The 115,070-nt window shown below is 70.2% G+C and carries 94 protein-coding genes (2 of these 94 running past the window's edge); 50 read left to right on the top strand and 44 right to left on the bottom strand.

The features are described 5' to 3' along the window. Positions 1–1,051, top strand: the 3' portion of a protein-coding gene (locus VZL07_RS14615) for a PilZ domain-containing protein (protein WP_426756140.1). Its footprint begins 1,001 nt before the window's first position; only the last 1,051 of its 2,052 coding nucleotides appear in the window; the start codon falls outside the window, past its left edge; the stop codon is at positions 1,049–1,051. A gap of 21 nt (positions 1,052–1,072) precedes the next feature. On the opposite strand, the gene VZL07_RS14620 is transcribed toward VZL07_RS14615, so the two are convergent. Then, complete coding sequence (locus VZL07_RS14620) at positions 1,073–2,032, bottom strand: NYN domain-containing protein (protein WP_426756141.1); 960 nt, start codon at positions 2,030–2,032, stop codon at positions 1,073–1,075. Positions 2,033–2,305: 273 nt separating this feature from the next. On the opposite strand from VZL07_RS14620, the gene VZL07_RS14625 reads away from it, so the two are divergent. Then, positions 2,306–2,800 carry a hypothetical protein gene (locus VZL07_RS14625; RefSeq protein WP_426756142.1) on the top strand — a complete coding sequence of 165 codons (495 nt, stop codon included), beginning with the start codon at positions 2,306–2,308 and terminating at the stop codon, positions 2,798–2,800. Between the two features lie 15 nt (positions 2,801–2,815). Here the strand turns inward: VZL07_RS14625 and VZL07_RS14630 are convergent, their stop codons facing one another. The 4 genes from VZL07_RS14630 to VZL07_RS14645 form a co-directional block, all read right to left on the bottom strand. Next, positions 2,816–3,586, bottom strand: coding sequence for an HAD family hydrolase (locus tag VZL07_RS14630; protein WP_426756143.1), 771 nt, complete (start codon positions 3,584–3,586; stop codon positions 2,816–2,818). Positions 3,587–3,642: 56 nt separating this feature from the next. Next, positions 3,643–4,662: an ABC transporter substrate-binding protein gene (locus VZL07_RS14635; RefSeq protein WP_426756144.1), complete on the bottom strand. Its 1,020-nt coding sequence runs from the start codon at positions 4,660–4,662 to the stop codon at positions 3,643–3,645. Between the two features lie 81 nt (positions 4,663–4,743). Continuing rightward, positions 4,744–5,505: an ABC transporter permease gene (locus VZL07_RS14640; RefSeq protein WP_426756145.1), complete on the bottom strand. Its 762-nt coding sequence runs from the start codon at positions 5,503–5,505 to the stop codon at positions 4,744–4,746. Between the two features lie 9 nt (positions 5,506–5,514). Then, positions 5,515–6,414, bottom strand: a complete 900-nt coding sequence (locus VZL07_RS14645) for an ABC transporter ATP-binding protein (protein WP_426756146.1) — start codon at positions 6,412–6,414, stop codon at positions 5,515–5,517. A 245-nt stretch (positions 6,415–6,659) separates the two neighbouring features. Between VZL07_RS14645 and VZL07_RS14650 the strand changes: the two genes are divergently transcribed. Then, on the top strand, positions 6,660–7,010 hold the full coding sequence (locus tag VZL07_RS14650) for a hypothetical protein (RefSeq protein WP_426756147.1): 351 nt from the start codon (positions 6,660–6,662) through the stop codon (positions 7,008–7,010). A 28-nt stretch (positions 7,011–7,038) separates the two neighbouring features. Here VZL07_RS14650 and VZL07_RS14655 read toward each other — a convergent pair whose 3' ends face one another. Continuing rightward, positions 7,039–7,605 carry a hypothetical protein gene (locus tag VZL07_RS14655; protein ID WP_426756148.1) on the bottom strand — a complete coding sequence of 189 codons (567 nt, stop codon included), beginning with the start codon at positions 7,603–7,605 and terminating at the stop codon, positions 7,039–7,041. 121 nt (positions 7,606–7,726) lie between these two features. Here VZL07_RS14655 and VZL07_RS14660 point away from each other — a divergent pair, with 121 nt between their 5' ends. Then, positions 7,727–8,812 carry a glucose 1-dehydrogenase gene (locus VZL07_RS14660; protein ID WP_426756149.1) on the top strand — a complete coding sequence of 362 codons (1,086 nt, stop codon included), beginning with the start codon at positions 7,727–7,729 and terminating at the stop codon, positions 8,810–8,812. A gap of 22 nt (positions 8,813–8,834) precedes the next feature. After that, positions 8,835–10,700 (top strand): glycoside hydrolase family 15 protein, encoded by a 1,866-nt coding sequence (locus VZL07_RS14665; protein WP_426756150.1) that lies wholly within the window; start codon positions 8,835–8,837, stop codon positions 10,698–10,700. 7 nt (positions 10,701–10,707) lie between these two features. Here the strand turns inward: VZL07_RS14665 and VZL07_RS14670 are convergent, their stop codons facing one another. Further along, the gene (locus tag VZL07_RS14670) at positions 10,708–13,431 is read right to left on the bottom strand and encodes a hypothetical protein (RefSeq protein WP_426756151.1); all 2,724 of its coding nucleotides are present in this window, start codon (positions 13,429–13,431) and stop codon (positions 10,708–10,710) included. Positions 13,432–13,657: 226 nt separating this feature from the next. Continuing rightward, complete coding sequence (locus VZL07_RS14675) at positions 13,658–14,095, bottom strand: DUF6209 family protein (RefSeq protein WP_426756152.1); 438 nt, start codon at positions 14,093–14,095, stop codon at positions 13,658–13,660. Between the two features lie 157 nt (positions 14,096–14,252). Between VZL07_RS14675 and VZL07_RS14680 the strand changes: the two genes are divergently transcribed. Then, on the top strand, positions 14,253–15,374 hold the full coding sequence (locus VZL07_RS14680; RefSeq protein ID WP_426756153.1) for an App1 family protein: 1,122 nt from the start codon (positions 14,253–14,255) through the stop codon (positions 15,372–15,374). A 104-nt stretch (positions 15,375–15,478) separates the two neighbouring features. On the opposite strand, the gene ppk1 is transcribed toward VZL07_RS14680, so the two are convergent. Beyond that, positions 15,479–17,641 carry a polyphosphate kinase 1 gene (gene ppk1 / locus VZL07_RS14685; protein WP_426756154.1) on the bottom strand — a complete coding sequence of 721 codons (2,163 nt, stop codon included), beginning with the start codon at positions 17,639–17,641 and terminating at the stop codon, positions 15,479–15,481. Positions 17,642–17,823: 182 nt separating this feature from the next. Here ppk1 and VZL07_RS14690 point away from each other — a divergent pair, with 182 nt between their 5' ends. Both VZL07_RS14690 and VZL07_RS14695 read left to right on the top strand, forming a co-directional pair. Further along, positions 17,824–18,321: a hypothetical protein gene (locus VZL07_RS14690; RefSeq protein ID WP_426756155.1), complete on the top strand. Its 498-nt coding sequence runs from the start codon at positions 17,824–17,826 to the stop codon at positions 18,319–18,321. Between the two features lie 96 nt (positions 18,322–18,417). Next, positions 18,418–18,972, top strand: a complete 555-nt coding sequence (locus VZL07_RS14695) for a hypothetical protein (RefSeq protein ID WP_426756156.1) — start codon at positions 18,418–18,420, stop codon at positions 18,970–18,972. A gap of 261 nt (positions 18,973–19,233) precedes the next feature. Here the strand turns inward: VZL07_RS14695 and VZL07_RS14700 are convergent, their stop codons facing one another. Then, positions 19,234–21,447 (bottom strand): tryptophan synthase alpha chain, encoded by a 2,214-nt coding sequence (locus tag VZL07_RS14700; protein WP_426756157.1) that lies wholly within the window; start codon positions 21,445–21,447, stop codon positions 19,234–19,236. 238 nt (positions 21,448–21,685) lie between these two features. Between VZL07_RS14700 and VZL07_RS14705 the strand changes: the two genes are divergently transcribed. Beyond that, a complete protein-coding gene (locus tag VZL07_RS14705; RefSeq protein ID WP_426756158.1) occupies positions 21,686–23,962 on the top strand; it encodes an ATP-binding protein in 2,277 nt (758 codons plus the stop codon). Between the two features lie 15 nt (positions 23,963–23,977). On the opposite strand, the gene VZL07_RS14710 is transcribed toward VZL07_RS14705, so the two are convergent. From VZL07_RS14710 to VZL07_RS14725, 4 genes are all read right to left on the bottom strand, one after another. Continuing rightward, positions 23,978–24,877, bottom strand: coding sequence for an MBL fold metallo-hydrolase (locus VZL07_RS14710; RefSeq protein WP_426756159.1), 900 nt, complete (start codon positions 24,875–24,877; stop codon positions 23,978–23,980). A gap of 144 nt (positions 24,878–25,021) precedes the next feature. Next, positions 25,022–25,447 (bottom strand): cupin domain-containing protein, encoded by a 426-nt coding sequence (locus tag VZL07_RS14715; RefSeq protein WP_426756160.1) that lies wholly within the window; start codon positions 25,445–25,447, stop codon positions 25,022–25,024. Between the two features lie 248 nt (positions 25,448–25,695). After that, complete coding sequence (locus VZL07_RS14720; RefSeq protein WP_426756161.1) at positions 25,696–26,628, bottom strand: TIGR02266 family protein; 933 nt, start codon at positions 26,626–26,628, stop codon at positions 25,696–25,698. A gap of 138 nt (positions 26,629–26,766) precedes the next feature. Further along, a complete protein-coding gene (locus VZL07_RS14725; protein ID WP_426756162.1) occupies positions 26,767–28,119 on the bottom strand; it encodes an RtcB family protein in 1,353 nt (450 codons plus the stop codon). A 256-nt stretch (positions 28,120–28,375) separates the two neighbouring features. Between VZL07_RS14725 and VZL07_RS14730 the strand changes: the two genes are divergently transcribed. Further along, a complete protein-coding gene (locus tag VZL07_RS14730) occupies positions 28,376–28,708 on the top strand; it encodes a hypothetical protein (RefSeq protein WP_426756163.1) in 333 nt (110 codons plus the stop codon). Positions 28,709–28,724: 16 nt separating this feature from the next. Here the strand turns inward: VZL07_RS14730 and VZL07_RS14735 are convergent, their stop codons facing one another. Beyond that, on the bottom strand, positions 28,725–29,636 hold the full coding sequence (locus tag VZL07_RS14735; RefSeq protein WP_426756164.1) for an alpha/beta fold hydrolase: 912 nt from the start codon (positions 29,634–29,636) through the stop codon (positions 28,725–28,727). Positions 29,637–29,742: 106 nt separating this feature from the next. Here VZL07_RS14735 and VZL07_RS14740 point away from each other — a divergent pair, with 106 nt between their 5' ends. The 4 genes from VZL07_RS14740 to VZL07_RS14755 all read left to right on the top strand — a co-directional run bounded on the left by VZL07_RS14740 (position 29,743) and on the right by VZL07_RS14755 (position 33,618). Then, positions 29,743–30,639 carry a LysR family transcriptional regulator gene (locus VZL07_RS14740; RefSeq protein ID WP_426756165.1) on the top strand — a complete coding sequence of 299 codons (897 nt, stop codon included), beginning with the start codon at positions 29,743–29,745 and terminating at the stop codon, positions 30,637–30,639. Positions 30,640–30,716: 77 nt separating this feature from the next. Next, positions 30,717–31,619 carry a sigma-70 family RNA polymerase sigma factor gene (locus tag VZL07_RS14745; RefSeq protein ID WP_426756166.1) on the top strand — a complete coding sequence of 301 codons (903 nt, stop codon included), beginning with the start codon at positions 30,717–30,719 and terminating at the stop codon, positions 31,617–31,619. Positions 31,620–31,721: 102 nt separating this feature from the next. Beyond that, the gene (locus VZL07_RS14750) at positions 31,722–32,039 is read left to right on the top strand and encodes a pilus assembly protein N-terminal domain-containing protein (RefSeq protein WP_426756167.1); all 318 of its coding nucleotides are present in this window, start codon (positions 31,722–31,724) and stop codon (positions 32,037–32,039) included. 121 nt (positions 32,040–32,160) lie between these two features. Then, positions 32,161–33,618 (top strand): protein kinase domain-containing protein, encoded by a 1,458-nt coding sequence (locus tag VZL07_RS14755; protein ID WP_426756168.1) that lies wholly within the window; start codon positions 32,161–32,163, stop codon positions 33,616–33,618. Between the two features lie 2 nt (positions 33,619–33,620). On the opposite strand, the gene VZL07_RS14760 is transcribed toward VZL07_RS14755, so the two are convergent. The 4 genes from VZL07_RS14760 to VZL07_RS14775 form a co-directional block, all read right to left on the bottom strand. Further along, the gene (locus tag VZL07_RS14760; protein ID WP_426756169.1) at positions 33,621–34,352 is read right to left on the bottom strand and encodes a DUF4142 domain-containing protein; all 732 of its coding nucleotides are present in this window, start codon (positions 34,350–34,352) and stop codon (positions 33,621–33,623) included. Between the two features lie 162 nt (positions 34,353–34,514). Further along, on the bottom strand, positions 34,515–34,973 hold the full coding sequence (locus VZL07_RS14765; RefSeq protein ID WP_426756170.1) for a PaaI family thioesterase: 459 nt from the start codon (positions 34,971–34,973) through the stop codon (positions 34,515–34,517). Positions 34,974–34,978: 5 nt separating this feature from the next. After that, positions 34,979–35,431, bottom strand: a complete 453-nt coding sequence (locus VZL07_RS14770) for a PaaI family thioesterase (protein ID WP_426756171.1) — start codon at positions 35,429–35,431, stop codon at positions 34,979–34,981. A 120-nt stretch (positions 35,432–35,551) separates the two neighbouring features. Next, complete coding sequence (locus VZL07_RS14775) at positions 35,552–36,580, bottom strand: hypothetical protein (protein ID WP_426756172.1); 1,029 nt, start codon at positions 36,578–36,580, stop codon at positions 35,552–35,554. A 161-nt stretch (positions 36,581–36,741) separates the two neighbouring features. On the opposite strand from VZL07_RS14775, the gene VZL07_RS14780 reads away from it, so the two are divergent. The 4 genes from VZL07_RS14780 (at position 36,742) to VZL07_RS14795 (ending at position 42,695) form a co-directional block, all read left to right on the top strand. After that, positions 36,742–40,146, top strand: coding sequence for an amidohydrolase family protein (locus VZL07_RS14780; protein WP_426756173.1), 3,405 nt, complete (start codon positions 36,742–36,744; stop codon positions 40,144–40,146). Positions 40,147–40,194: 48 nt separating this feature from the next. Further along, the gene (locus tag VZL07_RS14785) at positions 40,195–40,659 is read left to right on the top strand and encodes a macro domain-containing protein (protein ID WP_426756174.1); all 465 of its coding nucleotides are present in this window, start codon (positions 40,195–40,197) and stop codon (positions 40,657–40,659) included. 66 nt (positions 40,660–40,725) lie between these two features. Beyond that, positions 40,726–41,304 (top strand): hypothetical protein, encoded by a 579-nt coding sequence (locus VZL07_RS14790; RefSeq protein ID WP_426756175.1) that lies wholly within the window; start codon positions 40,726–40,728, stop codon positions 41,302–41,304. Between the two features lie 188 nt (positions 41,305–41,492). Next, positions 41,493–42,695 carry a hypothetical protein gene (locus VZL07_RS14795; protein ID WP_426756176.1) on the top strand — a complete coding sequence of 401 codons (1,203 nt, stop codon included), beginning with the start codon at positions 41,493–41,495 and terminating at the stop codon, positions 42,693–42,695. Positions 42,696–42,751: 56 nt separating this feature from the next. On the opposite strand, the gene VZL07_RS14800 is transcribed toward VZL07_RS14795, so the two are convergent. Continuing rightward, positions 42,752–43,630 carry an SDR family oxidoreductase gene (locus tag VZL07_RS14800; RefSeq protein ID WP_426756177.1) on the bottom strand — a complete coding sequence of 293 codons (879 nt, stop codon included), beginning with the start codon at positions 43,628–43,630 and terminating at the stop codon, positions 42,752–42,754. Positions 43,631–43,674: 44 nt separating this feature from the next. Continuing rightward, a complete protein-coding gene (locus tag VZL07_RS14805) occupies positions 43,675–44,343 on the bottom strand; it encodes a TetR/AcrR family transcriptional regulator (protein ID WP_426756178.1) in 669 nt (222 codons plus the stop codon). 64 nt (positions 44,344–44,407) lie between these two features. Here VZL07_RS14805 and VZL07_RS14810 point away from each other — a divergent pair, with 64 nt between their 5' ends. The 3 genes from VZL07_RS14810 to VZL07_RS14820 are packed head-to-tail and all read left to right on the top strand — an operon-like array spanning position 44,408 to position 49,748. Further along, complete coding sequence (locus tag VZL07_RS14810; protein ID WP_426756179.1) at positions 44,408–46,117, top strand: acyclic terpene utilization AtuA family protein; 1,710 nt, start codon at positions 44,408–44,410, stop codon at positions 46,115–46,117. 5 nt (positions 46,118–46,122) lie between these two features. Continuing rightward, the gene (locus VZL07_RS14815) at positions 46,123–47,739 is read left to right on the top strand and encodes an acyl-CoA carboxylase subunit beta (protein ID WP_426756180.1); all 1,617 of its coding nucleotides are present in this window, start codon (positions 46,123–46,125) and stop codon (positions 47,737–47,739) included. Positions 47,740–47,753: 14 nt separating this feature from the next. Beyond that, positions 47,754–49,748, top strand: coding sequence for an acetyl-CoA carboxylase biotin carboxylase subunit (locus tag VZL07_RS14820; RefSeq protein ID WP_426756181.1), 1,995 nt, complete (start codon positions 47,754–47,756; stop codon positions 49,746–49,748). A 10-nt stretch (positions 49,749–49,758) separates the two neighbouring features. Here VZL07_RS14820 and VZL07_RS14825 read toward each other — a convergent pair whose 3' ends face one another. After that, positions 49,759–50,976, bottom strand: a complete 1,218-nt coding sequence (locus VZL07_RS14825) for an MFS transporter (protein ID WP_426756182.1) — start codon at positions 50,974–50,976, stop codon at positions 49,759–49,761. Between the two features lie 62 nt (positions 50,977–51,038). On the opposite strand from VZL07_RS14825, the gene VZL07_RS14830 reads away from it, so the two are divergent. From VZL07_RS14830 to VZL07_RS14865, 8 genes are all read left to right on the top strand, one after another. Then, on the top strand, positions 51,039–52,055 hold the full coding sequence (locus tag VZL07_RS14830; protein WP_426756183.1) for an isopenicillin N synthase family dioxygenase: 1,017 nt from the start codon (positions 51,039–51,041) through the stop codon (positions 52,053–52,055). A 95-nt stretch (positions 52,056–52,150) separates the two neighbouring features. Continuing rightward, positions 52,151–52,924 (top strand): SDR family NAD(P)-dependent oxidoreductase, encoded by a 774-nt coding sequence (locus VZL07_RS14835; RefSeq protein WP_426756184.1) that lies wholly within the window; start codon positions 52,151–52,153, stop codon positions 52,922–52,924. A 27-nt stretch (positions 52,925–52,951) separates the two neighbouring features. Further along, a complete protein-coding gene (locus VZL07_RS14840) occupies positions 52,952–54,151 on the top strand; it encodes an acyl-CoA dehydrogenase family protein (protein WP_426756185.1) in 1,200 nt (399 codons plus the stop codon). Positions 54,152–54,154: 3 nt separating this feature from the next. Then, complete coding sequence (locus tag VZL07_RS14845; RefSeq protein WP_426756186.1) at positions 54,155–55,171, top strand: phosphotransferase family protein; 1,017 nt, start codon at positions 54,155–54,157, stop codon at positions 55,169–55,171. Beyond that, on the top strand, positions 55,164–55,538 hold the full coding sequence (locus VZL07_RS14850; protein WP_426756187.1) for a DUF6285 domain-containing protein: 375 nt from the start codon (positions 55,164–55,166) through the stop codon (positions 55,536–55,538). Before VZL07_RS14845 ends, VZL07_RS14850 begins: the two co-directional genes overlap by 8 nt. A gap of 282 nt (positions 55,539–55,820) precedes the next feature. After that, positions 55,821–56,354, top strand: coding sequence for a TetR/AcrR family transcriptional regulator (locus VZL07_RS14855; RefSeq protein WP_426756188.1), 534 nt, complete (start codon positions 55,821–55,823; stop codon positions 56,352–56,354). A 314-nt stretch (positions 56,355–56,668) separates the two neighbouring features. Continuing rightward, positions 56,669–57,688 carry an efflux RND transporter periplasmic adaptor subunit gene (locus VZL07_RS14860; protein WP_426756189.1) on the top strand — a complete coding sequence of 340 codons (1,020 nt, stop codon included), beginning with the start codon at positions 56,669–56,671 and terminating at the stop codon, positions 57,686–57,688. 13 nt (positions 57,689–57,701) lie between these two features. Next, the gene (locus VZL07_RS14865) at positions 57,702–60,842 is read left to right on the top strand and encodes a multidrug efflux RND transporter permease subunit (RefSeq protein ID WP_426756190.1); all 3,141 of its coding nucleotides are present in this window, start codon (positions 57,702–57,704) and stop codon (positions 60,840–60,842) included. 52 nt (positions 60,843–60,894) lie between these two features. On the opposite strand, the gene VZL07_RS14870 is transcribed toward VZL07_RS14865, so the two are convergent. The 5 genes from VZL07_RS14870 to VZL07_RS14890 form a co-directional block, all read right to left on the bottom strand. Continuing rightward, a complete protein-coding gene (locus VZL07_RS14870; protein ID WP_426756191.1) occupies positions 60,895–61,263 on the bottom strand; it encodes a metal-sulfur cluster assembly factor in 369 nt (122 codons plus the stop codon). After that, positions 61,256–62,332 carry an amidohydrolase family protein gene (locus VZL07_RS14875; RefSeq protein WP_426756192.1) on the bottom strand — a complete coding sequence of 359 codons (1,077 nt, stop codon included), beginning with the start codon at positions 62,330–62,332 and terminating at the stop codon, positions 61,256–61,258. The genes VZL07_RS14870 and VZL07_RS14875 overlap by 8 nt, the downstream gene beginning before the upstream one ends. A gap of 39 nt (positions 62,333–62,371) precedes the next feature. Next, a complete protein-coding gene (locus VZL07_RS14880) occupies positions 62,372–64,672 on the bottom strand; it encodes a hybrid sensor histidine kinase/response regulator (protein WP_426756193.1) in 2,301 nt (766 codons plus the stop codon). A 246-nt stretch (positions 64,673–64,918) separates the two neighbouring features. Further along, positions 64,919–66,148 (bottom strand): type II toxin-antitoxin system HipA family toxin, encoded by a 1,230-nt coding sequence (locus VZL07_RS14885; RefSeq protein WP_426756194.1) that lies wholly within the window; start codon positions 66,146–66,148, stop codon positions 64,919–64,921. 1 nt (position 66,149) lies between these two features. Continuing rightward, on the bottom strand, positions 66,150–67,823 hold the full coding sequence (locus tag VZL07_RS14890; protein ID WP_426756195.1) for a DUF262 domain-containing protein: 1,674 nt from the start codon (positions 67,821–67,823) through the stop codon (positions 66,150–66,152). A gap of 443 nt (positions 67,824–68,266) precedes the next feature. Between VZL07_RS14890 and VZL07_RS14895 the strand changes: the two genes are divergently transcribed. Together VZL07_RS14895 and VZL07_RS14900 are read left to right on the top strand one after the other, a co-directional pair. Continuing rightward, complete coding sequence (locus tag VZL07_RS14895; RefSeq protein WP_426756196.1) at positions 68,267–69,763, top strand: M20/M25/M40 family metallo-hydrolase; 1,497 nt, start codon at positions 68,267–68,269, stop codon at positions 69,761–69,763. 279 nt (positions 69,764–70,042) lie between these two features. Further along, on the top strand, positions 70,043–70,276 hold the full coding sequence (locus VZL07_RS14900; RefSeq protein ID WP_426756197.1) for a hypothetical protein: 234 nt from the start codon (positions 70,043–70,045) through the stop codon (positions 70,274–70,276). A gap of 6 nt (positions 70,277–70,282) precedes the next feature. On the opposite strand, the gene VZL07_RS14905 is transcribed toward VZL07_RS14900, so the two are convergent. Next, positions 70,283–71,188 carry a phosphotransferase family protein gene (locus VZL07_RS14905; protein WP_426756198.1) on the bottom strand — a complete coding sequence of 302 codons (906 nt, stop codon included), beginning with the start codon at positions 71,186–71,188 and terminating at the stop codon, positions 70,283–70,285. A gap of 9 nt (positions 71,189–71,197) precedes the next feature. Next, positions 71,198–72,952, bottom strand: a complete 1,755-nt coding sequence (locus VZL07_RS14910; protein ID WP_426756199.1) for an MDR family MFS transporter — start codon at positions 72,950–72,952, stop codon at positions 71,198–71,200. Positions 72,953–73,202: 250 nt separating this feature from the next. Between VZL07_RS14910 and VZL07_RS14915 the strand changes: the two genes are divergently transcribed. The 3 genes from VZL07_RS14915 to VZL07_RS14925 all read left to right on the top strand — a co-directional run bounded on the left by VZL07_RS14915 (position 73,203) and on the right by VZL07_RS14925 (position 78,054). Next, positions 73,203–75,266 carry a lysyl oxidase family protein gene (locus VZL07_RS14915; protein WP_426756200.1) on the top strand — a complete coding sequence of 688 codons (2,064 nt, stop codon included), beginning with the start codon at positions 73,203–73,205 and terminating at the stop codon, positions 75,264–75,266. A gap of 321 nt (positions 75,267–75,587) precedes the next feature. Beyond that, positions 75,588–76,814, top strand: a complete 1,227-nt coding sequence (locus VZL07_RS14920; protein WP_426756201.1) for an ABC transporter permease — start codon at positions 75,588–75,590, stop codon at positions 76,812–76,814. A 19-nt stretch (positions 76,815–76,833) separates the two neighbouring features. Next, on the top strand, positions 76,834–78,054 hold the full coding sequence (locus tag VZL07_RS14925) for an ABC transporter permease (protein ID WP_426756202.1): 1,221 nt from the start codon (positions 76,834–76,836) through the stop codon (positions 78,052–78,054). 97 nt (positions 78,055–78,151) lie between these two features. On the opposite strand, the gene VZL07_RS14930 is transcribed toward VZL07_RS14925, so the two are convergent. Continuing rightward, a complete protein-coding gene (locus VZL07_RS14930; protein ID WP_426756203.1) occupies positions 78,152–78,322 on the bottom strand; it encodes a hypothetical protein in 171 nt (56 codons plus the stop codon). 154 nt (positions 78,323–78,476) lie between these two features. Further along, entirely contained in the window at positions 78,477–79,421 is a 945-nt protein-coding gene (locus VZL07_RS14935; RefSeq protein ID WP_426756204.1) for a hypothetical protein, read from the bottom strand. A 99-nt stretch (positions 79,422–79,520) separates the two neighbouring features. Here VZL07_RS14935 and VZL07_RS14940 point away from each other — a divergent pair, with 99 nt between their 5' ends. From VZL07_RS14940 to VZL07_RS14950, 3 genes are read left to right on the top strand one after another with little or no spacing between them, the layout of a single operon-like run. Next, positions 79,521–80,768: a phospholipase D-like domain-containing protein gene (locus VZL07_RS14940; protein ID WP_426756205.1), complete on the top strand. Its 1,248-nt coding sequence runs from the start codon at positions 79,521–79,523 to the stop codon at positions 80,766–80,768. Between the two features lie 51 nt (positions 80,769–80,819). After that, a complete protein-coding gene (locus VZL07_RS14945) occupies positions 80,820–82,133 on the top strand; it encodes a hypothetical protein (protein WP_426756206.1) in 1,314 nt (437 codons plus the stop codon). Between the two features lie 39 nt (positions 82,134–82,172). Next, positions 82,173–82,703: a GNAT family N-acetyltransferase gene (locus VZL07_RS14950; protein WP_426756207.1), complete on the top strand. Its 531-nt coding sequence runs from the start codon at positions 82,173–82,175 to the stop codon at positions 82,701–82,703. 1 nt (position 82,704) lies between these two features. On the opposite strand, the gene VZL07_RS14955 is transcribed toward VZL07_RS14950, so the two are convergent. Continuing rightward, a complete protein-coding gene (locus VZL07_RS14955; protein ID WP_426756208.1) occupies positions 82,705–84,360 on the bottom strand; it encodes a type VI secretion system contractile sheath small subunit in 1,656 nt (551 codons plus the stop codon). A gap of 516 nt (positions 84,361–84,876) precedes the next feature. On the opposite strand from VZL07_RS14955, the gene VZL07_RS14960 reads away from it, so the two are divergent. Beyond that, a complete protein-coding gene (locus VZL07_RS14960; protein ID WP_426756209.1) occupies positions 84,877–85,971 on the top strand; it encodes a transglycosylase SLT domain-containing protein in 1,095 nt (364 codons plus the stop codon). A 33-nt stretch (positions 85,972–86,004) separates the two neighbouring features. On the opposite strand, the gene VZL07_RS14965 is transcribed toward VZL07_RS14960, so the two are convergent. The 5 genes from VZL07_RS14965 to VZL07_RS14985 all read right to left on the bottom strand — a co-directional run bounded on the left by VZL07_RS14965 (position 86,005) and on the right by VZL07_RS14985 (position 92,735). Continuing rightward, positions 86,005–86,778 (bottom strand): hypothetical protein, encoded by a 774-nt coding sequence (locus VZL07_RS14965; protein ID WP_426756210.1) that lies wholly within the window; start codon positions 86,776–86,778, stop codon positions 86,005–86,007. 88 nt (positions 86,779–86,866) lie between these two features. After that, the gene (locus tag VZL07_RS14970) at positions 86,867–88,207 is read right to left on the bottom strand and encodes a sigma-54 interaction domain-containing protein (protein ID WP_426756211.1); all 1,341 of its coding nucleotides are present in this window, start codon (positions 88,205–88,207) and stop codon (positions 86,867–86,869) included. Between the two features lie 58 nt (positions 88,208–88,265). Next, positions 88,266–91,031, bottom strand: a complete 2,766-nt coding sequence (locus VZL07_RS14975) for a protein kinase domain-containing protein (RefSeq protein ID WP_426756212.1) — start codon at positions 91,029–91,031, stop codon at positions 88,266–88,268. Between the two features lie 293 nt (positions 91,032–91,324). Further along, positions 91,325–92,047: a double-CXXCG motif protein gene (locus VZL07_RS14980; RefSeq protein WP_426756213.1), complete on the bottom strand. Its 723-nt coding sequence runs from the start codon at positions 92,045–92,047 to the stop codon at positions 91,325–91,327. A 16-nt stretch (positions 92,048–92,063) separates the two neighbouring features. Next, positions 92,064–92,735, bottom strand: coding sequence for a TIGR02269 family lipoprotein (locus VZL07_RS14985; RefSeq protein ID WP_426756214.1), 672 nt, complete (start codon positions 92,733–92,735; stop codon positions 92,064–92,066). A 72-nt stretch (positions 92,736–92,807) separates the two neighbouring features. Here VZL07_RS14985 and VZL07_RS14990 point away from each other — a divergent pair, with 72 nt between their 5' ends. The 5 genes from VZL07_RS14990 to upp all read left to right on the top strand — a co-directional run bounded on the left by VZL07_RS14990 (position 92,808) and on the right by upp (position 98,077). Beyond that, the gene (locus VZL07_RS14990; RefSeq protein ID WP_426756215.1) at positions 92,808–93,218 is read left to right on the top strand and encodes a hypothetical protein; all 411 of its coding nucleotides are present in this window, start codon (positions 92,808–92,810) and stop codon (positions 93,216–93,218) included. A gap of 190 nt (positions 93,219–93,408) precedes the next feature. Beyond that, positions 93,409–94,893 carry a CoA-acylating methylmalonate-semialdehyde dehydrogenase gene (locus tag VZL07_RS14995; RefSeq protein WP_426756216.1) on the top strand — a complete coding sequence of 495 codons (1,485 nt, stop codon included), beginning with the start codon at positions 93,409–93,411 and terminating at the stop codon, positions 94,891–94,893. A gap of 78 nt (positions 94,894–94,971) precedes the next feature. Further along, positions 94,972–96,225: a GTP cyclohydrolase II gene (locus VZL07_RS15000; RefSeq protein ID WP_426756217.1), complete on the top strand. Its 1,254-nt coding sequence runs from the start codon at positions 94,972–94,974 to the stop codon at positions 96,223–96,225. Further along, positions 96,218–97,429 (top strand): DUF1688 family protein, encoded by a 1,212-nt coding sequence (locus VZL07_RS15005; protein WP_426756218.1) that lies wholly within the window; start codon positions 96,218–96,220, stop codon positions 97,427–97,429. Before VZL07_RS15000 ends, VZL07_RS15005 begins: the two co-directional genes overlap by 8 nt. A 12-nt stretch (positions 97,430–97,441) precedes the next feature. Beyond that, positions 97,442–98,077 carry a uracil phosphoribosyltransferase gene (gene upp, locus VZL07_RS15010; RefSeq protein ID WP_426756219.1) on the top strand — a complete coding sequence of 212 codons (636 nt, stop codon included), beginning with the start codon at positions 97,442–97,444 and terminating at the stop codon, positions 98,075–98,077. Between the two features lie 126 nt (positions 98,078–98,203). Here the strand turns inward: upp and VZL07_RS15015 are convergent, their stop codons facing one another. Together VZL07_RS15015 and VZL07_RS15020 are read right to left on the bottom strand one after the other, a co-directional pair. Next, positions 98,204–98,749, bottom strand: a complete 546-nt coding sequence (locus VZL07_RS15015) for a c-type cytochrome (RefSeq protein ID WP_426756220.1) — start codon at positions 98,747–98,749, stop codon at positions 98,204–98,206. A gap of 18 nt (positions 98,750–98,767) precedes the next feature. Next, on the bottom strand, positions 98,768–100,084 hold the full coding sequence (locus VZL07_RS15020) for a ferredoxin reductase family protein (RefSeq protein WP_426756221.1): 1,317 nt from the start codon (positions 100,082–100,084) through the stop codon (positions 98,768–98,770). Between the two features lie 184 nt (positions 100,085–100,268). Between VZL07_RS15020 and VZL07_RS15025 the strand changes: the two genes are divergently transcribed. The 3 genes from VZL07_RS15025 to VZL07_RS15035 all read left to right on the top strand — a co-directional run bounded on the left by VZL07_RS15025 (position 100,269) and on the right by VZL07_RS15035 (position 104,035). Next, positions 100,269–100,490, top strand: coding sequence for a hypothetical protein (locus VZL07_RS15025; RefSeq protein WP_426756222.1), 222 nt, complete (start codon positions 100,269–100,271; stop codon positions 100,488–100,490). Between the two features lie 59 nt (positions 100,491–100,549). Then, on the top strand, positions 100,550–101,872 hold the full coding sequence (locus VZL07_RS15030) for a CapA family protein (RefSeq protein ID WP_426756223.1): 1,323 nt from the start codon (positions 100,550–100,552) through the stop codon (positions 101,870–101,872). Between the two features lie 132 nt (positions 101,873–102,004). Next, a complete protein-coding gene (locus VZL07_RS15035) occupies positions 102,005–104,035 on the top strand; it encodes a putative metal-binding motif-containing protein (RefSeq protein ID WP_426756224.1) in 2,031 nt (676 codons plus the stop codon). Positions 104,036–104,038: 3 nt separating this feature from the next. Here VZL07_RS15035 and VZL07_RS15040 read toward each other — a convergent pair whose 3' ends face one another. Further along, a complete protein-coding gene (locus VZL07_RS15040) occupies positions 104,039–105,340 on the bottom strand; it encodes a chloride channel protein (protein WP_426756225.1) in 1,302 nt (433 codons plus the stop codon). A gap of 219 nt (positions 105,341–105,559) precedes the next feature. Here VZL07_RS15040 and VZL07_RS15045 point away from each other — a divergent pair, with 219 nt between their 5' ends. Continuing rightward, complete coding sequence (locus VZL07_RS15045) at positions 105,560–106,615, top strand: SGNH/GDSL hydrolase family protein (protein ID WP_426756226.1); 1,056 nt, start codon at positions 105,560–105,562, stop codon at positions 106,613–106,615. 100 nt (positions 106,616–106,715) lie between these two features. Here the strand turns inward: VZL07_RS15045 and VZL07_RS15050 are convergent, their stop codons facing one another. Then, the gene (locus tag VZL07_RS15050; RefSeq protein WP_426756227.1) at positions 106,716–107,639 is read right to left on the bottom strand and encodes a hypothetical protein; all 924 of its coding nucleotides are present in this window, start codon (positions 107,637–107,639) and stop codon (positions 106,716–106,718) included. 140 nt (positions 107,640–107,779) lie between these two features. Here VZL07_RS15050 and VZL07_RS15055 point away from each other — a divergent pair, with 140 nt between their 5' ends. Further along, entirely contained in the window at positions 107,780–108,367 is a 588-nt protein-coding gene (locus VZL07_RS15055) for a hypothetical protein (protein ID WP_426756228.1), read from the top strand. Further along, a complete protein-coding gene (lnt, locus tag VZL07_RS15060; RefSeq protein WP_426756229.1) occupies positions 108,364–109,977 on the top strand; it encodes an apolipoprotein N-acyltransferase in 1,614 nt (537 codons plus the stop codon). Before VZL07_RS15055 ends, lnt begins: the two co-directional genes overlap by 4 nt. A gap of 62 nt (positions 109,978–110,039) precedes the next feature. Here the strand turns inward: lnt and VZL07_RS15065 are convergent, their stop codons facing one another. Both VZL07_RS15065 and VZL07_RS15070 read right to left on the bottom strand, forming a co-directional pair. Continuing rightward, positions 110,040–111,743, bottom strand: a complete 1,704-nt coding sequence (locus VZL07_RS15065; protein ID WP_426756230.1) for a GmrSD restriction endonuclease domain-containing protein — start codon at positions 111,741–111,743, stop codon at positions 110,040–110,042. 105 nt (positions 111,744–111,848) lie between these two features. Further along, complete coding sequence (locus VZL07_RS15070) at positions 111,849–113,372, bottom strand: GMC oxidoreductase (RefSeq protein ID WP_426756231.1); 1,524 nt, start codon at positions 113,370–113,372, stop codon at positions 111,849–111,851. A gap of 151 nt (positions 113,373–113,523) precedes the next feature. On the opposite strand from VZL07_RS15070, the gene VZL07_RS15075 reads away from it, so the two are divergent. After that, positions 113,524–114,414 carry an alpha/beta hydrolase gene (locus tag VZL07_RS15075; RefSeq protein WP_426756232.1) on the top strand — a complete coding sequence of 297 codons (891 nt, stop codon included), beginning with the start codon at positions 113,524–113,526 and terminating at the stop codon, positions 114,412–114,414. A gap of 3 nt (positions 114,415–114,417) precedes the next feature. On the opposite strand, the gene VZL07_RS15080 is transcribed toward VZL07_RS15075, so the two are convergent. Then, positions 114,418–115,070, bottom strand: partial view of a reverse transcriptase family protein gene (locus VZL07_RS15080; RefSeq protein ID WP_426756233.1) — the end only. The gene runs 802 nt beyond the window's last position; 653 of the gene's 1,455 nt are visible here — the last part of the coding sequence; its start codon lies beyond the right edge, outside the window — the gene reads right to left on this strand; the stop codon is at positions 114,418–114,420.

Genomic DNA, 115,070 nt, shown 5'->3' on the forward strand with positions numbered 1-115,070 from the left:
GATGCACCCGGCCACCCAGGTGACGGGGGACTGGGGCGAGGCCACCTGGAAGCTCTTCGACGGCTCGGGGTACTTCCGGCTGCAGGGCAAGTCGCCGGAGGACTTCGAGGACGCGCACCCCCGCTTCGACGCCACGCTGGCACGGCTGGAGGGCCGCACGCGCCTGGGCTACCGGGTGGTGCAGCCAGAGGGCGAGTCCGTGGGCGCCACGCTGTCGGTGGTGAAGCCCTATGAAGGCAGCTGGATGGCGCACCAGCTCGCGCGGCAGCCGGTGAAGGGCAGCCGCACGTCGGCACGCGAGGCGCTGCGCGACATCTACCTGCGCGGCTACGAGCCCACGCAGGTGGACCCGGAGGTGAAGTGGTTCTTCGCCTTCTGCGAGGCCAGCGTCCGCTGGGTGCGCTACACCAAGTTCGACTTCGCCACCTGGTACGAGCACACCGGCCAGACGTGCCTTGTGCCCTTCCGCCTGATGGAGGCGGAGGTGGACGGGGCCTGGGAAATCCCCGCGGGCATCGAGGTGGGCACGCCCACCGAGGCGGAGCGCCAGGCCTTCTTCGAGCAGGTGGAGCGCACGCGGCCGCTGGCCTACCGCGAGGCGCTGGACCTGGTGCCGGAGCGCTTCGACCTGAAGCGCGCGAAGGAGCGCTGGGGCGAGGCCGGGCTGGGCCGCGAGCGCGAGCTGGTGGTGGCGCGGCACGAGGGCCGGCCGCTCGTCCTGGCGGTGATGGAGACGGCGCAGCCGGGCCTCAACCTCTTCAACGTGCTGGACGGCGTGCGGCTGGTGCCGCTGGTGGACGAGTCGCGCAAGGACGCGCAGGACGCCATGGTGGCGCTGCTGGCCCACGCGGCGGACTGGTACCGCGCGCGCGAGCGCAAGGTGTTCATCCACTACGTGGAAGCGTCCTGCGTGGAGTACGTGGAGCGCGCGTCGCTGGCGGACCTGGGCGAAGGCAAGCTGTGGGTCATCTCCGCCAGCCTGCTGCCCGAGTTCCTCGAGCACCTGTTCGAGGCGACCACGCCCCCGGCGGGGACGTCGTCGCCTCGCTGACGTCCGCGAGGACGGGGACGCTCAGATTTCGTCCTCGTCCGGGTCCGGGTAGGACTCCAGCTCGTCCTCCTCCTCGGCGTGGTGCGAGGGGCCGCGCTTCTTGCCCTTGCCGTCTCCGCTGCCCACGTCGAAGTCCGACGCCACCACGTACCACTGGCGGCCCTGCTGGATGCGGCGCAACAGGCCTTCCTGCTCCAGCGCCGCCAGCAGCCGCGCGAAGGTGGAGAAGCCGTGCTCGCGCTCGTCGAAGTCGGGCTCCTTGCGGACGATGGCTTCCTTGATGAGGGACGGATTCACCGGGCCGGTGGCGCGCGCCAGCATGCTCTGCACCACCTCGCGGGCGATGTCCGGCACCTCCGTCTTCGCGTGGGCCTTGCCGCCGCCCTGCGGCGCCTTGTCCTTGTCGCCCCGGCCCTTCTCGTCGCGCCCGTGGCGACCGCCGCGCTTGCCGTGCGCATCCTCCGCGGCCACGCTCTGCCGGCCCTTGTCCTTGTCTCCCTTGTCGGAGCGGGACTGGCGCGGGCGCAGGTAGATGAACTCGTCACAGGCCTTCACGAAGAGCTGTGACGTGGACTCCTTCACCGCGAGCCCGATGACGGTGCGCCCGTTCTCACGCAGCTTGTACGCCAGCGGGCAGAAGTCGCTGTCACCGGAGCCGATGACGAAGGTGTCGATGCTCTCGCGCGCGTAGCACAGCTCCAGCGCGTCGATGACCAGGCGCATGTCCGCGCCGTTCTTCCCGGCCCGCGTGGAGGGTGGCACGTCGATGAGCTCCACGCCGAACTCGTGCAGGCGGATTTTCGCCTCGGCGAAGCGGGACCAGTCGCAGTAGGCGCGGCGGAAGACGACCTTGCCCTTCTCCAGCAGCCGGTCGAGCGAGGGCTGCAGGTCGAAGTTCGACGCACTGATGCCCGTGTTGGTGACGAGGTTTTCGAAATCGATGAAGAGGGCGATGCGGTGCTCTTCGTTGCGACCGTTCACGTGCGGCCTCTGCGTGGTGCCGCCATGAGGGCGGCGGAGAAAGGGTCCAGCCGGGACGGCGCACCCTAGCCCTTTCCCGGGCGCTTGGGGCGACTGCCTGTCTGAAGTCAACACTCCCCGTCGGCACGCCCATGCCTCTGCGCCGGGGGCCCGGCGCGTCGCATGCCTCGCGGCCCTCGGTGCGACGGGATGGCTTGCCCACAGGGCTGCGGCCTCGGGTCAGGGCCTAGCTTGTCGGCAGCGGGGCCCCGCGCCCCTTCAGGAGGAGGACCCATGAAACGAACGCATTCGGGGAACTGGCGGGTCGCCGTGGCGGCGGCGCTGATGACACCCCTGGCCGCCCTGGCCCATGAACCTGTCAGCCGCCCGGACGACAACTCCGGCGCCGGCAATGTCCCGCTTCAGCAGGACAACATGAGCGAGTACTTTGGCAACTTCGGCGCGTCCATGTCCATCGACCGCTCTGGCAGCGGCAGCCAGCGCCTCCTCGAGGTCGGTCCCCAGGCTTCCGGCGTGGGCGTGCCCATCCGCGAGGTGACGCCGGACCAGGAGGAGATGCGGCGCCTGACCGGCAAGGTGCTGGAGCTCGACGGACAGATGCTCTACGTGCAGTCCGAGCCCGGCGCCGTGGTGCCCCTGGACCTCAGCGCGCTGCGCATCCGCAAGCAGCCGGAGAAGGGCCAGCGCGTGGTGGCCGTCTACCAGGTGGAGAACACGACGGAGAACGTCGCGCTGGCGCTCGCCGGAGAGGTACAGCCCAAGGACTGACGCCCCGGGGGCACCTCAGTCCTCCGGGTGAAGCTGGACGAGCGAGGGCAGTTCCGCTGCCCTCGCCCGCAGGCGCGGCTTGGGACGGATGGCCACCGGCACCCGAGAGGCCGCCAGCAGCTCCAGGTCGAACACATTGTCGCCGAACGCGGCGTAGAGCGGCTGGGAGGTGCGCGCGCGCAGGCAGCGCACCTTGCCGGCCGCGTAGGGGATGGGCTCGACGATGCTGGGCAGCACCGTCCCATCCTCGGTGCGCGGCGTGCAGGCCAGCACGTTCTCAGGGTCCAGCCCCACCTCCCGCACCGCGGCCTCGACGACGGCGAGCGGCGAGGCGCTGACCACGTAGCAGGCAATGCCCTGGCGCTGGGCCCACTCCACGACGCGCCGGGTCTCCGGGTGGATGCGCTGCCTCACCTCGCGCCGGGCCACCACCTCGCTCGCGAAGGCGTTCACCGCGTCCACGCGCCAGCCGGCGAACAGCCATGCCACCATCTCGTAGATGTCCTTCTCCGGAATCCGGCCCGCCTCGAACGCGGCGAAGACCTGGTGCGCCAGCTCGCGCACGGGCAGGCCCGGCGTGAAGCCATGCGAGAGGGCCAGCCGCTCCAGGGCCTCCTGTGCCTGGGGGCGGATGCCGCCATGCTCCAGCAGGGCGAGGAAGAGGTCGTCCCCCACGTCTCCGCTCCACAGCGTGCCGTCGCCATCGAATGCCAGCACTCCGCCCGGGGCGAGCTCGGCCTCCCGGCGGATGCGCTCCAGCGTCTCCTCCACGCGCTCCATCCTCATGGGGGCGCATCCTCTCCCGGTGGCGGGCCCACCGTCATCCCGGGTGTGCCGCATCGTCATTCACCGGGCAGGGCAGCGGCCGCGCGTGCTTCATCCAGCAGGCTCAGGTCCACCAGCCCGTCGATGTTCGCGTCGGTGATGAAGCCCAGCGTCCTCGCGTGCTCGGCCGCGGTGGCGAGCGCCTGGGGCACCGGGTCCAGGCTGGGCTCCAGCCGGGAGAAGGCCTGCTGGAGGATGCCGGGCGGCAGCGGCTTGCTCGTGAGGCGGCCGAAGGCGGTGTTGGCGGCGGTGGCGAAGGCGGCCGGGTCTTCCTGCCAGCGCCCGGTGAGGCGCACGTGCGCGCGCAGCAGGGCCAGCACGCGGGGCCGCTGCGTCTCCAGCACCTTGCGCGTCGTCACCAGCACGGTGGTGGGAAAGCGCCCGCCAGGCCACAGGTCCTTCTCGTTCACCAGGATGCGGCCATGGCCCTCGGCCACCAGGCGCGCGCCCCACGGCTCGGGCACCCACGCGCCCTCGATGCCGCCGCGCAGGAACTGGCCGAGGATGTCCGGGTTGCTCAGCGGAAATATCTGCACGTCGCCGGTGCCGTCCAGGTGCGTCGTCAGGCCCTGCTGCTTCAGCCAGTAGCGCAGGGCGATGTCCTGCGTGTTGCCCAGCTGCGGCGACGCCAGCTTCTTGCCCTTCAGCTCCGCGGGCGTCTTCACGGTGCGCACGACCAGCACCGCGCCGTTGTTCACCGCGCCGGCGATGATGCGCAGCTCGCGGCCGGCCTTGAGGAACGTGTTGATGGCGGGACCGCTGCCCACGTAGGACACGTCCAGCGAGCCGGCCACCAGCGCCTCCATGGCGGCGGGGCCCGCGTTGAACTGCATGACCTTCAGCGGGCCCACGCCCGGCTGCGAGGCGAAGGCCCCCTCCGCGTTGCCCACCAGGGCCTGGGCATGGGTGATGTTGGGGAAGAAGCCCAGCCGCAGCGGCGCGTCCGGGCCGCGCGCGGACGACTCGCGCTTGCAGCCGGCGCCGAGCACCGTCAGTCCGGCGACCACCAGGGGCAACATGAGGCGGAAGGCACGCATGGCGGCTCAAGGGTGTGGCGCGACGGCGGAATTTCAACGCCGCCCCGGGCCCAAGCGTCCGCCGCCACACGGCGGCCCGCCTCAGGTCGAGGCGGTCAGCCCCCAGCGCCGCCGCAGCCGCACCTCCACCGTCTGGAAGAGGACACGGTCCACGGCGGTGCCGATGACGACGATGGCCACCATGACGGCCATGACCTGGGGCACGTCCATCAGCTCGCGGCCCACGGTGAGGAGCTGGCCCAGGCCGCCGGAGACGAAGAGCAGCTCGCCGGCCAGGAGCGCGCGCCAGGCGAAGCTCCACCCCAGCTTGAGGCCGGTGACGATGCCCGGCAGGGCCGCGGGCAGCAGCACGCCGAACTGGAAGCGCAGGCCGCGCACGCCCAGGGTGCTGGCCACCCGCGTGAGCTGTGGGTCCACGCCGTTGACGCTGTCCTCGGTGGCGATGGCGATGCCCAGCACGCTGCCCATGACGACGACGAAGAGGATGGCGCCGTCCGTGAGCCCGAACCACAGCAGCGCCAGCGGCAGCCAGCAGATGGAGGGCAGGGCCTGGAGCCCCATCACCACCGGCTTCACGGCGTTGCGGAAGAAGGGGAGCCGGGAAATCAGCAGCCCCAGCGGCACGCCCAGGGCCACCGACATCAGGTAGGCCCGCAGCAGCCGCCCCAGGGAGCGCCCCGCGGCCCCCACCAGCCGCCCATCCGAGACCATGGCCACCAGGCTCTGCGCCACCTCCTGGGGACGGGGGAGCAGGTGCGGAGACCAGATGCCCAGCCGAGCCACCAGCTCCCAGAGCCCGAGCAACAACGCGACCACCAGCAGCTTCTGTGCGTGGTGTTTCATGACACACCTCTAGGGGCCGGGAATCACCTGCGGCTGGAGCACGGGTTGCGCGGGCGCCCGCGTGGGCGCCTGCTGAATCGCGGGTGTGCGCGCGCGCCCCTCCACCTCGCGCAGCAGCCTGCTCACGTGCCGCACCATCTCGTTGAGCCCCGCGTCCTCGGGGCGGCGCGGCATGGGCAGGTGGACCTCCAAATCCCTCACCACGCGGCCAGGCCTGGGGGCCATCAGCACCACGCGGGTGCCCAGCATCAGCGCCTCGTGGACGTCGTGGGTGACGAACACCACCGTCTTGCCGGTGCGCACCCAGATGGATTGGAGGAGCTCCTGCATGTGGATGCGCGTCTGCGCGTCCAGCGAGCCGAAGGGCTCGTCCATGAGGAGCACGGCCGGGTCCACGGCCAGGGCGCGGGCGAGCGAGGCCCGCATCTTCATGCCGCCGGAGAGCTGGTGTGGCAGCGCGTCCTCGAAACCTCCGAGCTGGACGCGCTGGATGTACGTGTCCGCGCGCTCACGGCGCTCGGCGCGCGGCACGCCGCGGGCGGCCAGGGCGAAGGTGATGTTGCCGCGCACGGTGAGCCAGGGGAACAGGGCGGCCTCCTGGAACATCAGCAACCGGTCCGGCCCCGGACCATGGATGGGCTGCCGGTCGATGGACACCGTGCCCCCCGTGGGCACCACGTGCCCGGCCAGCGCGTAGAGCAGCGTGGACTTGCCGCACCCGGACGGGCCCAGCAGACACACGAACTCGCCGGAGGCGACGTTGAGGTCCACGTTCTGCAAGGCGACCACCTTGTTGGCGTACTGGTGGTCGAGCTGGGCGACACTGATTTTGGCGCGCTCCGCGCCGACGTGCGCCGGCTGGAGCAGGCGCAGGGAACTTCTCCATCGGCCAAGGAGTGCGCGCAGCATCGGGCACAACCTAGGCACGTAGGTGCAAGTGGGAAGGGGTGCATGCAGGGAGCCCATGAGGGGCCCCCCAACCTGCTTGCCTGCCCTGAGTCTCACCAGGCGCCTGGTGGTCCTTGCTGGATGTCCAGCGCCCGTCGCCAGCGCTTCTCGGAGCGCCCGCAAGGGCTCGGTCCTGGCTGATAGAAAGTAGTGACGGGGTGGGCCCGTGCTTTCGCCGCCTGCCTGGCTGCCTTAGACGTCAGGGCATGCTGGACGACGTGCTCATCGAGCTGATGGGGAACGCCCTGGCGCTTTTCTCGGACAGGCGCAACTTTGGCCCCGCCGGGCTGGTGGCGCTGCTGGGCTCGGGAGCGCTGCTGGGAGCGGCTAGCACGGCCCTATACGCCAGCCCCCTCATCGAGGACGCCGGCCTGGCGTGGTTCGCCGGGTTGCTGGCCCCCTTCGTCGTCGGCGCCGCCGCAGCCGGCTTCCGGAAGGTGAAGCTGTGGGATTGGCAGCTCCGGTTCGACCTGAACCGCTTCGGGACGGCCTTCTGCGTGATGACGGGCTTCGTGCTGGCCCGCGGCATCGGCGTCCTGTTCCTCGGCAAAAGCTGAGGGAGCGGGGGCCCGTTCCGGCAGGCGCTCAGGCGGAGGCCGAGGTCCGCTCGGCGCGCAGATGCGCCCGGGTCCGCAGCGCCAGCCAGGTCGCGAAGACGAGCAGCAGCAGGCCCACGCCGGTGAAGGCGCCGCCGACGCGCAGCGAGGCGTCGCGGTCATCCCGGACGACCTCCAGCGGCGTGTCGCCGGGGTTCGCCAGGAACTGCTCCACCTGGGCCTCCACGCGCGTGGCCTCGGTCTCCTCGGTGGCCCACTGGTAGAAGAGGGGGTACTCGCCGTGGGCCGTCACCAGCGTGGGCCGGAAGATGGGCACGCGGTTGCGGCGGGCGCTGCGGGTCCGCTCCACCTTCACGCCCTGCACGTCCTCGAGCGCGAAGCTGGCCACCTCGTCGCGGGTGAGCCAGCTGGTGTGGAACAGCAGGCAGACGCCGCCGGGCTGGCAGCGCAGCTCGATACGGGCCTTCGCGTTCAACAGATAAGGACCCAGGACGAGGAAGGGGAGGGCGAGCAGCACGCAGGCCACCGCGGCAATGGCCGTGGACCGGCTGCGGCGCGGCTCGTCGTTGGAGTAGGTGGACTGGGGCTCGCTCACACCCTTCCTCATAGACCCGGGCGGGCCGGGTGGGCAGCGGTTTCGTGCATGCACAGCGTTGGACGGTGTCATGTCCGCGCTTGGGCCGCGTGCCGGGGCGTGCATCCTCAAGGAGGGCCGTATGAAGGCCGTGGCCGTCTTCCCTTCGAAGCGTCAGGTGCGCGTCATCACCGACGCACCCGAGCCCCACATCCAGTCACCCACGCAGGTGAAGGTGCGGACGCGGGAAATCGGTGTGTGTGGCACGGACAAGGAAATCATCGAGTTCGTCTATGGCGAACCGCCGCCGGGCTCGGACTTCCTCATCCTGGGCCACGAGTGCCTGGGCGAGGTGGTGGAGGTGGGCGAGGCCGTCCGGGGCCTGAAGCGCGGGGACTGGGTGGTGCCGCGCGTGCGCCGGCCGTGCCCCCATGCCACCTGCCCTCCGTGCCGTGGAGGACACCCGGACTTCTGCATCACCGGTGACTACACGGAGCGGGGCATCAAGGGCGCGCACGGCTTCGGCGCCGAGTTCTTCGTGGAGGACGTGGCCTACCTGCACCGCGTCCCCGAGGAGCTGCGGGACGTGGCGGTGCTCACCGAGCCGCTCACCATCGCCGAGAAGGCCCTCCGCCAGGTGGAGCGCTTCCAGGACCGGTTGCCGTGGAAGCCCGGCCCGGGGCGCGCGGTGGTGCTGGGCGCGGGACCGGTGGGACAGCTGGGCGCCATGGCGCTGATGCGGCGGGGCTATGCCACCACCATGTACTCGCGCAGCCCCAAGCCCAACGCGAAGGCGGAGGCGGTGGAGGCGCTGGGCGTGCCCTACATCTCCTCGAAGGAGGTACGGCCGGATGAGCTGGTTCGCCGGGCCGGGGCCGCGGACGTCATCTACGAGGCGGCCGGCGTGGCCCGGGCGGCGCTGGAGACGCTGAAGGCGCTGGGGCCCAATGGCGTCTGCGTGCTCACCGGCGTGCCGTCGAAGGAGGAGCCGTTCGAGGTGGCGCCGATTCTCAAGCAGGTGGTGCTGGGCAACCAGGTGGTGGTGGGCACGGTGAACGCGGCGGACACCGACTTCGACATGGCGCTGGAGGACCTGGGGCACTTCCGGGCGCGCTGGCCCGGGGGGCTGGAGCGGCTCCTCTGCGCCGAGCACACCCCCGAGGACTTCTGCGACGTCGTCACCGGCAAGAAGTCCGGCGGCATCAAGGACGTCATCCGCTTCAGCTGACCCCTTCGACGAGGAGCGACGCATGGCAACGGGGAGCAGCGGTCTGGGCGGGGCGGGGAAGTCGGTCGCCATCGAGGACCATGGCGTCATCGGGGACCTGCGGACGGTGGCCCTGGTGGGCAACGAGGGCACCATCGACTGGTTCTGTTTTCCGCACTTCGACAGTCCCAGCGTCTTCGCCGCGCTGCTGGACGCGGAGCGCGGGGGCCACTGGCGCATCGCCCCCGAGCCGGACGGGGTGCTGAAGCGGCAGTTCTACTGGCCGGACACCAACGTGCTGGTGACGCGCTTCTACACGCCGGACGGCGTGGGGGAGCTGGTCGACTTCATGCCCATGGCGGGCAGGAAGGGCGTGAAGCACGAGCGCGAAATCCTCCGGCGCGTGCGGGTGGTGCGCGGGGCGATGTCCTTCCACATGGAGTGCTTCCCCGCCTTCAACTACGCGCGGGACACGCACGAGACGAAGCTCATCCCCAGCGGGGCCACCTTCTCCTCGCAGACGCTCCAGCTCACGCTGTCCTCGTCGGTGCCGCTGAGGAAGACGGAGCGGGGCGTCACCGCCGCCTTCACCCTGCACGAGAACCAGTCCGCCGTGTTCTCCCTGCACCCGGGCGCGCGCACGTCCTGCGAGGCGGTGGTGCACAACCACGAGTCCTCCGAGGAGCTCTTTCGCGAGACGGTGGATTACTGGCGCCATTGGTTGTCGGGGTGCCAGTACACGGGGCGGTGGCGTGAGACGGTGCAGCGCTCGGCGCTGGCCCTCAAGCTGATGACCTTCGAGCCCACGGGCGCCATCGTCGCGGCGCCCACGTGCAGCCTGCCCGAGTCACCGGGAGGCACCCGCAACTGGGACTACCGCTTCTGCTGGCTGCGCGACGCGGCCTTCACCGTCTATGCGTTCCTCCGCATCGGCTTCAAGCAGGAGGCGGCGGCCTTCATGCGCTGGGTGGAGGCGCGCTGCGCGGAGTACGACGACGGACCGCTGCCCTTGATGTTCGGCATCGACGGCAAGCACGTGCCCCTGGAGCAGGAGCTGCTGCACCTGTCGGGCTATGGCGGCGCGCGCCCGGTGCGCATCGGCAACGCGGCGGCGGACCAGCTCCAGCTCGACATCTACGGCGAGCTGATGGACTCGGTGTACCTGTCCAACAAGTACGCGGCGCCCATCTCCTACGACTTCTGGCGGCACCTGCGGCGGCTGGTGGACTGGGTGTGTGAGAACTGGGAGCTGCCGGACGAGGGCATCTGGGAGGTGCGCGGCGGGCGGCGGCAGTTCGTGTACTCGAAGCTGATGTGCTGGGTGGCGGTGGACCGGGCCATCCGGCTGGCGGACAAGCGCAGCTTCCCGGCGGACCGGGCCCGCTGGCACAAGGTGCGGGACGCCATCTTCGAGGACATCATGGAGAAGGGCTGGAACCCGGAGCGCGGCGCCTTCGTCCAGTACTACGGCGGCCACGCGCTGGACGCGGCGAACCTGCTGATGCCGCTGGTGTTCTTCCTGTCCCCGGTGGACCCGCGCATGCTCCGCACGCTGGATGTCATGCGAAAGCCCCCGTCCCACGGCGGGCTCGCGTCGGACGGCCTGGTGTTCCGCTACGACGTGGAGGCCACGCTGGATGGGATTGCCGGCAGCGAGGGCACCTTCAACCTCTGCAGCTTCTGGCTGGTGGAGGCGATGACGCGCGCGAGCGTGGCCCGGCCGGACCTGCTCGAGGAGGCGCGGCTCATCTTCGAGCGGATGCTGGGCTACGCCAACCACGTGGGCCTGTACGCGGAGCAGACGGGCATGTCCGGCGAGGCCCTGGGCAACTTCCCACAGGCGCTGACGCACCTGGCGCTCATCAGCTCGGCGTACAACCTGAACCGCACGCTGGGTGGGCGGGACTGAAGCGCGTTCATTCGCGCGACACGCCCACGAACTCGTCCCAGGCGCCGGGCGTCACCACGCCGACGAGGCGGACGCCCAGATCGCCCGGCCGCTGGACGACGTCCAGGGCGTCAAGCAACCGGGGGTCGTCCGCGAAGTGGCGGCGCTTGCGCTCCACCAGCAGCTCGAAGTCATGGAGCATCGACTCGCGGACGTCCCGCGGCATCCGCCTCAGCGTGGCGCGCGCTCGCTCCACCCAGCCCTTCTCGGGCTCCCAGGTGTCCTGCACCACGGCGTTCCACACACTCAGGGCCAGCGCCAGACAGGTGAAGAGCTCGGCCTCCGGGTCCTCCGATTCCTCCACGCCGTCCAGGATGGGCCTGGCGAACTCGAGCAGGGTCTCGGAGACCTTCTTCGTGGGCAGCGTGCGCGTGGGTGCCCGGGTCGCCGTGGGCCGCTGGCTGGCCAGTCGTAGCAGGTCGAGCGTTCCCACATATCTTCCCGTCAGCAGCGGCAGGGGGACCTCCAGCTGGACACGGACCTGGAGGCCTCCGACCTTCAGCACCACGTTCACCTCGCGCTCCTCGGGACGCGCCAGGGCGAGCGCCCGACCCACCGCCGCCGCCACCACCAACTCCTCGGTGTTTCCCTGGCGCGGTGTGTTCCGCTGGACGCGCATGACGTCGGGGACGAAGGGCAGGCCGGTGACGTCCTTCACCACCTTGGCCACCCAACCCGGTTCATCCTCGAGCGTCACGCCCAGCGAGTCCGGGATGAGCACGTCGACGTTGCCAGCCGGTAGGCCAGACATGCTCATCCGCTCCACGGAGCCAGCCCGGTCGAAGAGGGCGAAGCCGAACTCGCTGCCGCCACCACCCATCACGGACAGCTCCCGGGTGCCTTTCACGGCACCCTCCAGGTGCACGGTGAAGACCTCTTCGTTCGTCCACTCCTCCCAGGGCTCCGCGCGGATGAGCGCCGCCATGGCGTCGAGGAGCGCGTCTGCCACCTCCGGTGTCCCCAGGGCGTCCGGCTTCTCTGGGCCCCAGTACAACTGGAGGGCGAGCGCCGCCCGGGCCCGAGCGACGGAGTCCGGCATGGGGCGCGAGTTGAAGCCATGGGCGACGCCGGCGCGCGCCAGCCGACTCTCGCAGTAGCGCTTGAGCCCCGCGCTGCCCCGCGCCAGGGACTCCAGTCCCTCCGCGTCCCGGCGCCCGAAGACGGGGGGCAGGACCTCACCGTCCGACGTCAGCGCGACGTAGACGGAGGTGCGGCCATCCACGCCCACGTCGATGGGGCCCAGCTTGAAGGCGTAGAGGGCCCCGGGCTCCAGCTCGGGCGCCGCCGCCTTCCGCCGAGGCTTCCGCCGGGCGGCGTCCTGGAAGGCCCGGCGACGTGGAACAGGTTCGAGGGAGAGGTCCTCGGAGAGCTCGGGGAGCTCGGGGAGCTCGGTGGTGGTGAGCTCCGCGCGGATGGGCTCGAGGGAAGGCACCTCCTTCGAGGTGTACACCTGGGTCAGCGGAATGCGCTCGTCGCGAGACAGACCCAGCTCCGCGTACAGGTTGTCCCAGAGCGTGTCCGCCGCGTCGGAGAGGTGGGACACCTGCGACTCCTGGTCCTTCAGCCATTCGAGGACCTGGGCGCGGCCCTCCGTGGACCGCACCATCTCCCGGGCGCTCTTTCCACTCCAGGCGGGGATGCCTCTGGACAGCTCGTCGCGGGCCCGCTGCGCCAGCATCAGCGCGAGCTGGTCCGCCAGCTCAAGCGGCATGTCGTCCGGCAGGGAAGGAGTGGGTGCTCCACGAATGGACTGCTCGGGCCCCAGGGTGTCCTCCTCGTGCTCCGCCTCCGCGCCCAGCAGTTCCGCCAGCAGGGCCTTTCCCTTCTCCAGGCGCTGCGCGGACTGGGTGTTCAGGACCAGGGACTTGCCTTCCACCGTGACGAAGCCCCACACCGCCGGGTTGTTCGTGGGCGCAAGGGGGTGGGGACCCTGCCATTCGTAGGAGCCCTTGCCCTCGCGGGTGAAGCCGTCGTGCTGGCGCAGGCGCTCCTCTACTTTCGCCGGGTGGCGGATGCGGAAGCGCGCGGTGCAACTGCGCAGTGGCTCGCCATCCGCGTTGAGCAGTGGCTGCTCGGTGGTGAAGAGCTCCAGCACGCGTCGGAAGAGGAAGGGCGCCAGCCGCCGCGCCTGTCGGCGGCGGCCGGGCAGGTCCGAAGCGGGAGGCTGCTGGGCGGCCAGTTTCTGACGCATGGCCACGATGACGTGCTCCCGCACCGAGCGGGGGATCAGGACGATGCCGCCTACGAGCTCCAGATGGTCCTCGGTGGGCATCACCCAGCTTCCAATCAGGTCGTAGCGGGCCACCTGTGTGGTGAGGCTGCGCTCCTTCACCTCCAGGACCTCGTCGAGCAGCAAGTCCCGCAGGCGCAGGCCTTGCCCGAGCCGTACCTCCTCCACCTCGAACACCGAGCACCAGGACGCGGCCAGGGCCGACAGGATGCCGCGCTCGGCACGCGACAGGCTCTGTCCCTGCTGCAGGAGCTGACGGTCCGCGGCGGTGCGGCCCTCCGCGTCCTCCTTCCCATGGAGCGTCCACGCCATCAGGGCGGCGCTCATCCAGGAAAAGCGCTGGTCATCCCAGGCCTCCGGAAAGTCAGCGCGTGCGCTGGCGGACAGCTCGGGTTCGGTGCTGACGAAAGCCCGCAACGAGGCGAGTCCACGGGCGAAGGCAGTCGGGCTCCAGGTTGTCATGGAGGCACCCTACGCATTGGGCAGGTGTCCCTCTACCTTCCCGTGCGGGAGGGCCGCTCTTTCGATGGGTGCTTCACAGCGAGCCACGGATGACTGCGTGTCGGTGCTCGCGGTGCGGCGCCTGCTCGCCGCGGGCTACAGACCCGTCGGCCGGGCGGAGCTCGTCACGCAGTCACACTGAAGCCCCGAGGGCGCGGCCGACACCTCCTCGCCCTCGGGCCCACCGTCACTGCACGGTGAAGTGGTAGTTGCTCCCGAAGTTCGAGTCCCACGCCTGGCAGCCCCAGCGGCTGGTGTTCTCGAACCAGACGGCCAGGTCGCCCCGGGTGTTGAGCGGAATGGACGGCGCGGGCGGGTTGGGCGTGGAGGAGAAGCCCGCCACCCAGAAGCTCTGCACCGGGCCGCCGTTGAACTGGTAGTAGCCGGTGATGGTCCACCCCGGCGTGGTGCCGTTGATGTTGCCCCGGCACTGCGTCAGGCGGTCGGTGTTGAAGTGGATGGCGGCGGTGGAGCCGAAGGGCAGCGGGTTCGGGGACGCGAACACGTTCCAGCCCTGCGCCGGCGACTGGAAGGTGATGCTGGAGGTGGACTGCGAGGAGGCCACCGTGCCGGCCAGCAGCGCGGCAACGGTGGTGGCGAGGAACCAGCGGGAGGAATGACGCATCAAGGCGAAGCTCCGGGTTGTGAGGGGACTGCATGGCGGATACGCACACCGCGGCAGTCGTGGGCTGTGACGGTCCGCCAGTGGACCCCCGCCGGTTTGTCCCGCTCAATCCCCAGAGTCCTCTACAGTCAGGCTCCTCACTCTTACGCTCCGCGCCATGGCCGATATTCTTCCTCGCTTCTATCGACTCGCCGTCCGCGTGGACGCCCACTATGACGCGCTGAGCCGCAAGCTTCGCCAGAAGCTCGGAATCGCGCCGCCTCTGCGCATCCTCCCCTACCGGGGCTATGGCACACCGGAGCGCGCCGTCATCAAGGCCCGCGTGCTGGAGGACCGGAACATCCGCCCGCCGCAGCAGCGGCTCACGCTGGTGGGCAGCGCGGTGGCTTCCTACAAGCGCTACATGACGCGCGAGGTGCCCGGCGCGCGCGTCGCGGTGCGCTGGGGCGACAAGCGCTGGGAGGGCACCACCGACGAGGAAGGCTTTCTGGAGCTGTGGGTGCCGCCGCCCGAAGGCGTCCGCTCCGGATGGCACATGGTGGAGCTGGAGCTGCTCTCCCCCGAGCCGGAGGGTGTGTCGCGCGTGGCCGCGCCGGTGCGCATGGCCGGGCCTGGCGCGGAGTTCGGCGTCATCAGCGACATCGACGACACCGTCATCGTCACCGGCGTCACGGATCTGCTGAAGCGCGCCTGGGCACTCTTCCTCACCGAGCACCGCGTGCGGCTGCCCTTCCCGGGCGTGGACGCCTTCTACGCCGCGCTCCAGCACGGCCGGGGCGTCAACGCGGACAACCCCATCTTCTACGTGTCCAGCAGCCCGTGGAACCTCTACGAGCACCTGGACGAGTTCCTCTCCCTGCACCACATCCCCACCGGCCCGCTGCTGCTACGGGACTGGGGCCTGTCCAGCCAGGGCTTCGCGCCCGGCGGGGGGCATGGGCACAAGCTGGAGAAGATTCGCGCGGTGCTCGGCACGCTGTCGCACCTGCCCTTCATCCTCATCGGTGACAGCGGGCAGGAGGACGCGGAGCACTACCGCACCATCGTTCGCGAGTTCCCCGGCCGCATCCTCTGCGTGTACATCCGCAACGTGCCGGGCCACGCGAGCCGGGCCCAGGAGCTGGCGCTCATCGCGGAGGACATCCACGCCGCGGGCAGCAAGATGCTCGCCGTGGATGACACCACCGAGGCCGCTCGCCACGCGGCCCGCGAGGGCTGGATTCACTGGCGTGAGGTGCGCGAGGTGGAGGCCCACCGCCGAGAGGACGCGGAGCGCTGAGGCCCGCCGTACAAGGTGGCGGCCTTCCAGGTCATCCAGCACGAAATCGGAGGTCCATCGCGCGCGCCGGTGCCTCCTGCGTGAGGGCACCGGCGCGGGCGTGGTCAGGACAGCGGGCGCCCACCCTGGAACTGGGCCATGCGCTGGGCGCGCTCCATCATCTCGCCCTGGGCCCAGCGCTTCTCCTCGCCCGGGCGCTGCTGGCGGCGGCGCCATGTGCCATCCGCCGTCAGCTCCCAGGCGGAGGTGTTGTCGGCCATGCAGCGCTCCAGTGAGTCACGTACATGGGCGGCCAGGACGGGGTCCTCCACCGGCGCGAGGATTTCCACGCGGTGGTCCAGGTTGCGCGGCATGAGGTCCGCCGAGCCGATGTAGCAACGCAGCTCCGTCCCGCGCTCGAAGATGTAGATGCGCGAGTGCTCCAGGAAGCGGCCCAGCACGGACACCACGCGGATGTTCTCCGACACGCCGGGGACCCCCGGGCGCAGGCAGCAGATGCCGCGCACGTTGAGCTCCACCTTCACGCCCGCGCGGGACGCGTCGTAGAGCGCGTGGATGATGCCGGGGTCCACCAGCGCGTTCATCTTCATCTGGATGCGCGCGGGGCGCTCGGCGGTGTGCGCCGCGACGGTGCGCTTGATTTCCTCCAGCAGTCCCTGGCGCATGGTGAGCGGCGCCACCAGCAGCTTGCGGAAGGACTTCGGACGGCCGAAGCCGGTGAGGTAGTTGAAGACGTCCGCCACGTCCGCGCCGATGTCCGGGTCCGTGGTGAACAGCCCCATGTCCGTGTAGAGGCGGGCCGTCTTCGGGTTGTAGTTGCCGGTGCCGATGTGGACGTAGTGCCGGACCTTGTCGCCCTCGCGCCGGACGATGAGGATGGCCTTGGCGTGCGTCTTGAGGGAGGGAATCCCGTAGACGACGTGCACGCCCGCCTCTTCCAGCGCGTTGGCCCAGCGGATGTTGGTGCGCTCGTCGAAGCGCGCCTTCAGCTCCACCATGCACACGGCCTGCTTGCCGCGCTCGGTGGCGGTAATCAGCGCGGGCACCAGCGGCGAGCTGTCCGACGTGCGGTACACCGTCTGCTTGATGGCGAGCACATCCGGGTCCGCCACGGCCTCGGTGACGAAGCGCTCCACGGACGTGCCGAAGGACTCGTAGGGGTGGTGGACCAGCAAATCTCCCCGGCGCATGGCGGACATCACCGTGCCGCCCTCCGGGGCGTCCGCGTCCGGACGCAGGCGGACCTGGGTGACGGGCGTCCACGGCGGGTCCTTCAGCTCCGGGAAGCCCGGGGCGAAGGCGATGGCCTGCAAGTCGTTGAGGCCCACCAGGCCGTGCTCCTCGTAGACCTGGCGCGCCTCCAGGCCCAGCGCCTCCACCAGCGGCTCGAGGAGCTTGGGGCTCATGCCGGCCTGGACCTCCAGGCGGATGACGTCGCCGAAGCGGCGCTCGCGCAGCTCCGTCTCCACGGCCTTAAGCAGGTCCTCCGCGTCCTCGGACACGGTGAAGTCCGCGTCGCGGGTGACGCGGAAGGTGCCCCAGCTCAGCACCTCCATGCCGGGGAACAGGTCCCCCAGGTGCTGGGCGATGACCTCCTCCAGCGGCACGAAGACATTGCCCCTGAGGGGCAGGAAGCGCGGCAGCAGCTCCTTGGGCACCTTCACCCGGGCCACGCTCTCCTCGTCCGCGTCCGGGTCCTTCAGGAGCACCGCGAGGCTGAGCGACAGGTTGGAGATGTAGGGGAAGTGCCGCCCCAGGCCGATGGCCAGCGGGGTGAGGACGGGGAAAATCTGCTCCTTGAAGCGCTGATCCACCTGGGCGCGCTGCTCGGCGTCCAGGTCCTTGGCGGAGAGGATGCGCAGGCCCTTCTCCGCCAGGGCGGGGCGGAGCACCTTCTCGAAGGCGTCGCCGTGCCGGCGCGTCTGCTCGAGGATGCCGTCGTGCAGCCTGTCCAGGGTGTCGCTGGGAGAGGCGCCGTCGGGGACGAGGCGCGCCACGCCGCTGCGAATCTGCTCGTGCAGGCGCGCGACGCGAATCATGAAGAACTCGTCCAGGTTGCGCGCGTAGATGGAGATGAACTTCAGGCGCTCCAGCAGCGGCAGCTCCGGAGACTCGGCGAGCTGGAGGACGCGGTCATTGAAGGCCATCCAGGACAGCTCTCGGTTGAAGAAGAGCTCCGTGTCTTTCGACTCCGCGCCGGCCGGGAGGATGTCCCGGTTGGAGGGCTTCTGGGTGACGCCGCGACTGCCGCCGCCGCGTTTCGGCATGGTGACTTGACTCCTCGTTGACTCCCTGGGGAGGGATGTAGCAGGCCGCCCCCCACCTCATTGTAAACTCGCGTGTTACTTGGGGGAGCAAGCTGCCAGTCGATGTAAGCCCTCCCAGGCGGGCAGACAGGGGCAAAGGGCGGAAGGCGTGGACTTTGTTGCATCCGCGATATGAGGACTGCATGTCAGGCGACGTGAGCGCGACGGAGACGAACCCCCAGGCGGACGCGGCCAGCGGCCTCTTCACGGCCTTCCAGAAGGACCGGAAGGTGCCTCGGGGCAGGTGGGCGGGGGCGCTGCTGGCGGCCCTGGTGCCGGTGGCGTTGGGCGTGGGCTTCTGGGTCATCGCCAAGGGCGAGGAGAAGACGTTCCGCGTCGTCACGCCCAATGGCTTCAAGTCCATGCGGGGCGGGATGACCACGGAGCAGGTGAGCGCGCTGCTGGGGCGGCCCATCACCCTGGAGCGCGATGCCAGCGGAGCGGAGTGCTACCGCTACGGCACGCCCAACCTGGTGAACCCGACCTTCGTCATCTATTCGGTCTGCTACGAGGGCGGGAAGCTGCGGGACGTGAAGACGCACCAGTACTCGGCCTGGAACGTGGACCCGGCCACGGGGACCTTCGCGGCGCCAGGCGAGGAGGACGCACCCGCGTCGCCCGCGTCGTCGCAAGAGGGCTGAGCCGGCTTCATGCCGAAACGATGATGGAATCATGCGTGGGTGCCCGCGGTGCGCGGGTGCCACGCTGCCTCCGCTCAATGCAACGGAGGTCGCGCCATGCGGCGGTTCTATCGGTGGCTCACGGTGGTGTTCGCGGTGGCGGGACTCCCCGCCGCGCAGGCTTCTGACGATGTCTTCGGATACGCGGTGCCCAGCGAGGAGGCCTTGCGCTGCCTGAGCGAGGACCTGCCCGTGGCGGTGAAGGTCGACTATCCCGTCACCAGTTGCGCTGGGGATTCCAAGAGCACCTTCTACTTGAAGGTGGGGCCGAGTGGCGCGGAGGTCTCTGGCCGCGGGAATGACTGGTGGGATCCGGTCAAACTCAGTCCCAGGAAACTGTCCCGGGTAGAAGGTGAACGCATCCTCCGGGATTTGACGAGCGCGATGCTTCGCGACGAGACCCAGTTGTCCTGTGGTGGTAGCACAAGCAACTACGTGGCCATCGTCGAGTGGGCCTGTGGTGCCGGCGACACGAAGCGCGGCACCGTGGGGTTCATGGCGCCGATCTGCTCCTTGACTGAAGGCTATGGCTCGGATGCGAGGGGCACCTACGCGCGCGCCGCTGGAATCCGTAATGTCGTGGTGAAGGCTCTCAGGCAGGCACAGCGCTGACACGCCGGGCAGCCAACACGCGAGCGCAGGAGTGCCTCATCAAGGCGCTCCGCCACATGGGGCCTGCCTTACCGGGCCGAGCGCGAGGGTGTCTCATCGAGGCACTTCACTCCGTGCGATCTGACCTACCGGGCATCCAACACCCGCGCACGGGAGAACCCATCGAGATACTTCGCCACGTGAAGCCTGCCTTACCGGGCATCCAACACCTGAGTGTTGGAGTGCCCCTTCGAGGCACTCCGCATCACGGGGCACCTACCGTTACCGGCAGTCCGGATCCTCCGCGTCCGCGACACCATCCGCGTCATTGTCCGCACCATCCGCGCACCGGCCCGCCTCCGTTTCGGCGTACTCGCTGACGTGCAACGTGTAGCGGATGGGCGTGTCCTGGTCGGGGTTGGCCATGCCGTCCACCACCACCAGCACCGTCTGGCCCTGCGTCAGCGTCACCTTCACGGCGGGCGAGCCGCGGGGCCCCGCGTTCGGATTGGAGGCGCAGCCCAGCTCCGTGCCCCGGCAGCCGGTGAGCACGTAGAGCGCGTTGCCCCACTCGTTCGGCGCGGTGTCGAAGACGTAGGTGCCCGCCCTGGGCGCCGTCCACAGGTGGGCCCGGTCCTGCTGGAGCAGCGCACCGCACGTGCCCTGGAAGCCATCGCCGGAGCCCGCCGTCTCGCCATGGAACGTCACGGGCAACGCGCTGCCCAGATCATGGTGCGCGCACCCGCGTCCGCCGCAGCCCGGAGCGTCGTGGCAGTCCGTATCCGCGCAGTCCACCCACCGGTCCCCGTCGTTGTCCATGCCATCGAAGCAGGAGCCCGCCTCGCTCGCCCGCTGCTCGTCGATGTGCAGCTCGAAGTACCCCGCGCTGAAGCGGTCGGGGCTCGCCGAGTCCACCACCACCAGCACCGTCTGTCCCTGCACCAGCGGCACCGAGACGCGCGCGCCGCCGCCGTAGCTGATGCCGTCCTTCGCGCACGCCAGCTCTGCACCGCCACATCCGCCGCTGCGCACGGTGATGAGTGAGCGCACCGCGGACTTCGCCGTGTCGAAGGTGAAGAGCGCGCTCCTGGGCGCCGTCCACAGGAAGCCCCGGTCCGGAGCACCATTCCCGCCGCACGAGGACTGGTGGTCATCCCCCGCGTACGCCGTGGAGCCCTTCACCACCACCGGCAACACGTTGCCCAGGTCGCGGTCCACGCACACGGATGCGCTCGCCGCGCAGACGTTGGGTACACCCGCTCCGCCACAGGACTCGGGCGCGGTGCAGGTGCCGCATTCCAGGGACCCACCGCACCCGTCCGGCACGGTGCCGCAGGTCTTGCCCAGCAGGCCGCAGGTATACGGCCGGCACGAAGGCGCCGCGCACACGTTGGGCGTGCCGCCGCCCCCGCACGTCTCACCGTTCTCGCACGTCCCGCACTGGAGCGCCCCGCCGCATCCGTCAGGCACGGTGCCGCAGTTCTTCCCCTGGGACTCGCAGGTGGCCGGTGTGCAGAGAGGATGGCCACAGACGTGGTCGACACCTCCGCCGCCGCACGTCTGGTCCCCAGGGCAGACGCCGCAGTCCAGAAGCCCGCCGCATCCGTCAGGCACGGTGCCGCAGTTCTTCCCCTGGGACTCGCACGTGAGCGGGGTACACACGCCGCCGCCGCACACGTTGGGTTCGCCGCCGCCTCCGCACGTCTCACCTTCGGCGCAGACGCCGCAGTCGAGCATGCCGCCACAGCCATCCGCCACGGGCCCGCAGTTCTTCCCCAGCGTCTCACACGTCCCGGGCGTGCACGGCGGGTTGCCACACACGTTGGGCACGCCGCCGCCCCCGCACGTCAGCCCTTCGGCGCAGTCACCACAGTGGAGCATGCCGCCGCATCCATCGGACACCTGCCCGCAGTTCTTCCCCAGCTCGATGCAGGTGGCGCGCTTGCAGATGCCGCGCCCACACACGTTGGGCGCGCCGCCCCCACCGCACGTCTCGCCTTCTCCGCAGACGCCACAGTCCAGGATGCCGCCACAGCCGTCCGGCACCTCGCCGCAGTTGCGCGCCAGCGACGCACAGGTGTCCGGCGTGCAGGTGGGCTCACCGCAGACGTTGGGCGTTCCGGCGCCGCCGCAGGACTCGGGTGCCTGGCAGCTGCCGCATTCGAGGATGCCCCCGCATCCATCCGAAACCTGACCACAGTTGCTGCCCAGGGCCTCGCAGGTGGTGGGCTCGCAGGGCGCGGGCCCACAGACGTTGTGCCTTCCGCCGCCGCCGCACACCTCGCCCGGGCCACACTGGCCACAGTCGAGCGTGCCGCCACACCCGTCGATGGCGATGCCGCAGTCCATTCCCTGCGATTCGCAGGTCATCGGCTGACAGGAGGACGCGGGCCTGCGGCGGTCCGCGTCCTCGTCGGGTTGTGTTTGGCTGCACGCCGCCCACAGCACCAGGCCACACGCCCAGAACCACGCTCCCCGTCGCCCCACTCCGCGCATGCGCCTCCGCCCCGCCCTGACCACCCGGGCCCCAACGTGGGGATGACACCTGCTCGTGCACAGCCACGGTGCGCCCCGGGGTTGGGCGGTGCACACACCGTGGTGCGCGGACGCGAGCGCCGGCGACACGTCCGCCCGGTTTCCGACGTTCGCGTACCCGGCGAGCCCCCTGGATGGAAGGTGGGGGGCAGGTCACCCTGCCATGCATTGGGCGGCAACGGTGTGGGGAGGAGGGGAGGTGGCACGTCCGTGGACGTTCGCGCAGCGCGCGGGTGCCGGCTTCATCATCTCGCTGCTGGTGGCGCTCGTGCTGGCCGGAACGTCCGTGGTGGCGCTGCTGTCCGTACGGGCCAACCACAAGGCCCGCCTGCTGGCGCTGTCCCGGGACGTGCTGGACATCAAGCACCTGGAGCGGACCTTCAATGACAAGGTGGTGAGCGGCCGGGCCTTCGCCTTGTCGGGCGATACGTTCTTCGCCCAGGACATGGCCCTCGCGCGTGAGCGCTTCATCTCCACGTATGAATCGCTGAAGAGCCGGCTCACCGAAGAGCCCCTGGCCACGCAGCTGGAGGCGGTCTCCCACGCGGAGCTGGAGCACGAGGAAGCCATGCAGGCGCTCATCATGGAGCGGGGCGATGGCGTCCCCCGGCAGCGCCTGGAGCAGCTCTACGACGGTCATGTCGCGGACACCTGGCGCCGTGCCACGAACAGCCTCCGGTCACTCCACCAGCAGGCGGAGGTCCGGCTGTCCCAGGGCATCCATGAGAGCCTGACGACGGACCGGAGCGCGCTCGGGCTCTCGCTGCTCGCGGGGAGCCTGGGGCTGGCGGGCGCGACGATGCTGGCGTGGACGCTGACGCGCAGGCTGCGGCCCATCCAGCAGGAGGCGGAGGCCAGCGCCGAGCGCTTCCAGCTCCTCGTGGAAGGCGTGCGCGACTACGCCCTCTTCCTGCTGGACGCGCGGGGCCGGGTGGAGAGCTGGAACCCGGGCGCGGAGCGCATCATGGGCTACCGCGAGGAGGAAATCCTGGGCCGGCCCTCCAGCGTGTTCTACCCGCCCGACGCGGTGGCGGCGGGGATTCCGGACAAGGACCTCGCGCGGGCCCGGAGGGATGGGCGGCTGCACACGGAGGGCTGGCGGGTGCGCAAGGACGGCACGCGCTACCTCGCGGATACCAGCATCACCGTGCTCCAGGACGCGCGTGGACAGCCGCGCGGCTTCGCGAAGGTGACGCGCGACATCACCGAGCGGCGTCGCGCCGAGCGCACGCAGCGGCTCCTGGCGGAGGCGGGAGGCCTCTTCCACCAGTTCCAGGACCCCGACCAGACGGTGGCCGAGCTGACGCGGATGATGGTGCCGGAGGTGGCGGACGCGTGCCTGCTCTACCTGGTGACGGCGAACGGCGGCCTCTGGCCCCGGGCGGTGGCGCACGCGGTGCCGGAGAAGGAGCAATGGCTGTGGGACGCGGCCCGGCGCTTCCCGCCGCCGCGCGAGGCGCAGTGGGGCGTCTGGCAGGTGATGCGCACGGGGCGTTCCGAGCTCAACAGTGACGTGTCACCCGAGGTCCTGGCGAAGGGACTGGGAGGACCCGAGCACCTGTCCCTGGTGGAGAAGGTGGGCGTGCGTTCCTACCTGGCCGTGCCGCTGCGGGTGGGGCAGCAGATTCGCGGGGTGTTCGTGCTGCTGACGTCCGCGCCGGAGCGCCGGCTGACGATGACGGACCAGGTCGTCGTGGAGGAGGTGGCGGGGCGGGCCGCGCTCGCGCTGGACAACGCCCGGCTCTGGAGCGAGGCGCAGGAGGCGGTGGAGCTCATCGGCGTGGCGGCGCATGACCTGGGCAACCCGCTGAACACGTTGCAGCTGCTGCTGCGCAGGCTCCAGACGCTGGAGCAGGCAGGAAGCCAGAAGGCACGCGACGGCCTGGCGGCGGCGCTGCGGCAGACGCAGCGGCTGGGACAGTTGCTGCACAACCTGCTGGACTTGTCGCGGCTGTCGTCGGGGAAGTTGACGCTGGACGTGGCGCCGGTGGACCTGGCGGAGCTGGTGCATGAGGTGGTGGAGCGCTTCGCCGAGCAGGCGGCCGAGGCGGGCTCCACGCTGGAGCTCAGCGCGGAGCCGGGGCTGGTGGGCCGGTGGGATCGGCTGCGGCTGGACCGCGTGGTGACGAACCTGCTGTCCAACGCATTGAAGTTCGGCAAGGGCCAGCCGGTGAAGCTCCGCGTGGAGCACGCGGGGGGGACATGGGCGCGGCTGGTGGTGAGGGACCACGGTGCGGGCATCGCGCCGGAGGCGCAGCGGCGCATCTTCGAGCGCTTCGAGCGGGAGCCGTCCGGGGGCAAACACGCGGGCTTCGGACTGGGCCTCTACATCGTCCGGCAGCTGGTGGAGGCCCACGGCGGCACCATCCACGTGGAGAGCACCATCGGCGAGGGCGCCGCCTTCATCGTGGAGCTGCCCCTGATGCTGCTGGGCGCGGAGCTGCTCGAGCCCCCCGGCCCAGCGATGCACCCGTGAGGCACGGGCCCGGCGTCACGCATGCAGCGGCGGCTGCGAGTCCACGAAGGCCCGCAGGGGAGACGGCTGCGGCGCCTTCTCCTGCTCCTCCAGCAGCTCGAACTCCAGCGAGTCGTGCGCGCAGAACACGGTGACGTCCCGCCCATGCCGCTGCACCAGCTCGCGCAGGCGGCGCATGTTGTGCCAGCGCAGGTAGCCGTCCTTCTGCATCAGCTTCTGGTAGGCGCGCAGGACGGGCGTGCAGCGGTACCGGTCCGGGGCCATCTCCCCGTGGTAGAAGTACGCGTCGCCCGCGTGCAGCAGCCACCCGCTGCCGTTCTGGATGGCCACACCCGCATGGCCCAGCGTGTGGCCCGGCAGCGGCACCAGCAGGATTTCCGGCGGCAGGCCCGTCAGGTCGCGCACGCACTCGAAGCCGAACCAGCGCTCCCCGTCTCCACGGGAGGGGTACGTCACCCAGTGCGCCTCATGCACCCACTGCTGGGGCCGGTAGCGGCGCCGGTCCAGCGGCGTCGCCTGGGCGACGGCGCTCTGGTACTCGTCCGACAGCAGGTGCACCCGGGCGTGCGGGAAGTCGTCCAGGCCGCCGGCGTGGTCGAAGTCCAGGTGCGTGAGGACGATGTCGCGCACGTCCTCCGCCTTGAAGCCCATGCGCTCAATCTGCCGGATGGCCGTGGACCCTTCGTTGAGCTGGGGCCGGGTCAGGAAGTCGAGGAACAGCGGCGCCAGCCGGGGCCGAGGGTATTTCACGTCCTCCAGGCCGAAGCCGGTGTCCACCAGGATGAGCCCGCGCGGCCCTTCCACCAGCAGGCAGTGGCACGTCAGCGCCGCCGGCCCCGTGAAGCCCTTCCGCCCGTCCGCCAGGCGGCCGCCCGGCGGGCACATGGTGGTGCAGTTCAGGTGGTGGATGCGCATCGCTTCCGCTCCTCGGGAGAGAGCCGCCCCAGGCGGCCCGGGTCCGGGGCTAAAGGTGCGCTGCATGCCGCCCTGGAGGAATCCGCGCGAGCGGGGTGGCACGCGGCTCGCCTGCCCGGTGGGGTGCCGGGGCATCCGCCGCCTTCAGAGGTGCTGAAGCTGCTCGGCGGTGCGCGCCTCGCGGACGTCACCGGTGTTGAGCGTGCTGGCGGGCTCGAAGAGGAGGACGTGGACCTCCTCCTCCGCCACGGGCCGGTGCTCGACGCCGCGGGGGATGATGATGAACTCGCCGGGGCCCACGTCCACCGTGCGCTCCCGCAGCTCCATGCGCAGGTGGCCGTGCAGCACCAGGAACAGCTCGTCCTCGGCCTCGTGCCGGTGCCAGACGAAGGGCCCATGCAGGCGTGCCAGCCGCACGTGCTGGCCATTCAACTCCCCCACCACCTTGGGGGACCAGTGCTCGGAGAAGAGGGCCAGCTTCTGCGCGAGGTTGACCTTGTCCACCTCGGGCGCGGGCGTGTCGAGCGGCCGCGCGGGGGCGGCGGACTCCACCGCCCGGGCCGGATTCACACGGCGGCGGGAATCCCACCGCGGGGGACGTCCGGTGAGGACTGTCGAACTTCGATGGGGCGCGCTCATGCGGGTGTGTTCTCCTTCCGCGGCGCCGCTGGGATGGCTTGCGCCATGAATTCGGCTTCGGATTGTCTGCCTTCTGCGGAGGATAATCCCGCCTGTCACATCGCGGGAGTGGCCGCGAGGTCGACTACCAGACGGATAGCGTGAAACAGCGCGCTCGCGTGTCGCGAAACTGTCTCATCTCAGTCCGGGAAGAACATCGGGTCGCGCGTGGTGACGAACGACGCGATGGCGCTGGCCACCTCCGGCGGCAGCCCGGTGAACTGCACGCCCACGCCGGGCATCAGCTCCGGCATGCGGGCGTTGGCCTCGCGCACCCAGCGCACCACGCCCGTCACCTTCATGGGCCGCCCGCCTGGAAGCGTGAAGTCCAGCTCCACCTGCGTGCCCCGCGGCACCGCGTCCACGGTGGCGATGAAGACGCCGCCCTCGCTGATGTCCAGGGAGAAGCCGGTGAAGAAGTTCGAGTCGCTGCGCATGTCGATGGACGTGTGCATCCGCACCCGCCCGTTGCGGCGCGCCTCCTTTCCATCCGGTGGCGCGGCGGGACGGGCCGCGGCCGCGGGAACGGGGGCGTGCCCCTGGGCCCTCGCCGCCGCGGCGGCCCGGGCCAGCTCGGCCTGACGTTGCTTCGCCGCGTCCTGCTGCGCTCGCGCTGCGGCCTCCTGCCGGGCCCGGGCTGCCTCGGCCTGCCGCTTCAGCACGGCCTCCGCCTCGGCCACGGCGCGACCTATCTGGGCCGCCTGCTCCTGATGGGCTCGCAGCAGTGCCTGCATCTCCGAGCCCGCCTGCCGCCGGGCCTGCAGCGCCGCCTGCCGGGCCTCCAGGGCTTTCGCCCGGGGCGCCTCCACGTCCAGCGCGGGCACCGCGGCGACCTGCAACCGGGCGGCCTGTTCACCCAGCAGGGGGTCCGCGCCCGGCGCCTGGTGGGCCTTCGACAGCGCCTGGCGGGTCTGCTCCAGGCGGGCCGCGAGCGCGGAGGCCTCCGTGCTTGCCTGGGCCAGTTGTTCGTGGAGCCGGGCTTCCAGCGTGGACAGCTCGCTCTCGGCGCGAGCCAGCTCCGCTTCACGGGAAGCAGCCGGGGGCATGCGGACGGCAGGGGACGGCGAGCTCATGTGCGAGGGACTCCAGGAGCACCCACTGTAGCGTTCCCCAGTCGACGTCACGAGCCCCACGCGCGGCGCCGGAAATGACCCGGGGCCCGGCCGCCCCGCCAGGAGCAGGCAGGCAACCGGGTCCCGGTGCGTCGTCGCTCAGTCCGCGCCCTTGATGCAGGCCACCGGCTTGAGGCGGTGGGCGACCCGGGCGAGCCCGGCCATCTCCACCGTCTCCAGGACGTCATCCAGGTTCTTGTAGCAAGGCCCTGATTCGTCCAGCGGCGTCTGCCGGGTGTTGAGGAGGATGCCGGCCTCGGCCATGCGCTTGTCGGTGGCGTCCTGCTTCAGCACGCGCCGCGCCTCGCCGCGCGACAGGCGACGGCCGGAGCCGTGGTTCACCGAGTAGATGGACTTCTCCGCGCCCGGCTCCGCGAAGAGGATGGCGCTGCCCGTCTCCATGGAGCCGGGGATGAGGATGGGGTGGCCCGTCTTCTCCCACGGCGTGCCCTTGAGCGCGGGGTGTCCACCGGGGAACGCGCGCGTGGCACCCTTGCGCGCGACGAACTTCCCCGCCTCCTTCTGGATGAGGTTGTGGGAGATTTCGTAATAGACGTTGGCCGTGCCGCCGAAGACGTCCTCGAGCGCGGCGCACACCGCCTCACCGATGATGAGCCGGTTGGCCACCGCGAAGTTGGCCGCCATGTTGTGGAGGTTCCAGTAGTCGCGGCCCAGCGGGCTCTCCGCGTCCAGCCAGACATGGTCCTCGCTGCGGCTCTTGAGCCCCAGCTGCGCGGCGCCCTCCACGAAGAAGTGCTTGGCGATGTTCCACCCGAAGCCGCGGCTGCCGGTGTGCAGCATCACCCACACGCGGCCGTCCTGGTCCACCTGCATCTCGGTGAAGTGGTTGCCGCCGCCCAGGCTGCCCAGCTGCTCGCGCTTGCCGAAGGCCCGCTCGGGGATGTCCACCCGGTCGTCCTCGACGGGGATGTAGTCGCGTTCAGTGACGGACGAGCCCCGGCCCAGGGCCTTGGCGCCATGGCGCACCACGTCGCCGAAGGTGCGGTCGGTGACACGCCGCTGCTTCTGCACGCGGCTGGCGCCCACGCCCACGGCGATGCGCTTCGTCACCTCGTCAATCCAGCGGCGGCGCTTCACGGGGTCGGCGACGTCCTCGGCCATGAGCGTCGTCTGGAGCTGCACCATGCCGCAGCCGATGTCGTAGCCGGCGGCGGTGGGCAGCAGGATGCCGTCCGTCTCCACCACCGTGCCAATGGGGACCCCGTAGCCCAGGTGACAGTCGGGCGTGACGGCCACGCGGGTGACCCCTGGGAAGGACGCGGCATTCACCACCTGGTCAAAGACGGAGTCCTCCAGGCCGGGTTGCTCGGGGCCCTCTCCCCACAGCAACTTGTCGGACAGGAACAGGTCCGCGTCGACCTTCATGCTCTTGGTCTTCGGCAGGACGTAATGACCTTCCGAGACCTTCTCCAGCCGCTGCTTCCAACTCATGACTTGAATCCCCCAGGCGGGATGAACACGCGGCAGCGACGGGAGCGTCCAGGGAAGCTGACGCCAGGAGCCGGAACCCGAGAACAGGAGAAGAGGATGCTGGGGGCACAGGCGAGAAGGCGAGCGAATTCGGAGCCGTGCGCGGCTGGGCGAGCGTCAGCTCGAGAGCGGACGGCAGGGCTCCGATCGCCGCAGGACTTGTCACGTGCGGATTTCATTCCCATCCATTTCACAGCATCCAGGTAGGGGGTGGGCGATGGGTTTCCTTGGTGGGATTTTCCTGGCGATGGCGTTGCAGGCGGGACCCGCGGAGAAGCCGCAGGAGCAGAAGCCGGTGGAGGTGGCGGCCCCGGTGTTCAATCCTTCGGCGTGCGCGAAGAAGCGGGTGGACCCCTGTGGCTGCCACCATGTGTATGGCATCCGGCACTGCCATCCGAATCGGAAGGGCGACCACTGCGAGGCGCCGGTGAAGGCGCAGGTCGAAGCCCCGCGCAAGCGCGAGGACGCCTCGAAGAAGGCCGACACGCAGGCCCGGGCGCGCGAGCCGGAGAAGAAGCAGCTCGACCCAAGCAAGTCCGTGTCCATGTAGGCGCCAGGCGCGCGAGCTATTCGCGGAGGAACGCGGAGACCTCGCGCGCCAGCAGCGCGGGCGCGGTGACGTGCGCCACATGTCCCTGTCCAGACAGGATGCTCAGACGCGCGTTCTCCAGCGTCTTCGCGAGCGCCCGGCAGGGCCGCGCCAGCAGGACGTCCGTGCTCCGGTCTCCCAGCAGCACCAAGGTGGGTGAGCGCACCTCGCGGTAGGCCTCCAGGCCCAGGGGAAGCGCTTCCAGCGCGTGCAGCTCCCGGGCGAAGCGGGGCGTCATCTCGACCTGGCGTGTCCACTGCGGTGTCTGGCGGAAGGCCTCCAGCTCCGCCTCGGGCGTGAGGAGCACCTTCCGATTGAACACGACGAGCGCCGCGTCCGGCCCCTCCTGGGCCAGGGCCCGGTCGAACTCCGCCAGGGCCGGGCCGGACACGGGCTGGGTGATGGGGAGGGGCGGCTCATAGAGCAGCAGCTTCGCGGGCGCGGCGCGGCGGGCCACCTCCAGCGCCAGCACCGCGCCGTACGAGTGGCCGAACAGCGCCGCGTCCTGGCCGGCCACCTTCATCAGGGCGAGCACGTCCTCCACTTCCCGCTCCAGGCTGTAGGTGGCTGCGTCCGCGCTGTGGCCGCGTCCGCGCCGCTCCAGGACATGGTTCGTGAAGTGGGGGGACAGCCGCTCGGCCACGTCCCGCCAGTCGCTCCACAGGCTCAGCGCGCCATGGACCCAGACCAGCGGAGGTCCGTCGCCCTGGCGGAAGTAGGACAGCGAGGTCCCATCGGCGGAGGTGAACCGGTGCTGCGTGAAAGGGGCGGGGGGCGGCACGGGGCGTGTCTCCCGGCCCTGGGACGCGCAGGCCAGGGCGGGGAGCGCGGCGCTGGCCTGCAGGACGAGCCGGCGGGTGACGGTGGAAGTCGAAGCGGGATGGGGCATGGGCGTTTCCTCCGGGCCCTTTCATGCGGTGGAAAAGCCGTGCGCGAAACACCGCTTCCTGACATCTCACTCATGACGTGGCGGTCATGAATGGGAGTCCTGGCGGATGGAGAGTCTTTCAGCCATTGGCGTCTTCGTGCGCGTCGCGGAGGCGCGCAGCTTCGCGCGGGCGGCGCGGGCCCTGGGAATCACGCCGTCCGCGGCGAGCAAGAGCGTGGCGCGGCTGGAGGAACGGCTGGGCACCCGGCTCTTCCAGCGCACCACGCGCCGGGTGCACCTGACGGAGCCGGGGACCCGCTTCTACGAGCGGTGCGTGCGCATCCTCGATGAGCTGAACGACGCGGAGTCGGACCTCGCGCGCGAGCAGCGCTCACCGCGCGGACGGCTGCGCGTCTCGGTGCCGGAGTTCCTGGGCCTGCGGATGCTGATTCCCGCGCTGCCGCGCTTCCGCAAGGCCTACCCGGGCCTGGACCTGCGGTTGGATTTGGATGACCACGTCGTGGACGTCGTGGGCGAGCGCCTGGACGCGGCCGTGCGCTGCGGCGAGCTGACGGACTCCACGCTGATGCGCCGCCGCTTCCGGCCCAAGCGCTTCATCCTCTGCGCGTCACCGGCGTACCTCCAGGCACGAGGCGTCCCACGCACGGTGGAGGACCTGGCGCGGCATGACTGCATCCGGTACCGGTTCACCTCCACCGGGCGCATCGAGGCGTGGGCCCTGCGGCAGGAGCCCGGCGCGCCCGCGCCCCGCATCCCGGAGACGCTCGCCTTCAACAACGGGGAGGCCGTGGTGCAGGCGGCGAAGGCCGGGCTCGGCGTGGCGCAGGTGATGGAGCTGATGGCGCTCCCGGAGCTGAGGGACGGAACGCTGCGGCCGGTGCTGCGCGAGCACATGGTGGAGCGAGGCGCGCTGTGGCTGGTGTGGCCTCCCGCGCGTCCCACGCCGCCCAAGGTGAAGGCCTTCGGAGACTTCCTGGCGCGGTTGCTCGAGGAGCTGTCGTGAGGGGAGGGTGGAAACGGGAGGAGGGAACGCGGTAACAAGACGTGCCGCTCCAGGCACATGCCAGGGTCGAGGTGCGCATGCGAACGCAGCAGAGCCGCTCGCTCGTCTTCCTCCAGCAGCTCGATGCCGGGGTACGTGAAGGCTACGCGAGCCTCTCCGGGCTGGAGGACGTGCTCGCCTCCCTGTGCGTCGTGGGCGCGCGGACCTGGCCGGGCGTGACGCTGGCCGAGGAGGACTTCCTGCGACACCTCGCGCGGGGGTTGCCTCGGGACGAGGACCCCGCGCGGGTGCTCGCCACCATGCACGCCGCGGACCTCTATCTGGCCTGCGCCTGCGCGCGTGGTGACGCCGCGGCGCACGCGGCGCTGGAGCGGCAGGTGCTTCCCAAGGCGGCGGCCTCGGTGGCCCGGGTGAAGGCGTCGGGCGTGGACCCCTCCGAGGTGCTCCAGCAACTGCGCGAGCGGCTCCTCGTGCCCGAGGGGGACCGCCCCGCGCGCCTGGCGGAGTACCAGGGCCGTGGCCCGCTTTCAGCCTGGCTGCGGGCGGCGGCGGTGCGCACCGCCCTCAACCTTCAGCGCGCGGAGCGCCGCAGGGCCCACGCCGAGGAAGAGGCACTGCCGCTCTCGATGGCGGCGGGCACGACGGATGTCGAGCTGGCGTACCTCCAGCGGAACCACCGCGAGCACTTCCAGACCGCGCTCTCGGAGGCGCTGAAGGCGCTCCCCGCGCGAGAGCGCACCGTGCTGCGGCTGCATGCCGTGGAGGGCCTCAGCCTGGAGCGCATCGGCACCATGTACCAGACGCACAAGTCCACCGTGTCGCGCTGGGTGGCCCGCGCGAGGGAGACGGCCCTGGAGGGGACGCGACAGCGGCTGGCGGAGCGGCTCCGGCTGTCCTCCGGCGAGCTGCACAGCCTGATGCGCGCGCTGCACGGCGAGCTGGACCTGAGCCTGCCGTCCCTGCTGAGCAAGCCGGGGTAGCCGCCGCAGGACGCGGAAGATTTTTCGCGGCGAAATGCAACGCCTCGAAGTGGCCGGTGTCACCCCGGTGAAGGTGGAACAAACCCCCGTGGAGGACACCCCATGCATTACGGAATGAAGCTGGCCCTGGTCGCGTTGACGCTCGTCGGAACCCCCGTGCTCGCGGAGGAGGCGAAGCCGGCCCCGGCCGCCAAGTCCCAGGGCGATACGACGTTGACGCTGAAGAAGGGCGCTCACCAAACACTGAACGTGCCGGGGCTGGTCCGCATCGCGCTGGGAGACCCCGACGTGGCGGACGTCAGGGCCGAGGGCAAGGGCGTGGTGAAGGTGACCGGGAAGAAGGCCGGTGAGACGAAGCTCATCACGTGGGCCGGTCCCGAGAACACGCTTCAGGCCTACAACATCGTCGTTCAGGACTGAGGCACGCCACCCGGAGTGCGGGAGCAAGCCCCGGCATCCATCCGGGCGCCCGGGCTTGCTCGTGCGCGGTGCCCCCAGGCTTTCCGGGGCAGGTCCGGGCTGCGAAGATTCGAAGCACGCCATGACGCTGCTGCCTCCTTCCGCCCCGCCCGCATGCCCGGACGAGAACCTGCTCGCGGCCTTCGCCAGCGGCGCGCTTCCCGCGGTGAAGGTGCCGGGCATGGAGGCGCACCTGGATGGCTGCGCGGAGTGCCGCGCCCTGGTGGCCGCCGTGGCGGCCGAGTCCTCGCTTCCGGACACGGGCGGATCCGACCTGCCCACGCGGCTGGATACGGGCGCGCCCACCGTGTCCGACGCGCTGCCGGACGCAACGCTCCCACCGGAGACCCGGCTGGGGCCCTATGTGATTCGCGGCGTGCTGGGGATGGGGGGCATGGGCGTGGTGTATGCGGCGGACGACTCTCGGCTGGGACGGCGGGTGGCGCTCAAGCTGCTGCGGCCGTTGCGCGAGGGCGCGGAGGAGGAAGGACGGGCCCGGTTGCTCCGTGAAGCCCAGGCGATGGCGCGCCTGTCACACCCCAACGTGTTGCCCATCTTCGAACTGGGCACCGCGGAGGGGCGCGACTTCCTGGCGATGGAGTGGGTGGAGGGCACCACGCTGGCGGAGTGGCTCCGCGCGCGAGAGCGCCCCTGGCGCGAGGTGCTGGAGGTGTTTCTCGCGGCGGGAGCGGGACTTGCCGCCGCGCACCGGGCGGGGCTGGTGCATCGCGACTTCAAGCCGTCCAACGTCCTGGTGGGCTTCGATGGACGGGTGCGTGTCACCGACTTCGGCCTCGCCAGACAGGACGCGGCGGGACCGCATCACGCGCTGACGGAGGCAGGGGACGCTCCCACCTCGGCGAACGCTTCGATGCTCACGCGTCACGGACAGGTCGCCGGGACGCCCGCCTACATGTCTCCCGAGCAGCAGGCGGGACACGCGGTGGACGCACGCAGCGACCAGTACAGCTTCTGTGTCGCGCTCCACGAGGCGCTCGAGGGAGAGCGGCCCTCATCCCGGAGCCACATCTCCCGCAAGCACGCCGCCGACCTGCCGCGACACCTCCGCGCTGCCCTGGCCCGAGGGCTCTCACCTGTCCCCGAGCAGCGCTTTGCCTCCATGGACGCGCTGATGGCGGCGCTCTCCCAACCTGCTCCACGGCCCCTCCGGCACCAGATGCGGATCCTGGCGGCCGTCGGCGCGCTGTTCGCGCTGGGCGTGGGAGGCGGCATCGCGCTGCGGCGCCTCTCGTCGCCCGAGGCGCCGCCTGACGCGCAAGTGCAGGCGGCCCTGGCCGCGACGCGCGAGTCCCTTCCGGCAGCGTCACTTCCGCCCCTTCACGTGGGCCAGGTGATCGAGCTGTCCCTCCCGGGGCTGCAGCGCATCGCAGTGGGCGATCCGGTGGTCGTGGCGGTGGAGACCCTGGGCGATGGGAAGCTTCGTCTCACCGGGGTGACGGAAGGCACCACCTCCCTGGTGACATGGACCCGCGATGAGTCGCGGATGGAAGCGTTCACCGTGACGGTCATCGCGCGCTGACGTCAGCGTCCGCCGGGAGGCCTGCGCGCCTGGCGGGGGGCTTCCTGACCCAGCAGCCGGTACGCCTGCTGCCGGTGCTCGCGCAGCGTGGGCAGCGTCGCGTCGAGCACCGTCATCAGCTCGGCGTTGCTCGCGAACTGCTGCTGCCCGGCCATCACCTTGGCGATGTCCGCGTCATGATCGCCCACCATGTTGGCCAGGAAGGCGCGGTCGAAGGCGGGGCCCTGGAGGGCCTCAAGCTTCGCCGTCGAAGCCTGCTCGGCGCGCTCCATCGTCTTCTCGAAGTCGGTGTTGGGTTTGGGCTCGGGCAGCGTCAGGTTCTTCGTCTTGGCGTAGGCCAACAGGCGCTGGTCCGCTTGCTGGTGGTCCTTCACCAGCCGGGCACCGTAGTCCTTCACGCCCTGCGATACCCCCCGTTGCTGGGCGAGCCGCCCCAGCTTCACCTCCTGCTGGTGACCGTGGTGGAGCGCTGCCAGGAAGGACCTCTCGTCGGTGGGAATGGGCAGCAGGCCCAACTGCATCATCGACGCGTCGCGGGCATCGGGTGGGGTGGCCTGGGGACCGGCGCCGCCCGTGCCCTCCATGATGGGCTCTGGCGCCTGGCCCTGGTCAATGGCCTCCGGCCGGCCCATGCGGACCATGCTCTCGGTGTCGTCCGTCCCGTTCTGTGTCGTGGATTGGGTGTCCTGCTGCGCCAGGGCCGTGCCGCCCAGCGCGAGGGAGCCCGTCACCATCCAGCCCATCCATTGCCTCATCGTCCGCCTCCGGTGTGCCTGGGAATCAGGCCGAAGGTGGCGGCGGCGCGGGGCGCGGGGCAGGGGCGGCGAACGGCGGAGCAGGCGCTCGCGTCCCGGAGGGCTCAGGGACGCGGAGGCACCCCGCCGTCGCCGTGTCGACTACGGCTCCGACAGCAGGAACAGCGCGTGCGCGCTGGCGATGGGGCGCGTGCGGTCGTCCTGCCACGCCTCCACCCGGACGTTGGCCACGCGCCGCCCCTGGCGGGTGATGAGCGCCTTGGCGAAGGTGTCCTGAGGCTTGCCCGAGCGCAGGAAGTCCACCGTGAGCGAGATGACCTTGGGCACGCGCTCGGTGTTCGTCTGGAGGAGGAGCTCGAAGACGGCCGCGGACTCCAGCAGCGCGCCGAGCGTGCCGCCATGCAGCGCGGGGATGAGGCTGTTGCCGATGTTCCGCGGGCTGTAGGTCATGCGGCAGAGCATCTCGCCAGCGAGGTTCTCCACGCCGATGCCCATGAAGCGCGTGTAGGGGATGGCGTCGGTGAGGCGCTTGTACTCGCGCGACTTGCGCACCTGGCGCACCAGCTCGGCGAGGGGAGAGGGAATCGGGGTGTCGCTCATGGCCGTCATTCCTCCGTCCGCATGAAGGTGCCCTGGGCGGAGGCCACGGGGTGGCCCTTGTCGCCCTGGTGGACGAGCGCGCGCACGAAGGCCACCTGGCGGGTGAGCCGGTAGCACTCGGCCACGCAGGTGAGGACGATGCCGGGCCGCGCGGGACGCAGGTAGTCGATGCGCAGGTCCAGCGTGACGAGCGGCGCGAAGCGGCCCAGCTTGAGGAACACCGCGGTGCCGCACGCGGCGTCGATGAGCGTCGTCACCGCTCCGCCGGCGATGACGCCCGTCTCCGGGTTGCCGATGAGGTTCTCCGCGTAGGGCAGCTCGACGATGGCCTCGGCGGCGCCGATGTCCACCAGCCGCAGCCCCAGCGCGTGGTTGTGGGGCACGACGTCGGTGTAGAAGACGCCGCAGCGCTCCAGCCGCTCGGCCTTGTCCTCGGGAAGCGTGAAGTCGTCCGACATGAGGCGCGCGATACCAGATTCAGGAGCGCATGGCGCACTGCGTTTTGACCACGAGCACGGCCGCCCGCACCCGGCGTGTCGGGCGGCTTCCCCCTCCGTCCACGCCGGGCCGCGCCCACTTCAGGCGGCGACGGGCGGCGCGCTGGAGAGCTGCTTCCACGCACCCGCGAGCGACGCGCCGATGTCCCGCATCACCCCGTCATCCGACCAGTAGAAGGGGTGGACCAGGGGCGTCCACGAGAAGAGCGGGCCCGCCACGCGCACGGCGCGGTCCTCCACCGCGGCGCGGTAGGCCTCGCTGAGGGGCTGGAGCGGCCAGGCGAAGACGTCGTCGTCATCGTAGAAGTTGATCCACCGCCCGACGAGCCGCGGGTGGTGGCGCGTCAGCTCCGGCGCGGGGACACACACGGGCTGGTCGAGCTCGGCGCGCGGGTAGCGCAGGCTCCACAGGGCCATGGGGCTGCCCAGCGTGTAGAAGTGGCTGAGCGTCTCGCCGCGCTCCAGGGGCGAGCTGCCCTGGGCCGCGCGCACCGTCTCCTCGATGATGTCCCGCCCGGCGAACCGCTGGACCTGCAAGTCATAGAAGTAGTTGCTGGCGATGACGCTGCCCAGGCTGTGCGCGATGACGCAGAGCGGAGCGTCGTCTCCGGCCTGGGCGCGCAGGCGGCCGAGGGCCTCGGCGACCTTGCGGTGGATGCTCGTGTAGACGTCCGGGTCGGCGGGGTTCGTCTGGTACGCGATGATGTCGCCCACGAAGTGCACCAGCATCCAGCGCAGGCCGGGGTAGTGCAGGTCCATGCCGCGCAGGGACGGCCGCATCAGGCGGAGCATCAGCGGCACGAGCGCGGACTCGTGGCCCTGGTTCACCGTGCGCACGTTGTCGTAGAGCGACTTCCAGTACGCGTCCGTGTCCGCGGGCCCGTAGCGGGCCAGCAGGTCCTTCTCGGCGCCTTCCAGCACGGAGGCCCAGTTCACCGTCTCGACGGCGAGCGCGTCCGGACTGGCGCCCCCGTGTTCCGCGAAATGCTTGCGCAACAGGCGCACGGCGGTTTCGAAGAGGCCCGGGTCATCCACCTCGATGCCGTGGATGATGAGGACGGCGAGCTTCTTCGCGCCCGGCCCGGACGAGGAAACGTTACGCGTCTGCATGGAGGCTCCCCCCTGGGAGTCGATGGTGCTCGACGGGCGCGAGCTTACACGGCCCGGAAGAGGCTCGCCTGTCCGCCTGTTCATGGCCGGCACCCATCGGCCCCCCGGGGCCGGATAGTCTCCGCCACCCGACACACTGTTTTTCCTCACGAGGACTTCTGGTGAAACGACTGACCTCCTCCCTCCTCGCCGCGCTGCTGATGCCCGCCGCGTCGCTGGCCACGCAGCAGGCTCCGGCGAATCCTCCCGCGGTCCGGCAGGACCCGCCGCGGCCGGCTCCCGACACGAAGGACGCCGCGCGCGACGCGGCCCGCGCCGCCGAGGTGGACACCCCCCGCCCGCCTTCCGGTGAGGCCGCGCAGAAGGCGGAGAAGGACGGCGCGGACACCTGGAAGGTGGACGCACCGGGCTTCCCCTCGCGGCAGGTGAGCATCGACGTCACCGAGGGCACGTGGATGAACGTGGACGTCAGCCCGCGCGGAGACGAAATCGTCTTCGACCTGCTGGGGGACCTCTACGTGCTGCCCATGGGCGGCGGCGAGGCGAAGGCGCTGACGTCCGGCGTCGCGTGGGACATGCAGCCGCGCTTCAGCCCGGACGGGAAGCACATCGTCTTCACCAGCGACCGGGGAGGCGGCGACAACATCTGGGTGATGAACCGCGACGGCTCGAACGCGCGCGCGGTGACGGAGGAGAAGTTCCGCCTGCTCAACAGCCCCGCGTGGAGCCCGGACGGCCAGTTCATCGTGGCGCGCAAGCACTTCACCGCGCGGCGCTCGCTGGGCGCGGGCGAGGTGTGGATGTACCACCGCTCCGGCGGCGAGGGCGTGCAGCTCACCGAGCGCACCAACGACCAGAAAGATCTGGGCGAGCCCGCCTTCTCCCCCGAAGGGCGCTACGTCTACTTCAGCCAGGACGTCACGCCGGGGAAGACGTTCGAATACAACAAGGACCCCAACGGCCAGATTTACGTCATCCAGCGTCTGGACTTGGAGACGAAGGAAATCGACCCCTTCGTCACCGGGCCGGGCGGCTCCATCCGCCCCACGCCGTCGCGTGACGGCAAGCAGCTGGCGTTCGTCCGCCGCGTGCGCGGCAAGAGCGTGCTCTACGTCACCGACGTGGCGTCCGGCGCGGAGCGCCCGCTGTACGACGGGCTCGACCGGGACATGCAGGAGACGTGGGCCATCCACGGCGTGTACCCGACCATGGCGTGGACGCCGGACAACAAGTCGATTGTGTTCTGGGCGGGCGGCAAGCTTCAGCGTGTCGACGTGGCCACGAAGAAGGTGACGCCCATTCCCTTCCGCGTGAGGGGCACGCGCACGATTTTCGAGGCCGTGCGCAGTCCGCAGGCGGTGGCCCCCGAGCGCTTCAACACGAAGATGCTGCGCTGGGTACAGGTGTCCCCGAAGGGGGACCGCGTGGTGTACCAGTCGCTGGGCAAGCTGTACGTGAAGGAGCTCCCGGCGGGCACGCCCCGGCGCCTGACGAAGCAGAACGACCACTTCGAGTTCTACCCGTCGTTCTCCCGGGACGGGCGCTCCATCGTCTACACGACGTGGGACGACGAGAAGATGGGCAGCATCCGCGTGGTGTCCGCCACGGGGGGCGAGGGCAAGGTGCTGACGAAGAACCCGGGCTACTACGTGGAGCCCGCGCTCAGCCCCGACGGCAAGACGCTGGTGTATCGCGCGTCGGGGGATGGCTACCTGATGCCCGGCCTGTGGAGCCGGAACACGGGCCTGTTCGCCATGCCCGCGAGCGGCGGGACCCCGCGGCGCCTGGCGCGTGACGGTGAGCAGCCGCACTTCGGCGCGCGCCCGGACCGCGTGTACTTCCTGCACGTGGAGCACAAGGAGAAGGAGGACGTCCGCTCGCTGAAGAGCATCGGGCTGGACGGGGGCGAGGAGCGCACGCACCTGACGAGCGCCGAGGCCACCGAGATGCGCGTCTCGCCGAACGAGCAGTGGGTGGCGTTCCGCGAGAACTTCAATGCCTACATCGTCCCGTTCGTGCTGGGCGCGAAGTCGGCCACGGTGGGGCCGAGCGCGAAGGCGCTGCCGCTGGCGAAGGTGAGCCGCGACGCGGGCGAGTACCTGCACTGGTCCGGAGACAGCCAGCGCCTGCACTGGGCGCTGGGGCCCGAGCTCTACACGCGCGCGCTGAAGGACAGCTTCGCGTTCATCGACGGCGCGCCGGAGAAGCTGCCGGAGGCGCCGGAGAAGGGCGTGGACATCTCCTTCCCGGTGAAGGCGGACGTGCCGGAGGGCACGCTGGCGCTGGTGGGAGGCCGCGTCATCACCATGAAGGGTGACGAGGTCCTCGAGCAGGGCGTGGTGGTGGTGAAGGGCAACCGCATCGTCGCGGTGGGGCCGGTGGGCAAGGTCCAGGTGCCGTCCGGGGCGAAGGTGGTGGACGTGAAGGGCAAGACGCTGATGCCCGGCCTCATCGACGTGCACTGGCACGGGGCCATGGGCATGGACGGGCTGATGCCCGAGCAGAGCTGGGTACATGCGGCGTCCCTGGCCTTCGGCGTGACGACGCTGCACGACCCGTCGAACTCCTCGGAAGAGGTGTTCGCCGCCAGCGAGCTGGCGCGGGCGGGTGGCGTGGTGGCGCCGCGCATCTTCTCCACGGGCACCATCCTCTACGGCGCGTCCGGCGCGGGCTACCGCGCGCCCATCGAGACGGTGGACGACGCCCGCTCGCACCTGCGGCGGATGAAGGCCATGGGGGCCTTCAGCGTGAAGAGCTACAACCAGCCGCGCCGGGACCAGCGGCAGAAGGTGCTCCAGGCGGCGCGCGAGCTGGACATGCTCGTGGTGCCGGAAGGGGGCTCGCTGCTCCAGCACAACCTGACCATGGTGGTGGACGGGCACACGGGCGTGGAGCACGCGATTCCGGTGGCGCGCATCTACGCGGACGTGAAGCAGCTGTGGGGCAAGAGCGGCACGGGCTACACGCCGACGCTGGGCGTGGCCTACGGCGGCGTCTGGGGTGAGAACTACTGGTACCAGAAGACGAACGTGTGGGAGGACGAGCGGCTGTTGTCCTTCGTCCCGCGCCGGGTGGTGGACGCGCGCAGCCGCCGGCCCATGCACGTGCCGGAGGACGAGTTCGGCCACTTCGCCGCCGCCACGGTGGCACGCGAGCTGAGTGACGCGGGGGTGAGCGTGCAGCTCGGCGCGCATGGCCAGCGCGAGGGCCTGGCGGCGCACTGGGAGGTCTGGATGTTCGGCCAGGGAGGCATGAAGCCGTTGCAGGCGCTGCGCTCGGCGACGCTGAGCGGGGCGCGCTACCTGGGGCTGGACGGGGAGATTGGCTCGCTGGAGGAGGGCAAGCTGGCGGACCTCATCGTGCTGGATGGCAATCCCTTGCAGGACCTGAAGCACAGCCGCTCGGTGCGCTACACCATGGTGAACGGACGCCTGTACGACGCGGCCACGCTCAACGAGGTGGGGACGCGCCAGCGCAAGCGCGCGAAGTTCTTCTTCGAGAAGGACGGGAACGAAGGCTGGAGCCCCAAGGCCACGGCGCACACGCACACGCACACGTGCGACTGAGCGCTTCAGTACGCTCCTCCGAGGCGGGCTGGCGCTAGAGTTCGCGCCATGCCCGTCTCCGTCGTCGAAGGCGACCTGCTCGACCAGCCCGTGGAAGCCATCGTCAACGCCTGGAACCGGAACATCATCCCCTGGTGGCTGCTGCTGCCGCAGGGGGTGTCCGGGGCCATCAAGCGCCAGGGCGGGGTGGCACCCTTCCGTGAGGTCGCGAAGGCCGGGCCCATGCCGCTGGGCTCGGCCGTGGTGACCTCCGCCGGGCGGTTGTCGTTCAAAGCCATCATCCATGTGGCGGGCATCAACATGCTCTGGCGGGCCTCGGAGCGCTCCATCCAGGACTCCGTCCGCAATGCCTTGTCCAAGGCGCGCGAGCACGGATTGCACTCCGTGGCCTTCCCCGTCATTGGCGCGGGCTCCGGCGGCTTCGACGAAGCGCGTGCCCTCGAACTGATGCGCCAGGTCCTGGACGCGGAAGCCGGTGCCCTCGACGTGCGCATCGTGCGCTTCCGGCCATAGCCCCGGCAGGTGGATGTGGATGCAGGGGCCCGGGTCGAGCTGTTCCAACGAGATAGGACTGAAGTGATGATTCGATTCTTCAAGAAGAAGAAGCCGGGTCTCATCGTGCTCTCCTTGAATGCGCGACTCCAACCCATGGACCGTGCCGAGTTGGAGGATGCCTTCGGCGAGGTTGCCGAAACGCTGGGACTGGGCGCACGCGTCACTGGCGGAGGAACGCTGCTGACGCCCGATGGGGAGGTCGAGCGTTGCGACATTGAGGTCGAACTGGATGACTACTCGCGTGAGCAGGCGGAGAAGGTTGCGGATGTCGTGCTGAAGATGCTGGCGCCGAAGGGCTCCGAGGTCATCCTGCCCGACGATGAGGGCTCGTTCCCGTTTGGCTCAGATGAAGGGTTGGGACTGTACCTGAACGGCACGGACCTGCCCGCGGAGGTCTATGCCTCGTGCGACAGCAATCACGTCTACGACGAGTGCGAGCGCCTGCTGGGCGAGGAGGGCATGATTCACAGCCACTGGCAGGGCCCCACGGAAACGGCGCTCTACATGTACGGCCGCAGTTACGAAGAGATGCTGGCCAGAATCAGTGGATTCCTCGCCGAATATCCCCTGTGCCAGAAGTGCCGCGTCGTTCGGCTTGCCTGAGGCGTTGCTCCATCGGGCCGGGTGAGGCCCACCTGCCCCGGCGCGAAAGCCAATAGGCATCACCACGAAAGAACGTGTCAGAGGCTGAAGCGGCCGGCTGTTCGATGTCAGACCATCCAGTTAATACTCGCTTTGCCTCGAATCCATCGAGGCAATCCGAGTCGGCCGGGACAACTGGAATAGACCTCATGACGAATCGACGTTCTGGAGTTGCATTTGCAGGCAAGTGGCGCTGGAGTGTGGCGTTGCTGACCGCGGTGGTGGGCTGTGGTGTCCCCGAGACGCCGGCTGACCCGCCGCCTGCCGCCGAGCAGGAGACGCTGAGCGAGCTGGAGGCGAAGGCGTCCCTGCTCACGCCGCCCGCCGGATGTACCGAAATCACGATGGGCGAGCTGACGAACGGCATCGAGCGGACGCCGGTGCAGTACGAGCGGCAGCCGACGTACGTCGGCACCTTCTCCGACCAGGGGGACCCGGCGGTCGCGGACGTCGCCCGCATCCGCCTGGACGTGAACACGCAGGTGGGCATCCACGACCTGTCCGCCGGAGGCACCAACCTCTTCTCGTGCGAGCAGTGCGTCTGGGGCGTGCAGGACTCCGGCAGCTCGACGCAGAAGACCTTCGTGGCGGAGTCGGGCTGGCTCGTGCTCCTGGCCAAGCTGTCGCCTCAGCAGTCGTTCGGTGTGCTGACCGACGTCACCCTGCGCGAGTCCGTGGCCGCGCCTCCACAGGGGGCGCCCTACACGGGCACCGCGCCTGTGACGGGCGGCGAGTGCCGGTGGATCCGCATGGCGCTGTGGGACACCATCCGCCCCGGTGGGTGTGACCCGCGCGAGGGCTCGCCGACGGCGAACATCCCCGGCCACACCTGCGTGGCCACCAACCGCGCCGCGGACGACGGCACGCTGGAGCAGTCGCTCGGCACCAAGACGCACGGCGAGGCCTGCACGTACACGGCGCCCGCCAGCGAGGGCGAGCTCGCGACCACGGACTGCGCGGAGGGCTACGCCTGTACCTCGGCGTGGGGCTCGCCACGCAAGTGCATGGCCACGTGCGACTACATGGCCGCCGACCCCGGCTGCCCCACGGGCACCGTGTGCGGCGTCCAGGGCCTGTGCCAGGAGCAGGCCATCCTGCAGTCGTCGGGTTTCGAGTTCGACACCGCGCTCATCGGTGAGGAATGCACCCTGCCGTTCGCCGAGTTCTGCGGCACGGAAGGCGCGCGTGGCGTCTGCGCGAACGTGACGGGCTCCGGACCGGCCTACTGCTACCGCTACGCCCGCGCCCGCTCGGAGTGCGGCCCCGGTGAGGAGCTGGGCTTCGTGTCCTACCCGCTCTCGGGTGGTGGCTTCGACCGCACCTACGGCTTCTGCTACCCGGACGGCCTCTGAGAGGGCCGTGCCCCGCTTCCGCGCAGCGCTGGCGGAAGCGGGGTGTCGTTTGCCGCCTACTCCTTCGACTCACCACTGAGGATGCGCGGCGCCGTCGCGCGGTGGAAGCCCTCGTAGGGCTTGGACGCGGTGGTCTCCTCCAAGGGGAAAATCTTGGTGTTGCACGACGCACCGCCGTCAATCTTGATGACCTCGCCGGTGATGAAGGCCGCGGCGTCGGTGAGCAGGAAGACGATGGCGGCGCTCACCTCGGACTCGGTGGCGAGCCGCTGCAGCGGCACCTCCTTCTTGAGGAGGGGAATCATCGCCTTCACGCCCTCGTCCTTGTAGCTGTCCATGCCGCTGGAGGCCACCCAGCCGGGCGCCACGGCATTCACGCGCACGCCCGACGCGGCCCACTCCACCGCCGCCGTCTGCGTCAGGTTGAGCATGCCCATGCGCGCCGCGCCGGAGTGCCCCATGCCCGGCATGCCGCCCCACGAATCCGCGAGCATGTTGACGATGGCGCCGCCATGGCTGCTCATGGACTGGAGATAGACTTCCCGCGCCATCAGGAAGCCGCCGGTGAGGTTGGTGGACACCACGGCGTCGAAGCCCTTCTTGGAGATGGCAGACAGCGGCGAGGGGAACTGCCCGCCCGCGTTGTTGACCAGGCCATGGATGGGGCCGTGCGCGGCGACGATGCGCGCCACGGTGGCCTTCACGCCTTCCTCGTCGCGGATGTCGAGCACCTCGAAGGACACCTTGCCGCCGTCCTCCTGGATTTCCCGCGCGACGGCCTCCAGCTTCTCGGGCTTGCGGCCCACCAGGACGACGTTGGCGCCCAGCGCGGCCAGCTCGTGCGCGGTGCAGCGGCCAATGCCACTGCCGCCGCCGGTGACGACGATGGTGCGATTGCTGAAACAGCCCGGTGCGAAGAGAGAGCGGTAGCCCATGTCAGCTCCTGATGTGGCGGTCGTTCGTGTGAAGCCTTCGGTCCTCAGGCCCGCTGCGAGCGCCGGGCGCTCAGGGCCTTCTCCAGCGTGAGGGACCAGCGGTGCAGGACCTTCTTCCTGCGCGCGCTGTCGTCGCGAAGCAGGTTCGCCAGCGCGAGCCCGCGGATGAGGTCCAGCGTGGCCTGAACCAGCTCGCGCACCTCCGCGTCGCTGTCATCCACGCCGAGCAGCTGCACCGTCAGCCGGTGGAACTCGCGGCCCACGCGCGCCTCCAACGGGGCCAGCTGCGCGCGCAGCTCCGCGTCCGCCACGGCGGCCACCCAGAGCTGCACCGCCGCGGTGAAGACAGGGCTGAGATAGATGCCGGCGAGCATGTGGAGGATGGTCTCCGTGCGCCGCGCGTCGGCCGGAAGCTGGGCGGCCTTGCGGATGACCGCCTCCACCTGCTGATGCCCCACGTACTCCACGGCGGCCGCCACCAGGTCGGCCCGGGTGGGGAAGTGGTGCTGACAGGCACCTCGGGACACACCCGCGCGCTCGGCGATGACCGTCATGGTCGCGCCCGCCCAGCCCAGCTCGGAGAGCGCGCCAATGGCCGCCTCCATCAGCCGCTGGCGCGTGACGCGGCTGCGCTCCTGCTCCTGCCTGCCCGTGGTGCCGGATGCCTCACTCACCCGGCCAGGATGCGAGTCAAGGGTTAAAAAAGCAAGCACGCTTGCTTTTTTAGAGACGCCTGCCCAGACTCACGCGTCCTCCTTGCTGCCGGATGGAGAGCTCATGCCTGCGTCCCCCCTGCGTGTCGGCAATGCCTCGGGCTTCTATGGAGACCGCTTCTCGGCGGTCCGGGAGATGCTCGAGGGCGGCCAGCTCGACGTCCTGACTGGCGACTACCTGGCCGAGCTGACGATGCTGATTCTGGGCCGGGACCGGATGAAGGACCCCGCCACCGGCTACGCCAAGACCTTCCTCCGGCAGATGGAGCAGTGTCTGGCCCTGGTGGTGGAGAAGAAGGTCAAGGTCGTCGCCAACGCGGGCGGATTGAATCCCGCGGGCCTGGCCGCCGCGCTGCGCGAGGTCGCCGCGAAGCTGGGTGTGAAGGTGAAGGTGGCGCACGTGGAGGGCGATGACCTCTCCGCCCAGGCGGACGCCTTGGGCCTGGGCTCGCCACTCACCGCGAACGCGTACCTGGGCGGGTGGGGCATCGCGGCGTGCCTGCGCGCCGGGGCGGACATCGTCGTCACCGGTCGGGTGACGGATGCCTCCCTGGTGGTGGGACCGGCGGCGGCGCACTTCGGCTGGAAGGTGGATGATTGGGACAAGCTCGCGGGGGCCATGGTCGCCGGCCACGTGCTGGAGTGCGGCACGCAGGCCACGGGCGGCAACTACGCCTTCTTCACGGAGCTGGACGCGCGGCGTCCCGGCTTCCCGCTGGCGGAGCTTCACGAGGACGGCAGCAGCGTCATCACCAAGCACGCGGGCACGGGCGGCGCGGTGACAGTGGACACGGTGCTGGCGCAGCTCGTCTACGAAATCACCGGGGCAAGGTACGCGGGCCCGGACGCGACGGCGCGCTTCGACACCATCGCTCTGGCTGCGGATGGCAAGGACCGCGTCCGCATCTCTGGCGTGCGCGGCGAGCCGCCTCCGCCCACCGTGAAGGTGTGCCTCAACCACCTGGGTGGCTACCGGAACGAGGCGACGTTCATCCTGGTGGGGCTGGACATCGAGGAGAAGGCACGGCTGGCGCGCGAGCAGCTGGAGGCGGCGCTGACGCGCAAGCCGAAGGAGCTCCACTGGACGCTGGTGCGGACGGACCGCGAGGACGCGGCCACCGAGGAGCAGGCCGCCGCCTTCCTGCGCGTGGTGGCGAAGGACCCGGACCCGAAGGTCGTGGGCCGGGCCTTCAGCGGCGCGGCCGTGGAGCTGGCGCTGGGCAGCTACCCCGGCTTCACGATGACGGCGCCCCCATCGGACGGCGCGCCGTATGGCGTCTACACGCCGGCCTATGTCGAGGCGGGGCGTGTCGAGCACGTCGCCGTCCTCGAGGACGGGACGCGCACCGTCATCGCGCCGCCGGCTGAGTCGCATGACCTGGAGACGGTGGAGCCGCCACCGCTGCCGCCGCCACCGCCGGAAGGCCCCACGCGCCGCGCGCCGCTGGGGCGCATCGTCGCCGCGCGGAGCGGTGACAAGGGCGGCACCGCGAACATCGGCGTCTGGGCGCGCACGGACGAGGCCTGGCGGTGGCTGGCGCATGCGCTCACGGAGGCGAAGCTGCGGGAGCTGCTCCCCGAGGCGGCGCCGCTGCGCATCGAGCGCCACGTCTTCCCCAACCTCCGGGGGCTGAACTTCGTCATCGACGGGATGCTGGGGGAGGGCGTCTCCTCGTCCACGCGCTTCGACCCGCAGGGCAAGGCGCTGGGCGAGTGGCTGCGCTCGCGGCACATGGACATTCCCGAGGCGCTGCTGCGCGAAGGGCAGGAGTGAGACCGATGCCACGAATCACCTCGCGAATCGACCCTGGCTCCGAGTCGTTCAAGGCCAACCGCGCGGACATGCTGGCCCGGGTCGCGGAGCTGCGCGACATCGAGGCGAAGGTCCGTAACACCGAGAATCAGGCGCGCGAGAAGTTCCACAAGCGCGGGCAGCTGCTGCCTCGCGAGCGGCTGATGTTGTTGCTCGACCGGGGCTCGCCGTTCCTGGAGCTGTCCACGCTGTGCGGCTACGGCTACCACGATGACAGCGACGGCTCGCTGGCGGGCGGCAACAGCATCGTCGGCATCGGCTACGTGTCCGGGGTGCGGTGCATCGTCTTCGTGAACAACTCGGCCATCAAGGGTGGCACCGCGTCGCCGTGGGGCGTGCAGAAGGCGCTGCGCGCCCAGGCGCTGGCGCTGGAGAACAAGCTGCCCCTGGTGTCGCTGGTGGAGAGCGGCGGCGCCAACCTGATGTACCAGCAGGAAATCTTCATCCCCGGCGGGGAGACCTTCTACAACCAGGCGAAGCTGTCGGCGGCGGGCATCCCCCAGGTGACGGTGGTGCACGGCTCCAGCACGGCGGGCGGCGCGTACCTGCCGGGCCTGTCCGACTACGTGGTGATGGTGAAGAAGAAGGCGAAGGTCTTCCTCGCGGGTCCGCCGCTGCTGAAGGCGGCCACGGGGGAAATCGCCACGGACGAGGAACTGGGCGGCGCGGAGATGCACGCCACGGTGGCGGGCACGGCGGACTACCTGGCGGAGGACGACGCCGACGGCATCCGCATCGCGCGGGAAATCGTGGCGAAGCTCGGGTGGAACGCGCAGCTCCCGCCCGCCGAGCGCCCCGCCTATGCCGAGCCTTTCTACTCCCCGGACGAGCTCTGCGGCGCCGTTCCCGTGGACTACCGCAAGCCCTACGACTGCCGCGAGGTCATCGCGCGCATCGTGGACGGCTCGGAGTTCACCGGCTTCAAGGACGCGTACGACGCGCACACCGTCTGCGGCTGGGCGACCCTCTACGGTCATCCGCTGGGCATCATCGGCAACAACGGGCCCATCTCGCCCCACGGTGCCACGAAGGCGGCGCAGTTCATCCAGCTCTGCTGCCAGAAGGACACGCCCATCCTCTATCTCCAGAACACCACGGGGTACCTGGTGGGCACGCAGCCGGAGCAGGGCGGCATCGTGAAGCACGGCGCGAAGATGATTCAGGCCGTGGCCAACGCGACGGTGCCGCAGCTCACGGTGCTGATTGGCGGTTCGTTCGGCGCGGGCAACTACGGCATGTGCGGCCGTCCCTTCCATCCGCGCTTCATCTTCGGCTGGCCCAACGCGCGCACGGCCGTCATGGGCGGCGAGCAGGCGGCGAAGGTGATGTCCATCGTCTTCGGGGAGAAGCTGGCCCGGCAGGGGCAGGCGGTGGACGAGGCGCAAATCAAGGCGTTCTGCCAGCCCATCATCGACCAGTTCGACAAGGAGTCGCACCCGTTCAACGGCAGCGCGCGGATGTTCGACGACGGGCTCATCGACCCGCGTGACACGCGGCGGGTGCTCGGGTTCGCGCTGTCGGTGTGCCGGGAGGCGAAGCGGCGGCAGGTCCATCCCAACACGTTCGGCGTCGCGCGGCTGTGAGAGGAGCGGACACGATGGAGCGTTTCAAGAAGGTCCTCATCGCGAACCGTGGCGAGATTGCCGTCCGGGTGATTCGGACGTGCCAGCGGCTGGGCTACCGCACCGTGGCGGTGTTCTCCGAGGCGGACCGCTCGGCGCCGCACGTGCTGGCCGCGGACGAGGCCGTGCCCATTGGCCCGTCCCCGGCGAAGGAGTCCTATCTCGTCATCGGGAAGATTCTCGAGGCGGCGAAGGCGTCCGGCGCGGAGGCCATCCACCCGGGCTACGGCTTCCTGTCGGAGAACGCGGACTTCGCGCGCGCCTGCCGGGACGCGGGCCGGGTGTTCATCGGCCCGGAGCCCGAGGCCATCACCCTGATGGGGAACAAGCGCCAGGCGAAGCTGCGCATGATTGCGGCGGGCGTGCCCTGCATCCCCGGCTACGAGGCGTCCGACCTGGACGACGAGGCGCTGGCGGTGGAGGGCGAGCGCATCGGCTTCCCGCTGATGGTCAAGGCGGCGGCGGGTGGTGGCGGCCGGGGCATGCGGCTGGTGCACGAGGCGTCGCAGCTTCGCGCGGCCCTGCGCGCGGCGCGCTCCGAGGCGACGAATGCCTTCGGAAGCGGAGAGCTCATCCTCGAGAAGGCCGTCATCGACGCGCGCCATGTGGAGGTCCAGGTCTTCGCGGACGCGCACGGCAACGTCGTGCATCTGGGAGAGCGGGACTGCTCGGTGCAGCGCCGGCACCAGAAGATCGTGGAGGAGAGCCCCTCACCGGCGGTGAGCCCGGCGCTGCGCGCGCGCATGGGCGAGGTGGCGGTGGCCGCGGCCCGGGCCATTGGCTACCGGGGGGCGGGGACCCTCGAGTTCCTGCTCGCGCCGAGCGGCGACTTCTACTTCATGGAGATGAACACGCGGCTCCAGGTGGAGCACCCGGTGACGGAGCTGATTACCGGGCTGGACCTGGTGGAGTGGCAGCTCCGCGTGGCCGCGGGGGAGAAGCTCCCCCGGACGCAGGAGGAGATTGCCGCGTCGGGGCACGCCATCGAGGTTCGCCTCTGCGCGGAGGACCCGGCGAAGGGCTATGCGCCCCAGGCCGGGCGGCTGCTGGCGTGGGAGCTGCCCGCGCGCGAAGGCGTGCGCATCGACCACGGCGTGCGCGAGGGACAGGAGATTCCGCCCTTCTATGACTCCATGCAGGCGAAGGTGATTGCGCAGGGTCCGGACCGGGAGACGACCCGCCGGCGGCTGGTGGAGGCGCTGCGCGAGCTGACGGTGTTCGGCGTCACCACCAACAAGAACCTGCTGCTGTACGTGCTGGAGCACCCGGCGTTCCGCTCGGGGGAGTACGACACGGCGTTCATCGCGAAGCACGCACCGGCGTCGGAGGTGGAGGGGCTGTATCACGCGGACGCGAAGGTCCGCGCGCTCGCGGCGGCGGTGCTGTTCCACGACGAGGGCCTGAAGCTGGCGGACACGGCCGGCCTGGATGCATCCCTGGTGAACTGGAACACGGCGTACCGCCACCCCGTGCGGATGAAGCTGGCGAGCCGGGGCGCCGAGGAGGACGTCATCGTCCAGCCCGTGTCCTCGGAGGGCTACACGGTGAAGGTGCAAGACGCGTCCTTCGACGTCACCGTGCTGGGCCTGAACGGAAGCGGGCTCGACTTCTCCAGCGGCGGGACGCGAGGACGCGCGCGTTACCGGCGGGACGGGGACACGCTCTGGCTGGACCTGGGCGCGGGCGCGCACGCCGTCACGGACGTGACGTTCCGCCCGCCGTCGAAGTCGGATGGCGTCGGAAGCGGACGACTGGCGGCGCCGATGGATGGACGCATCCTTCGCGTGGACACGCAGGTGGGCGCGGCGGTGAAGAAGGGCGACGTCCTCGTGGTCCTGGAGGCCATGAAGATGGAGTTCCAGGTCGTGGCGGATGTCACGGGCACCGTCTCGGAGCTCAACGTGTCCGTGGGCAGCCAGGTGAAGGCGCGGCAGCTCCTCGTCGCGTTGGCGGCGGAGAAGTCGGCCTGAGCGGTGGGAATCAGCTCCGCGCCATTTCCGACTCCGGCGCGGAGCCCCTGGGCCCTCGCTTGAGCAGCAGCAGGGCCAGGACACACAGCGCGGCGCCCGCGGCGCAAACCCCCGTCCAGCCCCAGCGCGTCCACGCGAAGGTGCCCAGCCACGAGCCCGTGGCGCCTCCGGCGAAGTACGTCACCATGTAGAGGGTGTTGAGCCGGTTGCGGGCCTCGGGGCGCAGGGAGTACACGCGCGTCTGGTTGGAAATCTGGTTCGCCTGGACGCCCAGGTCCAGGAGCACCACGCCCAGCGCCATGCCCCACAGCCAGCGGCCCAGAGGCCACATCACGACGAAGGACAGCAGCAGCACGACGAGGGCCACGGCGTTGATGCGACGGTCTCCGCGCTTGTCGGCGTAGCGGCCCACCAGCGGGGCCGCCGCGGCGCCCACCACGCCCACCACCCCGAAGAGCCCCGCCACCTGCGCGTCGTACCGCTGCGGCAGGCTCTGGAGGTACAGCGCCAGCGTGGACCAGAAGACGCTGAACGCGCCGAAGCTGAGCGCGCCCAGCACCGCGTGCATCCGCAGGACGGGCTCCGTGCGTGCCAGGTGGACGAGCGAGCGCAGCAGCTGTGGATACGGCATCGAGGCCATGGGCGGCTGCGAGGGCAGGGTGAAGCGCAGCACCCCCGCCAGCACGAGCATCAGCCCCGCCGCAATCCAGAACATGGTGCGCCAGCCCAGGTGCGTCCCCACGAAGCCCGCGGCCGTCCGGGACAGGAGGATGCCCATGAGCACGCCGCTCATGACGGTGCCCACCACCCGGCCTCGCTGCGCCGCGGGGGCCAGGTGCGCGGCAAAGGGCGCGAGGAGCTGGGGGATGATGGTGGTGGCGCCCACGAGGAAGCTCGTGGCCACCAGCCAGTGCAGGTTCGGCGCGAGCGCCACCCCCACGAGCGCCAGCGCCACCAGCACGTTCATGGTGACGATGACCCGTCGCCGCTCCAGGCTGTCGCCCAGCGGGACGATGAAGAGCATGCCCACGGCGTAGCCTACCTGCGTCAGCATGGGCACCAGCCCGAGCGCGCTCCCCGAGGCGCCCAGGGCCGCGCCGATGTCTCCCAGCAGGGGCTGGTTGTAGTAGAGGTTCGCGACGGTCGCTCCCGCGGCCGCGGCCATGAGCCACACGAGCCCGGTGGACAGGGGGGGGTGAGGGGATTCCGTGGGGGAATGCGTCGTCATGGAGGCAGGCGGACTCTCGCGCCGCACCCTCTCGGGGTCCAGACCTGTGTAGGCTCGCGGGAATGCCAGGACCGGATTCCGCACAGGGCGGCTTGCCCGTCATCGACATGGCGTCGCTGTTCGACGCGTCCCGCACCACCGAGCGTGCCCAGGTCGCACGTGAAATCGAACAGGCCTGTCGAGACACGGGTTTCTTCTACGTCACCGGCCACGGCGTGCCCGACGAGGTGCTCGCCCGGATGGAGCGGGAGAGCCGGCGCTTCTTCGCGCTGCCTCAAGCGGTGAAGGAGACCATCTCCATGGCGAGGGGCGGGGTCGCCTGGCGGGGATGGTTTCCCCTGGGCGGCGAGCTGACCTCGGGACGGCCCGACCGCAAGGAAGGGCTCTACCTGGGCACGGAGCTGGGGAGCGAACACCCGCGGGTGAAGGCCGGCTGGCCGCTGCACGGCGCGAACCTGTGGCCCGCGCAGGTGCCGGAGCTGCGCCCGGCGGTGCTCGACTACATGGCGGCCTGCACCCGCGCGGCGCACGCGCTGATGGAGGGCGTGGCGCTGAGCCTGGGCCTGGACGCGGACTACTTCCAGCGGCACTACACGGCGGACCCGACGGTGCTCTTCCGCATCTTCCACTACCCCGCGGAGCCCGAGCGCTCCGAGGAACAATGGGGCGTGGGCGAGCACACCGACTACGGTCTGCTCACGCTGCTGTACCAGGACGAGCACGGTGGCTTGCAGGTGAAGTCGCCGCGCGGCTGGGTGGAGGCACCGCCCCTGCCGGGAACGTTGGTCTGCAACGTGGGTGACATGCTCGACCGGATGACGGGCGGCTGGTACCGCTCCACACCGCATCGGGTGAAGAACATCAGTGGAAAGAGCCGGCTGTCCTTCCCGCTGTTCTTCGACCCGGACTTCGTGGCCGAGGTCCAACCCCTGCCCTGCGCCACCCGCGTGGATGTGGATGCAGACCGCGCGCGCCGCTGGGATGGCGCCAGCGTGCATGCCTACCGGGGCACCTACGGCGACTACCTGCTGAGCAAGGTGTCCAAGGTGTTTCCGGAGCTGGGCCAGCGGGTGTTGTAGGTCGAATATTGGCATAGTGCCAACAACGTCATGGACGGCCCCGAGAGGCTTTCCTAAGCTCCACCCGTCTGGTCTGGGGTTTCCGGAGGTTCTCCATGAAGCCGTCTGCCTTTGACCTGGGTGGTCGCCGTGCGTTGGTAACGGGTGCTTCCGGAGGGCTGGGATTGCACTTCGCCGAGGTGCTGGCCCAGGCGGGTGCGGAGGTCGTGCTGGCGGCCCGCCGCATGGACACCCTGGCCGCCGAGGTCGAGCGCCTGCGCGGCCTGGGCCTGCGGGCCCACGCCGTCTCCCTGGACGTGACGCAGGCCGAGTCCGTCAGCGCGGCGGTGGCCGAGGCCGAGGCCCTGACCGGGGGCGTGGTGGACGTGCTGGTGAACAACGCGGGCGTGTCCGGCCAGCACTTCTTCCTCCAGGTGGAAGAGGCGGAGTGGGACACGGTGGTCGACACCAACCTCAAGGGCGCCTACCTCGTGGCCCGCGCGGTCGCCCGCCGGCTGACGGAGCGCGGGGCACCCGGCAGCATCATCAATGTCGCGTCCATCCTGGGCCTGCGCGTGAGCGGCTCGGTGTCGCCGTACTGCGCGTCCAAGGCGGGATTGATTCACCTCACCAAGGCCATGGCGCTCGAGCTGGCGCGACACCGCATTCGCGTGAATGCCCTGGCGCCCGGCTACATCGAGACGGACTTCAACCGGGTGTTCTTCGCAGGGGAGGCCGCGAAGAAGCTGGTGTCGCGCATCCCCTTCCGCAGGCTGGGGCAGATGCAGGAGCTGGATGGACCGCTGCTGCTCCTGGCCTCGGACGCCGGCAGTTACATGAGTGGCAGCGTGCTGGAGGTGGATGGCGGCCACCTCTGCTCCACGCTGTGAGTCCACGCGGTTTCCCTGGAGCCTCTGATGGATTTCTCCCTGCCCCCCGAGGTCGAGGACTACCGCCTGCGTGTGCGGGCCTTCGTCGAGCAGCACGTGCTGCCGCTGGAGAAGCAGCCCGAGGTCTTCGATGCGCACGAGAACATCCGCGAGGACGTGGTGGCCCGCGTGCGCGCGCGGGCTCGGGCCGAAGGGCTGTGGGCCTTCCAGATGCCGAAGGCGCGGGGTGGGCAGGGGCTGGGCGTGGTGGGGATGGCGGCCTGCTACGAAGAGGCCGCGCGCTCGCCCTTCGGGCCGGTGATGTTCAACGCCGCGCCGCCCGATGACGGCAACATGATTCTGCTGGAGAAGGTCCTCCGGACGGAGGCGCTGAAGCAGCGCTGGTTGCAGCCCATCATCGACGGCACGGTGCGCTCGGCGTTCGCGATGACGGAGCCGCAGGGCTGCGGCTCCGACCCGTCCCTCACCTACACGAAGGCCACGCGGCGTGGCGACACGTGGGTCGTCACCGGCCGCAAGTGGTTCATCACGGGGGCGGAAGGGGCCCAGCACTTCGTTCTGGTGGCGCGCACGTCCGACGACGCGCGCAAGGGGCTCACCGCCTTCCTGTTCGACGCGAGCCAGCCGGGCTGGCGCATCGAGCGGCGCATTCCCATCATGGGGCCGGAGGAGCATGGTGGGCACTGCGAAATCGTCTTCGACGGCCTGGAGATTCCGGACGAGCACCGCCTGCTGGAGGTGGGGGATGGCCTCAAGGTGACGCAGATTCGGCTCGGCACGGCGCGCCTCACGCACTGCATGCGCTGGCTGGGCCTGTCCAAGCGGTGCCTGGAAGAGGCGGGCGAATACGTGTCGAAGCGCATGAGCTTCGGGGTGACGCTGGCGCAGCACGAAGGCGTGCAGTGGATGCTGGGCGACGCCGCCAAGGACATCCACATTGGCCGGCTGCTCACCATGAGCGCCGCCTGGAAGCTGGACCAGGGCGACTTCGCCCGAACGGACATCTCCATCGCGAAGATTCACGTCGCGGACACCCTGCACAAGGCGGCGGACACGGCCATCCAGTTGCTGGGCGCGCGGGGCTACTCCAGGGACACGATTGTCGAGTGGATCTACCGCTACGCCCGGCAGGCCCGGCTGGTGGACGGCGCCAGCGAGGTGCACAAGCAGGTGCTGTCGCGCGCGTACCTGGCGGAGGGGCCCGGCTTCTTCAAGTGGGGCGTGTGACGCATGCAAGAGGCACAGCGACACGCGCTGGAGCGCTTCCTGGCGGAGAAGGCGGGCGCCACCGCGGCGCGAATCGAGGACGCGCGGCTGCTGTCGGGCGGTGCCATCCAGGAGAACTGGCTGCTGTCGGCCACCCTCACCGGCGGTCCGCACGCGGGCGTGCTGGAGTGCGTGGTGCGCGCGGACGCACCTTCGGGGGTCGCCGTGTCGCACAGCCGCGCGCAGGAGTTCGCCCTGCTGGGGGAAGCCTTCCGCGCCGGCGTGACGGTCCCCGAGCCGCTGTGGCTGGGTGATGCGTCCGTGCTGGGCCGGGATTTCTTCGTGATGCGCAAGGCGCGAGGGACGGCCGCGGCGCACCGGCTGATGAAGGAGCCCCACCTGGGCGGGGACCGGGAGCGGCTGGTGGAGCGCATCGGCGAGGAGATGGCGCGGCTGCATGCCATCCGCCCGCCGGTGGAGCGCCTGTCATTCCTGCCGATGCCCGTGAGCTCTCCGGCGTTGGAGGGCGTGAAGGTGTTCAGGGACTTCCTGGACGGACATCACACGGCGTTTCCGGCACTGGAGTGGGGCATCCGCTGGCTGGAGCGGCACGCGCCCGAGACGGCGGAGCCGGTGCTGGCGCATCGCGACTTCCGCACGGGCAATTACATGGTGGATGAGGCGGGGCTCACGGCCGTGCTGGACTGGGAGTTCGCGGCCTGGTCGGACCCGCTGGAGGACCTGGGCTGGTTCTGCGCGCGTTGCTGGCGCTTCGGCCAGCCCGACAAGGAGGCGGGCGGTATCGGCTCGCGGGAGGCACTGTTCCGTGGCTACGAGCGCGTGAGCGGGCGCCGTCTCGAGCGCGAGGCGGTGTTCTACTGGGAAGTATACGCGCACGTGCGGTGGGCCGTGATTGCGGTGCAGCAGGGAGAGCGCCACGTGTCCGGCCACGAGCCGTCGCTGGAGCTGGCGCTGACGGCGCACATCGTGCCGGAGCTGGAGCTGGAGATTCTCCGGATGACGGGAGGACAGCATGCGTGAACGCCCGGATGGCGCGGAGCTGCTGGCGATTGCCCGCGAGGTGCTGCACAAGGAGCTGCTGCCCGTGCTGCCTGCCGACAAGGCCTACAGCGCGCGGATGATTGCCAACGCCATGGGCATCGCCGAGCGCCAGCTCCGGAGTGGTGGCGGACCCCAGGAGGAGGAGCGAAGGGCGCTGTCCGCGTTGCTCGGGCGCGGCGGCGAGCTGTCGGCGCTGACCCGTGAGTTCGCGGCGCGGATTCGCCAGGGCATGTTCGACGACAGTGTCGAGGCTCGCAGGTTGTTGTGGGAGTCCACGGTGCAGCGTGTCCGCGAGAGCGCCCCGAAGGCATTGGCCACCGATGCGCGAGCGCCATCGGTTCGTTGACGGCGTCCATGCTTCGTGATTGAGGAAGCCGCCCGGCACCGAGGTGCCACCAGGCCACGATTGCCGTGAGCGCGTTCAAGTGGGTGCCGCCGTTTGCCCGGGGCCTGGTGTGCGACCTCCGGGGTGCGGTGGGTGCTTGAGGCATTGGCCCGGGCCTTCACGGATGTAAGTGCTTGAAAGGAGGCCATTTCAGGGCCTCTCAAATGAAAGTTGAAAAGAATCCGGCCGGACGGCATGTTTCGCGGCGTGACGAGCGCCCACCAACGCAAGAAGCAGCCCGACGTGATTCGCGCACAGCTGCTGCGTGCGGCGCTCGAGCTCGTCACGCAAGGGGGAACCCAGGCGGTGACGCTCGAAGCCGTCGCCTCGCTCGCGGGTGTGACGAAGGGAGGACTCCAGCACCACTTTCGGAGCAAGCAGCTCCTGCTGGACGCGCTGTTCGAGGAGATGAACCGGCAGTTCGTCGACTCCTTCCATGAGCACATCGCGAACGACCCGGACGCTCATGGCCGGGAGGCCCGCGCGTACCTCCGCGCGATGGTCGCCAGCCCCGCCAGCGACCAGGAGAACCGGGGGCTGAGAACGTTGATCGGCAGCATGATGGTCGAGCCCGAGCTTCGCGAGCGATGGAACTGTAGTTGGCAGGAGGACCTCAAGCTGGGGCCCGGTGATGTCAGCCCGCAGGACATCAACGCCATCATCTGTCGGCTGGCCACCGATGGCCTGTGGCTCGCGGACCTCCTCGAGGACAAGGGGATGGGCCCTGAAGTCAGAGCCGCTGTCATTCGCAGGCTCGAGGAGCTCACCCGGGAGTAGGTCCCCCGCCTCGCCGTCAGTGTGATTCCAACTTATTGACGCCGTGGCCAACGGCTTATCCGGTGCGTGCGCTCGCGCGGGTCCGCTTGTCACGTCGTCGTCTCTCGATTCGTCCCAGGCGTCATGTCATCTGCGCCGGAGCAGATGGCGCTTCATTCCCTGGAGTCCGGCGACCCAGGGCGCGGTTTGGTGTGAAAGTAATGACATTTCCTACTCATCGGTCGACGAGTCTGTTCCTCGCGTGGACGCTGCTTCCGTTGCTTGCTTGTGACAGCAATCAAGAGGCGGCTGCCTTTGCTCCCCCAGTGCAAGAGGTGGCCACGCTGAAAGTGCAAGGGGAGCCCGTCGTCCTGCATGACGAGTTTCCCGGGCGTGTTGCCGCCTTCCGGGTCGCCGAGGTCCGTCCGCAGGTCGGAGGGCTCGTGCGCGGCCGCCATTTCTCCGAGGGCGACTCGGTGCAGAAGGGGCAGCCGCTCTACAACCTGGAGGCGGCGGTGTTCCGCGCGAGCGTGGCGGGCGCGGCGGCCGCCCATTCGGCCAGTGAGGCCAGCAAGCTCCAGGCGGAGCTCCACGCGAGCCGCATCCAGGCCCTCTTCGAGCAGGGAGCGAGCACCCAGCAGGCGCTCGATGATGCCCGCGCGGCGCTCGCCATCGCGAACGCGGAGGTGGCGCGGGCCCGCGCGGCGCTCGACCGGGCCCGTATCGACCTCGACTACGCCACGATTACCGCGCCCATCTCGGGGCGTATCGGCATCTCCCAGGTCAACGAGGGGGCCCTGGTGGGCCCCACGGATGCGGCGCCGATGAGCGTCATCCAGCAGATTGACCGCGTCTACGTCGACATCAAGTCTCCCGCGGAGCGCGCGGCGTCCCTGCAGACCGCCCAGGGTGGCGAGGGAGCCGAGGTCATCCTGCTCTCCTCGTCCGGTACGCCCTATCCCGAGCGAGGCCGGGTCCAGTTCTCCGACATCACGGTGGACCCCGGGTCTGGCGAGCGCACGGTGCGCGTGCTGGTCCCCAACGAGAAGCAGCAGCTCCTGCCGGGCATGTTCGTCCGGGCGCGCGTGGTGCTCGGAGAGGTTCCGGATGCGCTCCTGGTGCCACAGCAGGCCGTGCTCCACGACGCCGCTGGCAAGGCCCAGCTCTTCATCGTCCGGGAGAACAACACCGCCGAGCAGCGCAAGGTGCGCGTCGGGCGAATCATCGATGGGCGCTACGTCGTCGAAGAGGGCCTCTCCGCGGGCGAGCGCGTCGTCGTCGAGGGGCAGGACCGACTCGCGCCAGACCTTCCAGTAACCCCCGTCGAGTGGCAGCACGCCGCGACCGCACGCTGAACTGGAGTGAGCCGTGCCTCGATTCTTCATCGACCGCCCAGTGTTCGCCTGGGTGATTGCCATCTTCATCGTGCTCGCCGGAGCCATCTCGATTCCGCGGCTTCCCATCGAGCGCTATCCCACCATCGCGCCGCCGAGCGTGACGATTACCGCCACCTATCCCGGCGCCACGCCCGCGGCGATGAACGACAGCGTCGTCTCGCTGATTGAGCGCGGCCTGTCGGGTGTGAAGAACATCCTGTACTTCGAGTCGTCGAGCGACACCTCGGGCGTCGCGCAAATCGTGGTGACGTTCGCGCCCGGGACGGACCCCGACCTGGCGCAGGTCGACATCCAGAACCGCCTCAAGACGGTCGAGTCGCGGCTGCCGCAGATGGTCCGGCAGCTCGGGCTCCAGGTGGAGACGACCACCACCAACTTCCTGCTCTTCGCCACCGTCGTGTCGAACGACGGCCGCTACGACGAAGCGGCGCTGGGAGACTTCCTGAGCCGGAACGTGGTCGAGGACCTGCGCCGCGTCCCGGGCGTGGGCCGCGTGCAGCTCTTCACGCCGTCACTCGCGCTGCGCGTCTGGCTGGACCCCGAGCGGCTCACCTCCTATGGCATCTCCGTCGAGGAGGTCGCCGCCGCGATTCGCGCGCAGAACGCGGAGGCTTCGCCCGGGCGGCTGGGGGACATGCCCGCGGTGCCGGGCCAGCGCGTCACGACGCCCCTGATGCTCCAGGGCCAGCTCGAGGACGTCGCCGACTTCGAGCGGGTCATCCTCCGGGCCAACCCGGATGGCTCGAGCGTGCTGCTCAAGGACGTCGCCAAGGTCGAGCTGGGGCCGCAGAGCTACGCCACGGGCACCCGGCAGAACGGCAAGCGCGCCGCCACGTTCGGCGTCCAGCTCGCGCCGGGGGCCAACGCGCTCGATACCTCGGAGCGCGTCCGGGAGCGGATGGAGGACCTGTCACGGGCCTTCCCCGCGGGCGTGGAGTACACGATTCCCTACGACGCGGCGCCCTTCGTGCGCATCTCCATCGTGCAGGTCGTCCGGACCTTCTTCGAGGCGATGCTGCTCGTCTTCGCGGTGATGTACCTCTTCCTGCAGAGCGTGCGTTACACGCTGATTCCGGCCATCGTCGCGCCCATCGCGCTGCTGGGGACCTTCGCGGTGATGCTGGCCTCGGGGTTCTCCATCAACGTCCTGACGATGTTCGGCATGGTGCTGGCCATTGGCATCATCGTCGACGACGCCATCGTCGTGGTCGAGAACGTCGAGCGCCTCATGGCGGAGGAGGGCCTGTCTCCCGTCGAGGCGACCAAGAAGGCGATGCGGGAAATCACGGGCGCCGTCATCGGCATCACCCTGGTGCTCACCTCCGTGTTCATCCCCATGGCGTTCGCCACGGGCTCCGTCGGCACCATCTACCGGCAGTTCAGCCTGGCGATGGCGGTGTCGATTCTCTTCTCGGCGTTCCTCGCGCTCACGCTCACGCCCGCGCTCTGCGCCACGCTGCTGCGTCCGGTGGAGCCCGGCCACGCGGGAGCGCGCCGCGGCTTCTTCGGAGGCTTCAACCGGCTCCTGGAGCGGGCGACGGGGCGGTACGCGCGATGGACCCGGGTCATCGTCGGGCGCCTGGGCCGGGCGTTCTTCGCCTATGCCGCCGTGGTGGCGATGGTCGCCCTGGCGTTCTGGCGTCTGCCGGGAGCCTTCTTCCCGGAAGAGGACCAGGGCTTCTTCAACGCCGCGGTGCAGCTCCCCGCGGACGCGACGGCCGAGCGGACCAACACCGTGCTCAAGGAGCTGGAGACCTACCTGGGCGAGCGCGAGGACATCAAGGACGTCCTGACCATCCAGGGCTTTGGCTTCTTCGGCTCGGGCGCGAACGCGGGCCTCATGTTCGTGATGCTGGACGACTGGAAGGAGCGCAAGGGCTCGACCGCGGCCGCCGAGGTGGCCGCCGCCAACGCGCGCTTCGGCGCACAGCGGGAGGGCATGGTGTTCAACGTCCTTCCGCCGTCGGTGGACGGGCTCGGCAACAGCGCGGGCTTCGCGATGCGGCTGGAGGACCGTGCCGGGCACGGCATGGAGGCGCTCAACAAGGCCATGAACCACGTCCTCGGCCGCGCCGCGGAGAGCAAGGTCATCGCCTTCCCGTACCAGGAGGGCTTGCCGGACGGCTCGACGGTGCGAATCCAGGTCGACCGCGAGCGCGCCGCCGCGCTGGGGGTGTCCTTCGCGGAAATCAACTCGGTCATCTCCACCGCGCTGGGGTCGACCTACGTCAACGACTTCCCCAACAAGGGCTACATGCAGCAAATCATCCTCCAGGCGCGCGCGGAGTCCCGCATGCAGGTGGAGGACGTGCTCCAGTTGCCCGTCCGGAACGTGCGCGGGCAGATGGTGCCCCTGTCCTCGGTGGCCGAGCCCGTCTGGGAGCGAGGCCCCATGCAGCTCGTCCGCTACAACGGCTACCCCGCCGTGCGCATCGCCGGGGCGGCGGCGCCGGGCTACAGCAGCGGTGACGCCATGGCGGAGATGGAGCGCATCGCCTCGGAGCTGCCGCCGGGCTTCGCGGTGGAGTGGACGGGCCTCTCCTACCAGGAGCGGCTCTCCGGCTCGGAGGCGCCCATCCTCCTGGCGCTGTCCATGCTCGTCGTCTTCCTGGTGCTGGCGGCGCTCTACGAGAGCTGGTCGATTCCGCTGTCGGTCATGCTCGTGGTGCCGCTGGGGCTCATCGGCGCGCTGGGCGCCGTGCTGGCCGTGGGGCTGATGAACGACATCTTCTTCAAGGTGGGGCTCATCACCATCATCGGCCTGTCCGCGAAGAACGCGATTCTCATCGTCGAGTTCGCGAAGCAGCTGGAGGACCAGGGGCGCTCACCCGTCGAGGCCGCCGTCGAGGCCGCGCGGCTGCGCTTCCGTCCCATCCTGATGACGTCGCTCGCGTTCGCGCTCGGCGTGGTGCCGCTGGTGGTGGCCAGCGGCGCGAGCGCGGAGACCCAGCGCGCGATTGGCACCGGCGTGTTCGGCGGGATGGTGTCGGGCACCGTCCTCGCCATCCTGCTGGTGCCCGCCTTCTACGTCGCGGTGCGGCGCCTGCTCGGGCACCGCGCGCCCGCGGCGCAGGCGTCCTTCGTGAGCCCCGCGCCCGCGGAGAACGGCTAGCGCGGTCGGGCGCTGGCGGGGTTGGAGCCACCCGCCAGCGCCGCGTCACTGCTCAGGGCCGGCGCTGCGCCTCGTCACGCGGCAGCAGGCGGCCACCGAGCATGGTGATGCGCTTGTCCGCGAGCCGCTGGCGGGCTCCCGGCTCGATGTCCTGCGGCGTCCACTTCAGCTCCTGGTCGAACTCCACGTTCACCGAGGTGACCCCCTCCACCGCCAGCAGCCGCTGCTCGATTTCCCGCATGAAGTAGGCCGCCATGATGCACATGGGCGAGGTGATGTGCAGGCGCACCGTCACCTGGCCCTCCGTGCGCTTCACGGACTCGATGAGGCCCATCTCCCCGATGCCCAGCGGCACGCCGGTGGCGCAGCTGCACGGGTCCGGGATGTCCTGGATGCGCTCGCGCAGCGCCTGCTCACTCATACAGGCCCTCCTGGTAGCTGTACGGCTGGATGTCGCCGCGCGCCTTGCGCTTCGCGAACTCGTCGTTCGCGATGTTCTTCTTCACCGACTCGATGTCCACGCCCGCGTAGCGCGCGTAGTTGCCGCCGAGAATCATCCGCTTCACCTCCGGCGTCACCTGCATGCCCGCGACCTTCACCAGGTCGTCCGGCAGCTGGAAGTCATGCCAGAACTTGTGCAGCGCCGGGTGCGGGTGGCTGAACACCGTCCCCGAGCCCCACATGATTTTCTCCGGCCCCGCCCACTTCAGCAGCGCCGCCAGTGACTCGGCGAACCAGCGCTCGCGCTTCACGATGAGCGCGCCCGTCACCTCCAGGTTCACGTACACGTTGGGGAACAGCGACAGCTGCATGCCCGTCTCGTCCAGGAAGGCCATGCCGCCGTGGACGATTTCGAAGTTCAGGTCCGGGAAGGCATCCGCCGCGCCGCCGATGTCGTCCACCTTGTAGGCTTCAATCGGCACCGCGCCCATGGGCAGGCCCTTGTGCACGGCGATGTTCTTGATGCCCAGCTTCTGCGCCCGCTCGAAGAGCGGGAAGGCGATGGTCGGGTCGTCCATGCGCCAGCCGGTGTGGCGGAACTTCTCGCCCAGCCACGCCGCCGGGTAGAGCTTCAGGCCGTTGGGCTTGAGCGCCTCGTACTGCTGCTCCAGGTCGTCCAGCGCCGCGGTGCCGCGCAGCGGGTCCACGCCCGCGTACACCAGGAAGCGGTGGGGGTAGCGCTTCCGGATTTCCAGCGTCTTCTCATAGGAGCACAGGCCGTCGTGGTACAGCGTCTGCAGTGGCAGCACGTGGTGCACCGCCAGGTCCACGCCGCTCTCCACGAAGAGCAGGTGCGCCAGCTCCTTCACGGACCAGTCCTTCAGGAAGCCTTCCGCCGTCTGCACGCGGTGCGTATCACCGGACAGCCCGCTGTGCAGTCCCCAGATGAGCCCCGCGAGCGACTCGGCGTACTTGCCCGCGCGGTAGTTGGTGGGGTGGAGGTTGTAGGCGTGTGTCACCGCATCGATGACAAAATTGCCGTCAATCACCTGAGGACTCCTTTCACAGTAGGGCCGGGACACCCGGCGTCATTCGCTGCCACGAGACACACCCAGGAGCTCTCCCAGGCTTTGATGAATCGACTCCACGTCGAAGGGCTTCTCAATCTGGAGGTTCGGCACGCGCTCCAGGAACTGGCGGGCGCGCGTGGTGTAGGAACCGCCGGTGATGAAGATGAAGCGCTCGGCGATGCCGTCCCCGCGCTCGCGGACGCGCTCGTAGACGTCCATGCCGGAGATGCCGGGCATCATCAGGTCACAGAAGACGGCGTCGAAGGGCGCGCCGGAGGTCAGCACCGCCAGCGCGTCCTCGCCGTTGTTCACCACCGTCACCCGGTGCCGCATGCCGATGATGCGCGCCAGCGAGCGGCCCACCGCGGGCTCGTCGTCAATCACCAGCACCTGGCCCCGCCGCTCGGTGCGGGGGGCGGGCGCCGGGGGCGCGGCCGGGGTGATGACGGCGTCGGGCGCCGTGGGCAGGGTGACGGTGAACGTCGTGCCGTTGCCCACCTCGCTGCGCACGGTGATGTCACCGCCCAGCTTGCGGATGAGGCTGTGGCAGATGGAGAGCCCCAGGCCTGTGCCCTTGCCCACGGGCTTGGTGGTGAAGAACGGGTCGAAGACGCGGGAGAGCACCGCGGGCGTCATGCCGCAGCCGGAGTCACTCACGTCCACCAGCACGGTGCCCGGCGCGCCCTCGCGGACCCAGACGGTGATGTGGTGCTCCTCGGCGTTGCCTTCGGGAATGGCCTGCGCCGCGTTCACCAGCAGGTTGAGGAACACCTGCCCCAGCCGTGAGCCGTCCGCGTAGACGCGGGGCACGGGCTCGTACTTCTTGATGAGCCGCGCCCGGTGGCGCAGCTGGCTGGCGGCCATGTTGATGGAGAAGTCGAGCGGCTGCCGCACGTCCACCGCCTCGCGCCGCTCCTCGTCCTGGCGGGAGATGAACTTCAGGTCGCGCACGATGTTGCGCACGCGCATGGCGCCTTCCTGCGCCTCCTTGAGCAGCGCCTCCGTGTCCTGCAGCGTCGCGGACCACGGCACCACGCGCGGGCCCGCTTCGCCCGCCCGCGCCAGCTCCGCGCCCAGCCGGCTCACGGAGTCCATGGCCGAGGCCAGGTTGGCCATGACGTAGGTCAGCGGGTTGTTGATTTCGTGCCCCACGCCCGCCGCCAGCGTGCCGGCCAGCACCATGCGGTCGTTCTGGAGGAGCTGGGACTGGGCCTGCTTGCGCTCGGTGATGTCGCGCGACATCACCACCACGGCCTCGTGCCCGTCGAACTCGATGGGGATGCCCACGCTCTCCGCGTCGTACCAGGTGCCGTCGCGGCGCAGGTAGCGGACCTCGCGCAGCGGGGCCAGCTCGCCCTTCACGGCCGCGGAGTGCACGCGGTCCTTGACGAGCTCCAGGTCATCCGGATGGACGATGCTCCAGATGGGCTTGGCCATCAGCTCGGCCTCGTCCTCGTAGCCCAGGGCCCGCAGGAGCGTGGGGTTGGCGTAGATGAAGCGCCGCTGGGTGTGGACGAAGATGCCCTCGGGCGCCCGGTCGATGAGCCTGCGGAAGCTCTCCTCGGAGCGGCGCAGGGCCTCTTGCGTGCGCTTGCGCTCGGTGACGTCCTCGAAGGCGAACAGCCGGTAGTGCGTGTCGTCACCTTCGACCCGCGAGGACGTGGACAGCCGGCGCAGGGTGCGGCCATCGGACAGCGGCGCCTCGTCCTCCACCAGCCCGGGGAGGAGGTCCAGGTTGGAGGCAGGGTCCAGCCGCAGGAACTCCGCTGCCTCGCCCGCGGCGCGGAGGCAGTGCCGGAGCACCTCGTCGTGGGTGACTTCACCGCGCTGGATGGCACCCTCCAGCGCGGTGATGCCCCAGAGCTGGCAGAAGCGGTGGTTGGCGTACTGGACCCGGCCCGTGCGCAGCTCGACCAGATAGAGCCCGAAGGGCAGGTGGTCTCCCACGGGCCAGGGCGCGGGCGCGCGAGCCGGAGGCGCTGCCGCGGGCGCCTCCAACGCCTGGACGGTGCAGTACAGCGGCTCTTGTTCAGATGGGGCGGAGATGCGCCAGGACAGAGGCCGCCATGACCCGGCTTCCTGACGCCAACGGCATGTCAGCGTGGTGGGGCCGCCTGACCCCACATTCGCAAACAGCGATGCGATGTCCTCGGCGGGGACGAATTGCTGTAAAGGGATGTGCCGCAACGATTCGAGCGGCAATCCGACCAGGTGGCCAAAGGCAGGATTGGCATCGAGCACCACGCCGTCACGGCCCAGGATGAGGAAGGGCTCCGTGGACAGTTCGAAGAAGCGGTGGGCCCACTGCTCGGTCAACATGCTTCCCTTGGGTTGCCAGGGCGCTTGCCTGGACCGGCGCCGGGGGAAGGTCGGTTCACGGCATGCGAGGTGTTCGTAGACGCCTTTGTGCTTTCCACGACATAGACACTATTTGTGGAAAAATTGCATGTCCGGATTTTGTGTGCTGCGCCAGTCATACGCGGAGTCGCGGTTCTGACGACTTGCGCAACGGATGGAACACATCGTCACACGGTGAGGCTGGGGTAGGCCCCACCCGCCTGGTGCTCATGCGCCCTGGAGCAAGGGGACTCGCTTCCAGTGGGTTTCGATGCGGCGGCGGCTGTCATCGGACAGCGGCAGTTGGGGATGCAGGGAGGACCAGGTGTCGAGCGACGCCTGCACGGCCTCCTTCACCACCGGCAGCACATCGCCAGGAGACAGGTCCAGCTTCCGGGCGAGCCGCTCGAAGCCGCTCAGGGAGATGTCCTCGAAGCGCTTGGAGCGGGCGAAGTTGAGCGCGAGCGTGTCCGCGGGCATGTACTGGAGCGTGGACACCAGGTCGTACGCGGGGGACAGCGTGGCGCGCAGGCCGTCCGGGTACAGCAGGGACCAGTTCTTGTGGTGCGCGTCGCCGTTGCCGATGACGGCGATGAACACCAGGCGGCGCAGGAACTCGTGCAGCGCGTCCAGGCCGGCGACCTTGAAGATGACGTTGGCGACCGTCTCGTAGTTGTACTTCTTGTACTTCTCGTCCGCGTACAGCCCCAGCACCTGCGTCAGGTCCTCCATGTGGAGGCGCTTGCCGGGCTCGGGGCGGTCGAAGCGGCGCACGGCATAGGCCACGCTCTCGCGCAGGGTGATGCCCTCGGGCAGGCCCTGGATGTCGGCCACGTCGAGCAGCGTCACCTCCGGCACGGTGATGCCCGCGGCGCGGGCCCACGTCATCATGGAGAACTCGTTCTCCGGGACGCGGTCGTAGCGGTTGTCCGGCAGCTTCACGATCCAGTTGCCGCCGCGCCCGCCCGCCGGGAGCGTCATCGCCTTGTCCCGGCGCAACATGGAGAACTTGAGCTGCACGCCGGCCAGCGAGAAGCGCAGCGGCTCCTGCTCCTGCGGCGTGTGCGGTGCCAGGGCTTCTTCGAGCGGCTCCAGGCCGCTGAGCGACAGCACGCTGGCGGGCCGGACGACGACGGCGCCGGGAAGGTCCTCTCCCAGCCGCGCGATGAGGAAGAACTCGCGCTGGCGGGCCACCTGCTCGCGCTCGGCGATGAGCTCGCGCAGCGCGCCCTCCGGGAGCAGGTTGGAGAAGAAGGAGGGCAGGCGCAGGCGGCTGACGTGCCGGCGCGACAAGTCGTCCTCGAAGGTCTGGCCCAGCACCGGGCGCGGGTAGCGCTGGCGGTACTCCTCGGTGGTGACGAACTCGATGCGCTCGTCCTCGAGCAGCGTCAGCGTGCCGACGTGGACCTCGCCGAGGAGGACGTCGAGGATTCCGGCCGTGGTGCGGGTGGGCTCCAAGTCAGTCCTCCTCCTCGACGACCAGGGATTGGAGGGACGGGCGGTCCGACTCCTCGTAGCGGGTGCGCGCCCGCAGGAACTCGATGATGTGTCTATCGATGAGCTCCATGCGCTGCATGAGGAACTCCAGCGTGCCGCCCTCGCGCAGCGTCTCCAGCATGGCGGGGGTGATGGCGTGGCTCTGGAGCACCTCGGGCGCGGGGGCGGGCTGGGCACGCAGCGCGTCCAGCAGCGGCTGGCCGGGCAGGGGCGGGTGCAGCAGGTAGTTGGCGGGCGTGAAGAGGAACGAGCGGTACAGCGCGGGGTCCAGCTTCAGCTCGGCGTCGGGCTCCTTCACCGTGAGGGACCGGAGCACGGGGCTGAGGCCGGCGGGCTCGGTGTCGCTGAAGAGCTGGGCCGTCTCCAGCGACGTCCCGGTGAGCAGGTGCCGGGGCTGGAGCGCGTACAGCGCGTTGAGCGCCATGCCGCGCGAGCGCAGCGCCAGGCCGAACGTCGCGGGCTGGGCGTGCTGGGCCAGCCACTCGTCGGACAGGGGCCGCACCTGCGCCAGCAGCGACTGGACGGACTGCTCCTCGTCGGGGCCGATGGCGGCGAGCAGCTCCTGCGGCGACAGGGCCCGGCTGTCGAGGAAGCTGTCCACCAGGCTGCCGCGCCAGAAGCCGCGCGCGAGCAAGTCCCGGCTGCGGGGAGAGGGCTCCGGGTGGAGGTGGAAGAAGCGGGCGAGCAGCACGAAGTAGAGCGGGTTCGTCAGCAGCCGCCCGTGGGGGATGCCCGCGTCGCGCTTGAGGAAGACGATGACGCTGCGAAGCGCCGCCTCCGTCTGGAGGAGTGTCTCCGTCAGGTCGTCTTCCTCGCGCAGCTGCTTCTGGAAGTCCTGCGTGAAGTCCAGGCCGCGCACCGCGAGCACCGCCCGCAGCAGCAGCGACTCGTCGATGCGGCCGAAGCCCAGCTCCAGCAGGCTGGTGGCCAGCGCCTTCAGGTTGGGCAGCCGCGAGCCCGCCGTGCCGCCATAGAGCGCGTTGAAGACCTCGTCGTCGGTGAGCGGCTTTCCGGCGGTGTTGAGCCGCTTGAAGATGATGCGCAGCGTCTTCTCTTCCGCGGCTTCGACGACGTACGCGGGCATCTGGTACTCGCGCGCCGCCTTGCCCAGGCGGATGGCCGCGCGGACGTGCTCCGGGTTCTTCTCGCGGCCGGGGTAGCGGTCCAGCCAGGCCAGCAGCTGCTCGCTGTCGAGCACCCGGTTGAGCGGCAGCCAGTGCGGCGGCGGCACCTCACCGGCGCCGGGCTGGACGATGTCCTGGGCCTCCAGGTCGAAGTAGAGGGTGAAGCCATCGCGCGAGGCGGACTCGTGCTCCGGGTGGAGCAGCACCGCGGCCAGCGCGGTGATGCGCTGCTGCCCGTCCACGACCCACAAGGCCTGGCTGTGGGAAGGCGCGTCGATGCGCACCGGGCCGAAGCTCACGCTGGCGGCGGGGGCCTCGCGCTTCCAGAAGAGCAGCGTGCCGATGGGATAGCCCCGGTACACGCTGTCCAGCAAATCCCTCACATCGCCCGCCTCCCAGCGCAGGGGCCGCTGGAAGTGGGGCAGGCGCACCTCGCCGCGCCGGACGCGGTCCAGCAGGTCCTCGATGCTGAAGGCCGTCGCCTGGGGCCGCCGCGTCAGGGTGGATTGCATGGGCTCACCTCCGCACGGGCTGTAACACGGCCCACGCAGGATGCTCGCCTTGCATTGCTCGCAGTGCGTCAAACGCTGTCTGGACAGTGAGAGCGGAATCGTCTGTCTTCACGGAGCGTCAATGTCCGATTATGGGCTTGGAGGGGGAGCATGCTTGACGGGCGCCCGCCCGCCCTTCAACATGCCGTCCACGTTTCCTCCTCGGAGTGAGACGTGGCGGCGGTGATTGCCTCCCCCAAAAGCGACACCGCCGTGGAAGTCCCAGTTGAGCCCCGCGCGCCGCGTTCCCCCTCTCGGCGCGCGGTGGCCCCTGGGATTCTCGCTTCACTCCTCGTCCACAAGCCGGGATGACGAGCGCTGCCCTCCGCGCGTGGCGGTGACGCTCACCGTCGCTTGCGAGCCCCGGGGCATCGGCGGAGAGTCGGCTCCTCCCAGGAGGACCCTTGCCCGTCGCCACCTTCATCCTGCCCGCCTCTCTCGCGTTCCAGTTGCTGTCGGGGGCCGCGCCCGCCGCGAAGGCGGCGCCGAAGTCCGCCCCGGTGAAGTCCGCCGCCACCGCGAAGGCCGCGGGGCCCGTGTACTCGCAGGCCACCGCGGAAAAGCTCATTGGCCCCGCGCTCACGGACGGCCGGGCCTATGCGCGGCTCGCCGAGCTGACGGATGGCATCGGCCCGCGCCTGTCGGGCTCGGCGGGCGCCGAGGCCGCCGTGCAGTGGGCGCTGCGCACTTTCAAAGCCGACGGCGTGAAGGCCTGGCTGGAGCCGGTGAAGGTGCCGCGCTGGGTGCGCGGCGAGATTTCCGGCGAGGTGCTCGCCTCCGAGCGCACGCGCGGGCACCCGCTGGCGCTGCTGGCCCTGGGCGGCAGCCCGCCGACCCCGCCTGGGGGCATCACCGCCGAGGTGGTGGAGGTGACGTCGCTGGAGCAGTTGGAGTCGCTGGGCGCGGCGGTGAAGGGGAAGTTCGTCTTCTTCAACCACACCATGTCCGTGGCGGCTGACTATGGCCGCTTCGCGGGCCTGCGCTCGCGGGGGCCCGCTGCCGCGGCGAAGCACGGCGCCGTGGGGGCGCTGGTGCGCTCGCTGGCCACCGCGTCGCTGCGCACGCCGCACACGGGCGCGACGAACTTCCCCAGCGACGGCCCGCGCATCCCCGCCGCGTCGGTGTCCACCGAGGACGCGGACCTGCTCCACCGGCTGCTGGCGGGGGGCCCGGTGCGGGTGAAGCTGTCGCTGGGCAGCTCGGAGCTGCCGGACGCGGACTCCTCCAACGTCGTCGCGGAGATTCGCGGCCGGGAGAAGCCGCAGGAAATCGTGCTCATCGGCGCGCACCTGGACTCGTGGGACGTGGGCACGGGCGCGCATGACGACGGCGCGGGCGTGGTGATGGTGATGGAGGCCGCGCGCCTCATCGCGAAGCTGCCGCAGGCGCCGCGGCGCACGGTGCGCGTGGTGCTCTTCATGAACGAGGAGAATGGCCTGCGCGGTGGGCGGGCCTACGCGGAGGCGCACGCGGCGGAGCTGCCCCGGCACGTGGGCGCGCTGGAGATGGACGCGGGCGGTGGTCGGCCCGTGAGCATCAGCGTGCGCGCGGGCGAGGGCGCTCAGGACCTGCTGCGCCCGTGGCTGCCGCCGCTGACGGCGCTGGGCGTGACGCAGTTCTCCGCGCGCGAGGCGGGTGGGGCGGACATCAGCCCGCTGCTGCCCGCGCGCGTGCCCTTCTTCGGCGTGGAGGTGGACAGCAGCCGCTACTTCGACGTGCACCACACCGAGGCGGACACGCTGGACAAGGTGGACCCCCAGGACCTGGCGCGCAGCACCGCCGCCGTGGCGTGGATGACCTACGCGCTGGCGGAGATGCCCGGGACGCTCGCACGCCCCGAGCCGCCGGCACCCCGCACGCCCGTGCCCGCTCCCGCGCAGTCGAAGACCTCGGGAAACTGAGAGCAACCTGGAGGGCCCCTTGGATTTTCGAGGGGCCCGGCGGAGGCTTCCCGCCAGGCGGCCTGGGGTGACGAGGCCGCTTGCGTCTCACGGCCGACGCTGGAGGCCCCCGGCGTACGAGCCAGATCTTCCATGGCGTATGTCTTGCTTTCGGCGAATGGACACTGTGCCGTGGGAGGACGCTCGATGATGAATCATGGCAGGCGCGTACCGGGGGGGAAGTGGCTCGTGGCGACGGTGCTCCTGACGGGCTGTCAGGGCGCCGGTGGGGAGGCGCCCTTGGACTCCAAGACTCAACTGTCCCTGAGGGAAGGAGAGGTGCTCGGCCCGCCGTGCACCGGCGTCGAGAACGCCTGTCCCGAGGGGCTCTCCTGCGCCACGTTCAATCTGGGCGCTGGCCCCGAGGTCCGCTGCGTCAAGTCGCCGGAAATCTGCGACTTGTTCCAGTGCAGCAGCGGCGAGTGCCTGGTGCTGGAGAGCCATCCCATCCAGGTGCGTTGCAGCGGTTCCTGACGACGCTCACTCGAGCCCGATGAGCGCCCGCTGCCCGGCGGCGGTGTACTCCGGGCGTCCGTTCGTCTGACCGAAGGCGATGTCCGCCACCGCGCGGCAGGCGGCGAACCACCGCGCCCGGGTGAGGACGGCGCGGCTCACCACGCCATATGCCTCCAGCGCGGCGGACAGCATCGGGGCGCCGCCCCAGTGGAGTAGCCCGGCGAAGTCCAGCGCCGGGTCTCCAAGGTGCGCGTCGCTCCAGTCGATGACGCCCGTGGGCGCGCCGTGGGCATCGAGCAGGACATGCTCCGCGGCGAAGTCGCCGTGGACCAGACGGGGCGCGCCGCGTCCCTCCATGGGACGCGCCATCAGCCGTGGCTCCCAGTCTTCCGCCCGGTGGGCCTCGATGAGGCCGTATTCGCGGGCGAGGCGCAGGTCCTCCACGGCGGCGGCGGACCAGGCTTCGAGCGTGGGGTCGTTGTCCTCCCGCACTCCGAGCGCGGCGGCATCATCCGGGGCCAGCGCATGGAGCGCTCGCAGGAAGTGGCCCAGCCGGAGGCCGATGCCCGGGAGGTCGAGCGGGTCGGACGCGACGAGGAGCGCGGGAGTCCCGGGGAGCTTCTCGTAGCCCATGAGGGCCCATGGGAAGCCGGCATCGGCCTGGGCGAGGAAGCGGTAGACGGGGACCGCAAGGGCCAGGCGCGGCGCGAGCCAGTCCAGCAGGCGGGATTCCCACGTGAGGTGCTCGGCGGCCTCGCGATGCTTCGGAACGCGGAAGACGTAGCGCCCGCCCACGTCGAAGGCGCGGTGGTCCATGCCCTCGCCCAGGCGGGTGACTCGAAGCGTGGCGAGGGAGGGAAACCGCGCGTGGATGCGCTCGGCCACCTCCGTGTCCGTCAGCGCGTGCGACGGGACTTCTTCGTGGGCCATGTGGCGACTCTACGGCTCCGGGGCACGCGCTGACGACTGGACACTTCGGTGCCTCCGGCGAAGGTGCTGCTCGGGCAGTACCAACGTCACGAGCAGCGCCGCCACGGCGATGAACAGGGCGACGTGGTACACGGCGGCGACGCCCCGTGTGAAGGCCGTCTTCAGCGCCCTCTCCGCGGCGTCCACCGCCGCCAGGGCCTGACGTTCCTCCGCGTCCACCTTCGCCCGGGCCTCCGGGGTGGGCGCCGTCTCCGTGCGGTGCCGCTCGGCGTCGAACTCCGCGCGCAGCCGGGCCTTTACCTCGTCAGCGTGGAACACCTGTCCCGCCGAGCCGCCTTCGCCGCTGATGCCGGGTGTGGCCTGCTCCAGCTCGGCGCGCACGGAAGCAGGAAGCGCGGCGGTGGCCTGGTCCATCCGCGTCCGCAGCTCCGCGGTCAGCGTGGAGGCGAACACCGTGCCCAGCAGCGCCACGCCAATGGTCATCCCGAGCTGTCGGAAGAAGGTGGCCGCCGCGGTGCCCACGCCAATCTGGTCAGGCGGCACCGCGTTCTGGATGGCCATCGTGTAGAGCGGAATCGAGGGGCCCAGGCCCAGGCCCACCAGCACCATCTTCGCCGTCACCTCGGCCTGGGTGGAGTCGGGCGTCAGCGTGAAGGCCATGACGGCGAAGCCCGCAATCAGCAGCACCAGCGAGCCCAGCAGCAGCGCCTTGTAGCGGCCCATCCGGGACACCCACTGGCCGCTCAGCACGTTCCCCGCCACCACGCCCAGCGTCAGCGGCATGATGGTCAGCCCCGAGCGCGTCGCCGACAGGCCCACCACGTTCACCATGAACAGCGGCAGGAAGACGACGCCCGACAGGAACGCCGCGCCAATGATGAACACCGCCGCGTTGCCCGCGCTGAAGGCCCGCAGCCGGAACAGCTTCAGGTCGAGCAGCGGCTCGGCTGCGCGCGTCTCCACGCGAAGGAAGGTCACCAGCCCCACGGCCGCCAGGGCGAACAGGCCCAGGATGCGCCACGAGCTCCAGGCCCACGCGCCGCCGTCGTTCCGCCCCAGGCTGAGCGCCAGCAGCAGGGGCACCACGGCCAGGGACAGCCCGAGCGCGCCGAGCAGGTCCAGGCCGCCGCGGGCCTGGAGACGCGGCTTCAGCTTCGGCATGCGCGACAGCACGAGCGCCAGCGCCACCGCGCCCACGGGCAGGTTGATGAAGAACACCCAGTGCCAGCTCAGCTGGTCGGTGATGAAGCCTCCGACGAGCGGGCCCACGACGCTGGACAGGCCGAACATCGCGCCGAAGAGGCCCTGGTACTTGCCGCGCTCACGCGGCTCGAAGAGGTCCGCCACCACCGCCAGCGCGGCGGTGAAGAGGGCCGCGCTGCCCAGCCCCTGCACGGCGCGGAAGAGGATGAGCGCCACCGTCGAGCGGGCCACGCCGCACAGGAAGCTGCCCGCGAGGAAGACGAGGATGCCCGTCGCCAACACCGCGCGCCGGCCCAGCAGGTCCGACAGCTTGCCCCACACGGGGACCATCAGCGTCGACGCGACGAAGTACGACGTGGTGAGCCACGGGTAGAGCGAGGCGGGGATGCGCAGGTCCGCCTGGATGGCCGGCCCCGCGGTGGCGACAATCGTCTGGTCCAGCGCGGCGAGCAGCAACCCCAGGACCGCGCCCAGCATGGTGAACACCTTCTGCGAGCGCGTGAACACCGGGAAGGTGTCGGGCGGAGCATCGGTGGAGGCGTGGTCAGCGGGCGGAGCCATGTGTCGCGGTGGTCACCCGGCACAGGGGCGCCAGGGAGAAGGTGGGGATGCTCCTACCAGACGGCCACCGGTGGGGGCGCGCTCGCCGAACCGGAGATTCCCGTGCGGCGGCAAGATTGTGGTCGTACAGCGAGTGAAGGGAAGGCCCGGCTGGGAGATGCCTGTCATTCTGGAAGGACTTCGCGCGCCGTGAAGCGAATGGTCTACGCTGCCGGGCGTCCAATCCCAGACGTCGCGGAGGACAACCCCCATGCAATGGTTTCGAGCGCTGACCCTGACCTCGCTGCTGGCTGTTTCACTCTGCGCATGTGACGACCCGGAGGACCCCTCGGACGCGGGGACACCGGATGCGGGTGCTCCCGACGCGGGACAACCCGACGCGGGGACGCCCGATGCCGGCGTTCCGGACGCGGGGCCGCCCGACGCGGGCGCTCCGGACGCGGGCTCCGATGATGGCGGCACGTTCCTCTCCGAGGTGCCGCTCTGGGAAGTGCAGCACGACCCCGCCTATGCGACGGGCTGCTTCGGGCGCTCCATCGCGCTGGGCGACGTGAATGGCGACGGCCGGAAGGACCTGATCGTCGCCGCGCCGCCGTGCCTCTCCACCACGAGGGATCCGGGCCAGGTGTCCCTCTTCGCGGGCGAGGCGCCGTACTTCTCCACGCAACGCGTGACGACGGTGATGGACTGGCGCAACACGAACGCACGGACCAACGGCAACCGGATGATGGTGTCCACCGGCGACGTGGACGGGGACGGTCATGCGGACGTGCTCGTCTCAGGCCAGTACGGGGCGCTCGTCTTCAAGGGCCAGGCGGACCTGGGCGCCGTCTTCTCCGAGCCGGCGTTCGTGGTGCCTGGTGGCGGCGTGTACAACAACGCCGTCTTCGCGGACGTCAACGGAGACGGCCTGGACGACGTGGTCAGCGTGAGAGGGGCCATGGTGTCCGTCTTCCTCGCCACGCCGGGGGCTCCCGGCGGACCCTTCACCCTGGCGGAGCGCACCCAGCCGCTCTACGCCAGCGGGGTCCGACGCGCGGGCGACGTCGACGGCGATGGCGCGCAGGACCTCCTGGTGACGAGCTCCACGGGGGGCGTGCATGCCTTGTTCCATGGCTGCAAGGCCGACGCGCCAGGGCCGTGTGACGGAGCCCTGGCGGCGCAGCCCTTCTGGGGGGTGACCTCCGAGTTGCTCTCCCTCTTCCCGGACCTGAACGAAGACGGCGTCCCCGAGCGCTTCCTGGGGCCGGGAGGCGGCACGGTGCGGCTCCACCTCTCCGAGGCGGGCGGCGGCTATTCCTCCGTGCCCACCTGGGCGGCCATGGGCGACCCTGTCTTCGCCGGCTTCGGTTCGAGCATCGTCGCCGTGGGTGACATGGACGGAGACGGTCATCGCCAGGACTTCGTGGTGGGCTCCGACGGACGGCTCTACCTGTACTCGCCGGTGCAGGGCGTGTCCGCGGACCTGAACCCGGTGTGGGCCTGGCCGCGCGGAGACGCGCTGCCGCCGCAGTACACGGGCTTCCACCGCTTCGCCGTCATCGCGCCCGGAGACCTGAACGGCGACGGCCTGGATGACCTGGTGGCGGGCATGGCGCCACCGTCGGGGCTGGTCGACGGGCCCGCCGGCCGCGTGGCCATCTTCGGCGGTGGACAGGTTCCCGCCGAGCCCGCTTCCGCGCCCCACCTGCCGCCGGTGGCCGGGTGCGGCCTGTCGCTGGACCCGGAGCATGGAATGCCGGACCTCGCCGTGGACGCGGACGTGCTGGCCCGCTCGCTCTACGTGGAGCGCCGCACCTTCGCGGCGGACTCCTGCGAGATTCTGGAGGGCTGCGTGCCCGCGCCCGGTGAGCGGCGCCTGCTGCGCTTCAGCACGTCCATCCAGAACCTGGGCTCGGCGTCGGCCTCGGTGCCCAACTGGGAGGAGCGGCCGGACCTCTATGTCTGGGACGAGTGCCACGGGCACGACCACCTGACGAACTTCGCCCAGTACGCGCTGCGCGACGCGCAGGGCAACGAGGTCGTCGAGGGCCGCAAGCAGGGCTTCTACCTCGTCGACTACCACCGCCAGTGCGACGACGCGGCGCCCTTCCACCTCGCGGTGGAGCGGATGAGCATCTCCGCCGGCTGGACGGACATCTACGTCGCCGACATCCCCTGCCAGTGGATTGACATCACCGACCTGGCGGACGGCACGTACTCGCTGCGCGTGGGCGTGGACGAGCAGGACATCATCGAGGAGGCGGACCTGCTCCCCAACGAGGCCATCCTGAACGTCCGCATCGAAGGAGACGCGGTGACGGTCGTCCCGTAGTCCCAGGCCTGGGACACCGTGCCGTCACGGGCGCGGTGTCACCGGGGCCCCCGGCTCGGAGGAGACCGGAGGCCGGGCGTCGGCTGCGCGGGTGACCGCCTGGCGACGCCCGGTGAGGTGGGAGCGCTCCGCGAGGGTGGGGCGCCCACACCGCCAGGCGGTGACGGCCTTCGCTCCGAGATGACTCCAGGATTTCACCACGCTGGATTTGCACGCAGGGAATGTCGCGTGCAATCACCCGTTCCGGGGCGCGTATCCGGGGTGGCCGTGGGAGACGTGCGCCCGGGGCGAGCCGTACCAGAGCGGCGGAGAGGTTCTTACGTGAGCATCCGGGTCGATGTGTGGGAGGGGGCGCGAATCGCGCTGTTCTCGCTCCGTTCCAACCGTCTGCGGACCGTCTTGACGACGGTGGGGATTGGCGTGGGCGTGTGCACGCTGCTGGCCATCGTCGGCATCATCCAGGGCATCAACCGGTCCTTCGAGGACCAGCTGTCGAGCATCGGCGCCAACACGCTCCAGGTGTCCAAGTTCCCCTGGACCCTCAACGGCGATTGGTGGACGTACCGCAACCGCAAGGACCTGTCCGCGGACCTGGTGCAGCCCATCCTCAAGGCCTCCGAGCACGTGCTGGCCGCCGCGCCGCTCTTCTTCGAGCGCGTGGAGGGCCGCTTCCTGGACCGGAAGGTGGGCTCGGTGATGGTGATTGGCACCACGCCGGACTACTCCACCGTGTCGTCCTTCACGCTGGAGCGAGGCCGCTTCCTGACGGACGCGGACGTGGACAACCGGGCGCAGGTGGCCGTCATCGGGGCGGAGCTGGTGCGCTCGCTCTTCCCCGGTCTGAATCCGGTGGGACAGCGAATCCTCCTGGAGGGCAGGCCCTTCCGCGTGGTGGGGACGCTGGAGGCCAAGGGCACCATCCTGGGAGAGAACCAGGACCTGGTGGTGATGGTGCCCTTCCGCACCTTCCTGTCCACGTACGGCAAGAAGCGCTCGCCCAACATCGCGGTGGCCGTCACCTCGCCGGAGCATGCCCCGCAGGTGGTGGACCGGCTCACCGCGGTGCTGCGCCGGGAGCGCAGCACGCCGCCCGGCATGCCGGACGACTTCGCCATCAACCGGCCCGACCAGCTGGCCAACATGTACTCCCAGCTCACCGGCGCGCTCTACGCGGTGGCGGTGGGCGTGGGCTTCATCACGCTCATGGTGGGCGGCATCGGCATCATGAACATCATGCTGGTGTCGGTGCGCGAGCGGACGCGGGAGATTGGCGTGCGGCGCGCGCTGGGCGCGAAGAAGCGGACCATCATCCTCCAGTTCCTGATGGAGGCCTCGTGCGTGTCCGCGCTGGGCGGAACGCTGGGGACCCTCGTGGGCCTGGGGCTGGCGCGCATCGTGTCCTTGATTACGCCGCTGGCGGCGGCGGTGGAGCCGCTGACGGTGGCGGCCGGCGTGGGCTTCGCGGCGATGGTGGGGCTGCTGTTCGGCATCTGGCCCGCGGCCCGGGCGGCGAACCTGGACCCGGTGGAAGCGCTTCGCCACGAGTGACGGACGGGAGACGGCGGCGATGATGGCATTGTGGGACACCCTGCGGTTGGCGTTCGGAACCCTGAGCTCCAACCTGCTGCGCACCTTCCTGACGCTGCTGGGCATCGTCATCGGCGCCACCACGGTGGTGGCGATGATGGGGCTCATCGAGGGCCTGCGCATCCACGTGAACGAGAGCATGTCCGAGCTGGGCTCGGACTGCTTCCAGGTGCAGCGGCTGCCCTTCGGCGGAGGGCTCTCGCTGGCGGAGCTGGCGCGACGGCCCCGGTTGAACGAAGCGGACCTGGAGGCCATCCGGCTCCAGCCGTCCGTGCTGCGGGCGGCGGCGGAGGACTCGCGCGGCGGGCAGAAGGTGTCCACGCGCGAGCGCGAGTCCCGCGCCAACGTGCAGGTCTGGGCCGGCACGCCGGAGTACTTCCAGACGAACTCGGTGGTGGTGGAGTTCGGGCGTCCCTTCACGGACGCGGAGTACATGGACAACCGCCGCGTGGCGTTGATTGGCCGGGACCTGGCGGACACGCTGTTCCCGGGCGTGGACCCGCTGGGCCGGGAAATCCGTGTCCTGGGCCGCACCTTCCAGGTGATTGGCACCCTCAAGCGGCGGGGTGGCTTCATGGGCGGCGGCAGCCAGGACAACCAGGTGATGATGCCGCTGTCGGTCTTCAAGCTCCTGTTCGGCGTGCGGGACTACCGGGTGAGCATCCAGGCCCGCTCGCCCGAGCTGCTCCAGCAGGCGCAGGACGAGGTGTCGCTGCTGATGCGGCGGCGCCACAACCTGAAGCCCCAGGAGGAGGATGACTTCTTCGTGTTCTCCAACGAGAGCGCCACGGAGATGTTCAACAACCTCACCCAGGTGATTTCCGCGGCCAGCTTCGGCGTGTGCATGCTGTCGCTGCTGGTGGGCGGCATCGGCATCCTCAACATCATGCTGGTGGCCGTGACGGAGCGGACGCGGGAGATTGGCGTGCGCAAGGCGCTGGGCGCGAAGCGGCGGCGCATCCTGGCGCAGTTCGCGGTGGAGGCCGTGGTGCTGTCGCTGGTGGGCGGCGCGCTGGGCGTGGGCCTGGGCGTGGGCCTGGCACACCTGGCGCGCTGGGTGATGGGCCTGCCCGCCGAGGTGCCCGCCTGGGCGGTGCTGCTGTCGCTGGCGATGAGCAGCGGCGTGGGGCTCGTGTTCGGCATCTACCCGGCCGCGCGCGCGGCGAAGCTGGACCCGGTCGAGGCGATGCGGGCGGACTGAGCCCGCGCCCGTCGCGGGTGTGGAGCTGGAATGAACGGGGCCTCCCCCGCGTGGTGCGGAGGAGGCCCCAGGTGCTTTCAACCCCTGTGCGAGCGGATTACGGGCACGGGTGGCCGCAAACCAGCTGGCCGGTGATGGGGTCCTTGAAGCAGGGCGGCTTGCATTCATCGGCCGAGGCCGTGGCGGGCGTCATGACAACCCCCAGGCCCAGCACGGCGGCAGCCGCGGTGAGGACGACGGCGATTCGGAGGTTCTTGCGAGCAGTCATTGCGTTCTCTCCAGTTGCGGTGTCCGTACAGCGAGGCGCAGTGTGAAGGGCCCGTCTGACAATCACAATGCGCTTTGTTTTACGCGTGCTCCGTGTGTGTGTTGCCAGGGAAATCCGAGACACGGCGCGTGTGTGTGAAACAGAGTGGGTGAAACTATCGCGCAGGCCCATCCGAGCGAGGTCCGCCGCCCGCCCACTGATAGCCCAGCGTCGCGCCCGCGCCGATGAAGCCCAGGGCGATGAGCTGGCGGCTGCTCTTTCCCTTGGCGCTGGGTCTGGACAGCTTCACCAGGGCTTCGTGGGCGATGACGCCCAGCAGCGTGCCCACCGCGGCGCCGCCGAGCGCGCCGAGGTAGGCGCGGCCCTGGTGTTGGCTGCGCCCGAAGGCGAGCTCGCCCAGTCCCCACGTGCCGAGCGCGGCCAGCGGCGGCGTCAGCACGAAGCCGGCGCCGAAGGCCACGGTCTCCAGCTCCATCCAGCGCTCGGGGCTGGGGGCCGCGGGGCGGAAGGAGAGGAGGCTCGAGGGCATGTATCCCAGCAGCATCCCCGCCGCCGTCTGCGTGGCGGTGGCGCCCAGGCGGGTATCGCCGCCCACGCGGGTGGCACCCCAGATGCCGACGACGGGAACCGCGGCGACCGCGCCGTGCGCTACGGCCGCGCCGGTGGGCAGTGGCACGTCCTCCGGCTCGATGTAGGTGGGCACGGCCGCCGGTGCCGATGACGATGACGCGGTCTCGCGCTGCCGGAGCGGGGCATCCGTGGCGGGTGCTCCGACGGGTGTCGCGGGCCCGCTCTCCCGCCCCTGGAGCGGGACTTCCGCAGCGGGTGACTCGTCGGGTGTGAAGTGCTCGGGCTGCCCGAGCGAAGCATCCGTGGCGGGCTCGTGCTCCTGGAGCGGCGCATCCGCGGCGGGTGCGCCTGCGGGTGTTGCTGTCTCGCGCTCCTGGAGCGGCGCATCCGTGGCGGCTGCGCGGGCCCCGGTGCTCAGCAGGCAGCCCAGCAGCAGCGCGCATGCGGTGACGGAACTTCGAGGAGAGGACACGTTGGGCATGGGGACACGCGGTGAGGCCGGGAAGGTGGGCATTCGCGGCGTGGGCATCCAGCCTCCGGGCGGACCTTTCGCCTGCGGGGGCCGCGGGCTGTCTTCCGTGAGACACCGGCAGGTGCGCGCGTTCACAGGCGCGCTTAGCTTCCGGCGGTGAAGCTCGCCTGGCTCGTGCCCGTGGTGCTGATTGCCGCCGGGTGTCCCGCTCCCAATCACCGGCATGACCTGCGCCTGCGCGCGTTGCCGGGGAGCAGCCCGGAGGCGCGCTCGCTCGCGTTCTTCCAGTCGCTGGGCGTGGCGCTGGTGCCGGGCCACCGCGTGGAGCTGGTGGAGAACGGCCACATCTTCGACGCCATCGAGGAGGAGATTCTCGCCGCGCGCTCCAGCATCCACATCATCAGCTACATCTGGCGGCCCGGAGAGCCGTCGGACCGGCTGGTGCGAGCGCTGGCGGCCCGGCGCCCCGGAGTGACCTGCCGTGTGCTGGTGGACCCGATGGGCAGCATCAACTTCGAGGCGGTGATGCCCGGGCTGGCGGCCAGCGGGTGTGAGACGCGCTACTTCCGTCCCATCGAAGGGTCCTTCGCGGCGCTGGAGGCGGCGCGCATCCGGGGGCGGCAGCATCGCAAGCTGGTGGTGCGGGATGGCGAGGTGGGCATCACCGGCGGCTGGGGCATCTGGAAGAGCTGGATGGGAGACGCGCAGGGCCCGGAGTACTGGCGCGACATGAACATCCGCGTGGAAGGCCCGGCCGTGCGGGAGATGCAGGTGGCCTTCGCGCAGAACTGGCAGGAGGCGGGCGGGGACTTCCTGCCCGCCAGCGACTTCCCGGAGCCGCGCAACGCGGGAGACGCCCGCGCGGGCTTCGTGGCCAGCACGGACAACCGCTTCCTGTCGGACGCGCGGCGGATGACGCTGCTCACCATCGCGGCGGCGAAGGAGCGACTGTGGATCGCCAACTCGTACTTCATTCCGTCCGAGGCCATCAGCGACATGCTGCTGGAGAAGGTGAAGCAGGGCGTGGACGTCCGGGTGCTGGTGCCCGGGCGGCACCACGACGTCGCGCCGGTGCACGCGGCGCAGCGGGCGTCCTACGCGCGGCTGCTCGAGGGCGGCGTGCGCATCTACGAGTACGAGCTGTCCATGATGCACTCCAAGACGATGCTCGTGGACGACTCGCTGTCCGTGGTGGGCTCCACCAACCTGGACCCGCTGGCGCTGACGACGTCGGACGAGTGCTCGGTGGTGGTGGAGGACCCGGCGCTGGCGGCGCAGCTCGCCGCGTCCTTCGAGAAGGACTTGCGCCACTCGCGCGAGGTCCACTGGCACGGCTGGAAGCGGCGGGGGCTGCTGCAGAAGCTGGCCGAGCAACTGCCGTGGTTCATCGGCAGTTTTCTCTGAGTCGGAGCTTCGCGCTCGGAGCGTATGGGGCGGCGATGTTAAAGAGCCGGTATGGCTCGTTCCCGTCCCATGTCGCCCCGGTGCCCCCGCTGTAACGCGCCCATCACGCTCGTTACCGGGCAAGTGCTCTATACCTGTGGCTATTGCGACGCCTCCATCGACACGCGGGGCGAGAAGGCGCCGCTTCCCCATTACGAGCCAGTCGCGGCGGGCTCGAACCAGAACGCGGCACTCCTGGTGTCAGGAATCGTCGTCACGCTCTTCATCGTGGGCGCCGCGTTCTTTCTGGCCTTCGACTCCGGAGAGGAGCCCATCCCCGCCATCCCCACGCGCGGGCCGGCGCCGTCTCCCGTCGCGGCGGCGCCGCCGCCAGTGGTGGAGAAGAAGCAGCCGAAGTTCCAGTGGGACTCCACGGGCCTTCCCCTGGTGGTGGACCTCAATGGGGACGGGACGGATGACATCGTCGGGCGCATCCGGCGGCACGTGCCCAACGCCGGTGGGACGGACATCCGGTCGAAGGCCGCCGCGTTCGATGGGAAGTCGCTCGAGCTGCTCTGGGAGGTGGAGCTCCAGGGGGAGCCCTCGGAGCTGCACAGCACGGTCCACTTCGTTCATCAGGGTGGGCGCCTGGTGATGAGTACGCCTGACGCGGTGCTCCTCCTCGAGCCGCTGACGGGCAAGCAGCTCGGGCAGGTGGCGCTCTCCGACAAGCCGAAGCGGCTCTGCATCCCCGAGGGCGACGCCGAGTCCGTCTGGGTCGAGGTCGTGGATGCGCGGAACCTCCTGCTCAACACGGCGACGACGGCCGCCCGGCCCGCCATCCAGCCTCCGCCCTCCTGCGTGGTGCGCAAGTGGAACAGCCGTGAGGACTGTTACATCACGGTCGCCAGGAAGAGCCCTGTTCCTTGCGTCAGCGCGCGCGGCCTTCCCGCCGTCCCCGGCTTTCGCGCCGAGAACGTCTACAAGTGGCAGGGCCTGGACGTCGTCATGGGGGAGCGGAACCCCGGCAGCCGGATGCCCATGGCGGCGGTGTTCGAGACGGGCGCGAAGACCCCGCTGTGGACCGACAGCGTCGGCGACATGGACCCCAAGAGCATGAAGGAGTCCGTGGTGGACACCGTCGCCTTCTCCGAGGACGCGCTCTTCATGGTCTACGGGTTGAAGCAGGGGGGAGAGCAGCTCGTGCGCCGGGACCTGCGGACGGGGAGCGTCGGTTGGGACGTCCCCATTCCGAACAGTGCGAGCGGCTCGAGGACGTCGGAGTTCAAGCAGCACGGTGGGCGTATCTATGTGCCTCACTGGGTGTGGCTGGATGTGTTCGACGCGAAGACGGGCAACCTGGTGGGCACCCTGGGCGCGTGGTGACGTCGCGCGGGCTCGCGGCCAGTCGTAGAGTCCCGGGCCATGGAGACTCGGCAGGTGGTGGAACGGGCCCTCGTACGCGAGGCGCGGCCCGAGGATGACGCGGTGGTGGGAGAGCTGTTGGTGGAAGCCTTCCTCACCCAGTACGCGAAGAAGCTCCCGGAAGTCGTCTATGGCGACGAGCGCAAGCGCGAGCTGCGGGACGTCGCGTCCCGTCGCAAGGTGGCCACCGTGCTGGTGGCCGAGGTGGACGGGCAGGTGGTGGGCACCGTGGCCCTCTTCAAGCCCGGCGCTCCAGGCTCCGAGGCGTGGCTGCCCAACGCCGCCGACCTGCGCGGCCTTGCCACCGCCGTGAGCCACCACGGCATCGGCCTGGGCCGGCCCCTCCTGGACGCCGCCGAGGCCCTGGCCCGCGAGTGGGGGATGGACGCCGTGTGCCTCCACGTCCGCCGGGGCGCCGAGGGCGTGGCGCGCATGTACATGCGGCGCGGCTACGAACGCGAGCCGGCGGGCGACATGGACCTGCCCACCGTGTTCCTCGAAGGCTACGTGCTGCGCCTCAAGAAGGACTGAGTCAGGCGCGCAGCGGCAGGGTGAAGGCGAGCTGGAAGCGCGTGCCCGCGTGCTCCGGACGGACGGTGGCGGTGACGTGCACGCCGCGCCCGCCGCTGTCCGTGGCCACCAGCTCGCCGCGCAGCTGGCCATTCTCCGTGGCGCCGCGGAAGAGGAACACCTCCGCGGCCTGCGAGAAGATGGCGTCCACGTCGTCGCCCGCCGCGCCCGCGGGGAGCTGGTCCCTCACCCAGGTGGCGAAGCGGACGATGCGCCCGGTGAGCAGCTGCGCCGGCAGCGGCACCGCGTAGCCTCCGCCGAACGCCGTGGGCGCGGCGGCCAGCAACACCGCGTCCGCGTTGCGTCCGCTGCCCAGCCCCAGGATGCCGCGCTCCTCCAGCCGCGCCTGCGCCCGGATGGGCAGGAAGTGCTCGGTGGGAATGGACAGCCCGCCGTGCACCTCCCACGTCGCCGGGGCGCGCAGGCCGCCGGGCTGGCCCATGATGCGCGCGAAGGCGCTGGTGTCGCGGAAGCTGGCCGCGAGCATCGCCGCCACCGCGAGCGCGGGGCTGGTGAAGCTCACGCGCCGGGCCACGCCGCGGCCCTCGCTGGCCACCACCACGCGGTTGATGACGGCGCACAGCCAGCGCGAGGCCTCGTCCTGGCGCAGCTCCGTCCAGGCCTCGGGGACGCGCTCGCGCTCCTCCTCCAGCGCCACGGCCAGCTCCGCCGGCGCCACGCCCACGAGCGACGCCGACACCGCGGCCACTACTGGAAGCTGTGCGCGCTCGCCCAGCGCCGCGAGCCGGGCCAGCAGGGCCGTGTCGTCGGTGGCGTCCAGGATGAACACGGCGTCGGGGCGGTCGAAGGGCTCGGCGGAGAGCGCGCCCTGCACGGCGTCCAGCAGGCCGGGGCGCTCCACGTCCAGCACCTCCACCGCGATGCCCGAGGACGCGGGCGCCTGGTCCAGCAGCCACTTGAGGCCCCGCCATGCGGACTCCAGGCGCGCCACGGGCTCGGCGCCGAGGATGTCCTTCGCCGTGAGCAGCAGCGCCTCCTCCACCAGCCCGCGCGCCGTCTGCTGGGAGATGGCCGGGGGCGGGGTGGTGGGGGCGGGCGAGGCGGGCACGCGTGGGTTGATGGCGCGCAGGAAGGCGTCCACGGCCCGGGAGGCCGCGGCGGGTGTGCCCGCGTCGGCGCGGTTGAGGAGCGCCTCCACCAGGTCGTCCCCGGACTCGGCGGGTGCGGGCGGCGCGGCGGCCGGAGGCGGCGTGGCGGCGGCGCGCAGGGCTTCCGCCACCGCGTCGGGCAGGCGCCCCGGACCGGTGAGGGTGGCCACGCGCGTGGCGGCCTCCTCGGGCGTCAGGGTGCGCAGCGGGTCCGTGCCGGACAGCGTCTCATAGAGGTGGTGCAAGGCGCGCAGCTCGGGGACGTGGGTGATGACGTCCGCGAGGCTGAAGGCACGCAGCTTGTCGAAGGACAGCTCGACGGTGCGCGTGTCGCCCGCGCCGAGCCGGTCGGGCACGGTGGCGCGGACGTGGCTGGCGGCGCGCGTGAGCTCCTCGCCGAAGGTGTGGACGTTGAGGGGAAAGCGCCGGCCCGTGGGGGCCGTGGAGACAGCACCCACCACCAGCCAACGCACGCGCGCGCTGGTTGCACTGCTTTCGTTCTGGCTCATGTCCCGCGTCCCCTCTGCGTCGTGGAGGCCGCTACCTTAGCGCTCCAGGGGGCCCAAAAGGTTCCTCGCCCTCGAGTGCGAAGGGGACGGGGACACTCAGGGCCCCTCTACGATGACCTCCACCTGGGCCGAGGCGAAGAAGCGGTCGGCCTGCCCGCGCGCGTTGCGGCCGCTCCTCGGCGCTCTGCCTGAAGGTGAAGGTGAAGCCGAGGTCGTGCCGCGGGAGGTGGAACCGGGGCTATGTCAGCAGCAACCCCTGGCGGTGAGCGGGCTCCAACGCGGGAGACCCCGCCAGCTGGGCTTGGAAAGGCATGGGCCGTGGTGACTGCCGGCACCGCCTCATGACGGCAGTCACCAGGGGGTGGGGGGCTCGCGTGGATGCGGCCCTTGGCGGCCGTGAATGAAATCAAAGAGTTGCGTGGACCATCCGGCGCCCGAGTGCCTGGCACACCTGCTGCTACTGGTGCGCGGGTCGCCTACAGCAACCCTCCAATCCCTCCCGAAGGAACTTCCGCCATGCGCCTCTCTCCTCTCAGCGGCTCCGCCTCTTCCGCCATCCGCTCCCCGGCCCAGGATGTCTCCGTCGACCGCCTGTCCGCGTCGCTTTCGGGCCCTCCGGGTGCCTCGGCCCAGAAGCCGTCGCTGGGGCGCATCGGGATGCAGCAGGATGGCTTCGACCTGGGTGGTGGCAAGGCCCAGTCCCTGGGCAAGTTGCTCGAGGGAACGCTGGCGTTGATCAACACGCTCGCGCAGCTCCAGCAGGCCATCCAGGGTGGCGCGGCCGGTGGCGCCGCGGGCGCGCAGGGCATCTCGGGCGCGCAGGGCGCCGGGGGCCCGTCGAAGTGCTTCGCGGACAGCTCCTTCTCTCCGGCGGCGGCCTCCGGGTGCCGTCCTCCCGTGGAGCTGAACCCCGGCGCCATGGGCCCGTCCGCGGGTGCCCCGGTGGGCGACATCGCGGCGGCACCGATGATGGGCCCGAGCGCGGGCGCGCCGGTGGGCGGCATCACGTCACCGTCGATGGACCCGAGCGCGGGCGCGCCGGTGGGCGACATCGCGGCGGCACCGACGATGGGCCCGAGCGCGGGCGGCATCGAGTCCGCGCCATCGGTGGAGGCGAGCGCGGGCGCCAGCGGCAAGGGCCTGAAGGGCAACCTGCCTCCGGCGCTGGAGAAGCTGCGGCCGCAAATCGAGGCCGCGGCGGCCAAGACGGGCGTGCCGGCGGAGATGCTGGCCGCGCAGGTGTGGGCGGAGTCACGCGGCAAGGTGGACGCCACGTCCACGAACGGCGGTAACGGCCTGACGGACACCGGGCTGATGCAGATGAACCCCAACACCTTCAAGGAGCTGCAGGGCAAGTACCCGGAGCTGCAGGGCAAGAGCCTCTCCGACCCGGCGACGAACATCCTCGCGGGCGCCTACTACATGAAGGACATGAAGGCGCAGTTCGGGAGCTGGGACCTGGCCCTGCGCGCCTACAACTCCGGGCCGAATGGCGTGGACAAGAGCAACCCGCACGCGATTCCCGCGGGCACGGGTGACGCCAGCTACGTGCAGAAGGTGAACCAGTTCGCGAACACCCTGGCGACGGGCCAGGGCTCGCTGCCGGCGTAGCAGACGCCGGCCGGTCGGACGACGGCGAGCGGCTCAGGAGGACTCGCGGCCGAAGCTGCCGCGGGCCCGCGAGCCACCGCCGTCGGTGTCACCCAGCACGCCGGTGTGCAGGGCACTCTTCTCCACCAGCGTGCTCTCGTCCATGGCGCTGCCGGGAGTCCCCACCACGAGCATGCCGCCGCCCTGGTGCAGCTCCCACGCGGAGCCCACGGCGTCGGCAATCTGCTGTCCGGACACGGCGTACCTGGAGCCCGTGTTGGGGTCCTTCACCAGGTAGTTGCCCTGGTCGTCCTTGCCGTCCACGACGACCCAGTGCGAGCCGCCGGCAATCTTGGTGTCCACGCCCGTGGCGAGCCGGTTGGTGTCCAGCTGGACGGCGACCTGCTGGCCGCGGCCGAGCGCCTCGTCCACCGAGGGCATGTCGAAGTTCGAGGTGCCCTTCTTCACCTCCATGCCCTCGTGCGCGAGCATCTTCGCGAGCTCCTCCGGCGTGGTGCCACCGCCGTCGGTGAAGAGCGACTCCAGCGCGTCCATCTTCTGCGCCGCCGACGCCGCGTCCTTGCCCGTGGTGCCCGACAGCATGGTGGCCACCGCGGCGCCGCAGTTGGCGTCCTTGGTCTGCTTGACGACGTCGGGCGACTTCGCACCCTCGAAGCCGTCGGTGAAGTACCGGCTCAGGAACTCGGTGAGGGCTTTCTGGGGGGCGGGGGCCTGCTGCTCGGCCGGACGGGACGCGGCGGGCTGAACACCCTGCTGCGGACGGCTCTCCGAGGGCCTCGCGATGGACTGAAAGAGGTTCACTCGCATGGGCAGTCTTCCCTGGGGGTGGGAGGAGCCAGCATGGCTCCAATCCGAGGTTATCTCCAACTTCTGGAGAAAGTTGTTTCCGAGGGCCTCAGAGGCCGCCGCTTGGTTCGATTCCGTGCTTTTTCAGGAGCTTGCGGAGGTAGACGCGGTCGATGTCGGCCTCGCGGGAGGCGCGGGAGATGTTCCCTTCGCAACGCTCCAGGAGGTTGCGGAGGTAGTCCCGCTCGAAGCCCTCCACGAGCCGCTCCTTGGCTTCCTTGAAGGGCAGGTCCAGGTCGGCCGCGCTGGTGCCCCGCTCGTTGTCGGCGGACTCCAGCTCCGGGAGGGCCTCCTCGCCCAGGTTCACCACCTGCTCCACCACGTTGCGCAGCTCGCGCACGTTGCCGGGCCAGGGGTACTGGGTGAGCAGCGCGCGCGTCTGGTCCGACAGGGCGCTGGGCGGGCGGCCCGTCTGCTCCAGCATGGTGTCGATGAGCAGGGGGATGTCCTCGGGGCGCTCGCGCAGGGAGGGCATCGTCACGCGGAGCACGGCGAGCCGGTGGTAGAGGTCGCGGCGGAACTTCCCCTGCCGCACGGCGTCCTCCAAATCCCGGTGGGTGGCCGTCACCACGCGCATGTTGACGGTGATGTAGTCGTTGGCGCCCACGCGCTTCACCTGGCGGCGCTCCAGCACGCGCAGCAGGCGGGGCTGGAGCTCCAGCGGCAGCTCGCCGACCTCGTCCAGGAAGACGGTGCCATTGTTGGCGCGCTCGAAGGCGCCGGCCCGGTCGCTCTGGGCGTTGGTGAAGGCGCCCTTCACGTGGCCGAACAGCTCGGACTCGATGAGCGAGGGGGCCACGCCCGCCAGGTCCACGATGACGAAGGGCCCATTGGCGCGGCGGCTGTTCTGGTGGATGGCCTCCGCGCACAAATCCTTGCCGGTGCCCGTCTCGCCCTGGATGAGCACGTCCGCGCCGCCGGGGGACAGGCGCTCCAGCAGGGTGAACACCTCGCGCATGCGCCGGCTGGAGCCGACCAGCGCGCCGAAGCGGTCGCGGTTGGACAGCAGCAGCGTGCGCTTCGCCGTCTCCTCCGGCACCAGCTTGAGCTCGGTGGTGCCCAGGGTGATGACGGTGCCCGGGTGCAGCTCCAGCTCGGTGAAGCGACGGCCGTCACACGAGGAGCCGTTGCGCGAGCCCAAATCCGTGGCCACCACGTGCTCGTCGTGGACGGTGAGCTTGAGGTGCTCGCGGGAAATCGTCTTGTCGGTGAGGACGATGTCGCACGTGGGCGACTTGCCCAGCACGTACTCGGGTTTGGTGAGCGCGTGGCTCTGGCCCGCCTCGGGGCCGGACAGCACCATGAGCTTCAGCCTGATGCGCCCTTGCCGCGCGCGGCTCAGCGTCAGCGTCGGGTCCAGCGGGGCTTCCTCTTCGTTCGGCGGGGCCACGGGAGCGGGACGCTAACACGGCCGACGCGGCCCGCCACCCGTTGGGTCCACGGTGACTTCACCGCCGGGGCTTGCGCGCGGGCGGCCGTGCACGAGACGGGGCAGGCTCGGGCGGCAGCGTCGCGAGCCAGGCGTCCACGTCCGCCACGCGCACCTCCAGGCCGGCCTCGTTGAAGCGCGTCCGGGCCAGGGCCGCCTCGCTCCGGGCTTCCGGAGGCCGCTGGGTCTGCCACAGGGCGCGCGCCAGGGCGAAGCCGGACTCGGCCAGCACATCCGGCGGGGCCGAGGCGAAGGAGACGGCCTGCCGCAGCGGCGCCACCGACTCCTGGGCCTTGCCCAGCTCCAGCAGCGCCTGGCCCACGCCGTCATAGGAGTACTGGAGCCGCTCGTCGTCCGCGGGCAGCGCCTCGCGCTTGATGGCCAGGGCCTCCTCGTAGGCCTTCAGCGCCTCGTCGTAGCGCTTCAGCGCGTGCAGGCACATGCCCACCTCGTCCAGGGCCTCCGCGTACAGGACGCTCTTCTCGCCGCGCGTCGCCTTGCGGACGCGGGCCGCCGCCTGCGCGTGCTCCAGGGCCCTCGCGTCCTGCTTCAGCTCGCGCAGCGTCAGCGACAGCATGCCGTGGCGCTGGGCCATGTCGGGGTGCCAGGGGCCCACGGCGGCCTCGGTCTGCGCCAGCGCTTCCTCCAGCAGCGCCACCGCCTTCTGGGGCTGGCCCAGGTCCAGCATCACGCCGCCCAGCAGGAAGGTGGTCCGCGCGCGCTTGGGGTGGCCCGGAGGCAGGGCACGGGCCTGGAGGTCCTTCGCCTGTTCCAGCAGCGCGCGCGCGTCGCCGAAGCGCTCCTGGGACACGGCGAGGTTCGCCTGGTTCATCCGCACGTCGGCTTCCAGCACCGGCTCGCCGCCGAGGCGCTGGAGGGTGGCGTGCGCCAGCTCGCCCCAGTCCGCCGCCTGGGTGAAGTGCTGCTGCCCGTCCTCCACGAAGAGCAGCTTGTTGAGGATGGCGACCTTCAGCCGGTCCGCGCGGCCGGCCTCGGCGTCGCGCACGGCGTGGAAGAGGACCTTCGCCGCCTCGGGGGACTGGCCGTTCTGCTCCTGGAGCCAGCCCAGGTGGAAGCGCAGCTCCGCGATGAGCGGCAGGTGGCCGGTGGCCAGCACCGGCGCCTCCAGCGCGCGCGCCGCCTCCAGCGCCGCCACGTAGCGGCCGGCGTCCACCTGCGCCTTCACGCCCGCGACCTGCTCCTCCAGCTTCTCGATGTCGGCGCGCTTCGCAGCGTCCGAGGGCAGCCGCTGCTGCTCGGCCAGCGACTCCTCGTCCTCGCACTCGTGCAGCGACGGCAGGGCGTGCACCGCGTCCAGCGACTTCTCGACCAGCGCCGCGTCCGCGCCGGACAGCAGCGCCACCGTGGCGCGCACGTCCTTCTGCCGCCGCGCCAGGCACACCGTCCGCCGCGTCAGCAGCTCCTCGGTCTGCACGCCGTGGACGTGGGTGGCCTCGCACGCCTCGGTGCTCTGCTGCTTCCAGGCTCGGACATAGCCGTCCAGTACCTGCGTCACCTTGCCGGCCAGCTCCTGCGCGTAGGGCTTGCCGGTGGCGAGGAAGGCCGCCTCCACCTGCTGCCGTGCCTGGGGGCTCCAGACGGCGTCCATGCGCGCGCCCGCGGCCGCGCAGACCTGCGACTGCTGGTAGAGGACGCCGCCCACCAGCGCCACGCCCACCGCCGCGGTGCTCGCGCCCGCCAGCCAGCGCCGGCGCTTCGTCAGCCGGTGCTCCTGCGAGAGGGCGCCCATCAGCTCCGCCATCGACGCGAAGCGCGCGGCCGGGTCCAGCGACAGGCCGCGCATCATCGCCTGCCGCACCCAGGCGGGCACCTTCACGTCGCGCGGCGGCTCCTGGATGATGACGGGCACCGGCTGCGGCTTGGGAGGCTCGCGCTCCAGGGGCGCCGTCACCTGGAGCGGCTCGGTGGCCTCGACGCCGGCGCTGCCCTGGGCCTTCAGCGAGGAGGCGTAGGCCTCCATCTTCGCGGGCTCGAAGGGGCGCTGGCGGTAGAGCGCCCAGTACAGCGCCACGCAGAAGCTGAACTGGTCCGAGCGCGGGTCCAGGTCATCGCCGCGGAACTGCTCCGGCGACATGTAGCTGGGCGTGCCGATGATGAGGCCCGCCTCGGTGAGGGGCGTGTCCAGCATGCGCCGCTCGGCGGGCATGAAGGACTGCGCCTCCTCGGGCAGGGCCTCTGTCTCCCGAGGCAGCGCGCCCACGGGCCGTGCGAGGCCGAAGTCGGTGACGAAGACGCGGCCTGTCTTGCTCACCAGCACGTTGGCGGGCTTGAAGTCGCGGTGCACCAGCCCGGCTTCGTGCGCGGCCTGGAGTCCCCGGCCCGCGGCGAGGAAGGCCTTCAGCACCTCGCGCCAGGAGCGCTGCCCCTCCTTCACCCACGAGGCCAGGGTGCCGCCGTCCACCAGCTCCATGGCGAGGAAGACGCGGTCGCCCCACACGTCCACGTCGAAGATGGGGATGACGTTGGGGTGCGAGACGCGCGCCATGGCCTGCGCCTCGCGCAGCAGCCGCGCCCGGGCCTCCTCCGTGTCCGTCCGTGGGTCCGCGTGCAGCAGCTTGAGGGCCACCTTGCGGTCCAGGTCCGGGTCATAGGCCGCGTACACCACGCCCATGCCGCCCTGGCCCAGCCGCTTGAGCAGGAAGTAGCGCCCGACCTGTGGGACGGGCGGGGCGTCCTCGCGCCGTGCCCGGGGGCCGGTGCCGGCGGACTCGTACTCGCGATTGCCCGTGCCTGCGCGTCCTCTTCCGCTGTCTCTCATGCTCATGGCCGATGCCGCGACTCTATCCGCGCCGTGCCGTCAGGCCCATGTTCCGGCCCACCTGGATGGTTGCCTACGCGGCAGGCCGGTGCCGGCTTTCACCGGCCGATGCGACCCGTTGTGAGCTCGGCGCGTGGATGAGTGGGACAAGCACCTGAAAATACGCGAGCCCGGAAGCGGAGGGGCACGGTAGGCATCGGCGGCGCGGTGACGGTGGACAACATCAGCGGACCGTTGGGCTCTGACGTCGGGAAGCGCCCGATGCAACCACCGACAATGCGCTCCAGATTGCGTGAGCCTTAACGGGTGGGCAACTCGCGGAAGGTGATGCCCTCGAGTTGTTGGCGCCGCACGGCCTCCATGAACCGTTCGGTGCCGACGACCATGGTCGCGAAGTTGCCGACCCTGAACAGGTCCACTCCCGAGGGGAGCGAGGCCGCATCCAGGATGGGCGTCTCCGGGCGCGTGAAGCCGTGGCGGCCGCACATGCGGCACGGTGGCGGCGTTTCCGGCGGAATGCAGTCCGCGTGAAGCTGTCCCAGGGGCTCTAGCTGGAGCTCCAGGAACTCGGGAGGGTTCTTCTGGCGAAACCTCAGCTCGGTCCGGCATGCCACCAAGCCCTCGACGCCTTCGTCCTGGAGACGCTTCATCACATGGGGCTGGACCAGCAGCAGGAGCTGATCCACCCAGGCGATGGACCCGAGGCGGCCCGTGACCTTGCCTGTCAGGGGGCCGAAACCTGTTCCAGGGGGCAGCGCAGCGTGAGGAGGCGCCAGGGGCCGCACCTGCTCGCGGAGGCGTGAGAACTCGGAGAAGGGCTCGGGGCGGGGCTGTTCGAACAGCGCTCGTTCGGGGAGGTGTGACAGGTCGACGCAGGGATATTCGTGTCCCACGTCACTCCATGTGGCGCCGCACGTCGGGCAGTGCACTCCTGGCAGGCCCCACTTGTGCCATGCATCGATGGAGCCGGCCTGGTTCGCTGCGACCGTCGTGTCCTCGCCTAGCCAGAAGAACCGTGTCATCGGTGAGCCGAAGTCCTCATGTCCCAGGGCGTGAGTAGTACGACTGGAGGGGGCCGCCCAGAAGCTGGAATCGGTAGATGAGCTCCCCGGCGTGTTTGTAGATCTCCGCAGGGGTGGCTCTGGGATTGGCCAGCATGAAGTCGCGCCATGCCAGATTCCAGGCACCACCTCGCCCGTCGCCGCCGTGAATCTTCCGGTGGAGGTCCCGCGGAATCGGGAGGGTGTAGTTGTGAATCTTGACGCCCTGGCGCTCGAACCACCTCGCCAGGGACTCGGCCTGCGGGAAGATGTGGTGCTTCTCGAAACGGCCGGCTGGAAGCTGATGCGAGGGCGGGACGGCGCGATCGCGAGCCCCATTCCAGTTCGGAAAGACCATGACGGGCGCCGCACCGTTCGAGCGCCTCGGGTCTCGTCCCCAGTTCCGGCGAGGCCCGCTCCCAGGTGCGGCGGCAACAGGTGGGCGGGCAGGAGGGAAGCGTGCCGGCGTGAATTCATGCGAGAGGTCTTCGCAGAGGTAGAGCCCGCACGTGTCTTGGGTGCACTGGACCGCGACACAGGGGTCTTCATCGGACGGACGACACACCTCCTGGATCGCGGTTGGACCTCCTCGGCGTTCGTCGTGCGCGACCGTCGAACAGCCCAGCAGGGACACGGCAATCAGGAGCCAGAGCGCATGGGGGCGTCGCACAGCCGTCGAACCCTAGCCGAAGGCCTGCGTCCGCGTGCGCATCCTCCCCTTCGCGGTTACCTTCGCCGCGTCATGTCCCTCCGCAAGGATTACATCGAGCGGCTCATCGAGGAGTTCGCCGCCGCGCTCTCCCGCATCCTCAAGGCGCGCCGGGAGAAGAAGCTCGCGGACGCGCAGCGCCTCATCCAGGAGACGGCGCTGTCCACGCTCGGCATGGAGTACACCGCGCTGCTGATGGCGGACCCGGTGTCCACCGCGCGACTGCTGGGCTCCCCCACGCGCGTGAAGGTGCTGGCCCGCCTGGTCGCCGAGGACGGCGAGTTGAACGCCGAGCAGGGCGATGCCGCCACGGCCACCGTCCGCTTCCAGTACGCGCTCGCGCTGTATGACGAGGTCCAGGCCATGGGCCTCACCTGGGACGACGACGACACCGCGACCGTCGCCCGGCTGCGCACCCGGCTGTCGGCGCCGGATTCCCGCTGACCGCAATCCCTGTCGCCCTTCCAGCGGAAAGACCATGGAATGGGTTGGCTAGTCGACACCGCATGCGCCAGGATGTCTTCCATTGGGCGTGTCCGCGGACACCCGCCACGGGGGACCGGTTGCGTGTCAGTCCATTCCCCTGTTTACAATAGCAGGCCATTTCTTCACGCAAGACACCTGGGGGGTGCGCGTGTCCTTCATCCAGCTTCCGCGGAGCGTGGTCTCGTGCCGTAATCTCGTTGGAGGAAGCTGGCAGGTGCCTCCAGGTGCGGCGCAGCTCGATGTCCGGAGCCCGTACACTGGCACCGTCATCGGCAGGGTTCCCCTGACGCCCGCCGCGGGGGTCGCCCAGGCGGTGGAGGCCGCGAAGGCCGCGACGGCCTCCTGGAAGGACACGCCGCTGCGGGAGCGCACCCAGTTCCTCTATCGCTTCCGCCAGTTCCTCGAGCGCGACCTGAATGCCTTGGCCCAGCTCGTCGCCAGCGAGGCGGGCAAGACGGTGGCGGAGGCCCGGGCGGGCCTGCTCAAGGGCATGGAGGTGTGTGACTTCGCCCTGTCGCTCCAGAACCTCGACACGGGTGCGCACCTGGAGGTCAGCCGCGGCGTCTCATGTGAGTACCGCCGCGAGCCGCTGGGCGTCGTCGCCGGCATCACCCCGTTCAACTTCCCGGCCATGGTGCCGATGTGGATGTTCCCCATCGCCGTCACGCTGGGCAATGCCTTCATCCTCAAGCCGTCGGAGAAGGTGCCGCTCACCGCGTGCGCGCTGGGCGAGCTGATGTGCGAGGCGGGCTACCCCGCGGGCGTCTTCTCCGTGGTGCATGGCGGCAAGGAGGCGGTGGACGCGCTGGTGGCGCACCCGGACGTGCAGGCCGTGGGCTTCGTCGGCTCGTCCGCGGTGGCGCGCCACCTGTACGCGGAGGGCTGCAAGCGCGGCAAGCGCGTGCTGGCGCTCGGCAGCGCCAAGAATCACCTCATCGTCGTCCCGGACGCGGACCCGGAGCTGACGCCGCAGGCGGTGGTGGACTCGTTCACCGGCTGCGCGGGCCAGCGCTGCATGGCGGCCAGCGTGCTGCTCGCCGTGGGCAATGTGGAGCCCATCCTCGAGGAGGTCGTCCGCCGCGCGTCGAAGCTGGAGGTGGGCCCCGGCATGGGGGCGCTCATCGACCGGGGCGCGCTGGACCGCCTGGAGACGGCCATTGCCCGCGCGGAGGCCGAGGGCGCGCGCGTGCTGCTGGACGGCCGTGGCCGCAAGCCGCAGGGCGACGCCTGGGCCGGCGGCAACTGGCTGGGGCCCACGCTGCTGGACCACGTTCGTCCGGAGATGGAGGCCGCCCGTCGCGAGCTGTTCGGCCCGGTGCTCTCCATCGTCCGCGTGCCCACGCTGTCCGCGGCGCTGGCGGTGGAGAACGCGTCGCCCTATGGCAACGCCGCGTCCATCTTCACCACGAACGGCGGCGTGGCGCAGACGGTGGTGGAGGGCGTGCGCGCCGGCATGGTGGGCGTCAACGTGGGCGTCCCCGTTCCGCGTGAGCCGTTCTCCTTCGGCGGCACGGGGGACTCGCGCTTCGGGCACGGGGACATCACCGGACCGTCCAGCCTCGACTTCTGGACGCAGGTGAAGAAGGTCACCCGCAAGTGGTCGGCCCGGACCGACGGCTCGTGGATGAGCTGAAGCGCGCGCCCCGACGCGAATCCCAGACAGCCCCCGCACCTCCGACCCTGCTCCCGCGCCCGCAAGGAGGGCGCTCTCATGGCCGATAGAAAGAACCCCAATCACATCCGCCTCACCTCGCACCCGGATGGCGACGTCCCCAGCGTGCCCATCCGCTGGGGAGACGGAGAGCCGCTGCGCCGGGGCCCCGTCGTCGCCACGCTCACGGAGCCCGCGCACCGCAACGTCATCGGCACGCATGCCGGCGCCTACGCCGTGTACCGCGCGCTCGCTGTGGCCGCGGGCATGCTGCCGCAGGACCACCGCGCGGACCTGAAGGACACCGCGCCCGCGGCGCCGGTGGGGCCGCACCCGTCGTGGAGCGACCCGCAGCGCATCGTCTCGCTGGACCCGTGGGGCGCCATCGCGCCGCAGGCCTTCCGCTCCTTCGCCGAGCAGGGCATCGACTTCCGGCCGACCATCGCCATCACCAAGGCCCACATCAACTTCCCCGAGGTGCGCGACGCCATCGAGGCCGGGCGCCTGAAGCCCGACGGCGACCTGCTGCGGGACAACGGCGACATCAAGGTGACCAAGGCCGCGGTGGACCCGGTGTGGTTCCTGCCCGGCATCGCCAGGCGCTTCGGCATGACGGAGAGCGCGCTGCGCCGCGGCCTCTTCGAGCAGACGGGCGGCATGTTCCCGGAGCTGATTACCCGCCCGGACCTGCACGTCTTCCTGCCGCCCATCGGCGGGCTGACGCTGTACGTGTTCGGCCGCATCGAGACGCTGGCGGACCGGGACGTGCCGCTGACGGCGCGCGTGCATGACGAGTGCAATGGCTCGGACGTGTTCGGCAGCGACATCTGCACCTGCCGGCCCTACCTGGCGCACGGCATCGAGGAGTGCGTGCGCACCGCGCAGGCGGGCGGCGCGGGGCTCATCGTCTACCTGCGCAAGGAGGGCCGGGCGCTGGGCGAGGTGACGAAGTTCCTCGTCTACAACGCGCGCAAGCGGCAGGAAGGCGGCGACTCGGCGGCCACCTACTTCCAGCGCACCGAGTGCGTGGCCGGCGTGCAGGACATGCGCTTCCAGGAGCTGATGCCGGACGTGCTGCACTGGCTGGGCATCACCCGCATCCACCGCTTCGTGTCCATGAGCGACATGAAGCACGACGCGATTACGCGCTCGGGCATCGAAATCCTGGAGCGCATCCCCATCCCCGAGGAGCTCATCCCCGCCGACGCGAAGGTGGAGATGGAGGCGAAGAAGGCCGCGGGCTACTTCACGCAGGGGCCGGTCGCGGACGCTGCGGCGCTGGCGCAGGTGAAGGGGCGGGGCCTCGATGTCTGACTCGGCGCTGGCGAGGCCGGACCTCTCCCCCGCGGTGGCGTGGCTGCGCACACCGTCGGCCATCCGCGAGCGCTGCCACCAGCTGCTGGACCTGGGGCTGGCGGGCAAGCTGGAGCACTTCCGCGTCGAGCCGTCGCGGCTGCCCATCGTGGTGGACACGGTGCTGCACGTGACGCGCGAGCACTACCCCACGCTGGAGGTGCCGCTGCACAGCCGCTGGCGCCACTTCGACGTGGGGGGCGTGGCCCGGCTGGCGGAGCTGGACGCGCGGCTGAAGGACGCCTCGGTCCATGAACGGGCGCGCGCGAAGCTGGACCTGGTGGTGGTGAGCGTGCTGCTGGACGCGGGCAGCGGGCCGCTGTGGCGCTACCAGGAGGCGGGCGGCAGGACGTGGGTGCGCTCCGAGGGACTGGCCGTGGCCAGCTTCCGCATGTTCATGGAGGGCCGCTTCTCGTCGGACCCGGACCGGCCGCTGCGCGTGGACGCGGAGGCGCTGGGCCGGCTCACGCGTGAGGCGCTCGCGCAGGGCATGCAGGTGACGGACGCCAACCCACTGGACGGGCTGGAGGGCCGGCTGCACCTGCTGCACGGGCTGGCCCGGGTGCTGCCGCGGCCGGGGGCGCTGCTGGACATCATCGTCGCGCAGCAGCGCAGCGTGCGCGCCGCGGAGCTGCTGGGGCTGGTGCTGGAGGTGCTGGGCCCCATCTGGCCGGGCCGGGTGATGGTGGACGCGGTGAACCTGGGCGACGTGTGGCCACACCCCGCGCTGGGGCCGGTGGAGAGCCTGGAGGCGCTGGTGCCCTTCCACAAGCTGTCCCAGTGGCTGACGTACTCGCTGGTGGAGCCGCTGTCCGAGGCGGGCGTGTGGGTGACGGAGCTGGATGGCCTCACCGGCCTGCCCGAGTACCGCAACGGTGGCCTGCTGGTGGACCTGGGCGTGCTGTCGCCCCGCGAGCCGCGGCTCTTCACCCAGGCCTTCCACCCGGGGGACGAGCCGATTGTCGAGTGGCGCGCGCTGACGGTGGCGCTGCTGGACCGGGTGGCGGCGCTGGTGCGCGGCCGGCTGGGCCTGAGCGCGGAGGAGCTGCCGCTGGGCAAGGTGCTCCAGGGCGGGACGTGGACCGCGGGCCGGCGCGTGGCGGCGGAGCGGCGCCCCGGGGGTGGGCCGCCCATCCGCGTGGAGAGCGACGGCACGGTGTTCTGACGGGAGGATGCAATGACATTTCCGAACTGCACGGTGGTGGACCACCCGCTGGTGAAGCATAAGCTCACGCAGATGCGCCGGGTGGAGACGAGCACCGCCTCCTTCCGGGCGCTGCTGCAGGAAATCTCGCTGCTGCTGGCCTACGAGGCGCTGAGAGACCTCAAGGTGCGCGAGGAGGACATCCAGACGCCCCTGGCGCGCACGACGGCGCCGGTGCTGGACGGCAAGAAGCTGGTGCTGGTGGCCATCATGCGCGCGGGGCAGGGCATCCTCGACGGGATGCTGCAGCTGGTGCCCTCCGCTCGCGTGGGCCACATCGGCCTGTATCGGGATCCGGAGACGCTGTCACCGGTGGAGTACTACTACCGCGTGCCCGGCCAGCTCGCGGACCGGGACGTGGTGGTGTGTGACCCGATGCTGGCCACGGGCAACTCGGCGGTGGCCGCGCTCCAGCGGCTGAAGAAGAGCAAGCCGGGCTCGCTGCGCTTCGTGTGCCTGCTGGCCTGCCCGGAGGGCCTGGCGAACCTGCGCGAGCACCACCCGGACGTCCACGTCTATACCGCGGCCGTCGACGAGCGGCTCGACGAGCACGGCTACATCCTCCCGGGGCTCGGCGACGCGGGAGACCGGCTCTTCGGGACGAAGTAGCGCGAGGTGGCGGTACCCCTCACCGGGCAAGGATGGCCTGGCGCCCGGCCGCGTCCGAAGCAGGATGCGCGCCGCGGACGGGGAGGGGGCTGCTTGCGGGCGCGATGGCGCGTCGGCGTCGTGAGGCTACTCCTCGGGGCCCTGTGCGTGCCCACCGGGCCTGAGCGCGTTCACCTCCCACGGTGAGCGCTTCTGCCCGCGCAGCGCGGCGATGTCCTCCGGGACGTACAGGCGCGTTCCGGCGGGAGGCGTGTTGCCGAAGTGGGTGAGGACGTGGTTCAGCACCGCCGCCAGCTCCACGTCCTGGAGGTGGCCCATGGGCGGCATGGGTGCGCCCCAGCGCGGGCTCGTCAGGCCGTGCAGGTGCAGCGCCACCAGGTACTCGCGCCCACCCGGCGCGGCGAAGAGGCGCGCGGTGTCCGTGAGGCCCGGGTACTCGTCCCAGCCCTGGCCTTCGCGCCCGTGGCAGTTCTGGCAGTTGCGCGCATAGGAGTGTTCTCCGAGCTCCCGCCATTCGAACGCGTGCGCGGGAGCGGGCTCGTAGCGGGCCAGCGCTGAGTGCTCGTTGGTGAGGACGAGCTGCGCGGAGCGCATCCAGGCGAACAGCGCGGAGCCGAGGACGAGCAACACGGCGATGGTGTAGGTGGCGACGTTCGCCACGAAGTGTCGCATGGCGCGGAAGGCTCCTGCCTAGACGAGGTTGAACTTCTCGAGGTGGATATGCGCCTCGGGGACCTTGCGTTCCTGGAGGGCCTCGTGCACCGCCGCCATCATGGGTGGCGGGCCGCAGATGAAGAAGAAGCGCGCGAACTTCTCCTTCGGCAGGTGCCGGTCGAGCACCTCGCCCGTGATGTTGCCGCGCTCGCCGTCCCAGTCCTCGGTGGGCTTCTTGAGGACGTAGACGCAGTGGAGGTCGAGCTGCTTCTCCAGCTCGGCCAGGTCCTCGCGGAAGGCCACGCTGTCCCAGTCCTTGTCCGCGTAGAAGAGCGTGACGGGCCGAGGGTCCTTCCGGTCCGCCATGGTGCGCAGGAAGGAGAGGACGGGGGTGATGCCCACGCCGCCTGCGATGAACACGTAACCGACGGCCGGATAGCGATCGATGCTGAAGGCGCCATGCGGACCGTCGAGGAATGCCCGCGTGCCCTTGGGGACATCTCCGATGCGTCCGCTGAAGTCGCCCAGCGCCTTGATGCCGAACTCCAGCCGGTCCGTGCGCTCGGCGCTGGAGGAGAAGCTGAAGGGGTGCTCCTCCAGGGTGAAGGGCGTGCCCCGCAGCTTCAGCCAGGCGAACTGTCCCGGAGCGAAGCGCATGCCGTGGTTGCCCACCGGCTCCAGCACCAGCGAGTGCGTATCGCCCCGCTCGGGGCGGACCTCGGCGACGCGCCAGTGGTAGTTGCGCTGCCACGCCGGACGCAGGACGCGGAGGTAGATGACGAGGGCCACCATGGCGGCGGACGTCACCACCCAGATGGCGTGCTTCCACGGCGTGTTCGTGTACAGGCCCGCCATGGAGACGTGGAGCTGGGCGAAGACGATGGCCGCCACGCCCAGCAGCATGTGCAGCAGGCGCCAGCGCTCGTAGCTGAGCTTGAACCGCTCGCGGAACTGCGAGGACACCACGAGGACGGCGAGCGCCAGCACGCTCAGCAGCGCGCAGCGGCTGGCCCAGTTGCCGCCCAGGGGATTGAGCAGCTTCAGGCGCGACGGGTTGTCGATGACGATGATGAGCGGGTGCGCCAGCACGAGGCAGACGGCGACCATGGCAATCTGCCGGTGATACTGGAGGATGATGTCGATGCCGTAGGGTGCCGTGACGCGCTTGAAGCGCGCGATGAGCACGAACTGCATGGCAATCTGCGTGAGCCCCACGAAGCCCAGGGCCACCGAGAGCTCGAGCCAGAAGGACCGCCCGGACGGCGCGGGTGGGATGAGCATCAGGAAGACGGGCACCAGCACGACCAGGAGGTAGAGGCTGATCCAGAAGAAGCCAGACATCACGCGGTTCATGCGGACACTCCCAGCAGGCCTGGTAGCGCGGGACGCGGGGGCAGGGGACGGATGCATCGCACGCACTGTTGACGGCGTGACCCCGGGCCCCTGTCGTCGCGAGCAGGCGGGCGGGCCCTGCTGGTCCCATCGTTGGTTCGTGCACATCCTTGGGCGGAACTCATGCCGTGAAGGAGTGCCAACGATGGCCGACAAGCGCACGCCGAAGCCACGAGCGCCGTCCAAGTCTTCGCAGCCGAGTCACTGCCTCCGTGAAGCAATGAGCGACCCGGAGACGAAGCGGCGTGACGCGAAGGACCGCGAGATCACCAACGAGGCCCACCGCTGGGGCGACGAGGGCAACTCGCGCGAGGCACGCGGCTACCCCCGCGAGGGTGACGCGGGCAGCGACAAGGGTAAACGGTAGTCCGCGGGTGCCTCGGGACCCCTTCCGGGGATGCCGGGTGTCTGGATTAGTGTGGAGGCGTGTCCGCCTCCGTCCTGCTGCTGCTTCCCTTGCTGTGCGCCACCCCTCCCACGCGCGTGGAGCTGGTGTTTGGCGGGGACGTGATTCCCCACGGCGAGGTGAAGGAGGTCGCGAGGCTGCACGCGCGCACCGGGGCGCCACCGCCGGAAGGTGGCAAGGCGCCCTCGCTCAACCATGAGGGGTGGGACCACGTCTTCGGGCCCATCTCGGACGTCCTGCGCACCGCGGATGTGGGCGTCGTCAACCTGGAGACGCCGGTGACGGACAACAAGAAGGCCGTTGTCCGCGAGCTGTTGTTCAACGCGCCCTCCGCCATGGTGCATGCGCTGGCCTCGGCGGGCGTGAAGGTGGTGTCCACGGCGAACAACCACGCGCGGGACCAGCACCCCACCGGCATCCTGGAGACGCTGCGGCACCTGGAGGCCGCGGGCATCCGCCACGCGGGCACGGGCGCGTCGAAGGCCGCGGCCTGGGAGCCCGCCTTCGTGGACGTGCGTGGGGTGAAGGTGGGCTTCCTGTCCTTCACCCGGCTGTTGAATGGCTTCAGCAATCCCAAGGATGCCTTGGCGCCGCACGTGGCGCTGGTGCCCTACTCGAAGCATGAGGCCCAGCGGGGGCTGCTCCCCGAGCAGGCCGTGGAGGCCGTGCGCGCGGCGGCGGCCCGATGCGACGCGCTCATCGTCCTGGTGCACTGGGGGACGGAGTACAAGGCCACGCCGCTGGCGGAGGACCGCGCGCTGGGGCAGGCGCTGCTGGACGCGGGGGCGCGGGCGGTCATCGGGCACCATCCGCACGTGCTCCAGCCGCTGGAGTCGTACCAGACGGCGGATGGGCGCAAGGGGCTCATCGCGTTCTCGCTGGGCAACCTGGTGTCGAACCAGGACCGGTTCTACCGGCACTCGGAGGGGACGCAGGAGACGGGGGGAGACAAGCGGGACTCCATGCTGCTGCGCCTGTCGCTGGTGCGGCCCGCGCCGGGGGCGCCGGTGACGTTGGATGAAGTGGCGGTGCTGCCGGTGTGGATTGAGAACAACGCGGTGGGGCGGGCGCGCAAGGAGGCGAGGAACATCCAGCCGGTGCTCATCGACCGGGAGGTGGAGGCGGTGACAGAGCGGCTCGCGCTGCTGGCGTCGCTCCCCGCGCCCCTGGACAAGGAGACCCGCGCGCAGAAGGCACAGCTGGAGCGGCGGCTGGAGGGCTCGAAGCGAAGGCGGGAGCGCATCCTGCGGATGCTGCCGGAGGGCTTCGCGGTCGCTTCGCCCGAGCTGCGCCAGCGCGGCGTGGAGGCTTTGCCTTCGGGGGTTGTGACGCCACGGCCCTGAGGCCCAGGGCACGTGAGGTGTGCCTTTCGTTCATTGCGGCTGTGATTTGTCCATGGCCTTTCACTTCAGCGGACTCCAGGGTGAGTTCGCTTCTGAGCAGGTCGGGACTGGGGCTGGGTTACAGTGGCCCCCATGCGTCAATCCGCCATCCTGCTCCTGCCCCTGCTGCTCCTGGCCTGCAAGAAGGACTCGGAAGAGCCTGATTTGAGGGAGGCAGCGGTCCATGTCCGGATTGGCCACCACGAGAAGTTCAGCTTGGGCTGCATCACCGTGGAGGCCAATGGCGGTACGGAGGAGACCGTGCTCGCAGAGTTCAAGGAATCTGCCCAGTTCAACCCCGAGGACCCTGTGTTGAACGTCGTCGTCTTCCGCAAGGCGGACTGGACGCGAGACGTCCGAATCACGGTCAAGGTCTTTGAAAAGGGCTGCACCGCAGCGCAGTTGGTCGAGGAGCGGACGCAGACCTTCAGTCTCGCCGACCCCGGCTGGAAGAAGTGGCACCTGGAAGATCTGGACACCGTTGATGCAGATGGCGATGGGTTCATTGCACGGGGAGGGCCCACGAACCGGGGGACTGACTGCGATGACGGTGCAGGAGACGTTCATCCCGAGGCGCTCGAACTCTGTAACGGCCGGGATGACAACTGCGATGGACAGGTGGAGCAGGGGGCGCTGACGAGGACCTGGTACCTGGACCAGGACCAGGATGGCTACGGACGCAACGGCCCTGGCGTGGAAGCCTGTGACCCGCCCAGCCAACTGCATATCGAGGTTTCAGGCGACTGTGACGACGAGCGCGCCGAGGCCTATCCGCATGCCCAGGAGCTGTGCAACGGCAAGGACGACAACTGCGATGATGAAGAGGACGAGCCGTTCAAGGAGGGGCCGCAGGCGCTGAACACGCCCTGCACGGAGGCTTGCGGCGGGATGTATGCCTGCAATGCGGCGCAGAACGGAACGGAGTGCATCGGCGATCCGCGAACGCAGTATTACGCGGACGTGGACGGAGATGGCGAGGGCATGAAGGGCGGCACGCCGGTCGCAGAGTTGTGTGAGGGAGAGACGCCGCCGTCGAACTCAGTGGCGAACGTGCGGGACTGCGATGACAACGACAGCGCCGCGAATACCCTGGCAACGGAGGTTTGCGACGGCCTCGATAACGACTGTGATGACGAGGTCGATGAGCTGATGTCCTGTGGCCAGTTGAGGGCGCTCACCGATGAGCCAGCGCTGGCTGGACGCCAGTGGAGGGCGGTGGCTGTGGGGCCCACTGGCTATCCTGTGTGGGTGGCGGGAATGGATGGCGCGCTCGCGGTGAAGGTGGATGCCGAGTCGAAGTTCGCGAGTCACGACTCGAATACAACCAGCGGGTGCCGCCCGACAAACCCTCCAGGCCTTACGCCTGACTGGCACGCGGCATGGGTCAACCCTGGCAACGGGTTTGCCACCCTGGCAGGCGAGGACGGCTGGCTCGCCGAGCACAATGGTGGCTCCTGCGGCGGTATCCAGCCGATCAATTTGTCTGGTAACGATGACTACTTCTCGGGTGTCGTCGGGGTGGGAAATCCGCCACAGATATTCGCGGTCTCCACCCTGGGGCATCTGTACGAGTGGACAGCCAATCCCCTGCGCCATGAATCGGCTGGACGATACTGGGGGCTTCATGCGCTCGGTCAGGACACGCTGTATGCGGTGGGCTCGACGGGCAAGTCGACACCGCTGACCCCGGCGGTGAATCTCTATACGCGCTCGAATTGGAGCACCCCAACGACTCAGAATCTCCTGGACCTATCGGGCTACAACGGTGGCTTGCGTGCGGTATGGGCAGCGAATCCGAACCTCATCTACGCCGTGGGGGATGGCGGCCTGGTGATGAAGGGGAGCGGCCAGGCATTAGACTGGGGGCGAGTACAGGCGCATGAGGGAGACTTGGTCGGCTACGTCAGTGTGACTGGGGCGCCCGGTTCGAACAATGCCTACATCGTTGGCAATGACGCCACAGGAGGACGGCTTCATCGGCTCACTCCGCATGGCTGGGCAAAGGCTCCGGTTTTCACGCCGGGCGCTCCGAATGTGCAACTTCGAGATATCGCCATGACCTCGGCGGGAGACTTCTGGATCGTCGGCGACGACGGCCACGTCTACCACTTCCCGGAGCCGTAGCCCTCAGCCCCCGTCCCGCCCTCCAGGTCCGGAGGGCGGGGCTCGGTCCTCACGGACCAAGTCCCGCAGGGCCACGATTTTCTCCAGCAGCGGGCCGCCATGTTTCAGCCGGGCAATCCGCTGTGACGGATAGATGCCCCGGTGCCCGGTGAGCAGGTACGCCACCGTGGCGACAATCGCCACGTGGGGCAGCACATTTGCCCCCACCAGCTCCACGGCCATGATGGACAGCGCCAGCGGCGTGTTCGCCGCCGCCGCGAACAGGGCCGCCATGCCCACCGCCGCGCCCAGGTCCAGCGGCAGGTCCAGCAGCCGCGCCAGCACGTTGCCCAGGGACGCGCCGATGAAGAACAGCGGCGTCACCTCTCCGCCCAGGAAGCCCGCGGCCAGCGTCACCGCGGTGAACGCGAGCTTCCATGCGAACGCCGACACGGGCAGCGCCGGGTCCTCGAAGGCCCGCAGGATGCCGGGCACCCCCAGCCCCAGGTAGTCGTCCGTTCCGGCCAGCAGCCACAGCACCAGCACCGCCACGCCGCCCAGCGCCATCCGCACCGGGAGCACCGGGACGCGCTGCTCCAGCAGCTTCTTCAGCCGGTGCATCAGCTCCATGAACACCACCGCCACCACGGCCACCGCCACCGCGAACACCAGCCACTTCCCCAGGACGCCCGCGGTCAGCGGCAGCGGCGCTGGCGCGGGGTACGGCGTGTGGTGGATGCCCAGGCCTCGCGTCACCAGGTCGCCCACCACCGAGGCCACCAGCGCGGGCAGCAGCGCCTCGTAGCCCATGCGCCCGACGACGACGACCTCCAGCCCGAACACCGCGCCCGCCACCGGCGTGCCGAACACCGAGCCGAATCCCCCCGCGATGCCCGCCGCCAGCAGCTCGCGACGCGTGTCCGGCCCCACCCGGAGGCGCCGCGCCACCAGGTCCGCGAGGCTGCCGCCCATCTGCACCGCCGTGCCCTCGCGGCCCGCGCTGCCGCCGAACAGGTGCGTCAGCACCGTCCCCACCAGCACCATGGGCGCCATGCGCACCGGCACCTGCGCGTCGCTCGCGTGCACCGTGTCCAGCACCAGGTTGTTGCCCCCGCGAATGGGCCCGCCCCACTTCCCGTACACCGCGCCCAGCGCCAGCCCCGCCACCGGCAACGCGTACACGAGCCACCGGTGCCCTTCGCGCAAGTGTGTGGCCTCCTCCAGCAGGTACAGGAACACCGCGGACGCCACACCGCACACGATGCCCACCAGTCCCCCCAGGAGCAGCCACTGCATCAGCGCTCTCGTGCCACGGGAAAGATTCACGTGAAACACTCCGGGCCTGGGTGAAACATGATGAAACACCGCGTCAAAGACTCACCACGCATCATTCTTACGACACTGCTTCAAAGAGGGGGGAGGTCATTGCAACACCAGTCTTTCTGACTTAGTGCGTTATTCTTGTTTCGGGGTGATTTGCCAATCGACGCCATGTAGCCTGCGCTCCCCCAACAACCCCCCAGCGGGAATCCAAAGGAGCGGGGCATGTCTTTCCGTCACAGCGGGATGTCCGTCGTTGCCATGTGCGCGGCCTTCACGGTCGGTGGTAGCGCGATGGCGAGCACCCTCAACCAGAACACGTCGTGGACCATCGACCAGCCGTCGACGTCGACGAAGTATCGCGTGGTGGCTTACGGCGACTCCATCTACGCCGGCTACAACGGTACCGTCTTCTTCTGGAACGTGGCCCGCCGCGCGGCGCCGGTGGTGCAGGGCGAGGACCTGGCGCGGAAGTGGAACGCGGACGTGGAGGTCATCCGCCGCACCAAGTCCGGCGCGAAGGCGGACGACATCTACAACAACAAGATTGTCTCCGAGCGCTCGTACATGCAGGCGGCCAACACCCGCGTCGTCATGTTCGAGATGTGTGGCAACGACTACCTCCAGGCGCGCAGCGCCTTCTCGGACCAGACGGGCACCTGTAACTACAGCGTCCTGGAGAACGCCCTGGCGACCTGCACCACGTACATGGAGCGGGCGATGCAGGCCATCAACCAGTACGCGCCCGCCACCGCGACGAAGATCATCTCCAACATCTACTACCCGGGCTTCGATGCGGACAACGCGAACACCCGGTGCACGGACTCCGCCACGGGCCGTGTCGTGAACAAGCGGGACCGCTTCCTGCCGCTGCTGGCGCGCAGCAACTGGCGCGCGTGCAACCTGGCGGCGCGCTACGGCTTCAAGTGCGCGGACTCGTTCGCGGAGTACATGGCCGCGGATTATGACTCCAACGGCGATGGCCAGGTGGACTCCGCCGCCATCCGCTACATCCCGGGTGAGTCCGAGGCGGCGTACGTCCAGCGCATCTCCGTCACGCTGCGCTCCACGCTGCGCGACGCCAACACGCACTTCGTCAACGCGAGCACCAGCTACGACTACATCCAGTCGGACAACGTCCACCCGACCTACACCGGTGGCACCATGTCCAGCTCTGGCAGCGGCCCGCTCCCCTACACCGGCGAGAACCCGAACTGGAACCGGACTGGCCACGACCGCATGGGCTGGGAGAGCGCGAAGTTCAACCCCGCTCAGCCGTAGCGATGTCCGAGTCCGCGCCACGGGCGTGAGCGCGGTGCCTGGGCCTCCGGTTGCCTTCGGGAACCGGGGGCCCTGTCGTTTCCAGCGCCTGGCGCGCACGTCACATCATGAAGCGCGCGCCGATCAACGCGAGGATGCCCACGTAGTAGACGAGCCGGCACAGCCACTCCGCCGCACGCCTCACGCCGCGCGCCCAGGCTGGCAGAAGCCACGCAGCCAGGAGCGACGCGCCCTCCGCGACGACGCGCCAGAAGCAGGCGAAGAGCAGCAGGAGCAATGAGACTGGCGCGTAGTACCGGCCGAACGAGCGCAGGTAGGCGTCCAGTCCGTACATCTTGTACTCACCCAGCGCGCTCCCAAACGAGATGACCTGGTTCGAGTAGAAGAGGATGGCCGTGGGCACGAGCGGGAAGAACACGAACTTCCCCAGCAGGTGGTACCAGCGCCGGCGCCACAGGGCATGGCGCGCCTGGGCGTAGCGAACCAGCGTATGGGCTTGCGCGGCGCCTGGTGCTCCATGCTGGCCCAGCGCATTCAGCAGGGGCACCGCGTCCTCCACCTCCAGCGCGTGGCTGAAAGCGCGGCCGGACCGCATCCGCAGCGCCAGGCCAGGGCCCGGGAGCGGCAGCCGCCAGGGGCGCACCGCGGCCACGGCCTCGAAGGGAATCTCCATCCGGGCGCCGCCGCGCAGGGTCAGGGTCCACTGGTGGGTGTCCACGTCCACGGTGGCCCGGCGGCTGCGGCGGAGCGCGGAGATGAACGCGAGCGGTAGAACGACTCGCAGCCCCAGCCCGATGGCGATGGGCACGGGCTGCTGCATGCTTTGTGTCCCTTCGAAGATGTCCGTCCAGAGCTGCGCGGCGAAGTGGAGCAGGGCTCCCAGCACGGCGAGCTGCGTCACCACCGCGAGCCCTCGCAGCCCGGGTGTCCAGGCGTACACGACGAAGCGAGCGGGCTCGGGCGTGGTGGCGGTCGGTGGCGTGCCGCCGGGGGCATCGGTGACGAGCAGGGATGAAGAGCTCATGAGGGTGAGCGGAAGGCGCTGTGTTTGCCTCGGGGGGAGTGGCTCCGTAGCATACGCAGCCCGGAGGTCTTCGCGCGAACATGAGGCCGCAGTCCCCTGAACCGGAACGTCGCGTTGACAGCGATGGTGTCACGCACGTCATGCCCGCTCGCACGGGCAAAGGCCTGGGTGTGTGGCTCGTGGGTGGCGCGTGTGTCTTCACGCTTGCGTGCATTGGCTTGAGTGTCTGGTGGGGCTCGACCGGCATCGAGGTGGAAGCGCCGCCGCCGCTGGCGGAGGCACCGTTGCCGAATCCGCCTCCGACGCCCGTGGCGCGTGCCCGCGCGCCTCGGCCGCCTCCCGTCGTGGCCCCAGCACCACAGCCTGTCGCCGAGCCCGTGCCCGAGCTGGCCACCGACACCGAGGTCCAGGAGCCCGACATGGAATCCCAGGCGACGGGCATCCAGCTCTTCCAGCCTGGGACGAAGCCCATCAAGCGAGGCCTCGTCGTCCCCGACGACTTCGAGCTGCCGCCTGGGTACGTGCGCCATTTTCAGTACACGGACTCGGGCGAGCTCGTGGCGGCCGTGCTGATGTTCCATCCCGACCACCAGCCCACGGATGCGAATGGGCAGCCGGTTCCCATGCCTCCTGACAGGCTGGTGCCCGAGGAGCTGGCTCCGCCGGGAATGCCCATCCAGCGGCTGGAGCTGCCCGAGGGCGCGGAGCGCGCGGCGTCCTCGCAATGATTGAGGTGCCGGTGCAGGGGGACCGCGGCTGGCACCTGGGAACGGCGCTGCTGGGGGTCGTGGGAACCACGGTCCTGTTCGCGCTGTTCGCCCGGCTGGAGGCGCGCTGGGTAGCGCTCGGCTGGGTGGCGATGGTGCCCTGGCTCGCGGCTCTGGACCGGGCCCGCTCCGCGCGCGAGGCCCTGGGGCTGGGCGCGCTGCTCAGCGTGACGTTCACCGCGGCTGTCTTTCATTGGTTTCCGGGCGCGCTCCAGGCGTACTCGCAGGCGCCCACGGTGGTCGGTTGGGCGCTGTTCCTGCTGGTAGCGCCGGTGCTCCAGCTCCAGTTCCCCGCCGCCGCGCTGGCCCGGTACGCCGCGCGGCGCGTGGCGCGGGACGGGCAGGGGTGGCTGCCGCCGCTGGTGGGGACGCTTGCGTACGTGGGCGTGGAGGGAATCACGCCGAAGCTCTTCGCGGACACGCTGGGGCATGGGCTCTATGCATCCGAATCGATGCGGCAGGGCGCGGACGTGGCGGGCGCCCCGGGCCTCACGCTGGTGTTGCTGCTGGGCAATGAGCTTGTGCTCGCCGCGGTGAGTGCTTGGAGGCGCCGTGGGGCACGGCACGCGCGGGAGCACGTGTGTGCGCTGGGGATGCTGGTTTTCGCGTTGTCGTCGTATGGCTCCGCGCGGCATGCACAGGCGCGCGCGGCGATACGGGCCGACGGTGGGCTGGTGGTGGGCGCGGTGCAGGCGAACATCACCCGCTACGAGAAGTTGAAGGCGGAGATGGGGGCTTACGAGGTCGTGCGGATGGTGCTCGACACGCATTACGCGATGTCGGACGCGCTGCTGCGTGACGGGCGGCTGGACCTGTTGGTGTGGCCGGAGACGGTGTACCCCACGCCCTTTGGGACCCCCCGCAGCGAGACGGGCGCGAAGCTGGACGCGGAGATCGCCGGTTATGTCTCCGAGCGCGGCGTGCCGCTCGTGTTCGGTACCTATGACCTGGAGGGCGAGCGCGAATTCAACGCGGCCGTGTTCCTGGGCCCGTCGTCACCTGGGGGCCCGCTCGAACGCGCCGCGTACCGCAAGACGATGCTCTTCCCGCTGACGGAGTGGGTGCCGGACCTCATCGATACACCCACGCTTCGCGAGTGGCTGCCGTGGACGGGCCGCTGGAAGCGAGGGCCCGGCCCCCAGGCCGTGAGCCTCAAGCTGCGCGACGGGCGGCAGCTCCGGGTGGCGCCGCTCATCTGCTACGAGACCATCTTCCCCGAATACGTCGCACAGGGCGTGCGGCAGGGCGCGGAGCTGCTGCTCACGCTGTCCAATGACTCCTGGTTCTCCGGCACCCCCGCGCCCCGGTTGCACCTGATGCACGCGGCCTTCCGCAGCATCGAGACGCGGCGGCCCCAGGTCCGGGTGACGAACTCGGGCGTGTCCGCGCTCATCGACACGACGGGCGCGGTGGTGACGGAAGTGGACGACAACCAGCGTGCCGGTGTCACCCTGCGCGTGCCAGAGACGGTCCCGATGCCGACGCTCGCCCTGGCATGGGGCGACTGGCTGAGCCCCCTGGCGCTGGTGTCCGCCGTGGGGCTGCTCGGGGGGACGGCGCTGCGGCGGTGAGGGGCAGGGCGCTGAAGCACGGCGGAGGCCGCCCTCGGCGGCGGCCTTCCGCTGAACGTGGGTCAGGCCGCGACGTCCTGGCGCACGCTCGTGAGGCCCACGATGGGGCCCAGCCGCTCCAGCAGGAGCGCCTTCCGGGTCTCGATGAACCGCTCGTAGTTCTCGAGCTTCCACAGCTCGGGGTCCGCCGGGATGAGGTGGAGCGCGAAGTACGCCGCGGGCTTGTCCCTCAACCAGAGCACGGGCGCGATGTCGCTCTTGCCGCCCGCGCCGTTCTCCTCGGCGGTGAGGAGCATGCAGTTGGCGAGCTGGTTCCGCTCCGCCTCGCGATAGCGCATCAAGTCCCGTCGGCCCGTGCGGGGATTCTCCACCTTGGCCCGCTTGAGGAGGCTCTGCGGGAAGATGTGGTCCACCTGCGGCAGGTTGTTCTCGTACGCCGGCGTGTAGTTGAAGCCGCGGTACCAGAGGTTGAAGAGCAGGTGGATGCTGTCGGAGCCGTAGCCCATGGTCCACAGCCGCTCGGGCGCAATCTCCGGGCTGCGGTTCTTCTCGCGCATCACGCCGAACAGCGCGTCGGTGTTGAAGTCCCGCGACCGGTCGATTTCCGCCACCAGCGCGTCAATCATCTGGTCGGGGGTGCCGCTGAACGCGCCGCCCAGGAGGGAGCGCAGCAGGAAGGCATCGACGTTCTTCGCCGCCCGGAAGGCGTCCTTGTAGCGGAAGCGCGCGTAGATGAGCGGGATGAGGGCCAGATAGGAGGGGATGGCCTTGTCACACCGGATGAACGTCTTGCCCCGGACGAAGTCGAGCACATCGAGCATCGCGCCGGTGATGTCATCCCAGTGCTTCGCGATGTTCTCGCGCACGTCCGGCTTGCGGAACTTGTCGACCTCGTACCTCGCGCCCTGCCCGAGCAACGTCAGGCACGTCTTCAAGACGAAGTCGCGTGTGAACTTGAAGCCGTGCCGGTTGAGCTGCTCCAGCACGTCCTCCATCTGTGCATCCGCTTCGTCCCAGCTCGCGTTGAGCAGGGAGAACAGGAGGTCGGACTTGCCCAGCCGCGTGCCGCCGGAGTTGGCGCGGATGAAGATTTCGACGACATCTTCCTCGGTGTACAGGTCGGCGTTCTCCGTGCTGTCGAGCTCCTGGTAGGCGATGCCGTCGTCGGAGTGGAAGGACTTGAAGACCAGGGCGACGTGCTCGGAGACGCGGTCCTCCTCCTCGGGCGTGAGCGCGCGGCCCGCGCTCCGGATGATGTGCTGCGCGACGCTCAGGGACGTCTTCGTGCTGTAGACGAGGTCCTTGAACTTCACCCAGGGGAACGCGGAGTCCTGGGCGTGGCGGAACTCGAACCGGTACTTCACGTCATCCGGCGCGGCGAGCTGGCCGCTCAGGATGTCCAGGTACAGCTCCCGGCCCTCGTAGCTGCCCTTCAAGCCGATGAAGAGGCTCTGCAGGCGCTGCTGGCCATCCAGCACCAGGCACTTCTTCTTGTCGTCCTCGGGCACGTAGAACTTGCTGAGTTCGTGGCTGTAGGACGTCCGGTAGTTGTCGATGAAGCGCCGGCGGCGGATGGTGCTGCGCGTCTTCCACACGAGCAGCGTGCTGATGGGGTACTCGCGGAGGATGGAGTCGAAGAGCCGGCATATCTGCTCCTCGCTCCACACGAAGGGGCGCTGGATGTTGGGGAGCCAGAAGCCGCCGTCTTCCTCGGGGTTGTTGAGGAACGAGACAATCTTCCGCAACGAGTGCTTGGGTGCCTTCATCGGGCTTCACCTTCCGTCGGGCAGGAGTGGGCTTCCTGCTGGCGTACAGAAGGCTGGGCCCCCGGGACATACCACCCCGGAGGGATGGCACTCGGGGCGCGGGCGCTACAGCCGCCCGGCCTTGAGCTCCGCCACGATGTGCGCGCTGGCGCGCACGGCGAGGGCCATCATCGTCAGCGTGGGGTTCTGCGGGCCCTGTGACGGGAAGCAGGCACCGTCGTTGACGAAGAGGTTGGGCACGTCCCAGCTCTGGTTGTGGGGATTGAGCACCGACGTCTTCGGGTCCGTCCCCATCCTCGCCGTACCCACCTCGTGGATGGCCATGCCCGGCGTGGACAGCGTGCCGTTCACCTTCTCCACGGTGAAGCCCGCCGCCTCCATCATCTCCTTGCAGGCGGCCACCGCGTCCTCGGCCATCTTCAGCTCGTTGGCCGAGTGCCGGCACTCGATGTGCGCGGCCGGGATACCCCAGCGGTCCTTCACCGTGGGGCTGAGCGTCACGCGGTTCTCCGGACGTGGCACCATCTCCCCGAAGGGCACGAAGTGGCAGTTGTCGCCGAAGGTGAACACCTGCACGCCATAGCCCCTCGCGAAGTCCTTCTCCTTCGTGGTCACGTTACGGAACTGGGGAATGTACGCCCAGCTCTGCTCCGGCCGCTGCGCCTCCGGAGGCAGGTTCATCTTCGCCTCGATGCCCAGCAGGTACGTGTGGTCCATCAGGTTGCGGCCCAGCTGCCCCGACGAGTTCGCCAGCCCCTCCGGGAACGCGCTGCTGCGCGAGTGCAGCAGCAACCGCGTGGTCTCGATGGTACCCGCCGCCAGCACCACCACCCGCGCGTGGGCCTCGTACGACTTGCCCGACTTCGCGTCGAGGTAGTGCACACCCGTGGCGCGTCCCGTGGCCGCGTCGTACAGCACCTGGTCCACCACCGCGTTCGTGCGCAGCGTGAGGCGGCCCGTCTTCATCGCGGCGGGCATGGTGATGGGCGCGCCGGCCGTGCGGCGGACGATGACGCGGCGGTCGGGCCAGCGGCGCTCCACGTGCTCCTTCAGCCGCTGCTCCGCGGGCGTCATGGAGATGGCCCCCGCGAAGATGGAGTCGGGCAGCGTGTCCAGCCCGTCCGCGTTGCCGTGGATGCCCATCCACCGCTCCACCGTCTCGTAGTGCGGCGCCAGCTCCGCCAGCGTCAGCGGCCAATCCGGGCCCTGGCCGTCCAGCGAGCCCGCTTTGAAGTTGAAGTCCGACAGCCGGTAGAACTGGCGCCCGTGCGCCTTCACCGACGTGCGTCCGCCCACCTGCCGCGCGCGAATCCACGTGAAGGGCTGGTCCTCCGGCGTGGTGTAGGGATTGTCGACGTCATCGACGAAGGCGTGGGGGTGGAAGGGCCACGCGAAGGTGGTGCTCTGCACGGCCTGGCGCACCTTGCGCTGGTCGTCCGTCTCCGCCAGGTAGCCGAAGCACTGCCGCAGGCGGTGGAGCATCCACAGCATGCGGTCCGCGCCCATGCCTCGGCCCGCTTCGAGCACCAGCACGCGCAAGCCCGCTTCCGTCAGCTGCTTGGCCGTCCAGCCACCACAAGCGCCACCGCCCACCACCACCACGTCGAACGTCTTACCGGATGTACCCACAGCTTCCCTGGCGCGACAGTGCCTCCTTCGATGGCACTGTGAGTTGTCGACCCCGAGTGTAAGCTGGGCGGTACATGGCGGAGCAACGTGGGTCCCGTCTGCACGCCTGGGGTTCAAACACCCCAGCTCCGTTCGAGGAGGTTCAACGGACATGAGGTGGCGTTGGCTGCTGGGTGGCGCGCTCGCGCTGGGGCTCCTCGCCGCGCTGGCGGTGTTCGGCAGGGCGCTGCGTCATTCGGAGGCCTACTTCCACTATCCGCGTCCTCAGGCCGTACGGCCCGCGGACCTCGCAGAGGCGAAGGACGTGTCCCTGCGGGCGGAGGACGGGCTGACGCTGCGCGGGTGGTACGTGCCCTCCCGGAATCGCGCCGCCGTGGTGCTGGCGCACGGGCTGTCCCAGACGCGCGTGGACCTGCTGCCCGAGGCGCGCATCCTGCGGGACGCGGGCTATGGCGTGCTGCTCTTCGACCTGCGCGCCCACGGTGAGAGCGAGGGCGAGTTCTCCACCTGGGGCGACCTGGAGCGCAGGGACATGCGAGCCGCGCTGGCCTTCGTCCGGTCCCAGCCGGACGTGGACCCGGAGCGGGTGGGGGCGCTCGGCTTCTCGATTGGCTCCGCCGCCGTGGCCGAGGTGGCGGCGCAGGACCCCGCCGTGCGCGCGGTGGTGCTGCTCTCCCCGTTCAACACGCTGTGGCTGGCGGCCGCGTATGACTTCCGCCGCTTCGGCGTCGTGTCACAGTCCGGGGCGCTGGTGCCCTTCTGGCGGCGCGGCATCGCCCTGGAGGAGGTGCGCACCATCGACGCGGTGGAGCGCATCCGTCCCCGGCCGCTGCTCATCGTCATGGGCACGGAGGAGTCCGGACAGCCGCTGGCCGACGAGCTCTTCGCCAAGGTGCGCGAGTATGCCCAGACGTGGCGCATCCAGGGCGCGGGCCACGGCAACTTCATCGCCACCGAGCCGGAAGCGTACCCCCGCCGGCTGAGGGCCTTCCTGGACGCCGCGCTGCTCCCGACGGCGAGCGTCACCTCGGACGCGCGCTGAGCGTCACCCCGCCTGGGGCGCCTCGCCCGCCGGCTCGAGCTGTGCGAGCTGCGCCAGGAAGGCGCGGCCCCTGGCCGGGTCCGTCATGTGGATGAAGGCGGCCATGCCCTTGAGCTGCTCCAGCGACTCGCCCTCGCGGCCCGGCTTGCCCTGCTTCCGGTTGTGGATGGCGGCGCGCAGCCGGCGCACCACGTCGCGCGGGACACGGGCGGCTGGCGCGTCCTTGCCCGCCGCGTTCACCACCAGCCCCGTCACCCGCTGGCGGGTGCCCTTGCGCGCCACGCGCGTCTTGTCCGGATGCACGCGGAAGCCTTCCGCCTCCACCACTTCCCGCACGCGCGACAGGAGCACGGCCACCGGGGGGCGCTGCGTCCGCCGTGCCTTGGGCTGCTTCGCCTTCGTCCAGGAGAAGGTCAGGTCGTCCGCGTAGCGCGTGTACGTGAAGCCCAGCCGCTTCGCGAGCGCCGACAGCCGCTTGTCCAGCCGCAGGCACAGGGCGTTGGTGATGCCCGGGGAGGTGGGCGCGCCCTGGGGCAGCGCTCGCGGGCCCCTGGCCACGTGCAGCAGCTTGCCTCGGAACTGCACCGCCTCGCGCGGCGCCTCGGTGGCCAGCAGCGACAGGAGCGTGGCCGGACCCTCCGGCAGGCCGCCCTTGC

It is taken from the genome of Pseudomyxococcus flavus, assembly GCF_050038885.1.
Lineage (GTDB): Bacteria > Myxococcota > Myxococcia > Myxococcales > Myxococcaceae > Myxococcus > Myxococcus flavus.

Coding starts and splice junctions, on each gene's coding strand:
- VZL07_RS15000 (WP_426756217.1), top strand. CDS start 94,972: ATGGCCGATAGAAAGAACCCCAATCACATCCGCCTCACCTCGCACCCG.
- VZL07_RS14905 (WP_426756198.1), bottom strand. CDS start 71,188: ATGGCCCACGAAGAAGTCCCGTCGCACGCGCTGACGGACACGGAGGTG.
- VZL07_RS14825 (WP_426756182.1), bottom strand. CDS start 50,976: ATGACGACGCATTCCCCCACGGAATCCCCTCACCCCCCCCTGTCCACC.
- VZL07_RS14695 (WP_426756156.1), top strand. CDS start 18,418: ATGCGGCGGTTCTATCGGTGGCTCACGGTGGTGTTCGCGGTGGCGGGA.
- VZL07_RS14735 (WP_426756164.1), bottom strand. CDS start 29,636: ATGCCCCATCCCGCTTCGACTTCCACCGTCACCCGCCGGCTCGTCCTG.
- VZL07_RS14630 (WP_426756143.1), bottom strand. CDS start 3,586: ATGAGGATGGAGCGCGTGGAGGAGACGCTGGAGCGCATCCGCCGGGAG.
- VZL07_RS15035 (WP_426756224.1), top strand. CDS start 102,005: ATGCGTCAATCCGCCATCCTGCTCCTGCCCCTGCTGCTCCTGGCCTGC.
- VZL07_RS14795 (WP_426756176.1), top strand. CDS start 41,493: ATGACGAATCGACGTTCTGGAGTTGCATTTGCAGGCAAGTGGCGCTGG.
- lnt (WP_426756229.1), top strand. CDS start 108,364: ATGATTGAGGTGCCGGTGCAGGGGGACCGCGGCTGGCACCTGGGAACG.
- VZL07_RS14690 (WP_426756155.1), top strand. CDS start 17,824: ATGTCAGGCGACGTGAGCGCGACGGAGACGAACCCCCAGGCGGACGCG.
- VZL07_RS14665 (WP_426756150.1), top strand. CDS start 8,835: ATGGCAACGGGGAGCAGCGGTCTGGGCGGGGCGGGGAAGTCGGTCGCC.
- VZL07_RS14830 (WP_426756183.1), top strand. CDS start 51,039: ATGCCAGGACCGGATTCCGCACAGGGCGGCTTGCCCGTCATCGACATG.
- VZL07_RS14775 (WP_426756172.1), bottom strand. CDS start 36,580: ATGCAGACGCGTAACGTTTCCTCGTCCGGGCCGGGCGCGAAGAAGCTC.
- VZL07_RS14945 (WP_426756206.1), top strand. CDS start 80,820: ATGGCTCGTTCCCGTCCCATGTCGCCCCGGTGCCCCCGCTGTAACGCG.
- VZL07_RS14640 (WP_426756145.1), bottom strand. CDS start 5,505: ATGAAACACCACGCACAGAAGCTGCTGGTGGTCGCGTTGTTGCTCGGG.
- VZL07_RS14850 (WP_426756187.1), top strand. CDS start 55,164: ATGCGTGAACGCCCGGATGGCGCGGAGCTGCTGGCGATTGCCCGCGAG.
- VZL07_RS15005 (WP_426756218.1), top strand. CDS start 96,218: ATGTCTGACTCGGCGCTGGCGAGGCCGGACCTCTCCCCCGCGGTGGCG.
- VZL07_RS14725 (WP_426756162.1), bottom strand. CDS start 28,119: ATGAGTTGGAAGCAGCGGCTGGAGAAGGTCTCGGAAGGTCATTACGTC.
- VZL07_RS14840 (WP_426756185.1), top strand. CDS start 52,952: ATGGATTTCTCCCTGCCCCCCGAGGTCGAGGACTACCGCCTGCGTGTG.
- VZL07_RS14740 (WP_426756165.1), top strand. CDS start 29,743: ATGGAGAGTCTTTCAGCCATTGGCGTCTTCGTGCGCGTCGCGGAGGCG.
- VZL07_RS15065 (WP_426756230.1), bottom strand. CDS start 111,743: ATGAAGGCACCCAAGCACTCGTTGCGGAAGATTGTCTCGTTCCTCAAC.
- VZL07_RS14675 (WP_426756152.1), bottom strand. CDS start 14,095: ATGCGTCATTCCTCCCGCTGGTTCCTCGCCACCACCGTTGCCGCGCTG.
- ppk1 (WP_426756154.1), bottom strand. CDS start 17,641: ATGCCGAAACGCGGCGGCGGCAGTCGCGGCGTCACCCAGAAGCCCTCC.
- VZL07_RS14755 (WP_426756168.1), top strand. CDS start 32,161: ATGACGCTGCTGCCTCCTTCCGCCCCGCCCGCATGCCCGGACGAGAAC.
- VZL07_RS14745 (WP_426756166.1), top strand. CDS start 30,717: ATGCGAACGCAGCAGAGCCGCTCGCTCGTCTTCCTCCAGCAGCTCGAT.
- VZL07_RS14680 (WP_426756153.1), top strand. CDS start 14,253: ATGGCCGATATTCTTCCTCGCTTCTATCGACTCGCCGTCCGCGTGGAC.
- VZL07_RS14965 (WP_426756210.1), bottom strand. CDS start 86,778: ATGCGAGTGAACCTCTTTCAGTCCATCGCGAGGCCCTCGGAGAGCCGT.
- VZL07_RS14730 (WP_426756163.1), top strand. CDS start 28,376: ATGGGTTTCCTTGGTGGGATTTTCCTGGCGATGGCGTTGCAGGCGGGA.
- VZL07_RS14880 (WP_426756193.1), bottom strand. CDS start 64,672: ATGTTGACCGAGCAGTGGGCCCACCGCTTCTTCGAACTGTCCACGGAG.
- VZL07_RS14770 (WP_426756171.1), bottom strand. CDS start 35,431: ATGTCGGACGACTTCACGCTTCCCGAGGACAAGGCCGAGCGGCTGGAG.
- VZL07_RS14800 (WP_426756177.1), bottom strand. CDS start 43,630: ATGGGCTACCGCTCTCTCTTCGCACCGGGCTGTTTCAGCAATCGCACC.
- VZL07_RS14960 (WP_426756209.1), top strand. CDS start 84,877: ATGCGCCTCTCTCCTCTCAGCGGCTCCGCCTCTTCCGCCATCCGCTCC.
- VZL07_RS14750 (WP_426756167.1), top strand. CDS start 31,722: ATGCATTACGGAATGAAGCTGGCCCTGGTCGCGTTGACGCTCGTCGGA.
- upp (WP_426756219.1), top strand. CDS start 97,442: ATGACATTTCCGAACTGCACGGTGGTGGACCACCCGCTGGTGAAGCAT.
- VZL07_RS14810 (WP_426756179.1), top strand. CDS start 44,408: ATGCCTGCGTCCCCCCTGCGTGTCGGCAATGCCTCGGGCTTCTATGGA.
- VZL07_RS14670 (WP_426756151.1), bottom strand. CDS start 13,431: ATGACAACCTGGAGCCCGACTGCCTTCGCCCGTGGACTCGCCTCGTTG.
- VZL07_RS14950 (WP_426756207.1), top strand. CDS start 82,173: ATGGAGACTCGGCAGGTGGTGGAACGGGCCCTCGTACGCGAGGCGCGG.
- VZL07_RS14975 (WP_426756212.1), bottom strand. CDS start 91,031: ATGAGCATGAGAGACAGCGGAAGAGGACGCGCAGGCACGGGCAATCGC.
- VZL07_RS14660 (WP_426756149.1), top strand. CDS start 7,727: ATGAAGGCCGTGGCCGTCTTCCCTTCGAAGCGTCAGGTGCGCGTCATC.
- VZL07_RS14765 (WP_426756170.1), bottom strand. CDS start 34,973: ATGAGCGACACCCCGATTCCCTCTCCCCTCGCCGAGCTGGTGCGCCAG.
- VZL07_RS14845 (WP_426756186.1), top strand. CDS start 54,155: ATGCAAGAGGCACAGCGACACGCGCTGGAGCGCTTCCTGGCGGAGAAG.
- VZL07_RS15045 (WP_426756226.1), top strand. CDS start 105,560: ATGTCTTTCCGTCACAGCGGGATGTCCGTCGTTGCCATGTGCGCGGCC.
- VZL07_RS14935 (WP_426756204.1), bottom strand. CDS start 79,421: ATGCCCACGCCGCGAATGCCCACCTTCCCGGCCTCACCGCGTGTCCCC.
- VZL07_RS14760 (WP_426756169.1), bottom strand. CDS start 34,352: ATGGTGACGGGCTCCCTCGCGCTGGGCGGCACGGCCCTGGCGCAGCAG.
- VZL07_RS14785 (WP_426756174.1), top strand. CDS start 40,195: ATGCCCGTCTCCGTCGTCGAAGGCGACCTGCTCGACCAGCCCGTGGAA.
- VZL07_RS15015 (WP_426756220.1), bottom strand. CDS start 98,749: ATGCGACACTTCGTGGCGAACGTCGCCACCTACACCATCGCCGTGTTG.
- VZL07_RS14835 (WP_426756184.1), top strand. CDS start 52,151: ATGAAGCCGTCTGCCTTTGACCTGGGTGGTCGCCGTGCGTTGGTAACG.
- VZL07_RS14915 (WP_426756200.1), top strand. CDS start 73,203: ATGCAATGGTTTCGAGCGCTGACCCTGACCTCGCTGCTGGCTGTTTCA.
- VZL07_RS14645 (WP_426756146.1), bottom strand. CDS start 6,414: ATGCTGCGCGCACTCCTTGGCCGATGGAGAAGTTCCCTGCGCCTGCTC.
- VZL07_RS14990 (WP_426756215.1), top strand. CDS start 92,808: ATGTCCCTCCGCAAGGATTACATCGAGCGGCTCATCGAGGAGTTCGCC.
- VZL07_RS14925 (WP_426756202.1), top strand. CDS start 76,834: ATGATGGCATTGTGGGACACCCTGCGGTTGGCGTTCGGAACCCTGAGC.
- VZL07_RS15050 (WP_426756227.1), bottom strand. CDS start 107,639: ATGAGCTCTTCATCCCTGCTCGTCACCGATGCCCCCGGCGGCACGCCA.
- VZL07_RS14720 (WP_426756161.1), bottom strand. CDS start 26,628: ATGAGCTCGCCGTCCCCTGCCGTCCGCATGCCCCCGGCTGCTTCCCGT.
- VZL07_RS14910 (WP_426756199.1), bottom strand. CDS start 72,952: ATGGCTCCGCCCGCTGACCACGCCTCCACCGATGCTCCGCCCGACACC.
- VZL07_RS14955 (WP_426756208.1), bottom strand. CDS start 84,360: ATGAGCCAGAACGAAAGCAGTGCAACCAGCGCGCGCGTGCGTTGGCTG.
- VZL07_RS14980 (WP_426756213.1), bottom strand. CDS start 92,047: ATGACACGGTTCTTCTGGCTAGGCGAGGACACGACGGTCGCAGCGAAC.
- VZL07_RS14625 (WP_426756142.1), top strand. CDS start 2,306: ATGAAACGAACGCATTCGGGGAACTGGCGGGTCGCCGTGGCGGCGGCG.
- VZL07_RS15025 (WP_426756222.1), top strand. CDS start 100,269: ATGGCCGACAAGCGCACGCCGAAGCCACGAGCGCCGTCCAAGTCTTCG.
- VZL07_RS14820 (WP_426756181.1), top strand. CDS start 47,754: ATGGAGCGTTTCAAGAAGGTCCTCATCGCGAACCGTGGCGAGATTGCC.
- VZL07_RS14700 (WP_426756157.1), bottom strand. CDS start 21,447: ATGCGCGGAGTGGGGCGACGGGGAGCGTGGTTCTGGGCGTGTGGCCTG.
- VZL07_RS14815 (WP_426756180.1), top strand. CDS start 46,123: ATGCCACGAATCACCTCGCGAATCGACCCTGGCTCCGAGTCGTTCAAG.
- VZL07_RS14710 (WP_426756159.1), bottom strand. CDS start 24,877: ATGCGCATCCACCACCTGAACTGCACCACCATGTGCCCGCCGGGCGGC.
- VZL07_RS14635 (WP_426756144.1), bottom strand. CDS start 4,662: ATGCGTGCCTTCCGCCTCATGTTGCCCCTGGTGGTCGCCGGACTGACG.
- VZL07_RS14890 (WP_426756195.1), bottom strand. CDS start 67,823: ATGCAATCCACCCTGACGCGGCGGCCCCAGGCGACGGCCTTCAGCATC.
- VZL07_RS14790 (WP_426756175.1), top strand. CDS start 40,726: ATGATTCGATTCTTCAAGAAGAAGAAGCCGGGTCTCATCGTGCTCTCC.
- VZL07_RS14870 (WP_426756191.1), bottom strand. CDS start 61,263: ATGAGTGAGCAGGCGCTGCGCGAGCGCATCCAGGACATCCCGGACCCG.
- VZL07_RS15020 (WP_426756221.1), bottom strand. CDS start 100,084: ATGAACCGCGTGATGTCTGGCTTCTTCTGGATCAGCCTCTACCTCCTG.
- VZL07_RS14930 (WP_426756203.1), bottom strand. CDS start 78,322: ATGACTGCTCGCAAGAACCTCCGAATCGCCGTCGTCCTCACCGCGGCT.
- VZL07_RS14650 (WP_426756147.1), top strand. CDS start 6,660: ATGCTGGACGACGTGCTCATCGAGCTGATGGGGAACGCCCTGGCGCTT.
- VZL07_RS15075 (WP_426756232.1), top strand. CDS start 113,524: ATGAGGTGGCGTTGGCTGCTGGGTGGCGCGCTCGCGCTGGGGCTCCTC.
- VZL07_RS15055 (WP_426756228.1), top strand. CDS start 107,780: ATGCCCGCTCGCACGGGCAAAGGCCTGGGTGTGTGGCTCGTGGGTGGC.